The 115,343-nt window shown below is 32.8% G+C and carries 94 protein-coding genes, 1 tRNA gene and 1 riboswitch (1 of these 96 running past the window's edge); of the genes, 52 read left to right on the forward strand and 43 right to left on the reverse strand.

The window, feature by feature from the left end; genetic code table 11:
- The coding region (locus tag CHB81_RS00005; protein WP_141130343.1) for a transposase at positions 1–281 on the reverse strand (281 nt) is incomplete at its 3' end.
- 188 nt (positions 282–469) lie between these two features.
- On the opposite strand from CHB81_RS00005, the gene rpsO reads away from it, so the two are divergent.
- Positions 470–736 carry a 30S ribosomal protein S15 gene (rpsO, locus tag CHB81_RS00010; RefSeq protein WP_026983900.1) on the forward strand — a complete coding sequence of 89 codons (267 nt, stop codon included), beginning with the start codon at positions 470–472 and terminating at the stop codon, positions 734–736.
- 164 nt (positions 737–900) lie between these two features.
- The gene (locus tag CHB81_RS00015) at positions 901–3,036 is read left to right on the forward strand and encodes a polyribonucleotide nucleotidyltransferase (protein WP_026983901.1); all 2,136 of its coding nucleotides are present in this window, start codon (positions 901–903) and stop codon (positions 3,034–3,036) included.
- Positions 3,037–3,151: 115 nt separating this feature from the next.
- Here CHB81_RS00015 and CHB81_RS00020 read toward each other — a convergent pair whose 3' ends face one another.
- On the reverse strand, positions 3,152–3,754 hold the full coding sequence (locus CHB81_RS00020) for a CDP-alcohol phosphatidyltransferase family protein (RefSeq protein WP_089349852.1): 603 nt from the start codon (positions 3,752–3,754) through the stop codon (positions 3,152–3,154).
- Positions 3,755–3,768: 14 nt separating this feature from the next.
- Complete coding sequence (locus CHB81_RS00025) at positions 3,769–4,602, reverse strand: hypothetical protein (protein ID WP_089349853.1); 834 nt, start codon at positions 4,600–4,602, stop codon at positions 3,769–3,771.
- Between the two features lie 102 nt (positions 4,603–4,704).
- Here CHB81_RS00025 and CHB81_RS00030 point away from each other — a divergent pair, with 102 nt between their 5' ends.
- The 11 genes from CHB81_RS00030 (at position 4,705) to rpe (ending at position 18,255) form a co-directional block, all read left to right on the forward strand.
- The gene (locus CHB81_RS00030) at positions 4,705–5,667 is read left to right on the forward strand and encodes a helix-turn-helix domain-containing protein (protein WP_089349854.1); all 963 of its coding nucleotides are present in this window, start codon (positions 4,705–4,707) and stop codon (positions 5,665–5,667) included.
- 289 nt (positions 5,668–5,956) lie between these two features.
- Positions 5,957–6,703, forward strand: a complete 747-nt coding sequence (locus CHB81_RS00035) for a hypothetical protein (protein WP_089349855.1) — start codon at positions 5,957–5,959, stop codon at positions 6,701–6,703.
- Positions 6,704–6,707: 4 nt separating this feature from the next.
- Positions 6,708–9,491, forward strand: a complete 2,784-nt coding sequence (locus CHB81_RS00040) for a TonB-dependent receptor (protein ID WP_089349856.1) — start codon at positions 6,708–6,710, stop codon at positions 9,489–9,491.
- 4 nt (positions 9,492–9,495) lie between these two features.
- Positions 9,496–10,686, forward strand: coding sequence for a DUF4249 domain-containing protein (locus CHB81_RS00045; protein ID WP_089349857.1), 1,191 nt, complete (start codon positions 9,496–9,498; stop codon positions 10,684–10,686).
- Complete coding sequence (locus tag CHB81_RS00050; RefSeq protein WP_089349858.1) at positions 10,674–12,416, forward strand: hypothetical protein; 1,743 nt, start codon at positions 10,674–10,676, stop codon at positions 12,414–12,416. The genes CHB81_RS00045 and CHB81_RS00050 overlap by 13 nt, the downstream gene beginning before the upstream one ends.
- Before the next feature lie 180 nt (positions 12,417–12,596).
- Positions 12,597–12,989, forward strand: coding sequence for a hypothetical protein (locus tag CHB81_RS00055; RefSeq protein ID WP_089349859.1), 393 nt, complete (start codon positions 12,597–12,599; stop codon positions 12,987–12,989).
- Positions 12,990–13,068: 79 nt separating this feature from the next.
- Positions 13,069–14,826, forward strand: coding sequence for a tetratricopeptide repeat-containing sensor histidine kinase (locus tag CHB81_RS00060; protein ID WP_254920899.1), 1,758 nt, complete (start codon positions 13,069–13,071; stop codon positions 14,824–14,826).
- 157 nt (positions 14,827–14,983) lie between these two features.
- A complete protein-coding gene (locus CHB81_RS00065; protein WP_089349860.1) occupies positions 14,984–15,730 on the forward strand; it encodes a LytTR family DNA-binding domain-containing protein in 747 nt (248 codons plus the stop codon).
- A gap of 201 nt (positions 15,731–15,931) precedes the next feature.
- Complete coding sequence (locus tag CHB81_RS00070) at positions 15,932–16,183, forward strand: hypothetical protein (RefSeq protein ID WP_089349861.1); 252 nt, start codon at positions 15,932–15,934, stop codon at positions 16,181–16,183.
- A gap of 155 nt (positions 16,184–16,338) precedes the next feature.
- A complete protein-coding gene (locus tag CHB81_RS00075; RefSeq protein WP_007804760.1) occupies positions 16,339–17,202 on the forward strand; it encodes an RNA polymerase sigma factor RpoD/SigA in 864 nt (287 codons plus the stop codon).
- Between the two features lie 390 nt (positions 17,203–17,592).
- Positions 17,593–18,255: a ribulose-phosphate 3-epimerase gene (gene rpe, locus CHB81_RS00080; RefSeq protein WP_089349862.1), complete on the forward strand. Its 663-nt coding sequence runs from the start codon at positions 17,593–17,595 to the stop codon at positions 18,253–18,255.
- A gap of 50 nt (positions 18,256–18,305) precedes the next feature.
- On the opposite strand, the gene CHB81_RS00085 is transcribed toward rpe, so the two are convergent.
- Positions 18,306–19,154, reverse strand: coding sequence for an AraC family transcriptional regulator (locus CHB81_RS00085; RefSeq protein ID WP_176427469.1), 849 nt, complete (start codon positions 19,152–19,154; stop codon positions 18,306–18,308).
- Positions 19,155–19,240: 86 nt separating this feature from the next.
- Here CHB81_RS00085 and CHB81_RS00090 point away from each other — a divergent pair, with 86 nt between their 5' ends.
- Complete coding sequence (locus tag CHB81_RS00090; protein ID WP_089349863.1) at positions 19,241–20,776, forward strand: MFS transporter; 1,536 nt, start codon at positions 19,241–19,243, stop codon at positions 20,774–20,776.
- A gap of 55 nt (positions 20,777–20,831) precedes the next feature.
- On the opposite strand, the gene CHB81_RS00095 is transcribed toward CHB81_RS00090, so the two are convergent.
- Entirely contained in the window at positions 20,832–21,617 is a 786-nt protein-coding gene (locus CHB81_RS00095) for a DNA/RNA non-specific endonuclease (protein ID WP_089349864.1), read from the reverse strand.
- A gap of 145 nt (positions 21,618–21,762) precedes the next feature.
- Positions 21,763–23,946: a carboxy terminal-processing peptidase gene (locus CHB81_RS00100; protein ID WP_089349865.1), complete on the reverse strand. Its 2,184-nt coding sequence runs from the start codon at positions 23,944–23,946 to the stop codon at positions 21,763–21,765.
- A 203-nt stretch (positions 23,947–24,149) separates the two neighbouring features.
- Between CHB81_RS00100 and surE the strand changes: the two genes are divergently transcribed.
- The 5 genes from surE to CHB81_RS00125 all read left to right on the forward strand — a co-directional run bounded on the left by surE (position 24,150) and on the right by CHB81_RS00125 (position 28,961).
- Positions 24,150–24,929: a 5'/3'-nucleotidase SurE gene (surE, locus tag CHB81_RS00105; RefSeq protein WP_089349866.1), complete on the forward strand. Its 780-nt coding sequence runs from the start codon at positions 24,150–24,152 to the stop codon at positions 24,927–24,929.
- Positions 24,922–25,194 (forward strand): hypothetical protein, encoded by a 273-nt coding sequence (locus CHB81_RS00110; protein WP_089349867.1) that lies wholly within the window; start codon positions 24,922–24,924, stop codon positions 25,192–25,194. Before surE ends, CHB81_RS00110 begins: the two co-directional genes overlap by 8 nt.
- A 68-nt stretch (positions 25,195–25,262) precedes the next feature.
- Positions 25,263–26,381, forward strand: coding sequence for a lipid-A-disaccharide synthase (gene lpxB, locus CHB81_RS00115; protein WP_089349868.1), 1,119 nt, complete (start codon positions 25,263–25,265; stop codon positions 26,379–26,381).
- 12 nt (positions 26,382–26,393) lie between these two features.
- On the forward strand, positions 26,394–26,879 hold the full coding sequence (locus tag CHB81_RS00120; protein ID WP_089349869.1) for a C40 family peptidase: 486 nt from the start codon (positions 26,394–26,396) through the stop codon (positions 26,877–26,879).
- Positions 26,880–26,936: 57 nt separating this feature from the next.
- Complete coding sequence (locus CHB81_RS00125) at positions 26,937–28,961, forward strand: ComEC/Rec2 family competence protein (RefSeq protein WP_089349870.1); 2,025 nt, start codon at positions 26,937–26,939, stop codon at positions 28,959–28,961.
- Between the two features lie 10 nt (positions 28,962–28,971).
- On the opposite strand, the gene CHB81_RS00130 is transcribed toward CHB81_RS00125, so the two are convergent.
- The 6 genes from CHB81_RS00130 to CHB81_RS00155 all read right to left on the reverse strand — a co-directional run bounded on the left by CHB81_RS00130 (position 28,972) and on the right by CHB81_RS00155 (position 36,460).
- Positions 28,972–29,427: a hypothetical protein gene (locus CHB81_RS00130; RefSeq protein WP_089349871.1), complete on the reverse strand. Its 456-nt coding sequence runs from the start codon at positions 29,425–29,427 to the stop codon at positions 28,972–28,974.
- Positions 29,428–29,698: 271 nt separating this feature from the next.
- The gene (locus CHB81_RS00135; RefSeq protein ID WP_089349872.1) at positions 29,699–30,151 is read right to left on the reverse strand and encodes a hypothetical protein; all 453 of its coding nucleotides are present in this window, start codon (positions 30,149–30,151) and stop codon (positions 29,699–29,701) included.
- Positions 30,152–30,374: 223 nt separating this feature from the next.
- The gene (locus tag CHB81_RS00140; RefSeq protein ID WP_089349873.1) at positions 30,375–30,842 is read right to left on the reverse strand and encodes a thioredoxin family protein; all 468 of its coding nucleotides are present in this window, start codon (positions 30,840–30,842) and stop codon (positions 30,375–30,377) included.
- 52 nt (positions 30,843–30,894) lie between these two features.
- A complete protein-coding gene (locus tag CHB81_RS00145; protein WP_089349874.1) occupies positions 30,895–32,394 on the reverse strand; it encodes a peptide MFS transporter in 1,500 nt (499 codons plus the stop codon).
- Positions 32,381–34,252 carry a peptide MFS transporter gene (locus tag CHB81_RS00150; RefSeq protein ID WP_254920901.1) on the reverse strand — a complete coding sequence of 624 codons (1,872 nt, stop codon included), beginning with the start codon at positions 34,250–34,252 and terminating at the stop codon, positions 32,381–32,383. Before CHB81_RS00150 ends, CHB81_RS00145 begins: the two co-directional genes overlap by 14 nt.
- A 36-nt stretch (positions 34,253–34,288) precedes the next feature.
- Positions 34,289–36,460, reverse strand: coding sequence for a S9 family peptidase (locus tag CHB81_RS00155; protein WP_089350254.1), 2,172 nt, complete (start codon positions 36,458–36,460; stop codon positions 34,289–34,291).
- 181 nt (positions 36,461–36,641) lie between these two features.
- Between CHB81_RS00155 and CHB81_RS00160 the strand changes: the two genes are divergently transcribed.
- Together CHB81_RS00160 and CHB81_RS00165 are read left to right on the forward strand one after the other, a co-directional pair.
- The gene (locus CHB81_RS00160; protein WP_089349875.1) at positions 36,642–37,955 is read left to right on the forward strand and encodes a hydroxymethylglutaryl-CoA reductase, degradative; all 1,314 of its coding nucleotides are present in this window, start codon (positions 36,642–36,644) and stop codon (positions 37,953–37,955) included.
- A 136-nt stretch (positions 37,956–38,091) separates the two neighbouring features.
- Positions 38,092–39,015, forward strand: coding sequence for a GYDIA family GHMP kinase (locus CHB81_RS00165; RefSeq protein ID WP_089349876.1), 924 nt, complete (start codon positions 38,092–38,094; stop codon positions 39,013–39,015).
- A 287-nt stretch (positions 39,016–39,302) separates the two neighbouring features.
- Here the strand turns inward: CHB81_RS00165 and CHB81_RS27070 are convergent, their stop codons facing one another.
- From CHB81_RS27070 to CHB81_RS00200, 7 genes are all read right to left on the reverse strand, one after another.
- Positions 39,303–39,569: a hypothetical protein gene (locus CHB81_RS27070; protein ID WP_254920902.1), complete on the reverse strand. Its 267-nt coding sequence runs from the start codon at positions 39,567–39,569 to the stop codon at positions 39,303–39,305.
- 455 nt (positions 39,570–40,024) lie between these two features.
- Entirely contained in the window at positions 40,025–42,124 is a 2,100-nt protein-coding gene (locus tag CHB81_RS00175; RefSeq protein ID WP_089349878.1) for a peptidylprolyl isomerase, read from the reverse strand.
- A gap of 108 nt (positions 42,125–42,232) precedes the next feature.
- Entirely contained in the window at positions 42,233–43,495 is a 1,263-nt protein-coding gene (locus tag CHB81_RS00180) for a hemolysin family protein (RefSeq protein WP_089349879.1), read from the reverse strand.
- Positions 43,496–43,497: 2 nt separating this feature from the next.
- On the reverse strand, positions 43,498–43,692 hold the full coding sequence (locus tag CHB81_RS00185) for a hypothetical protein (RefSeq protein ID WP_089349880.1): 195 nt from the start codon (positions 43,690–43,692) through the stop codon (positions 43,498–43,500).
- 9 nt (positions 43,693–43,701) lie between these two features.
- Complete coding sequence (gene lptC / locus CHB81_RS00190; protein WP_089349881.1) at positions 43,702–44,253, reverse strand: LPS export ABC transporter periplasmic protein LptC; 552 nt, start codon at positions 44,251–44,253, stop codon at positions 43,702–43,704.
- 51 nt (positions 44,254–44,304) lie between these two features.
- Positions 44,305–45,534 (reverse strand): hypothetical protein, encoded by a 1,230-nt coding sequence (locus tag CHB81_RS00195; RefSeq protein ID WP_089349882.1) that lies wholly within the window; start codon positions 45,532–45,534, stop codon positions 44,305–44,307.
- Positions 45,527–46,261 (reverse strand): type III pantothenate kinase, encoded by a 735-nt coding sequence (locus CHB81_RS00200; RefSeq protein WP_089350255.1) that lies wholly within the window; start codon positions 46,259–46,261, stop codon positions 45,527–45,529. Before CHB81_RS00200 ends, CHB81_RS00195 begins: the two co-directional genes overlap by 8 nt.
- Before the next feature lie 104 nt (positions 46,262–46,365).
- Between CHB81_RS00200 and CHB81_RS00205 the strand changes: the two genes are divergently transcribed.
- Positions 46,366–46,438: transfer RNA gene (locus tag CHB81_RS00205), tRNA-Phe, on the forward strand.
- A 342-nt stretch (positions 46,439–46,780) separates the two neighbouring features.
- Here the strand turns inward: CHB81_RS00205 and CHB81_RS00210 are convergent.
- Together CHB81_RS00210 and CHB81_RS00215 are read right to left on the reverse strand one after the other, a co-directional pair.
- Complete coding sequence (locus CHB81_RS00210; protein WP_089349883.1) at positions 46,781–47,344, reverse strand: hypothetical protein; 564 nt, start codon at positions 47,342–47,344, stop codon at positions 46,781–46,783.
- Positions 47,345–47,633: 289 nt separating this feature from the next.
- Positions 47,634–48,953 carry a DUF5074 domain-containing protein gene (locus tag CHB81_RS00215; protein WP_089349884.1) on the reverse strand — a complete coding sequence of 440 codons (1,320 nt, stop codon included), beginning with the start codon at positions 48,951–48,953 and terminating at the stop codon, positions 47,634–47,636.
- A gap of 332 nt (positions 48,954–49,285) precedes the next feature.
- Positions 49,286–49,478: riboswitch (cobalamin riboswitch) on the reverse strand.
- 243 nt (positions 49,479–49,721) lie between these two features.
- Here CHB81_RS00215 and CHB81_RS00225 point away from each other — a divergent pair.
- Together CHB81_RS00225 and CHB81_RS00230 are read left to right on the forward strand one after the other, a co-directional pair.
- On the forward strand, positions 49,722–51,218 hold the full coding sequence (locus CHB81_RS00225; RefSeq protein ID WP_089349886.1) for an MFS transporter: 1,497 nt from the start codon (positions 49,722–49,724) through the stop codon (positions 51,216–51,218).
- Between the two features lie 11 nt (positions 51,219–51,229).
- A complete protein-coding gene (locus CHB81_RS00230; protein WP_089349887.1) occupies positions 51,230–51,457 on the forward strand; it encodes a DUF6814 family protein in 228 nt (75 codons plus the stop codon).
- Positions 51,458–51,570: 113 nt separating this feature from the next.
- On the opposite strand, the gene CHB81_RS00235 is transcribed toward CHB81_RS00230, so the two are convergent.
- From CHB81_RS00235 to CHB81_RS00285, 11 genes are all read right to left on the reverse strand, one after another.
- A complete protein-coding gene (locus CHB81_RS00235; RefSeq protein WP_089349888.1) occupies positions 51,571–54,444 on the reverse strand; it encodes an alpha-amylase family glycosyl hydrolase in 2,874 nt (957 codons plus the stop codon).
- Between the two features lie 223 nt (positions 54,445–54,667).
- Positions 54,668–55,966 carry an HlyD family secretion protein gene (locus CHB81_RS00240; protein ID WP_089349889.1) on the reverse strand — a complete coding sequence of 433 codons (1,299 nt, stop codon included), beginning with the start codon at positions 55,964–55,966 and terminating at the stop codon, positions 54,668–54,670.
- Positions 55,967–55,988: 22 nt separating this feature from the next.
- Positions 55,989–58,178, reverse strand: a complete 2,190-nt coding sequence (locus CHB81_RS00245; RefSeq protein WP_089350256.1) for a peptidase domain-containing ABC transporter — start codon at positions 58,176–58,178, stop codon at positions 55,989–55,991.
- Between the two features lie 2 nt (positions 58,179–58,180).
- A complete protein-coding gene (locus tag CHB81_RS00250; protein WP_089349890.1) occupies positions 58,181–59,770 on the reverse strand; it encodes a vitamin K epoxide reductase family protein in 1,590 nt (529 codons plus the stop codon).
- Positions 59,767–61,149, reverse strand: a complete 1,383-nt coding sequence (locus CHB81_RS00255) for a DUF6734 family protein (protein WP_089349891.1) — start codon at positions 61,147–61,149, stop codon at positions 59,767–59,769. The genes CHB81_RS00250 and CHB81_RS00255 overlap by 4 nt, the downstream gene beginning before the upstream one ends.
- A 5-nt stretch (positions 61,150–61,154) precedes the next feature.
- The gene (locus CHB81_RS00260; protein ID WP_089349892.1) at positions 61,155–62,324 is read right to left on the reverse strand and encodes a DUF6625 family protein; all 1,170 of its coding nucleotides are present in this window, start codon (positions 62,322–62,324) and stop codon (positions 61,155–61,157) included.
- 127 nt (positions 62,325–62,451) lie between these two features.
- Positions 62,452–62,652 carry a hypothetical protein gene (locus CHB81_RS00265; protein WP_089349893.1) on the reverse strand — a complete coding sequence of 67 codons (201 nt, stop codon included), beginning with the start codon at positions 62,650–62,652 and terminating at the stop codon, positions 62,452–62,454.
- Positions 62,653–62,748: 96 nt separating this feature from the next.
- Complete coding sequence (locus CHB81_RS00270; protein ID WP_089349894.1) at positions 62,749–62,949, reverse strand: hypothetical protein; 201 nt, start codon at positions 62,947–62,949, stop codon at positions 62,749–62,751.
- Positions 62,950–63,530: 581 nt separating this feature from the next.
- On the reverse strand, positions 63,531–64,346 hold the full coding sequence (locus CHB81_RS00275; protein WP_089349895.1) for a SusE domain-containing protein: 816 nt from the start codon (positions 64,344–64,346) through the stop codon (positions 63,531–63,533).
- A 24-nt stretch (positions 64,347–64,370) separates the two neighbouring features.
- Positions 64,371–65,978: a RagB/SusD family nutrient uptake outer membrane protein gene (locus tag CHB81_RS00280; protein WP_089349896.1), complete on the reverse strand. Its 1,608-nt coding sequence runs from the start codon at positions 65,976–65,978 to the stop codon at positions 64,371–64,373.
- Positions 65,979–66,014: 36 nt separating this feature from the next.
- Positions 66,015–68,996, reverse strand: a complete 2,982-nt coding sequence (locus CHB81_RS00285; protein WP_089349897.1) for a TonB-dependent receptor — start codon at positions 68,994–68,996, stop codon at positions 66,015–66,017.
- Between the two features lie 236 nt (positions 68,997–69,232).
- On the opposite strand from CHB81_RS00285, the gene CHB81_RS00290 reads away from it, so the two are divergent.
- From CHB81_RS00290 to CHB81_RS00355, 14 genes are all read left to right on the forward strand, one after another.
- Entirely contained in the window at positions 69,233–70,264 is a 1,032-nt protein-coding gene (locus CHB81_RS00290; RefSeq protein ID WP_089349898.1) for a LacI family DNA-binding transcriptional regulator, read from the forward strand.
- A 180-nt stretch (positions 70,265–70,444) separates the two neighbouring features.
- Positions 70,445–71,965: an MFS transporter gene (locus CHB81_RS00295; RefSeq protein WP_089349899.1), complete on the forward strand. Its 1,521-nt coding sequence runs from the start codon at positions 70,445–70,447 to the stop codon at positions 71,963–71,965.
- The gene (gene pgmB / locus CHB81_RS00300) at positions 71,958–72,614 is read left to right on the forward strand and encodes a beta-phosphoglucomutase (protein ID WP_089349900.1); all 657 of its coding nucleotides are present in this window, start codon (positions 71,958–71,960) and stop codon (positions 72,612–72,614) included. Before CHB81_RS00295 ends, pgmB begins: the two co-directional genes overlap by 8 nt.
- Positions 72,615–72,852: 238 nt before the next feature.
- Complete coding sequence (locus tag CHB81_RS00305) at positions 72,853–75,156, forward strand: glycoside hydrolase family 65 protein (RefSeq protein ID WP_089349901.1); 2,304 nt, start codon at positions 72,853–72,855, stop codon at positions 75,154–75,156.
- A gap of 28 nt (positions 75,157–75,184) precedes the next feature.
- Entirely contained in the window at positions 75,185–77,299 is a 2,115-nt protein-coding gene (locus CHB81_RS00310) for a glycoside hydrolase family 97 protein (RefSeq protein WP_089349902.1), read from the forward strand.
- Positions 77,300–77,423: 124 nt separating this feature from the next.
- Positions 77,424–78,248 carry a hypothetical protein gene (locus CHB81_RS00315; RefSeq protein WP_089349903.1) on the forward strand — a complete coding sequence of 275 codons (825 nt, stop codon included), beginning with the start codon at positions 77,424–77,426 and terminating at the stop codon, positions 78,246–78,248.
- A gap of 109 nt (positions 78,249–78,357) precedes the next feature.
- Positions 78,358–80,220: a glycoside hydrolase family 13 protein gene (locus CHB81_RS00320; protein ID WP_254920904.1), complete on the forward strand. Its 1,863-nt coding sequence runs from the start codon at positions 78,358–78,360 to the stop codon at positions 80,218–80,220.
- A 205-nt stretch (positions 80,221–80,425) separates the two neighbouring features.
- Positions 80,426–82,093: an alpha-amylase family glycosyl hydrolase gene (locus CHB81_RS00325; RefSeq protein WP_089349904.1), complete on the forward strand. Its 1,668-nt coding sequence runs from the start codon at positions 80,426–80,428 to the stop codon at positions 82,091–82,093.
- Between the two features lie 202 nt (positions 82,094–82,295).
- The gene (locus tag CHB81_RS00330; protein WP_089349905.1) at positions 82,296–82,970 is read left to right on the forward strand and encodes a glycerophosphodiester phosphodiesterase family protein; all 675 of its coding nucleotides are present in this window, start codon (positions 82,296–82,298) and stop codon (positions 82,968–82,970) included.
- A gap of 202 nt (positions 82,971–83,172) precedes the next feature.
- Positions 83,173–84,381: an NAD(P)/FAD-dependent oxidoreductase gene (locus CHB81_RS00335; RefSeq protein ID WP_089349906.1), complete on the forward strand. Its 1,209-nt coding sequence runs from the start codon at positions 83,173–83,175 to the stop codon at positions 84,379–84,381.
- A gap of 4 nt (positions 84,382–84,385) precedes the next feature.
- Complete coding sequence (locus tag CHB81_RS00340) at positions 84,386–85,033, forward strand: HAD family hydrolase (RefSeq protein WP_089350258.1); 648 nt, start codon at positions 84,386–84,388, stop codon at positions 85,031–85,033.
- 27 nt (positions 85,034–85,060) lie between these two features.
- Positions 85,061–85,633 carry a Crp/Fnr family transcriptional regulator gene (locus CHB81_RS00345; protein WP_089349907.1) on the forward strand — a complete coding sequence of 191 codons (573 nt, stop codon included), beginning with the start codon at positions 85,061–85,063 and terminating at the stop codon, positions 85,631–85,633.
- A 60-nt stretch (positions 85,634–85,693) separates the two neighbouring features.
- Entirely contained in the window at positions 85,694–86,371 is a 678-nt protein-coding gene (locus CHB81_RS00350; RefSeq protein WP_089349908.1) for an MBL fold metallo-hydrolase, read from the forward strand.
- 73 nt (positions 86,372–86,444) lie between these two features.
- A complete protein-coding gene (locus tag CHB81_RS00355) occupies positions 86,445–87,194 on the forward strand; it encodes a hypothetical protein (protein WP_089349909.1) in 750 nt (249 codons plus the stop codon).
- 107 nt (positions 87,195–87,301) lie between these two features.
- Here the strand turns inward: CHB81_RS00355 and CHB81_RS00360 are convergent, their stop codons facing one another.
- The 5 genes from CHB81_RS00360 to CHB81_RS00380 all read right to left on the reverse strand — a co-directional run bounded on the left by CHB81_RS00360 (position 87,302) and on the right by CHB81_RS00380 (position 97,143).
- A complete protein-coding gene (locus CHB81_RS00360) occupies positions 87,302–88,861 on the reverse strand; it encodes a RagB/SusD family nutrient uptake outer membrane protein (RefSeq protein ID WP_089349910.1) in 1,560 nt (519 codons plus the stop codon).
- An 11-nt stretch (positions 88,862–88,872) separates the two neighbouring features.
- Positions 88,873–91,914 carry a SusC/RagA family TonB-linked outer membrane protein gene (locus tag CHB81_RS00365; RefSeq protein WP_254920905.1) on the reverse strand — a complete coding sequence of 1,014 codons (3,042 nt, stop codon included), beginning with the start codon at positions 91,912–91,914 and terminating at the stop codon, positions 88,873–88,875.
- Positions 91,915–91,993: 79 nt separating this feature from the next.
- Complete coding sequence (locus CHB81_RS00370) at positions 91,994–92,851, reverse strand: ROK family protein (protein ID WP_089349911.1); 858 nt, start codon at positions 92,849–92,851, stop codon at positions 91,994–91,996.
- Positions 92,852–93,140: 289 nt separating this feature from the next.
- A complete protein-coding gene (locus CHB81_RS00375) occupies positions 93,141–94,394 on the reverse strand; it encodes an MFS transporter (RefSeq protein WP_089349912.1) in 1,254 nt (417 codons plus the stop codon).
- 136 nt (positions 94,395–94,530) lie between these two features.
- Positions 94,531–97,143 (reverse strand): glycoside hydrolase family 2 TIM barrel-domain containing protein, encoded by a 2,613-nt coding sequence (locus CHB81_RS00380; RefSeq protein WP_089349913.1) that lies wholly within the window; start codon positions 97,141–97,143, stop codon positions 94,531–94,533.
- Positions 97,144–97,530: 387 nt separating this feature from the next.
- On the opposite strand from CHB81_RS00380, the gene CHB81_RS00385 reads away from it, so the two are divergent.
- Positions 97,531–98,694 carry a XylR family transcriptional regulator gene (locus tag CHB81_RS00385; protein ID WP_217899703.1) on the forward strand — a complete coding sequence of 388 codons (1,164 nt, stop codon included), beginning with the start codon at positions 97,531–97,533 and terminating at the stop codon, positions 98,692–98,694.
- 18 nt (positions 98,695–98,712) lie between these two features.
- On the opposite strand, the gene CHB81_RS00390 is transcribed toward CHB81_RS00385, so the two are convergent.
- Positions 98,713–99,705 carry a tetratricopeptide repeat protein gene (locus tag CHB81_RS00390; protein WP_089349914.1) on the reverse strand — a complete coding sequence of 331 codons (993 nt, stop codon included), beginning with the start codon at positions 99,703–99,705 and terminating at the stop codon, positions 98,713–98,715.
- 66 nt (positions 99,706–99,771) lie between these two features.
- Complete coding sequence (locus CHB81_RS00395; RefSeq protein WP_089349915.1) at positions 99,772–100,248, reverse strand: TspO/MBR family protein; 477 nt, start codon at positions 100,246–100,248, stop codon at positions 99,772–99,774.
- 156 nt (positions 100,249–100,404) lie between these two features.
- Between CHB81_RS00395 and CHB81_RS00400 the strand changes: the two genes are divergently transcribed.
- The 6 genes from CHB81_RS00400 (at position 100,405) to CHB81_RS00425 (ending at position 105,729) form a co-directional block, all read left to right on the forward strand.
- The gene (locus CHB81_RS00400; RefSeq protein WP_089349916.1) at positions 100,405–101,487 is read left to right on the forward strand and encodes a diphosphomevalonate/mevalonate 3,5-bisphosphate decarboxylase family protein; all 1,083 of its coding nucleotides are present in this window, start codon (positions 100,405–100,407) and stop codon (positions 101,485–101,487) included.
- A gap of 30 nt (positions 101,488–101,517) precedes the next feature.
- The gene (locus CHB81_RS00405) at positions 101,518–101,736 is read left to right on the forward strand and encodes a hypothetical protein (protein WP_089349917.1); all 219 of its coding nucleotides are present in this window, start codon (positions 101,518–101,520) and stop codon (positions 101,734–101,736) included.
- An 81-nt stretch (positions 101,737–101,817) separates the two neighbouring features.
- Positions 101,818–102,756 (forward strand): mevalonate kinase, encoded by a 939-nt coding sequence (locus tag CHB81_RS00410; RefSeq protein ID WP_089349918.1) that lies wholly within the window; start codon positions 101,818–101,820, stop codon positions 102,754–102,756.
- Positions 102,757–102,829: 73 nt separating this feature from the next.
- Entirely contained in the window at positions 102,830–103,420 is a 591-nt protein-coding gene (locus CHB81_RS00415; RefSeq protein WP_089349919.1) for a hypothetical protein, read from the forward strand.
- Positions 103,421–103,484: 64 nt separating this feature from the next.
- Complete coding sequence (locus CHB81_RS00420) at positions 103,485–104,438, forward strand: geranylgeranylglycerol-phosphate geranylgeranyltransferase (RefSeq protein WP_089349920.1); 954 nt, start codon at positions 103,485–103,487, stop codon at positions 104,436–104,438.
- Positions 104,439–104,820: 382 nt separating this feature from the next.
- Positions 104,821–105,729, forward strand: coding sequence for a pseudouridine synthase (locus CHB81_RS00425; RefSeq protein ID WP_089349921.1), 909 nt, complete (start codon positions 104,821–104,823; stop codon positions 105,727–105,729).
- Positions 105,730–105,798: 69 nt separating this feature from the next.
- Here CHB81_RS00425 and CHB81_RS00430 read toward each other — a convergent pair whose 3' ends face one another.
- Positions 105,799–106,395 (reverse strand): DUF937 domain-containing protein, encoded by a 597-nt coding sequence (locus tag CHB81_RS00430; RefSeq protein ID WP_089349922.1) that lies wholly within the window; start codon positions 106,393–106,395, stop codon positions 105,799–105,801.
- A 271-nt stretch (positions 106,396–106,666) separates the two neighbouring features.
- Positions 106,667–107,167, reverse strand: a complete 501-nt coding sequence (locus CHB81_RS00435) for a DUF456 domain-containing protein (RefSeq protein ID WP_089349923.1) — start codon at positions 107,165–107,167, stop codon at positions 106,667–106,669.
- Between the two features lie 202 nt (positions 107,168–107,369).
- Here CHB81_RS00435 and CHB81_RS00440 point away from each other — a divergent pair, with 202 nt between their 5' ends.
- Both CHB81_RS00440 and CHB81_RS00445 read left to right on the forward strand, forming a co-directional pair.
- The gene (locus tag CHB81_RS00440) at positions 107,370–107,600 is read left to right on the forward strand and encodes a hypothetical protein (RefSeq protein WP_132022530.1); all 231 of its coding nucleotides are present in this window, start codon (positions 107,370–107,372) and stop codon (positions 107,598–107,600) included.
- A gap of 48 nt (positions 107,601–107,648) precedes the next feature.
- Positions 107,649–108,134: a hypothetical protein gene (locus CHB81_RS00445; RefSeq protein ID WP_089349925.1), complete on the forward strand. Its 486-nt coding sequence runs from the start codon at positions 107,649–107,651 to the stop codon at positions 108,132–108,134.
- Between the two features lie 182 nt (positions 108,135–108,316).
- On the opposite strand, the gene CHB81_RS00450 is transcribed toward CHB81_RS00445, so the two are convergent.
- Positions 108,317–109,420 (reverse strand): glycosyltransferase, encoded by a 1,104-nt coding sequence (locus CHB81_RS00450; protein ID WP_089349926.1) that lies wholly within the window; start codon positions 109,418–109,420, stop codon positions 108,317–108,319.
- On the reverse strand, positions 109,417–110,361 hold the full coding sequence (locus CHB81_RS00455; RefSeq protein ID WP_089349927.1) for a lysylphosphatidylglycerol synthase domain-containing protein: 945 nt from the start codon (positions 110,359–110,361) through the stop codon (positions 109,417–109,419). Before CHB81_RS00455 ends, CHB81_RS00450 begins: the two co-directional genes overlap by 4 nt.
- A 54-nt stretch (positions 110,362–110,415) precedes the next feature.
- Here CHB81_RS00455 and CHB81_RS00460 point away from each other — a divergent pair, with 54 nt between their 5' ends.
- From CHB81_RS00460 to CHB81_RS00480, 5 genes are all read left to right on the forward strand, one after another.
- The gene (locus tag CHB81_RS00460) at positions 110,416–112,224 is read left to right on the forward strand and encodes a WG repeat-containing protein (protein ID WP_089349928.1); all 1,809 of its coding nucleotides are present in this window, start codon (positions 110,416–110,418) and stop codon (positions 112,222–112,224) included.
- A gap of 5 nt (positions 112,225–112,229) precedes the next feature.
- Complete coding sequence (gene ruvC, locus CHB81_RS00465) at positions 112,230–112,784, forward strand: crossover junction endodeoxyribonuclease RuvC (protein ID WP_089349929.1); 555 nt, start codon at positions 112,230–112,232, stop codon at positions 112,782–112,784.
- Between the two features lie 36 nt (positions 112,785–112,820).
- Positions 112,821–113,717 carry a DUF6252 family protein gene (locus tag CHB81_RS00470; protein WP_089349930.1) on the forward strand — a complete coding sequence of 299 codons (897 nt, stop codon included), beginning with the start codon at positions 112,821–112,823 and terminating at the stop codon, positions 113,715–113,717.
- Between the two features lie 5 nt (positions 113,718–113,722).
- Positions 113,723–114,859 (forward strand): radical SAM family heme chaperone HemW, encoded by a 1,137-nt coding sequence (gene hemW, locus CHB81_RS00475; RefSeq protein WP_089349931.1) that lies wholly within the window; start codon positions 113,723–113,725, stop codon positions 114,857–114,859.
- 88 nt (positions 114,860–114,947) lie between these two features.
- Positions 114,948–115,343, forward strand: partial view of a cyclase family protein gene (locus tag CHB81_RS00480; protein ID WP_089349932.1) — the 5' portion only. Its footprint extends 384 nt past the window's final position; only the first 396 of its 780 coding nucleotides appear in the window; it begins with the start codon at positions 114,948–114,950; its stop codon lies beyond the right edge, outside the window.

Below are 115,343 nucleotides of genomic sequence, written 5' to 3' on the forward strand. Positions count from 1 at the left end.
AATAATGCTTTTTGCTTTTCCAATAATTTCACTTGGGCTTCGAGTTCCATTATCTTCTGTTCAGGTGTTTTTGCCATTTGGGTTGGGGTTTGGTTCTCCCAATCAAAGTTACCAAATTTTCTTAACCAATTTAAAACTGTTCCATGACTCTGAATACCATATTGTTTTCTTGTTTGAGTAATAGAAATATTTCCTTTTTCAATCTCACTAACAATTTGAAGTTTTAGTGACATACTGTAATCTCGTTGACTACGCTTTACATAATTTATTTGATCTTCCATAACGATGGCTTTTTGTGTATCGCTATTTCAGGACGAGACATGTAAAACAAAAAAAAGAAGAATCGCAATTATAGAGCCTTTTTTTCAGATTCTTTTATTTTTGTTTGATTCTTTTGTTTTTTTAAACTAATTTTGCACCGTCTTACAAAAGATGTACGACTACATAAAAATCATTAAATAATATTGGAATGTATTTAACTAAAGAAAAGAAAGAAGAGATTTTCGCTCAACACGGTGCTGCAACAAACACTGGAAGCGCAGAAGGTCAGATTGCATTGTTCACTTACAGAATTTCACACTTAACTGAGCACTTGAAAAAAAATCGTCACGATTACAACACTGAGCGTTCACTTGTACTATTAGTAGGTAAAAGAAGAGCTTTGTTGGATTACTTGAAAAAGAAAGAGATCAACAGATATCGTGAGATTATCAAAGTATTGAATATCAGAAAATAATCAATATAGAAAAGAGGTGCGAGAGTGCCTCTTTTTGTTTTTACATTACAAGCATTTTATAAGAAAAAAAGTTTGGTTTTTCATTGGGTTTTAGATTAACAACAACTACACACAACAACTACAACACAACTAAAACCCATTGTATAACCAATAAGGAAAAATTTATGATTCCACAATTATTTGTAGAAAAAATCGATTTAGGTGATGGCAGAAGCATCACAATCGAGACAGGACGTTTAGCTAAACAAGCTGATGGTTCTGTAGTAGTAAGAATGGGCGACACGATGATACTTGCAACAGCAGTATCTGCACGTAGCGCTAACCCAAATGTTGATTTTTTACCATTAACGGTAGATTATCGCGAAAAATTTGCAGCAGCTGGTCGTTTTCCAGGTGGTTTCTTTAAAAGAGAAGCTCGTCCAAGCGACAGTGAAGTATTAACAATGAGATTAGTAGACCGTGTTTTACGTCCGCTTTTCCCAGATGATTACCACGCTGAAACTCAAGTTATGATTCAATTAATGTCTCATGACGAAACTGTTATGCCAGACGCATTAGCTGGATTAGCAGCATCTGCAGCATTAGCAGTATCAGACATTCCATTTTACAACTTGATTTCTGAAGTACGTGTTGCACGTATCGACGGAAAATTCGTTATCAACCCAAGCAGAGAAGATTTAGAAAAATCAGACATCGATATGATGATTGGCGCTTCTATGGATTCTGTTGCAATGGTTGAAGGAGAGATGAAAGAAATCTCAGAAGCAGAAATGGTAGAAGCTATCAAATTTGCTCACGAGGCTATCAAAGTTCAAATTCAGGCTCAATTGCGTTTGCAAGCTGCTTTTGGTAAAAAAGAAATTCGTACTTACGAAGGTGAGAAAGAAAACGAAGAAATTTACAAAAAAGTAAAAGCTGCAGCATACGATAAAATATACGCTATTGCAAAAGTTGGTTCGGCTAAACACGAAAGAACTGCTGCATTTGCTGAAGTAAAAGAAGAAGTTAAAGCTTTATTTACTGAAGAAGAATTAGCTGCTGATGGAGATTTAGTTTCTAAATATTTCTACAAAACAAACAAAGAAGCTGTTCGTAATGTAGTATTAGAATTAGGTGTTCGTTTAGATGGTAGAAAAACAACTGATATCAGACCAATCTGGTGTGAAATTGATTATTTACCAAGAGTTCACGGTTCTTCTTTATTTACACGTGGAGAAACTCAAGCTTTGGCTACAGTAACTTTAGGTACATCAAGAGAAGCTAACCAAATTGATTCTCCATCTGAACAAGGTGAAGAGAAATTCTACTTACACTATAACTTCCCTCCTTTTTCTACTGGTGAAGCAAAACCATTAAGAGGAACTTCAAGAAGAGAAGTTGGTCACGGTAACTTGGCTCAAAGAGCTTTGAAAAACATGATTCCTGTTGATTGTCCTTACACAATTCGTATTGTTTCTGAAGTTTTAGAATCTAACGGTTCTTCTTCTATGGCAACAGTTTGTGCTGGAACAATGGCTTTGATGGATGCTGGAATTCAAATGGTAAAACCAGTTTCTGGTATTGCTATGGGATTAATTACTGACGGTGAGAAATTTGCTGTATTGTCAGATATTTTAGGTGATGAAGATCACTTAGGAGATATGGACTTTAAAGTAACAGGAACTGCTGACGGTATTACAGCTTGTCAAATGGACATCAAAATTGATGGTTTACGTTACGACATTATGGAGCAGGCTTTAGGGCAAGCACGTGAAGGACGTTTACACATTTTAGGAAAATTAACTGAAACTATTGCTGCGCCAAGAGCTGATGTTAAAGCCCATTCACCAAAAATCATTACCAGAACTATTCCTGGAAACTTTATTGGTGCATTAATTGGACCTGGTGGAAAAGTAATTCAGGAATTACAAAAAGCAACCGGAACAACTATCGTAATCAACGAAGTAAACGAAGAAGGTGTTATCGAAATCTTAGGTACAGATCCTGCTGGAATTGAAGCAGTATTGGCTAAAATTAAGTCAATCACTTTCAAACCACAAATGGGGGAAGCTTATGAAGTAAAAGTAATTAAAATGTTAGATTTTGGAGCTGTAGTAGAATACACTGCTGCACCAGGAAATGAAGTTTTATTACACGTTTCTGAATTAGCTTGGGAACGTACTGAAAATGTTACTGATGTTGTAAACATGGGTGATGTATTTGAAGTAAAATACCTGGGAGTTGATCCTAAAACTAAAAAAGAAAAAGTGTCAAGAAAAGCACTTTTACAAAGACCTCCACGTGAGGAGAAAAAAGAGTAATCAGATCTTAGTTTACTAAAGGTTTATTCATAGAAAACCCCAATTCATTTATTTGACTTGGGGTTTTTCGTTTTTATATTTGTTCAATTCAAAACAAATTAATTTCTCAAATAACTTATCCATTAAATAATTTGTGTCTTTTTATTGACTTTCCTTCTCTAATTAAATAAGCGTGGTAAGAACTGGGAACGTCATGCGTCCATTTAGGTAAAAAATAAATTATCAGATAAACATCAATATGCCCCACTATTCCAAAAAACACTGCGAGAAAAAAAGGAATTCCGGCATGACCAAACCCAATCATAGAAACAAAGGCGATCAACAATGTTATACCCCATAATTTAGATAAAAGAGCATGAGTACATGTTTCTTTTCCGAATTTTAGAATACTAAAAAGATAAGTTAAAGCTTCCATTATAAAAATCAAGATAATTGACCAGACATTATTTGTTATAATTTCGGGATTCAATAACCAAGAACAAAAAGCAACACAAAGCCAAAAAATCAAATCGGTCTGACTATCCATTCTTCGGAGTTTCTCTGATGAAACTCCAAATCTGCGTGCGATAATCCCATCAAAAATATCCGATAATAATCCAAGAAAGATCAAAAAAATAAGTTCTTTTCTAATTTCGCTACCATAATTGTAGGTCAGCATTATTAAAATGGGCCCTAATAAAAGCCTGAAAGCAATAAGGAAGATTGGTATATTTTTCATTTATTTATTTTTATTTATTTTCTAAACTGCCAGTTAAAAAAAGGAAGTTTACGTTTTCCATTTGTATTCCAAAGACCAAATTGCATCCCTCTTAAATCTTTAGAATTATTAAACAATCCGATCTGAATTCCTTTATGCTGTCTCGAAACATTCGATGTTCCAATTTGAATTCCATTACCATAATCAGATATATTTGCTAAACCTGAAATACTAACACCAGAAAAGCTCTTAGTATTTAATATTCCTCCAACAGAGAATCCATTCATTTTATTCATTCCTGAAATTATCGAAATATTCATCCCTCGCAGTTCTGCTCCGCCAGTAAATCCGCCTGAACTAATATTCAAACCATTTACCCTAATATAAGTATCTGTACAATCATCAAAAAAAGCTACATTACTAATAACATTGTCATTAATTCCAACAAACAAAGACTCAAAAGGAACATTAATTGAAATTGTAAACAAAGCCACTGACAGAGGACTGGCTTCAACATTTAATCCATTAATGGCTTGAAGCTTAATGTTTTTGTTCTCATAATGACCTACACCTAAAGCAAAACCATTTACTTTATTGACTCTTTTAGATATTGGAGATAAACTAAAAATCTTGATACTATCATTCCTTAAATTATTATTCGATTTCCATCTGAAATAATGCAGATCAATATCATTGCCATCAAATACTATTGAAGAATTTGGCGGAAGATTGCTAACCAAAGTATCTGTTATCTTTGGTGCCTTATTCTGCCCAAATACAAAACCATTAAACAATAAAACACCTATAAGTCCTACTCTGTAAAAACTGCCAAAATATTTGGCGCTCATAATTTGATTTATAATTTTCATATTATTTCTTTTAAAATTACAGGACAAACCTATTGCAATTATCACATGTCAATTTGCTTAAAACAATAAAACTATTTCTTATATTTGTGATTATCGCAAATTATGAAATATCAAGAATCATTTTTAAAGGCTATTAGAAGCAAAATCGCAAAATCAGCTTCTGTAATAGACGAGATTGCTACAGTTTTAGAGATAAGCTATGACGCATCTCACAGAAGAATATCTGGAAAAAGTAAATTTTCGATTGATGAAACTATCAAATTAGCAGATCATTTTAATATTTCGCTGGATAATTTATTTTCTAAAAAAGAAAAGGTAATCGTCGAAAAAACAATTGAAATAGAAACCTTAAAAGATATGCTTCACTATTTCAAGACATCAGCAGAACAAATCGAAGTATTAACTAAAAATCCAAAAACAACACTGTTTTACTCTGCCAAAGATATTCCGTTGTTTTATTTTATGGACGGAACGATTTTATCAAAATTCAAAGCTTTTGTCTGGCTCAACCTTTTAAACAGTCATCAAAAAAAAGTCGCTTTTGAAAGTTTTATAATCGAAGAATCTTTTGCAGAATACATGCAAAAATTAAAAAGTGCCTATGAAAACACTATAGTCAATGAAATTTGGAACGACACAACTATAAACAGTAGTTTACAACAAATTTTATACTTTCATGAGGCGGGTTTACTCTCTCTTAAAAATGCAAATGCTTTATGCAAAGACCTGAAAAGAATTATTAATTTAATTCAGGAAAAATGTAATATGCCAAATAATAATTTTAATATCTATTATAATGAGTTGATATTGTTAAACAATAATATGCTCATAGAAACAGAAGAAAAACTAACGATGTTCGTTCCTTACACACTTCTGGGATATTTCATTACTGACAATGAAGAAAGCTGCAGAAACGTACATCAATTTTTCAAACAGCAAATTATAAACTCAAAACCTTTGGGACAATCTGGTATTAAGGAACAAAATCTATTCTTTAATCGTGCCATCCGAAAAATAGATTATTATATTGAAAAAATTAATTCTCAAGTTGACTTATTATTCTAAAACTGAATATTTCTATAGTAGCTCATAAAAAATTTATTCATAAAAACCCCAAGTCCATTTGTTTGAATTGGGGTTTTCCGTTTTTAATGTTTTCTCAGAAAAAACAGTTCCTTTTTAATTTTACAAGGTATTTGTTTATAAAAAAGCCTCATTTATTAAACAAAATGAGGTTTCCCGTAAAAAATTATAGAGTTTTTATTACATTTTAACGTTTGTTGAATTTTTTGTCAGATATTTTTTTAATACTTTTGAAATCCACCAAACCAGAAACATAAAAACCACAATTCCTTTGAAAAATCACAAAAAACATTTCATCTGCATTCTCATATTTGGATTTTTATTAAATATTTCAAATTTATACAGCCAAAACAATAAAGAAGAGTCATTTTACAATTGGTTTGACAACTCTATAGGCAAAGAAAACCTAAGCATTAACAATGGACCGGCTTATAAAGATACTTATGTAACAATTGGCGATAATAATATGTACTACGTTGCCAATAAATTCATGAAGGGTAATGTAACTTATGACGGGCAAATCTATTATGATCTAAATATCAAATACAATATTTTTCAAGATCAATTGATTATAAACCCAATTGGTGAATCTAAGTATTCTTCAATAGCCATTATCCAAGACAAAACATCTGCATTTTCTATAAATGGTAAAAATTTCGTAAAACTCAACAAAGAAGTATCTGCGTTACCACAATTAACCACAGGATATTATGAATTGACAGTTCTTCGAGAAGGTTTTAACTTATATACCAAACACTTTAAAAAGATAGAAAGCAAGACTCAGGACTACAAAGCATATTCTTATTTTACAGAAGACAATACTTATTTCATTTTTTATAAAAACGTCTTTTATACCAGTAATAGTAAAAGTGAGATTATAAAAATATTCCCGGACCAAAAAAAACAGATTAATGATTTTTATGCAATGAATAGAGAAATTCGAAAATCAGACAACGATCAATTTATGATCAATCTCCTTAAATTCATTAACACTTCTCTATCAATTACAGAAAAATAAACTTATGAGAAAACTTCTACTTATTATACTTACTTTACTTTTCAATCAATTCATATTTGCACAAGAAACAAGCGATAAAGTATCACTTGAATTTAAAGATGCGGATCTAATGACCGTAATTCAAACTATTGAAGCATCATCATCTTATAGATTTTATTTTGATGCCGAATGGATTAAATCAAACAAAAACTTATATACAGGAAGCTACAAAAATGTTTCTATTGATGAAGTATTAAGCAAAGTCTTCAGCAATACAAACCTTAACTTTCTTGTTCTAAAATCGAAAATAATTCTAACAAACAACAGCAGTATACATAATAAATTGCCTGCTAATTATTTTCCGAAATCAAATAATAACTTAGCAAATCAACCTGGCAGAACGATTCAAAATCCAATATTTTATCAACAATATGATTCTCTACAAAATAGTAGTGGTTCCAAAAAGAACTTAGCGATAACTTTCATAGGAAAAGAAACAGATATTACAGATAAAAAGAATTCTACTATTTCAGGATATATCAGAAACGGGTCGACAAACAAGCCTGAGCCTAATATCTACATGAAAATACGCAACAAAAACATAAGTGCGGTTAGTGATCAGGACGGACATTATATTTTACAGGTTCCTCCGGGAATTAATGTGATCGAAATTAAAACGCTTAGTTTCAAAAAGCTTGCACAAACAATAATGGTTTATAATGATGGTCCGCTTGATATTGAAATTCAAGAAGACACAAACTTATTGGACGAAGTTATCATCAGAAGCAAAAGACCAAAAACGGTAGAAAGTGTTATTTCAGGACTTGTGTCTATTGATATTGAAGCTGTAAAAAATGTACCATTAATATTAGGAGAACGCGACATTCTTAAAGTAGCCACTACTTTTCCGGGGATAAAAACTACTGGAGAAGGTTCTGCCGGATTTAATGTTCGCGGAGGAAAAGAAGATCAAAACTTAGTTCTTCTTGACAATGCCGTTCTTTATAATCCGCAGCATTTCTTAGGGTTTTTCTCTGCAATAAATCCTTATACCGCAAAAAAAGCTGATATTTATAAAGGAAGCATACCTGCTGATTTTGGTGGACGTTTATCTTCTGTTTTTGATATAAGCACTAAAAATGGTAATGCCGAAAAATTTTCAGGTGAAGGTGCCATTGGTCCAATTACCTCTAATATTACTGTAGGAATGCCTATCCAAAAAAATAAATCAAGTATTATTGTTGGTGTAAGAGCCACTTATTCTGACTGGATTCTAAAATCTTTGGACAATGAAGATTTAAAAAATAGTGAAGCCGGATTTTATGACGGAATCATGAAATACAACAACACTATTAACAAAAACAACTCGGTAGAAGCGACTTTGTATTACAGTCATGACCGTTTTAGAATAAGCTCAGATTCGTTGTATAAATACAGTAACCGTCTTGCTTCTGCAAAATGGGATCATACATTTAATAAAAAGAATAAAGGATCATTGTTTTTTACCAATAGTGAATACAAATTCAACATTGATTATGATTCTAACAACAAGAATGCCTTTGATTTTGGATATAAAATCAATGAAACGCAACTTATGCTAAAACTTAACTATTTGTATAGTGAAAAACACAGTATAAACTATGGTATTTCGAGCAAGCTTTACAATGTTAGCCCAGGATATCAGCATCCAAAAAATCCAGATTCCCCTCTGGTTCCAATTGATATTGAAAAAGAAAGAGGCCTTGAATCGGCTATCTTTATATCTGATAACTTTAAGTTGAACAGTAAATTGTTAATCGATATTGGATTGCGTTATTCTTTTTATTCGGCATTAGGAGAAGCCAATTCACGCCTATATCAACCCGGTTTACCTCTTGATGACGCATCGTATACTGAAACAAAACATTATGGAAACAATGAAGTAATAAAAACATATGGAGGTATTGAGCCTCGTATCGCTGCTCGTTATTTCTTTACGGACGATTTCTCTATTAAAGCAAGTTTTGATCAGACAAGGCAATACATACACCTTCTTTCAAACAACGTAACACAATCTCCAACGGATACGTGGACTTTATCGAATACGAATGTAAAACCTCAAAGCGGACAACAATATTCATTAGGTTTATACAAAAACTTACATGATAATGAAATCGAACTTAGTCTGGAAGGATACTATAAAAGATCACAAAATATATTAGACTACAAAGTTGGTGCAGAATTAATCCTGAATGACAGAGTAGAGACTCAGCTTTTGCAAGGAGAAGGAAAAGCATATGGTGTTGAGTTTTTAATAAAAAAATCAGTTGGAAAATTAAACGGATGGATTGGATATACCTATTCCAGAACACTGATAAAACTTGACAGTAAATTTGATTCTGAAATAGTAAATAACGGTAAATATTTTGCTGCAAATTTTGACAAACCTCATGACCTGAGTGCCGTTTTAAATTATAAATTTACAAAACGTTATAGTTTATCGTCTAACTTTTTATACCAGACCGGAAGACCAATTACCTATCCTATTGGAACATACCATTATGGAAATGCAGAATATACTTTGTATAGTGACAGAAATAAATATCGAATTCCGGATTATATCCGTTTAGATATTGGGCTTAATATTGAAGGGAATCATAAAATAAAAAAACTGGCACATAGCTTCTGGAATATATCCGTGTATAATGTGTTAGGCAGAAGTAACCCGTATTCTGTTTATTTTGTAACCGAAAAAGGACAAGTAAAAGCATACAAAACGTCTATTTTTTCTATTCCGGTTCCAAGTATAACTTATAATTTTAAATTTTAACGAAATGAATTTTAGAACCGAAATAATAAAACATACCAATAAAATCATTCTTTTCTTTCTGCTAAGTTTTTTCATTAGCAGTTGTTCAGAAAGCTATAACCTGCAAACTGATACCTATGAGGAAGCTATAGTTATAGAAGCTACTTTGACTAATGAACTTAAAAAACAAGAAATAAAGATCACCAAAACTTCCCGATTCGAAGATGAAGAGGTTGTTGTAGAAACCGGCGCAAATGTGGTTGTGAAGGATAATCTTAACAACGAATATGTTTTCACAGAGAATTCTGGTAAATATGTTTCGCAATCTGAATTTGAGATTCTTCCTAACAGACAATATACTTTAGAAATAAAAACCAAAGATGGTAAAGTTTATAAATCATCTTCAGAAACGTTACCAACTGTAAGTCCTATTATAAGCATTACTCCAAGCGTGGTTGTAAACAACAAAAACGAAACTGGTGTACAAATGAACGCAAACAGTTATGATCCAAACAGAACTTCTAATTATTACCGATATGAATATGAAGAAACTTATAAAATTATAGCACCTAGATGGACTTCTGACAGAGCAGTTGTAACTGGTCCTAAAAATATAAAAATAGACGAGGATAATGATCCAGCCAAAAGAATCTGTTATTCCACAATAAAATCAACTGATATACTCGTAACCAGTACAAACGATCTAGCAGAAGATCGTGTTAATTTCCCTGTACGATTTATTAAACAAGATAATTATATTATCGCGCATAGATATAGTATACTTGTAAAACAGTATGTTGAAAATAAAGCAGCTTATACTTTTCATAAAACGATGAAGGAGATATCGAGCTCTTCGAGTGTATTGTCTCCAAAACAGCCTGGTGTGTTTTCAGGAAATATAAGATGTATTAGTAATGTAGACGAAAAAGTTATGGGGTATTTTGATGTTGCATCTGTATCCTCTCAAAGAATCTTTTTTAACTATACAGACTTTTTCCCTCCTACAAATACTCCTGCTTATTTTAGTGCGTGCGAACCTATGCAGCTTAAGTTCTGTTTTGAATCTAATGTAACCCCTCCATGTGATGGATATACCATTATTTCAGGTCTTCAAAATAATTCATTATCCTATTTCTATGGTAACTATGTAGAAACGGCATGCGCAGATTGTACAACATTTTCATCTAACATAATACCTTCATTTTGGAAAGAATAAAATACATTTTACTATTGGTATTACTTATCAATACAAAACCGATTATAGCGCAAAACACTTCTATAAATGAGAGTGTATTTATCCATGCAAATGCAACGACTTTTGTAACTGGAGAGAAACTTCTATATAAAATTTATAGCTTAAAAAATACAGACAAAACACCAAGTCCTGTTAGTAAAGTAGCCTATGTTGAGCTTATCGATCCTACTGGAAAAAACATTTTTAAGAACAAACTTTACCTAAAAAATAGTACCGGAGAAGGCGATTATTTTATCCCTACAACCATTAAAACCGGAAGTTACAAACTGATTGGCTACACTAATTGGATGTTAAATTCAGATGCTTCTAAAATATTCCAGGTTGATATTAAAATCATAAACCCTTATCAAATTAGCGAATCAAATTTAACAGAAAATAAAGCCATTTCTGAAAAAGCAAATCTGGCAAATTCAGCATCAACTTCTGGAACTGTCCCTCAAGAAAGTTTATCAGATAAAAACTTTAAAATAAAAGTAAATAAAGATGTTTTCGCGAATCGCGAAAAAGTTACATTAGGCATTGAGTCTTCGGCATTATCACCAGAGAAAGGAAACTACTCCTTATCTGTTAGAAAAAAAGATAATTTACCTACAATAAATCAATTAACACCGGGTGAATTTGCTAAGATTTCGGCTGAAATTGAAACAAATTCCCAAAATAAAGGTGCAATAATTCTTCCTGAGCTTCGTGGAGAAATGATTTCCGGTAAAATAATTTCAAAAAGTCCGGTAAACAATAGTCTACAAAATATAATTGTTGCCTTGTCTATAGCAGGAAAATCGTTTGCTTATAAAGCTGTAAAAACAAATGAAGCAGGGCGTTTTATTTTTAATTTAGACAAACCTTATTATAATAACGAAATAGTTATACAAATTATAGGCGACCAAAAAGAAAATTACACTTTAGAACTTGACAAAGCAAATGAGCCGGATTATTCTAAACTAGCATTTCAATCTAACTTTAATTTATCAAGTGAGATCGAAGAAACCTTATTAGAAAGATCTATTGCAAGTCAAATTGAAAATGCATACTATACGGATAAAATAGACAGTATAATTAAACCGGACTATACAGATCCGTTTTACTACCCGGTTGCCAAACAATATTTACTTAGTGATTTTACAAGGTTTCCATCCTTAAAAGAAACCATTACCGAAATAGCAACAGAACTGTATTATAGACAAAATGGTGCCGATTACTCTTTGCATGTAAACGATTATAGCCTTCATACACAATTACCGGAATCGCCATTAGTGATCGTTGACGGTTATATGTTGCAAAATATAAATGAGCTATTCAATTTTAATATGGCAAACATGTATAGTATCAGTATCATAACTGGTCAATATTATGTGGGGCCTAAAGTTTTTAACGGTGTAATAAGTTTTGTTACTGTAGACGGTAATTTTACTAGTTTACAAAAAGACAATTACATCTTTAAGCCTACCGTTTTGAGGCCTTCTGTAAAGAAATCATACTATAGTCCCAATTATACTGTCGGGAACAATTTGCAGCGAATTCCAGATTATAGATATCAATTATTATGGAAACCAGATGTAAAATTAGATCAAAAAGAAGATGATATCTATTTTTATACTTCTGATGTCAAAGGAAGCTTCGAAGTTGTTTTAGAGGGTTTTACAGAAAACGGACAACCGGTTTATCTTTCTAAAACTATTAGTGTGGAATAAAAGTGAGCGTATTTTGGGGAATTAACTAACAAAATAGGGCAAATTCAGGAAGAGTTTTAACAAATAGTCAATAAAATTAGAGTTAATGAAGAAAAACTAAAGGTATTTCATAATTTATTCAAAGAAAAAAAATACCTTTAGCCTACCAAAAATAAAAAATTTAACCCTAAAAACCCTATTATGGACTTCAACGTTATCCAGATTACAAAAATTAATTCAATCGATTTTGTGTTCTCAGACAAAACGAACATTACATTTCCTGTTGCTCCTTTAGTTTCAGCAACAACTTATCAAAACCAAAACGTAAAAACATTAAAAATCTGTTCTACATTGTACATTAACTCACAAGACTCTCAGAATCCGGTCGTGGGAACATTAACTGAAAATGGAGATACTGTCGAAATTTATTTTGACTATGATTGGGACGAAAGTACTCCTGACACTTATGATGTTTGGTATGTTGAAGCAGACTATACTTCTGATACAATTGGTAATATTAAATTTGTTACATCTTATTTAAGAAACATTGATCCTATTACTTCTAGAGGAACTACAACTGGAGTAAATGGATAATGAACCACTTTTGGTCAATAATAAGGTATATGGTTTAATAAATAAAAAAACAATTATTAACTTAAACCATATACTTTAAATGAGAAAAAAAAGAAACATACAAAAAATGCAAGCAACTAAATTATTTGTTTCGCTGATACTTTGTCTAAGTTCTTCACTTCTTTTCTCTCAAATAAAAAACTACAATAATGTAGACGAGGTATTTTACAAAAAAGCCAACGAATTCAAAAATGAGATAAACTTTAGAAAAGCTCTCTATTTTTTCAATAAAAAAAACTGGGACTCTACTCTAGTATATTCTATGAAGCAATTAAGCTTAAGTAAAAATCAAGAGCTAACTAATTATTGCCATTATTTTAGAGGATATAGCCTTAGAGAATTAAAGCTACTACAAGAAGCAAGGTCTGAACTAAACTTAATTTCAAAAAAATTCATCCTATATCATTTAGTAAACTATAAATTAGGAGCAATTTCTTTGGAACTGAATGAATTCGAAAGGGCTATAACCTATTTTCTTGAAGCTGAGAAAGCATATACAAGCGAAGAAAAAGAATACAAAATAAGTTCACTTTATTCGAATCTAGGAACTTGTTATTTACATCTAAATAAATTCAAATTAGCTGAAATTTATCTATTCAAAAGTGTAAGAATACAAGAAAAAGAGAAAGATTCATTACCAATCATAAACTCATACTTTAATATTGCAAACTTATATTACTTGCAATACAAAGACCAACAAGCAATTCCTTATTTTGAAAAAGCATACGTTTTATCTAAGAAAGTAAAAGATTTTAATAAAAAAAGAGATGCTTCTCTAAATATGACAGTAGTAGAAGAAAATAGAGGTAACTACAAAAAAGCACTAATTTATAGAAAAGAATATGATCAATGGAAAGATTCTTTAAACAACCAAAATAAAGTTTGGGCAGTTGCTGACTTTGAGAAAAAGTTTGCCGTGGCTCAAAAACAAAAACAAATCAAAGTACTTCAAATAGAAAACAAGCTTAAAAATGCACAACGTAATGGTTTGTTTTTCTCAGCAATTGGCTTATTATTAATTTTAACCGCCGGTGTTTATCTTTACGCTCAAAAAATAAAAAACGGCAAAATTATATTGCTCCAAAAAAACAAACTCGACGAACTCAATGCGACTAAAGATCAATTGTTCTCGATAGTAAGTCATGATTTAAGATCTTCTGTAAACGCACTCAAAACAAGTAATGCAAAATTATCAGCGACTCTAGAAACCAAAAATTACGATGAGCTTAATCAGCTTATCATACAAAATAGTAGTATTGCCAATGGCGCTTACAGTTTATTAGACAATTTATTGCACTGGGCAATGCTGCAAACCAAACAATTGTATTTTCATAAAGAATCTGTTCATTTGTACTCTATTGTACAGCAAATTGAATACAATTACAAACCTTTACTTCTTGATAAAACATTAACTTTTGAGAATTCGGTTTCAAAAGGTATCTTCATTTTCGTAGATCTTGATTCGTTAAAAATTGTACTCCGAAATTTATTAGACAATGCAATTAAATTCTCTAATGAAAACGGAAAAATAAATTTTTATACCGAAGATACAAATACCGAATTTTGCAAACTTATTATTGAGGATTCGGGCATAGGAATGAAAGAAAGTACTATTCAGGAATTACTTTCAGAAGGTGAATTATTATCAAAGAAGGACAATTCTGAAATTATAGGAACTGGTTTAGGATTGCAATTGTGCAAACAAATGATCAGGAAAAATAGCGGCACTATAGCTATAGAAAGTGAACTAAACAAGGGTACAAAAATGATTTTGACTTTCCCAAAAACAATTACTTAGTGCACTTTTATAAAGCAAATAAATCACGACAAGATCTTTGTTTAGATAAGTATTCTTAAAAAATACGCTTTAAACAATCCTTTTCTCTATAATAATTCTTTACTTTACTCCACCAAAAGGCTTATTAACAATACTTGCTTTCCCAAAAACAATAAAAATGGACAATATCAATGTTTTAATAATAGAAGATACTCCAGAACAAAGCGATGCACTTACCAAAGTATTGCTTGAAAACAATTACACCGTTGCCGGAGTAGCCAAAAACTTTACGGATGCCATAAAGCTTTTTTACGAAAACACCGTTGATATTATTATCATCGATGTGTTTCTTGACGGAAAACCAGATGGAATTACTTTTGCAGAGTCTATAAACATTATTCCGAATGCTTCAAAACCATTTGTCTTTTTGACCAACTCACAAGACCGGGAGATTTTTGAACGTGCAAAACTCACAAAACCTTTCAGTTTTTTAATGAAACCTTTTAATGAGTTAGAAATTCTGTATGCTATAGAAATGGCAGTCGAAAAATTCTACGAGCAAACAAATGTGTTTCTAAGCGAAGAACAAGACACTGTAATCAGCAATGATTACTTATTTATAAAGAAGAAAAACTCGCTAAAAAAAGTTGCCATAAACGACATTCTATATATTGAAGTCGAAGAAAGATATTGCAATATTATTACCGAAAAAGAAAAATTCGTCATTCAAATTTCGCTAACGAAAATCAGTAATTTATTAGATAAAAATAAATTCATAAAAACGCATCGGAATACTATCGTTAACACAGACAAAATCGAAGAGATCATTCTAGCCGATAATCTCGTAATCTTAAAAGGAAATCACAAAATAAATCTAAGCGATACTTATAAAGATTTTATAAAAAAGATGAATATTTTGTCTTAAAAACGACACTTTTTTACATCGAAAAAATCTCAAAATCCTCTTTATTTCAAAGAGGATTTTTTTGTTTTAGATCCATAAAACCAAGTATACATTTCTCTTTAGAGACTTTATGACACGAAAACAAGCTTTCATGACATTTTTCAGTAATAACCGTAGAATCAAAATTATTTTTACGCTCAGAAACAACAAAAAAAACTATCAATGAGAATTGCGTTAATCAGCCAGCCAGACATGAGAGCTTTATCAATCATAAAAAAAATCATCAATAATCCCTGGGTTGGAATTGTTGTCTCGTTAGGAGTAATAATTCCCTGTTTGTACGAAATTCTGGATGATATTACGGTTTTTAGAAAAGAATATATACTATTATTAATCTCATTTCCGATCTATATAAAGTCACTTAAAAAGATATTCGACGAAATTTTAGATGCCTCTGATGATTTTTCGGAGTAAAAATAAATTTTGCCCCTCCTGATAAAACACTCCAAATTAAGCTTTTAATAAGGAGTGTTTTTCTTTTTTTAAAATATTTCACAACTTGTTGTAACTTTTTTGCATCTTCTTACGTATAACTAATTGTACACTTAAAAATTGAGGAGACAAAAAACATGAGACAACTTAAAATCACCAAGCAGGTAACCAATCGTGAAACTGCATCGTTAGACAAATACCTACAAGAAATTGGAAAAGTTGACCTAATTACCGCTGATGAAGAGGTAGAATTAGCACAAAGAATAAAGGCTGGTGATCAAAGAGCTTTAGAAAAATTAACAAAAGCCAACCTACGTTTCGTTGTATCGGTTGCTAAACAATATCAAAATCAAGGTTTAACTCTTCCTGACTTAATTAATGAAGGAAACTTAGGTTTAATTAAAGCGGCTCAACGTTTTGATGAAACTCGTGGTTTCAAATTCATCTCTTATGCTGTATGGTGGATTCGTCAATCGATTCTTCAGGCTTTGGCAGAGCAATCTCGTATTGTTCGTTTACCATTAAACAAAATTGGTTCTATCAATAAAATCAACAAAATGTATGCTTTATTAGAGCAATCTAACGAGCGTCCACCTTCTGCTGAAGAAATTGCAAAAGAACTTGACATGACTGTAAATGACGTAAAAGAGTCTATGAAAAACTCTGGTCGTCACTTATCAATGGATGCACCTCTTGTTGAAGGTGAAGATTCTAACCTTTATGACGTTTTACGTTCTGGAGAATCTCCAAACCCGGACAGAGAGTTAATTCACGAATCATTACGTACTGAAATCGAGCGTTCATTAGAAACATTAACCCCTAGAGAGGCAGATGTAGTTCGTTTGTATTTTGGTCTTGGCGATCAACACCCAATGACTTTAGAAGAAATTGGAGAAACTTTCGACTTAACTCGTGAGCGTGTTCGTCAGATTAAAGAAAAAGCAATCCGTAGATTAAAACACACTTCAAGAAGTAAAATTCTTAAAACCTATTTAGGTTAATATTTAAAGATATAAATCCCAATCCCGATGCTTCGGGATAAAAATTCCAAATACCAATTACTGTTGGAATTTGGAATTTTATTCGAAAAGTATTATACTTGGGACTTTAAAGCAAACAACAGTTTGATTGACTGTTCGTTTTTTGATTGATGATTGAAACTCCGGCTGATTACCGGAGTTTTTTATTTTTTAAAATTTTCTTAACCGCAAAGAGCGCAAAGATCTTTTTATCCTTGGGAATGTTGTAAAAAACGGAGAGTTCGCAAAGCTTTGCGAGCTTTAAATTTTGTTAAAAATCATTTACAAATCCTTTGCGAACTTTGCGTAAACCTTTGCGCTCTTTGCGGTTAAAAAAATTATCTTTGCAAAAATAACACACACAACTACACAATGAAAAATACACTTATTGCTCCTTCTGTTCTTGCAGCCGATTTTGCCAATTTACAACGTGATGTCGAAATGCTTAATAACAGTCAGGCTGATTGGTTTCATATCGATATTATGGATGGAGTTTTTGTTCCGAATATTTCTTTTGGGATGCCTGTTTTAGAAGCGATTTCAAGACATGCAAAAAAATATATTGATGTACATTTAATGATCATTGATCCGGATCGATACATTAAGACTTTTGCCGATTTAGGCGCCAATGGCTTAACCGTCCATTATGAAGCTTGTACACATTTACACAGAACACTTCAGGCAATTAAAGCCGAAGGAATGAAAGCAGGAGTTGCAATCAACCCACATACTAATATTGATTTATTAGAAGATGTAATCAATGATATTGACCTAGTTTGTATTATGAGTGTAAATCCCGGTTTTGGAGGACAATCATTCATCGAAAATACTTATGCGAAAGTAGCTAAGCTAAAAGCTTTAATTACACGCAAAAACGCTTCAACATTAATTGAAATTGATGGTGGTGTAACAAGCAAAAACGCAAAACAATTAGTAGAAGCCGGAGCTGATGTTTTAGTAGCAGGAAGTTTTGTTTTTAAAGCCGAAAATCCAACTCAAACTATTACCGAATTAAAAGCTTTGACCGCTTTTTAAATTCCAAATGAGATAAAAAATAGAAGCCGAAGAGAAATCTTCGGCTTTTTTTATGTCAATTCGTTCTGTAAAACTTTAGCTCTTCTATATCCTGTCAAGCTAATATTTCTATGTTTCTTGAAAAATTTATTGAGATGACTTTCATCTGAAAAACCAAATTCATCTACAATTTCATTAATTCTCATATCACTGAAACTTAAGCGATGCTCGATCAATCGTATTTTATAATTTGAAATAAAAGACTGAATCGTTTCTCCGCAATGATTTTTAAAATAACTTCCAAGATACGTATCTGATATATCAAATTTCTCTGCTATAGCCGAAGCTTTTAATTTTTGAGGAAAAAAAATATTAGTCTGTATATAATTAATAATCTCCAAAATTCTTTTATCGGCGCTCTCTTTTATACCTTTTGGTTTTATTTTAGCAATGTTTCGAGCAGCAATCACAATAAGCGCATTGACATAATGCGTTATTAAATCTTCATCATAAATATCCTTATTCTCTATAACATGAATTAAAGAATCCGATATAGATTTAACAAGGAATTCATCTGCTTTTCGTTTCAGAATCCAACCTGATAAATGTGACGCATAATGCAACAAACAACCAATATGATCAATACTTTTTGATTTATATTCTTTTACGTATTCACTATTAATTTTAACCAATAAAAATTCCGTAGTATTTACAATGTCAAAAGTGTGGTAATCATTTGGCGTTAGTAGCATTAGATTTCCCGTTTGATAAGATATTGCATTTCCATTGATATGAAGAAATCCATTTCCCGAAATAACATAAACCATCTGAAAAAAACTGAATTGTGAATTTGTAATTGGGCACTCCTCTACCTTTTTATAAATCACCTCTACCGATTGATGCATGTTTTCTTTTCTCATACTACAAAAGTACTTTTTTATCATTAAATTATACCGAAAAAATAAACATACTCAGTATAATTTTGCTAAAAAATACAATAGAAAAAATGAAGCAAAAATTTTACTCCAGCAAAAACACAGTCGTTCTCATTGCGATTTGTTTAGCCACATTAATGTTCTCATTAGAAATTTCAAGCGTTCCGGTTATTCTGCCAACGCTCGAAAAACTATTAAACGCTAACCTTCGGGACATGCAATGGATCATGAATATTTACACTATAGGCTGCACCACGGTTTTAATGGCAGCAGGAACATTAGCAGATCGATATGGCCGAAAACGTATTCTGATTATTACTTTAATTTTATTCGGAATTTCATCCTTAGTTTGTGGTTTAGCAGAAAACATTACCATATTAATAATCAGTCGTTTTTTTCAGGGAATAAGCGGTGGTGCAATGTTAATTTGCCAGGTCGCTACTTTATCACATCAATTTCAAGAAGGAAAAGAACGCAGTAGCGCTTTTAGTATCTGGGGTATTATTCTAGGCATCGGATTAGGTTTTGGACCTATAATAGGAGCTGCAGTCATAGCAATATTGTCCTGGAAATGGGTCTTTCTAATACACGTTCCTATAGCGGCTATTGCTGTACTTTTGGTTTATGGTTATGTAGATGAATCTAAAGATTCTGATGCTAAAAAATTAGACATTTGGGGAATGACCACATTATCTATAGCGGTCTTTGGATTGAGTTATTTTATCACACAAGGACCAGATCTTGGCTTTGCAAGCCCTATAGCATTAAGCATTATTGGTGCTACAATAATCAGTTTCATTCTATTTTTGAGAGTCGAAAAAACAAATCCTTACCCGATGTTTGATTTTTCAGTATTCAAAATCCGCAATTTTTCAGGCGCTATACTTGGTTCTATCGGAATGAATTTTAGCTTTTGGCCCTTCATCATTTATTTGCCTATCTATTATCAAAGCTGTTTAGGATATGATGTAGTTACGGTAGGAATTTCTTTGCTTGCCTATACTCTTCCCACATTAATTATCCCTCCTTTTGCCGAATATCTTTCGGTTCGATATCGCTCAGGAATCATAATTCCAATAGGACTTTTTGTAATAGGACTCGGTTTTATACTTATGAGATATGGCAGCATCGCAGAACATGCAAGCTGGCTAACAATGCTTCCGGGTTCTTTACTCGCAGGAATTGGATTAGGTTTAACCAATACACCGGTAACCAATACAACTACAGGTTCGGTTTCGTCTAATCGCTCCGGAATGGCCTCAGGAATAGATATGAGTGCAAGACTAATTACTTTATCTATTAATATCGCTTTAATGGGATTTATCTTGGTCGAGGGAATTTTCTCTTATCTGAATAACGCATTTCCTGGATCTGTAGAGAAAACTACATTACGGCTTATTTCGGAAAAAATAGCAGCAGGAAATTTTTCATCACTTACCAATGATTTTTCAAAACTAAACACATTAAATTCATCAGAATCAGTTTTACAAGCAGCACTTGCACATGGTTTTGAAGTAATATTACTCTATGGAGGAATTGGTGTTTGGATATTAGCTGTTATGAGTTTTATATTATTCAATCCCAGAAAGGCAGAAAGCAATTTATAAATTAAAAATAGCAAAGCTTTTATTCTGAAAAATAAAAAATAAGACTATCGCCGAGTTAAAAATCCTTACTACTTTTTAAATTTTTCAGATTAGGAAAGAAATCAATTCCTGTCATTTTTTCAAGAGTTTCAATAGGAACGACAAAATCATAAAGCGACTTATTACTGTCTTCATTTGGAACCAAAAAAGCAATTGCCTTATGTTCTTTGCCGGATTTAGTCAAAATAATTTTATAAAAATATTTAGGGACAGCAACATTTTCTGTCCCTATTTTTTTATCTGAATCTTTCAAAATTCCGCCAGTTACTACATAAACATCATTATACTTTCCTGCCCAATAACGTGTTTTTTGTTCTAATCTGTTCCAGATTCCGCTATTGAAATCATGTTTTTGAGGAGAAATATTGGAGGTATAAAAAGTATCATTATACGCATTCTTATCAAACTCCATATCTCCGGCAGGACAAAGATGCCCTTTGTCGTAACCAGATTTCTTGTAGTTTCTCCAATCTGCAGAACCCGTTGTTACTTTTGGATCTTCAATAAAATATGGGCGTTTATAATCGCCGTTTTTCAGATATTCTTTCTTTAATTCATACGCAACCCATTCGGCTTGTTCATACTTTTCATTATATGAAAGCGTATAATATTGATGTTTTACAATTTGTTTTGTTGTCGAAGTTGGCAAATAAGCAATCGTGTACAAAGAATCAGAATTACTATGATTAGTAACAAAGGAAGCTTGTGGTTCTTCCTGCATTAACTCTTTTTGACTATTATCTTCTTTTTTACAGGACAAAAACACAAAACTTATCAAACCTAAAACTATATAATTCTTCATTAACTTTATTTTTCAATATTCAAATCTGAGTAATCACTTTTTACAGATCACAAATTACTTTCTTACACCATATAAACTTACAAAAAAACGCTCCATAAATTTAAATTTATGGAGCGTTTTAATAACAAATTAATTCTCGTTAGAACTAAGATTTTACCAATTTATCCTTTTTCATTCTAGGAGTAACACTGTTTTTTACATAACTCTTAGACTGTAAATCATCTAAAACATTTAAAGCCTCCTCTACATAAACGTCTTTAGCTAATGCTTGGTGCCAAGCCTCTCTTTTTTCTTTTAATGTAGCGTCATTATTCATTTCAAGTTCTTCGTAAGGCAATGATTTAAAAACTAAATTGTTTTTGTAATCTGAAATAGGTTTGTATTTTTTACCTTCATTCTCAACTTGCTCCTGAGTAGCTTTAAAACTATTAATATTTAAGCTATAAGTATTCTCTTTATTTTTAACATCAATCCATTTTGCATTGTCTTCAATCAATTTGAATTGTGCATTTTGAGCAATTCTGTTTTTACTATTATCGATTGCTTTTGCAAAGTTTTCGTTTGAAGTCCAAGTGCTATAATCAGCAGGATCGATTTTATCCCATGGCATTGCATTGTCAATATCACGCTCACCCATTTTTAAGTAAGCATAACGATCCGGCATCACAACATCACTATGAACACCTTCTAATTGAGTAGAACCTCCATTGATTCTATAGAACTTTTGTCCGGTAATTTTCAAAGCACCAAGATCTCCATAATTTGCATTACGAACAAACTGATTCAAATCAAGTACATTTTGTACCGTTCCTTTACCATAAGTTTGTTTACTACCAATGATAACCCCACGTTTGTAATCCTGAATTGCAGCAGCCAAAATCTCTGATGCAGATGCTGAGAAACTGTTAACCATAATTACTAATGGTCCGTCCCACTCGATTTTTTTATCTTTATCGTATAAAACTTCTTTCTTTTTTCCAGCTGATTTTACCTGAACAATTGGTCCTTCTTCAATAAATAAACCTGCGATATCAACAACAGTAGATAAAGATCCACCACCATCATCACGAACGTCTAGTACAATTCCGTTGATATCTTCTTTTTTCAGTCTTTCAACTTCAAGAGCAATATCTTTTCCGGCATCACGACCGTCTTTATTTTCAAAATCAATGTAGAATTTAGGCAAATAGATTACTCCGTATTTCAATCCGTTTCTTTCTACAATACTAGATTTAGCGTACGTTTCTTCGATCTCAACAACATCTCTGATAATTGAAATTATTTTGATTGTTCCGTCAACTTTTTTAACGGTAAGTTTAACCTCAGTTCCTTTGTGACCTTTGATTTTTTTCACAACATCATCCAGACGCATTCCTACTACATCAACAGGCTCTTCGTTTCCTTGTCCAACTTTCAAAATTAAATCTCCAGCCTCAAGTTCTTTTCCTTTCCATGCAGGACCTCCTGAAATCAATTCATCAATTTGAGTAAAATCATTTTTCTTAGTTAATCTTGCTCCAATACCTTCCAATTTTCCACTGATATTAACATCAAAACGGTCTTTTTCTTCTGGCGCAAAATAGCTTGTATGCGGATCAAAACGAGTCATGATCGAGTTTACATAAACAGAAAACCAATCTTCCTTATTCAAATCTTTAATTAAACTGAAATTGTCATCTAATGATTTTAGAGAACTATCACGAGTTTCTTTTTCTAAAGTTTCAAAAGATTTTTCTTTATAAGCAGGATCTTTTTTCTTTTTATCCTCTTCTAATTTTTGTTTAGCAACAAGCGAAGAAAGAGTTGACAATTTAATTTGTTTTCTCCATCTCTCGTTAATTTCAGTCGCATTTTTTGCATACGGAATATGCTCATAATCCGCATTAAAAGTCTCATCAACATTATAGTTGAAAGGCTGCGCTAAAATAGTCTTATAACGCTTTTTGCTTTCTTCCATACGTTTCATCAATCTTGTATAAGTAAGATTGAAAAAAGTCAAATCTTTGTTCAAAAACTGATCGTCTAACTGCAATTCATATTGTTTGAATTCGTCGATATCAGACTGAAGAAAGAATCTTTTTGAAGGATCTAACGCATCGATATAATCTTTAAAGATTCCTTTTGAAAACTCATCATTTATTTCAGCAGGACTATAATGTCCTTTTTCAATAACAAAAGCAAGCAATTCTAAAAGCGTTTTATCTCTATTTGGATCCGGATCTACCGTCTTGTCTGCATTAATCTTAAAAGCAAACAAGGTCAATGACAAGCATAATACGGCTATAAGTATTTTATAATTTCTTTTCATAAACTTAATAATAGCATTCATCAAATTTTTTAATCTAAGTTACGGTAAAAACTGTGCCAACAAAGCCAAGCCCACTATAATTTTTTGTTAAAGATATAAAAATGTTTGACGCGCTAAAATCTTCTTTAAATTAGTTGACAAATTTTGTTTTATTTGTGACTATTCTACGAAAATCTGTCACTACATTTGTCTTAAAATCCTACATTCAAAATCATAATTCGTATATGAAAAGCGAAAAACCACTAATATTAGTTACCAACGACGACGGCATTTTAGCTCCCGGAATCAGAGCTTTGATAAGTGTTATGGAAACTATTGGCGAAGTTGTCGTAGTTGCTCCAGACAAACCTCAAAGTGCCATGGGACACGCCATAACCATTAACAATACCTTGTTTTTAGACAAAATCTCAAAAGAAGATGACATTATAACCGAATATAGCTGCTCAGGAACTCCTGTAGATTGTGTAAAACTGGCAGTAAACGAAATTTTAAAACGAAAACCGGATTTGTGTGTTTCGGGAATTAATCATGGTTCAAACTCTTCTATAAATGTAATTTATTCCGGAACGATGAGCGCTGCTGTTGAAGCAGGAATTGAAGGCATTCAGGCTATCGGATTTTCATTATTAGACTTTGACTGGAATGCCGATTTTGAGCAAATAAAATCATTCGTAAAGAAAATAACGTTAGAAACACTTGCCAATAAATTACCTCCAAGTGTCGTTTTAAATGTCAACTTTCCGAAATTAAAAGAAAAAGAAATCAAAGGAATTAAAATTTGTCGCCAAGCGAAAGCTTACTACGCACAGAAATTTGACAAGCGACAAACTCCTTTCGGGAAAGATTATTATTGGCTAACCGGAAAATTCACCAATGAAGACAAAGGTGAAGACACAGACGAATGGGCATTAGAAAATGGATATATTTCTGTAGTTCCTGTACAATTTGACTTAACGGCACATCATTCTATACAACAACTTAATACTTGGAAATTAAATGAATAAAGCAGACATTCTTATCGGATTTATGATCGGTATTTTTACTTCTATTCTTGGAAGTTATTTGTTTATCACCTTTTTTACCACTTTTGACATTTCGACAGGACTTGAAACTATAAGAAAACAAGGTTATCTGGGAAAAGTAATCACTTTAGGAACCATTTTGGATCTTGCAGTTTTTTTAATTCTGCTAAAAAGAAACAAAGAACTTATAGCAAGAGGTGTAGTTTTGGCGGTGATTGTTTTAGCAATTTCGACCTTATTTATTTAAATCTTATCTTTGCTCTGCAAAAAAAATGTTGTGTTTAAAAATTGAAACACACTTTCAAAGAAATCTATATGAAGTATTACATTATAGCCGGCGAAGCCTCTGGAGATTTACATGGTTCAAATTTAATAAAGGCATTGTATGAAGAAGATCCTCAAGCAGAAATTAGGTTTTGGGGTGGCGATTTAATGCAAAAGGCTGGAGGAACATTAGTAAAACACTATCGTGAATTGGCTTTTATGGGATTTATTGAAGTTATTTTCAATTTAAAAACCATTTTAAGTAATATCAAGATTTGCAAAAAAGACATCACCGAATTTCAACCTGATGTCTTGATTTTTATTGATTATCCGGGCTTTAATATGCGTATTGCAAAATGGGCTAAAGCTTTAAATTATAAAACTCATTATTATATTTCTCCTCAAATTTGGGCTTGGAAAGAGAACAGAATTACGGCAATCAAACAAGACGTCGACAAAATGTTTGTGATTTTGCCTTTTGAGAAAAGTTTCTACGAAGATAAACACCATTTTCCGGTAGATTTTGTTGGACATCCATTAATTGATGCAATTCAGAATCAGCCTCCTTTTGATGAGGCAACTTTTAGAAAAGAAAACCAACTGGGAGAAAAACCAATTATTGCCGTTTTACCTGGAAGCCGTAAGCAGGAAATCACCAAAATGCTTAGCGTTATGCTTAGTGTTGTGGATGATTTTCAGGATTATGAATTTGTAATTGCCGGTGCCCCAAGTCAGGATTATGAATTTTATCAGCAATTTATCAGCAACAAAAACATTGCATTTGTTTCGAATAAAACTTATGATTTGCTTCGCTCTTCGACTGCTGCATTGGTAACTTCAGGAACTGCAACTCTGGAAACGGCGCTTTTTAAAGTTCCGGAAGTCGTTTGTTATAAAGGAAGTTCGATTTCCTATCAAATTGCAAAACGCATTATCACTTTAAAATACATTTCGCTTGTAAATTTAATTATGGATCAGGAAGTTGTAACCGAATTGATTCAAAGCGACTGCAACACCAAACGCATTAAAGAAGAATTACAGAAATTATTAGAACCTCAATATCGCGAAAAGCTATTGAAAAATTATGATATTCTGGAGCAAAAATTAGGCGGAGTCGGCGCAAGTAAAAAGACCGCAAAACTTATTGTAGCAGATCTAAAACAGGCTTAAAAAAACTCAATTTTGAAAAAAATACTCATTTTCATGCTTCTTGCGATCGTTTTTACTTCATGTAAATCGACATCAACTGCCGTGGGCAAAAATGAATCAAAAAAAGAAAATAGATATACTGTAAGTAAATTAATCGAAAAAGCCGAAGACAATATTGGCGTTCGCTACAAAGCTGGCGGCACAACAAAAAGTGGCTTTGATTGCTCCGGATTAGTCTATACCACATTTGAATCTGAAAATATAAAACTTCCGAGAAGTTCTTATGAGCAGGCAAATGTTGGGAAAATAATCAAAACTAGCGATGCTCAAAAAGGGGATTTAATTTTCTTTAAAACCAATAAAAGCAGACAAATAAACCATGTTGGGTTAATTGTGGAAGTAAATTCGAATGAAATTAAATTTGTGCATTCTTCAACATCAAAAGGCGTTATAATTTCATCTACAAAAGAAGCCTATTATCAAAATTCGTTCGCTCAAATTAACAGAGTAATTGAGTAAATCGAATTAAACAAAAATATATTCTTTTTCTTACAAAATATTTAATACTTTTAGAAAATGAAAGTATTAGATTTTCCTTTGGCTAAAATTACAATTAGCTTTCTTCTCGGTATCATTGTTTCTTACTACACAAGACCCTCAATATTAACCGCTGGAATATTCCTTATTTTCAGTATAACAATATTCTGTACCCTTTATTTCTTTGCCGCCAAACGCAAAAAACTAAATATCATTTTTGGAATAAATACCTCTATTGTTTCTTTTTTTATTGGAATAATCACTCTTCAATTACAGACAGATTCTTATCAGGAATCAAATTACATCAATTCTAAAACAGTATTTGAAAAACCTCAATTGATAACTTTCACTTTACGTGAAAAATTAAAAAGTAATGACTTTAACGATCGGTATGTTGCCATTATAAACCAAATTGAAGGCAAAGTTTATACAGGAAGAATCATTGTAAACATCCAGAAAGACAGCTCAAAAAACAAAGTTATTTTAGGAAATATAATTCGGGTAAAAACAGTTTTACAACCCAATAGTTCAAGCAAAAATCCTAATCAATTTGATTATGCCAAGTATTTGTCCAACAAACAAATTTATGGTCAGGTTTACTGTCGTAAATCTGAAATAGTAATTAACAAAAATCCTAAAAAAGACATCTGGTATTATTCTGGCCGTTTACATTCAAGAATCATAAACAATCTCGAAAATGCCCATTTCAATAAAGACGAAATGAACGTTGCCTTGGCTCTTATTTTGGGGCAACAACAAGAAATTTCAGCAGATATTATAAAAGATTACCAATACTCCGGAACTACGCATGTACTATCTGTTTCTGGTTTGCATGTTGGTTTTATCATGTTATTTATAAATTTTATTCTAAAACCAATTCCAAATACTCGAAAAGGTTCATTTATAAAATTGATTTCCATTTTGATATCCTTGGCTATTTTCGCTGTAATTTCGGGTTTATCTCCGCCTGTTTTGCGTTCCGTTGTTATGTTTTCATTTCTCGCCATTGGAAATCATTTACGCAGAAGCGGAAACATCTATCATACTCTATTAGTGTCAATTTTATTGATATTATTATTCGAGCCTTATTTCTTGTTTGATGTTGGCTTTCAGCTAAGTTATCTTGCATTATTTTTTATCATTTGGCTACAACCTATTCTACAAAAAATCTGGGCTCCAAAACACAAAATAACGATTTACATCTGGAATGCTTTAACCGTTTCTTGTGCTGCACAAATAGGCACTTTACCGGTTTGCTTATACTATTTTCATCAATTTCCGGGATTATTTTTTGTAACAAACATTATCATTCTTCCATTATTATCGTTTATCATGATTGCCGGAATCATAGTAATGATCTTTGCTGTTTTTTATAGTCCACCAATGATTTTGGTTGCTATTTTCGAAAAGAGTGTTTATCTTTTAAATCTAATGATTCACTTTGTCGCAACATTTGAATCGTTTGTTATTAAAGATATTAGTTTTAATTTCTATTATCTGATTACCATTTACCTATTAATAATTGCTGGCACAATTTGGCTTAATAAGCCTAGTTTTAATAAAACTATTTCTCTTTTGCTTACCATTATTATAGTTCAGATTTCTTTTATTTATACCAAAAAAGAAATTGAGAGCCAACAGGAATTAATCATTTACAACACCAGGAAAAGCACTTTGATATCTGAAAGAATTGGCAAAAACATCAGCTTTATTACAAGTGATACTCTTTCTAAAAACAATATTTCCACTTCTTATTTAGTTGGAAATTTTGGTGTTTTGAAAAGTTCGCACAAAATCAAGAATACATTATTCTTTAACGGAAAAAAGATTCTTGTAATAGACAGCACCGGAGTTTATCAAAACAGAACACAACCGGATATCCTGCTTCTTACTCAATCTCCAAAAGTAAATTTAGACAGAATTCTAAAGGATTTAAATCCGAAAATAATAATTGCAGACGCTTCAAACTCTTATTCCATAATTAAGAGTTGGAAAACCACTTGTCTTAAAAAAAATATCCCTTTTCATGCAACGAATGAAAAGGGATATTATAAGTTAAACTAGGAATTTTATTTTATTCGCTGCTTGGATGCAAAATTGAATTTGAATCAGAAATCCATTTCTTCGCTCCACCCATTTTATAGGCTAGAACTCCCATCTTACTAATTGTTGGTTTATTTTTTTTGATTGTAATCATCACAAAACAAGCCTGAGGAATTTCTTCGACACCTAAAGCATTTTTCATCATCACATTTTTCTCTTTCGCTTCATCTGTTAAGGTATTATCAGACAAATCAAGTTTTAATAAGATAACATTATCACGGGACCATACAGCAAAGTCTGGTGTGGTAAAAACCTCATTCTGAATTTTCTGTCCGGCATTAGCAGCTGTAAAAAAAATCAACAATGGTTTCTTTTGTGCATCACTAGCTATAAATGCATCGCTTAAATCGGTATTCCAAACTAAATTCTGAGAATGTAAGAAAGATGAACCTATGAAAAACAGTAGGATAAGTAGTTTTCGGGTCATAATATTATTGGTTTTTATTGGGGGTTATAAAAACCAAATTAACACAAAAACGAGGAGTTAACAAACACTTCTGTCACAAAAACTTCGAAAAAGTTACATTATAGTGAATTTTATTATTTAAACTTTAAATTTTAAACAAAATGTAATTTTTACCCCTAAAAAACATCAAAACTGCTGATATCACACTAAAACCTAAAAAACATCCCTTTTCATGCAATAGCCGAAAAGGGATTCTACAAATTAAACTAAGAAACTTAATTTAAATTTTAATTTATTCACTTGGATGCAAAATCGCATTCGATTCAGCAATCCAAGCTTTAGCACCTCCAGGCTTATAAGCGATTTTACCTAATGCACTAAAAGTTGTTTTGTTTTTTCGGATAGAAGCGCTTGCGAAACAAACTTCTGGCAAGTCTTCAACTCCAAAAGCACTTTTTAATTTAAGATTTTGCTCTCTATCTCCATCAGCAGTAGTTGAGTCAGACAAGTCCAGTTTTACCAAGATGACATTGTCGCGCGACCAAACTGCAAAATCAGGAGTTTTGAAGATTTCATTTTGAAGATTTTCCGGTACACCTGAGGCAGTGAATAAAATTAACATTGGTTTTCTTTGTTCATTGCTTATTGCAATAGCATCAGTCATGTTTGTTCTCCAAACTAAATTTTGCGAATGCAGAAAAAATGAACCTAAAAAGAACAGTAGGATAAGTAATTTTTTGGTCATAGTATAAATTGGTTTTGGTTAGTATAGCAGGACTAAATTAACATATTATTTTAATTTTCCAATTTTTATTAGCACAAAAAATACATTATATGTTTTTTTAATTATAATAAAATAATAAAACCACAAAACCCACCAAAATAGTGAATCCTTTTTCTTACGAAACAAAAAAACTCCTTACAAATATGTAAGGAGTTTTATATTATTAAAATAGAATTTACTCTACTTAAGATTTTTTTGGATGAACGATTTCTTCTGCAACTGTTAACCAAGCAGATGGACCTCCGGCAACATAACCGGTTTTTCCTAAGCCTTTAAAATTTATCTTTCCATCTTTTGATTCTGCACTTGTAAAAAATACAGTTGGGAATCCCTGAATTCCAAAAGCTTGTTGTAACTCATTATTCTGATTTTTAAGTTCAGGAGTTTGAGGCACACCTCTAGGATAATCTAATTCTACTAAAACAACATTATCAGAAGCCCATTTTTTAAACTCTGCAGTTTTCAAAACTTCATTCTGTAAACGAATACACCATCCACACCAATCACTACCGGTAAAAAACAACAACATTGGTTTGTTTACTTTATTACTTACCGTAATCGCCTCCTTTACATCTGTATACCATTTAAGTTCCTGCGCTTGTGTTGCAAATGCACCAACAAAAAACAATGCAACTAGTATAATTTTTTTCATGTCCTTATTATTTTCTACAAATTTAAGCAAAAAAAGAATTGCTAATTGTCGTCTACTTTACTTCTTGCATTAATTTTCTAATAATTGGCGAAATTGCAATTAACAGAACCCCGGCAACAAGCGAATAAATAGCCAATTGATAATATCCTTCTGTATAAGATTGCAACTTAGAAAGCAGTGTATCTCCTGTATTTGATCGCGATATTTCGGCACCTAACTTCCCTGCAAATAATTGCCCGAAAGCGCTTGCAAGAAACCACAATCCCATCATCATACCGAATAATCTTTTTGGAGATAATTTAGTAATAATAGACATCCCGATTGGACCTAAACAAAGCTCACCAATTGTTGTTACCAAATAAGCAAAAGTAAACACGTTTAAAGACGCAATTCCTTCTGAGTTTGCAAAAAACCTGGTTAGGTAAAAGATATAAAATGAAGCTCCTAAGAACAAAAATCCAATTCCGAATTTAATCAGGGTATTTGGTTCGATTCTTCTTTTTCCAAGCCAAATCCATAACAAACCAATAAGCGGACTTAAAGCCACTACAAAGAAAGTGTTCGAACTATTGTTTACCACATTTGGATCAATGTTAAAAAACAATAATTTATTACTTAAGTTATCTTTTGCAAAAAGTGATAATGAACCACCGCTTTGCTCGTAAATCGCATTAAACAATAAATAGAAGAACACAAACAAGAAGGCTGCAAAAAGCTTTTTCTGCATTTTTACATCACCTAATTTTATCAGCTCATAAGCAAAATACAAAACTGCAATTATACCAATTGTATACATGAAATAATCTGTGTAATCTGTATTTTTCACCATTATAAAAATAAATGGCAAACTCAAGATTGACAATGCATAAACTGCTATTTCACGTACTCTTCTTTTACTTGTATCTAAATGTAACAATGGAGAATCTCCAATTGGTCCTAAATATTTTTTAGTAAACAAAAAGGTAACCAATCCCAGAAACATAACAATGGCAGCTGATAAAAAGCACAATTGCCAAGAATAGTATTTTCCTAAATAAATACACAAAGCACCTCCTAAAAGACCTCCAACATTTATTCCGGCATAAAACATTCCGTAACCGGCATCTCTTCTTCCATCTTCTTCATGATACAACTCCCCAACCATTGAAGAAACATTTGGTTTAAAAAAACCAGTTCCAATAATCGAAAAAGCAATACCATAATAAAACATTGTCTGAGGCGAAAAAGCAATCAAAAGATTTCCAAGAATCATTACGATTCCTCCAAAAAATAATGACTTTTTAAACCCTAAAACTTTATCAGCAAAAATACCACCGATAAAGGTAAAAGCATAAACAAACGCCTGGATTGCTCCGTATTGCAAATTAGCATGTTCGTCTTTTAATAAAAGTTGGTCTACCATAAAAAAGGTTAGTACACCACGCATTCCGTAGAAACAAAAACGTTCCCACATTTCAACAAAAAACAAATACCACAATTGTTTTGGATAAGTGCCTTTAAAATTTTGAATTTCTTCTAATGTAATCTCGTGTTTTGTACTACCTAACTCCATGCATCATTTTTTTCAAGAATGGAGTTAAAGCAAATAACACTAAAGCAGCGATACCCGTAAGAACAACAAAAACCATAAAGAACTCATATAAGTTATGAATTATGAATCCTGCAAATTCAGGATAAGAAACCGTTACAATATTTTTCTCTTTTAAAAGATCAAATTCTTTTGCTGTAAATGTTGTGTCTTTTGCTGTAAAAGTATTTACAAATTTTACATTTGTCTTAGCCGCAAGTTCTTTTTGGCTTTTAATTTCAGCAATCGTTTCAATTTTCTTTTCTACATCTAAACCAAATTCTTTAGATTTTTCTTTATCAATTTTAGCAATCTGTAATTTTGCCAAAGCAAATAATTCTACTCCGTTTGCAACAGTTTTATTTTCTAAAATTGACGCTAAATCTATATTTACTTTTTCAGCTGCTTTATATTTATCACCTGTTGGGGGCAAAATCGACCCTAAAGTTCCACCTAAAGCATAACCTGAAGCATTAGAAAGGAAGAAAACCCCAAATAATAATGAAGCAAAACGTTTTGGCGATAATTTACCTACCAATGACAATCCAATTGGAGATAAGCATAACTCAGCACAAGTATTTAAGAAATACAATAAAATAAGCCATTTTACCAATAACAATCCTGAAGTTCCGATATAAGAAACCTGAGTAGCAATCATAAAGAAACTTACAGTAATCAAAACCAAACCTATAGCTAATTTTACAGGCGATATTGGCTCTTTACTTTTCGCTCTTAAAGAATCCCATAATACACTAAAAGGAACTGCTAAAACAACAACAAATAATCCATTAAAAATCTGAACCATTGATGGTGGCATATTCCAAATTCCAAAAAAGTTTCTATCTGTTTGATTATTCGCAATAAAAGTCAAAGAAGAACCAGCTTGCTCAAATGCAGCCCAAAAGAAAATAATAAAGAAAGAAACAATATAGATTACAATAATTCTGTCTCTTTCCACTTTAGTCAGCGAAGAATCAGAAATAATCAATCCTGCTAAAGCCAATCCGCTTGAATAAATCAAAGTATAAATTAAATTCTGACCAACTACATAGTGAAAAAACAAGCCTAAAACTAAAAATGCAATTCCTGCACCAATTAAAGCTCTGGTAGAAAAATTAGCTTTTTGCGCTTCTCCTTCTTCAAAATCATCAGCTACATTTTTAGATGGCAAACCTCCTAATGGTCTTCCTTCTGGAGACACTACATATTTATTTTTTAAAACATAAAAAAGGATTGTTCCCAAAAGCATTGCAACCGAAGCTGCCAAGAATCCCCATTTAAAAGCATGAATATCTCTAACGCCACCTCTATCAACAACGTCTCCTAATAATGGACAAATAGATTGACCTAAAAAAGCGCCAATATTAATTCCCATATAAAAGATCGTAAAAGCAGTGTCTAATTTTGTTTTTTCTTGTTTAGGATATAAACTTCCAACCATACTAGAAATATTTGGTTTGAAGAATCCGTTACCAAAAACAATAACTCCTAACGCAGAATACATAATCGTTTTTGCCAAACCTAAGTTAGATTCAAAAACACTTCCGCTGGTAAACAATAGCATTTGTCCAATTGCCATTAACAAACCACCTAATAAAATACAATTTCTGTTCCCTAAAAAACGATCGGCAACAAAACCACCTAACATTGGTGTTAAATAACAAAGTCCAAGAAATCCTCCATAAATAAGAGAAGCTTCTTCTTCTTTCATCAATAATGAGTTTACAAGAAATAATGTCAATAAAGCTCGCATTCCATAAAAATTGAATCGCTCCCACATCTCCGTTCCAAACAATACCCAAAGTCCTTTTGGATGCGCAGTTTTTACTTGAGTTTCTCCCATATTATTCATTATTTATTTAAAGTTAAAAATTTAAGATTATAGATTTTCTTTGATAAAGTTAGTCATTTTATTATAAAGCTGAATTCTCGTTTTTCCGCCAAAAATACCGTGGTTTTTATCCGGATATATCTGAGAATCAAATTGTTTGTTTGCCTGAATCAAAGCTTCCATCATTTGCATAGAATTTTGCACATGAACGTTGTCATCACCAGATCCGTGAATCAATAAAAACTTCCCTTTTAATTTTTCAACATGATTTATTGGAGAATTTTGATCGTAACCACTTGCATTTTCTTGTGGAGTTGTCATGTATCTTTCTGTGTAAACACTATCATAAAAACGCCAGTTTGTTACCGGAGCAACTGCAATTGCCATTTTAAAAACATCACTTCCCTGAAAAATACAGTTTGAAGCCATAAATCCACCGTAGCTCCATCCAAAGATTCCAATTCTTGAAGCATCAACATAAGGATATGCACCAATTACTTTTGCAGCATCAATTTGATCTTGCACTTCGTATTTTCCTAATTCTTTTTGAGTAACTTTTTTAAAATCAGCACCTTTAAAACCAGTTCCTCTACCGTCAACACAAGCTACAATATAACCTTGTTGCGTAAGTGAAGCAAACCAATAATCATCACTATTGTTCCAATCGTTGTTTACTTGTTGAGATCCCGGACCAGAATATTGGTACATGAAAACAGGATATTTTTTTGAAGGATCGAAATCTTTTGGTTTTAAAATCCAAGCATTAAGTTCGTTTCCTTTTGCTGTTTTTAAAACAAAGAATTCTTTTGTGGGCAAATTATAAGCCGTTAATCTGGCAGCAAGAGCTTTATTATCCTCGATTACCTGAATTTCTTTTCCAGCTTTTGCTTCGTTCAACGTATAAGTTGTAGGCTGAGAAGCACTTGAGAAAGTATTAATGAAGAATTGGAAATTTGGGCTAAAAGTCGCCGCATTAGTTCCGGTATTTTTAGATAAACGTACTTTGTTTTTTCCGTCTAAAGCGATACTATAAATATCTCTATTGATAGAACCATTTTCTGTAGATTGGTAGAAAATAGTTTTTGTTTTTTCGTCGAAACCATAGTAAGATACTACTTCCCAGTTTCCTTTTGTAACCTGATTTTTAAGTTTTCCGGTTTTATCATAAACATAAATATGATTGAAACCATCTTTTTCGCTAGTCCAGATAAAACTATTATCTTTTAAAAAAGTCAGATTATCTGTAACATCAACATAAGCTTTATCTTTTTCATTCAAAACCACTTTAGCCGCAGCCGTAGTTCCATCAACAAAAAGTAAATCAAGATTATCCTGGTGACGGTTTAAAACCTGAGCAGACAATGTATTATTATCATTTGTCCATTTTAATCTTGCAATATAAAAGTCGTTATAATTTCCTAAATCAACTTTTTTAGTAGCATTTGCAGCAGCATCATAAATATGTAATGAAACTACCGAATTTTTTTCTCCTGCTTTAGGATATTTAAAAGTTTCAATTGTTGGATATAAATCTTTGTGAAACATTGACATCGAAAACTCCGGAACAGCACTTTCGTCAAAACGAATATAAGCTAATTTTTTACTGTCTTTACTCCAGTCAAAAGCCCGGACAAAAGCAAATTCTTCTTCATAAACCCAATCCGTAATACCATTAATAATCGAATTTTTCTTTCCATCTGTAGTAACGGCAGTTGATTTTTTTGAAGCTACATCATATACATAAAGGTTATTCTCTTTAGCATAAGCGATTTTTGTTCCATCAGGCGAAAAAGTTGGTTCCTGAATCTGAAAATCAAAAAGTTTTGTTAGTGATTTAGACGCGATATCATATAAATAATAATCTGCAGTAAAAGAGTGACGGAAGATTTTATTAGTATTAACGGCAATTAAAATCTTTTTTTCTGATGCATCAAAAGTATAACTATCAATACCGTTTCCTAATTCCTTGTGATTTTTTGTATCAATCAAATCAGATACTTTTTTTAGCGTCCCGAAATCATATAAACCAATCTGCATGCTTCTGCTCCCTTGATCTACATCTAAAACAGTGTATTGATTCGTATTCTTTAGCGATTTCAATTCAACCATTCCTTTTGCCTTGAAAGCACCACCATAAATATTCTCGACAGTAACTTTTTGCTGCCCAAAAACAGTAGCAACTAATAACAAAAGTATAACAGTAATTTTACTTGTATTCATTTGAATTATTTTAAATATAAAAAAGAGCCCAATTTTAGTAAAAAAAATAAACATAATACACATTTCAAGTGTTAAATGTTAAAAAAAATAACGATTGCGTAATTTTCAATTTTAAATAGATTTTAAACAAAACTCTTAAAATGGTATCTTTGCTGCAACAATATTATTTAATACACTGAGAATGAACAACGCTGTTGCCGGATTTTCGAAATTATCCAAAAAAGAAAAAATAAACTGGATCGCCAATACCTACTTTTCAGAGCCTGAAGAAGCCTTGAATATTATAAGAAATTACTGGAATTCAGACGAAAAGCTACAACAATTACATGACGAGTTCATCGAAAACACAATAACCAACCTATACATTCCGTTAGGAGTTGCTCCAAATTTTTTAATTAACGAAAAATACAAAACAATTCCAATGGCTATTGAAGAAAGTTCTGTAGTCGCTGCTGCTTCAAAAGCAGCCAAATATTGGGCAACACGCGGAGGTTTTAAAGCCACAGTAATTGACACTGAAAAAATCGGTCAGGTACATTTTACTTTCAACGGAGATGCACAAAAATTACAATCCTTTTTCGATCAAACAAAACCTAGATTCTTTTCTGACACGCAAAGCATTACCAAAAATATGCAACAACGTGGCGGTGGAATTTTAGACTTAAAACTAAAAGACAAAAGAAGTTTATTAGAAAACTATTTTCAGCTTCACGCCACTTTTGAAACAAAAGACAGTATGGGCGCAAATTTCATAAACTCTTGTTTAGAGCAATTTGCCACCACTTTAAAAGAGGAATTTCAAAATTCTGATCTATTTTCAGGCGATGAAACACTCGAAGTAATTATGAGTATTTTGTCTAATTATGTCCCAAATTGCCTTGTTAGAGCCGAAGTTTCGTGTCCGATTGAAGATTTGACTGAGAAACATATTCCGAATCCGCAAGAATTTGCCGAACGTTTCATTCAGGCAGTTCAAATTGCAGAAGTTGAACCTTTTAGAGCCGTTACACACAACAAAGGCATCATGAATGGTGTCGATGCTGTAATTCTGGCAACAGGAAATGATTTTAGAGCCGTAGAAGCCGGAGTTCATGCTTATGCCTCAAAAAATGGTCAATATGCAAGTTTATCGCACGCTAAAATCGAAAACGGAATTTTTACTTTCTGGTTGGAAATCCCATTAGCAATAGGAACCGTTGGCGGATTAACCTCTCTGCATCCATTGGTGAAATTAAGTTTAGAAATACTAGAAAAACCATCTGCAAAAGAATTAATGGAAATTGTAGCAGTTGCCGGTTTAGCACAAAATTTTGCTGCTTTACGCTCGTTAACTACAACCGGAATTCAGGAAGGCCACATGAAAATGCACTTAAACAACATCATCAACCAATTTGAAGCAACTGACGAAGAACGCCATTTAATTAAAACTCATTTTAAGAAAAATGCTGTTTCCCACAGTGCAGTTGTAGAATTTATTGAAAATATCAGAAAATAACCCAATTTACAAATTCCAAAAATTTAGCTTCTGAATAAAATTCCAAATTCCAACAATAATTGGAATTTGGAATTTTATCCCCAAGCTTGGGAATTTGGAATTTATGCGAAAGCATAACGGGGCTAAAAAATACAGAATGAAAACAATCTTTTACAGTAACGGAAAACTTTTAATTACCGGTGAATATCTAGTTTTAGATGGCGCTAAAGCTTTTGCGTTACCAACAAAATTTGGACAAAACTTAATTGTAGAAAACGGCACAAACAAAGAAATCGAGTGGAAAAGTTATGATTCTGACCTACATCTTTGGTTCGAAAATACCATCTCATTTTCTGAAATTATAGAAAATATTCCAACCCAAATCGAGACGGTAAAAAGTACTTTAGTAAATATTTTGCACGAAGCTTATCTTTTAAATCCAAATTTCATAAACAACTCCGAAGGCTACAAAATAAGCACACAACTTACTTTTCCTAAAAACTGGGGATTAGGCACATCATCTACTTTATTGAACAACATTGCTCAATGGACTAGGATAGATCCTTTTACACTACTTAAAAATAGTTTTGGAGGCAGTGGTTATGATATTGCGTGCGCACAAAACAACACACCTATTATATATCGTCTGGATCAACAAAATTTACCAATGGTAGAAACGATTAAATTTAATCCGGATTTTATTAAAAATATTTACTTCATTTACCTTAATAAAAAGCAAAACAGCAAAGCAGCGATAAACGCTTATTATAACAATAAAAACCAAAACTTGGCTCATAATATTGTTGACAACGATAAAATCACTGAGGCAGTTTTAAACGCAAAAACGATAAAAGAGTTTGCCTTTGCTTTAGAAAAACATGAAATCCATTTAAGCAATATATTAGAATTGGAAACTATCAAAGAAATTGCTTTTCCTGATTTTAACGGAGTTATTAAAAGTCTTGGTGCCTGGGGCGGCGATTTTGTAATGGCTGTTTCAAAAGAAAACCCAAATGAATATTTTACTTCAAAAGGATACGAAACAATCCTTACTTATGATGAAATGATTTTACAGGAATAATTCAAGAGCCTGTTTAACCTAGATTACCCATTAGAAATTTTATTCTTTTTTGTTCCGTAGAAACATTTCATTGGCAGAAAAAATGTTTCCGCTTTGGCATCAAATTGTACGTGCATATATCGGTTATGAAGCAGACGTTCCTACGGAACGTAAAAAACGCGTCATTATTAATCCACTATCTATGAGATGTTCCGATGGAACAAAAATAGTTATTACCTAAAAAAAACAAGTTGTGCCTTGACAGTTTTCTAATGTGTAATCTTTATTTAAAAACAAAAAAAAGTGAACTAATAGTTCACTTTTTTTGTTTTAGTATGTTTTGTTTCCAATCTTCGAACTTTTTGAGTTTCGAGCTCATTTGTTTCAATAAGCGTATTATGCAAACGCTCCGCCATTTTTTCTATACTATTATTAATAGAGTCATAAACGACTTCCATTCTGCGGTGTTTTTCTTCTTTTATAGCTTTTAGAACATCTTCTACAAAGAGTTTATCATATTTCTCAGCAACAGAATCATGAGTATTTGTCAGTCTAATAACGTAATCGTTACTCAAGACTGTAACTTTAAAATGCTGCTCTTCATTACTTAAATAATACTTACCTCCCAATTCATCACAATTGATATCAGTATTACTAAGCTTTAAAAGTTCCGTAATTATTCCAAAAATATGATTTTCAATTTTGGTATATACCCTAGGTTTTCTTCTTAACAAATTAAACATAAAAAATACAAAATATTTGTTTATCCACAGTACTCGATTATTATCTCCGTTAATTATAATTTAGCTTAATACCTTAGGGGCGGAAGTTACCTTGTTAAATCGCAGCAAATTAACTGTAATAATTTGAATATCACAAATTTTTAAAATTTTATTTCTATTATTCCTATATACTTTAAGAAAAGCGGCTAAGATTTACTACAAAAACATCCCATATACAGCACAAAAAAGCCCGAAATGGTCAAATGAACATTTCGGGCTTTTATATTTTTAAATTTATTTACTAAAAACTAGTAATTAAATTGTAATCTGTTGTCTTCAATTTTAGCATTGTTTTTCAACGCTGGTAAAATTCTGCTTGCATCAGATGCGCTTTGAGCTTTTACCTTAGCAACATATTCTGCATGGTTAGCAGCAGCAGGAGCTTTAACTGTACTAATGTTTTTAACAACATAAACTCCAGTGTTTCCTTCAATTGGTGCAGAAATTTTGTTTGCAGTTAAAGCAAATGCATTACCTACAACTTTTGGCTCTTGTCCTACTCCACCAGGTAAAACTGGGTTATCCATAGTTACATTAGCAGCTTGTTGAACAGCTACACCAGCACTTTTAGCAATAGCTTCAAGGCTTGATCCTGTCATTTTAGCTTTTAACATTTCAGCTTTTTTCTTGTTTTTCAAGATTGGCTCAACATAAGGTCTAGCCAAAGTAACAGACACTAAACCAGATTTGTTTTCGCTTTTGTATTGAGCAATTACGTGTCCAATATTAGCAATTTCAAAACGCTTTACATCGCCTTTACTTGTTTCTTTGTCATATGCCCATCTGATGATGTTACGTTGGTTACCTAATGGACCAAACGCTTCATCCATCGCTTTTGCAGTTACTGGAGGAGCAACTTTCAAACCTAATTCTTTTGCAGTAGCATTAAAGTCTTTATTAGCAGCATCCATTTCAAATTTAGTTGCCAATGTAAATACTTTATCAGAAGTAACTTCAGATGGCTCAATTTTTTGAGCGATAGTAGCTAAACGAATTCCGTCTTGTTTATCTGTAATTTTGATAATGTGAAATCCGAAAGGAGTTTCAACTAAACCAATTTTTCCAATTCCGTTATTGAATACAAAATCATTGAATGGTTTTACCATTTGATTTGGACCAAAATATCCTAAATCTCCACCTTGCTGAGCAGATGAGTCATCAGAACTTGTAAATGCCAACATCATAAAACTATCCGGATTAGCCTGAACTTGTGCTAAAATTTCTTCAGCTTTAGCTTTAGCTTCTTCTTTAGTTCTTTTTTCTTTAGCATTTGGAGTTTGAGATCCATCATAAGCAATTAAGATATGACTTGCTTTTGCGTTAACACCAGCTTTAAATCCTAAAGATTTAGAGATAGCATAATATTTTCCGTAAACATAAGGACCATAAATTGCTCCGGCAGGCAAACTGAATAATTTATCAGCATCAACAGCTGGTAAAGCATTTTTAGGAACGTATGTAGAATCGTAAGGAACATCAGAATTTGAGTTTACGAATTCAGCAATGTTTGTAGCGTTTTTGAAACCTGGCAATGTATCATTTTTACCAGTTTTTGCATTGTACTCTACTCTTCCGTTTAATAACGCAGTGATTTTAGCTTTAATTTCAGCTTCGTCTTCTTTTGAAGCTTTATCTTCTACTAAAACATATTGAATTTCACGAGTTTCATCCGCTTTGAATTTTTTCTCATTTTTCTTCATATAATCAACGATATCTGAATCAGAAATTTTCACGTCGCTATCTTTAATTGACGAATATAATGCAGCAGCATAAGCAAAGTTAACTTTGTTAGCTTCCATTTCATATTTCAACTTTCCTTCGCTTACAGTTGTATAAAGTCCAGCTTTTACAAGTGTGCTGTAGATTTGATATTTTGCGTTCAATTCAGCATCTTTTTCTTTTTGAGAAAGATATTGAGCTGCTTCAGGATTTGTTTTGAAGTACTCTTTAAATTTTGCAACATCAAACATTCCTGCAGCATTTAAGAACATTGGATTTTTACCAATATTTGGATCTGCTTTTAAAACTTCAAGTAAGTGTTTTTCACCAACTCTTAATCCCAATTTATCAAACTGAGAAGATAATAATGCGATTGAAACTTCTTGATCCCAAACTCTGTTTGCAGCTTCAGTGGAAGTAATTCCTTGACCACTTTTTTCAACATTACTAACTTTAACTCTAAAGTCTTCAAATGAAATATCTTTTCCATCGATGCTTCCTACATCTTTTGAACTTTGACCAAATGTTCCTCTTGTGAAAAGATCTTGTATTATAAATGCAAATAATGCAAGTGCAATAACTCCTATCAATAAAGCGGAACGCTGTCTAATTTTTGCTAAAACTGCCATTTTTATTATCGTTAATTTTATATTCAGTTTGCGAAAATACAATTATCTAGTTAATAACAATACAACTAGCGTTTTATTTTCAACAATTTTTTTTATTAATTTAAAAAATCAGTCTTTTATTGTCATTTTGACTAATTCAATTTTCTTATTTGTCGCCTCTTCAATCACAAAATGATAGCTGTCAATCACGATTTCATCGCCCTTTTGAGGGATTTCCTTCGTAAAGTTGACAATAAAACCACCTAATGTCCCGTAAGAATCTTCTTCCGGAATCATTAACTTGTAGGTTTCGTTCAAATATTCTACATCCAGACGTGTCGAAAACAAATATTTACCCCCTCCCAACTCCTGTTCAATCAACTCTTCTTCTTCTGAATCATGCTCGTCTTCAATTTCCCCAAAAAGTTCCTCCACAATATCTTCGATCGTAATAATTCCGGAAGTTCCTCCATATTCATCTAAAACTACTGCAACATTTTTTCGCTTTTTAATCAGTAAATCTAAGGCGTCTTTTATCAAAATAGTTTCCGGAACAAACTCAACAGTCATCAGAACCGATTTAATCGTTTTTGGCTTTTTAAACAAATCAAAAGAGTGCACATAACCCACAATATCATCCAGGGAGTTCTGACTTACTACGATTTTAGAATACCCTGTTTCAATAAATAATTCTTTAAGATCTGTTACACTATCAAACAAATCTATATCTACAATCTCGGTGCGAGGCGTCATAATATCTCGCGCTTTTACACCGGAAAACTCTAAGGCATTTTGAAAAATCTGAATCTCAGAATCTACTTCTTCATCATCTTCAACAGAATTCATCTGTTCGGTGATATAATTGCCGAGTTCTATTTTACTAAAATAAAGCTGAGCCTGATCTCCTTCGGTTTTGAAAAATTTTCTTAGGACAAAATCCGAAATCCAAATAAAAAAAGTCGAGATGTAATAAAATAATCGATAAAATAAATATGCCGGAAGCGCAAAAGCTCTAATCAACGAATTGGCATAAATCTGAAAAAAAACTTTAGGAAGAAATTCAGCCGTCATTAAAACTATAAAAGTCGAAGTTATGGTCTGAATTAATAAACTACTGAAATCAGAGAAATGAAATCCTAGTTTTATAATACATCTTAAGATTAAATCTCCCATAAAAAAACCATAAACCACTAGAGCTACATTGTTACCAATTAACATTGCAGCAATGAACTTTGAAGGATTTTCGGTAAGTTTTGTTAGGATTTGGGAAATAAAATTATCCTGCTTTTTTTCAATTTCAAGATAAATTTTATTCGAAGAAATAAAAGCTATTTCCATTCCCGAAAAAAAGGCTGATAGTATTAAACATAGTATTATAATACTAATTTCCATTTTTACTGTTTTTTATAATGATCGTCAAATTTCTTTGCATATTTTCTCCTGAAGAAAAACATAAAAATGCTCACTGCAGCAATCACAAAACTTAACCAATAATTATTAGCAGGATCATTTAATTTTGTGATTCCGTCATAAATAAACGCAGCTGCAATTATCAAATAAAGGTATTGTGTGTATTTTACTAAGCCCATGATATTTTTTTATTCGTCTGATTCAATTTCGCCGCTTACTCGCTGCGAATTAATCACTTTAAAATCTTTACTAAAATCTATTCCCTGTCCGTATGAAACTCCCTTAGCATCTGTAAGTTTGAATTTTCTTTCGGTGTAAAACCATTCGTTTTTCTGATCAAAATACAATTGCTCTGTTTCCAGCATCTGACCAGCTTCGGATGTGATTTTTACTTTTCCCTGCAAATCTATTATACCTGTATTCTTATAAGAAATTGCATAATTTGATCGTATAAAGGTACGTTTTTGTTTTTTATCGTATAAAGTAACGTTAAAATCTAAAGGAAATTCTGTAAAAGGAAAATCAAGATTAGAGTAATCCAACATCTTCCTGCTTATCAAAACACCGGTTATACGCCCTGAATCTGTGTATTTAATATTAATGGTATCAGCATCACTGCCCGGAACGAATTCAGAGAAGTTAATTTTCTGAACATCCTTAAAGTTACTTTCGCATCCAAAAAACAGTGTCACAGCGAGAACTGTGACAATATTTATAATATATCTCTTTGGTAAATTCATTTGCCAAATGTAGTAAATTGTATGTGCTTAAAAAAACATAAGATTTTATGTTTAATTGTATTTAGTTTTAATGAACCATCTATCATTGAAAGAGAAACTCACACTAAAGTTCACATAATTTTCCTGAACAAGGTTTGAAGAAACAGTACCTCTTTTTCCAAATTCAACACCAAAGTTTAAATTTGAAAAAGATCCCGGAATTGGAACTCCTGCTCCCAATGTCATACCAACGTCTTTTATTGACTCATTGTTGATTATTAAACCAATTTTCTCATATTTCAAACCTGCTCTATAAGTAATTCTACTCATATAGTTTGAGAATGAAGTATAATTAGGAATGTAATATCCACCTACAGCATATTTTTGATATTTTTCATAACGCACATTTTGCTCCGAATTGTAGTAGTTTGCAAATTGTCCATCTCCTTGAAAAGCCACTGTAGTTCCAACTAACCATTTTCTGGCTTGTCCTATACCAGCACCAAAAGTTACTTTGTTTGGTAATTTCAAATCGTCACCATGCGGATCAAATGTAATTGGAGTAGAATCTCCATCAACCGAAATAACTCTTGTTGTATTTGAACTTAGATTAGTTGCAAAAGCATAGCTCAAACTAGTAAACAATTGTAGTTTTTGAGCAATCTTTGTTTGATACATTGTACCAATACTAAAACCAAGACCTGACAACTCTGAAGCATTTGTTTCTGCAGTTGAGTTTTGAACACCTGTAAGAAGTTCTACACTTGTTGTTGTGATTTTTCCGAAATTATATTGAGCATCTGCACCAATAGTCCAATTTGGCTTAATTTTATATCCTAAACCAAAAAACACTTTATTTATACCTCCGGTTCCACTAAGTTGTGAACTTGTTGCTCCTTCAGTATCTGTTCTGTCGTTTCTAATTTTATATCCAACTGAAGATACCGGAATCAAACCAAATGCTGCACCAAATTTGCCCATTGGAATTCCGATTGCCAAATAATCAAATGTAGATCTTTGTGCTTTTGCAGACTCTGTATCTGTTTTTAATTTTGAAGTTCCAAAAGTCCCTCCAACAGTAAAAGTTGTCTGAATCAAACTGGCATAACTCGCCGGATTCTCAATATTCAAATGAATACTATCCTGCTCTACTGCAACTCCTCCCATGGATCTGTTTTCAAGAGTTCCTTTAAACCTTACGTCCCCAATTCCGTAAAAAGAATAAGGTGATGCAGTACCTTCTTGAGCGAATGAAACGAACGAGATAAGCAAACAAGCGCTTACTATAATTTTTTTAATCATTGTCGATTTTATATTGAAATGTTTGGTTCAAACTCTCCAGTAAGAAATTTGAATTGGCAAATATGGTATTTTTTAATCGTTTAGCCAAAAATTCTGCATCACCTCCCGTTAAAATTATTATAAAATTTGAAAAGTTTGCCTGATATTCATCGATAAATCCATCAATCTCATAGACGAAACCATTGACAACTCCGGAATGAATAGCTTGTGCAGTTGAATCTCCTATATAAGATTCAGGCCCTTCTAAAGTCAATAAAGGCAGTCTGGCTGTGAAATTATGAAGTGCTTCATACCTTAAACGCAAGCCCGGAGAAATGGCCCCGCCCAGATAATTATCATTTTCGTCGATAAAATCGTAGGTAATACAAGTTCCTGCATCAATTACTAATCTATTTTGTTCAGGAAACTGTAAAGTTGCTCCCGAAGCCAAAATCATTCTGTCAATTCCAAGAGTTTTTGGAGTTGCGTACCTATTTACAAAAGGAAAAACATCTTCATGAGTAAAAAAATGAATATTTAAATCTTTTTCGAAAGCCAAAAAAGATTGTTTTTCGACATTTCCAACAGAAGCGATAATCAAATCAGAGCAATTTTGAAATTTTTCTAAAATTTCTTTAATTTTTTTTTCAAGCTCATTTTTCTCAAAAACGAAATTCTCTAAAACAGTACTACTCTCAAAGACAGAAGCTTTAATTCTTGTATTGCCAACATCAATTGCTAAAACCATATTTGTTTTTTTACCTCTGCGAAGATACGAATTGATTTTTTTAAAAAAATGTTTTGGATAAACGGAAAATGATTCTATCTTTGCACCCGCAATAAGCACACAAAGGTACCTTAGCTCAGATGGTAGAGCAATGGACTGAAAATCCATGTGTCCCTGGTTCGATCCCTGGAGGTACCACAAAACCCGAATAGAAATATTCGGGTTTTTTGTTTTATAGCCTTTCGGCAAATCCCAAAAATTTTAAAATTCCAAGAAAATTTTACCGCAAAGTCCACAAAGAAAAAAACACAAAGGTTCGCAAAGTTTAATTTGTAGGCTTGTGTTCTGAAATTTCATTATATTCCAATATGGTCCAAGGTTTTAACCTTGAAAAACAGATCGTAATCATATATTACACTCCCACGGTTGAAACCGTGGGCAATGTTTACAAATATTATAAAAAAAGGTTCGCAAAGTTATCATTAGACTTTGCGAACCTTTGCGTTTTTTACGAAATCAATCAACCACAAGTACAAATCCTTATTTCTTATGAGAATTATAATTCATTATATCGAAGACTTCTTGAATTAATTTAAAATTATCATCAGCTATTTTTATCTGGGAAGGAAAACCAGTAAAAGAAAAATACTGAACTTTTTCATTATTACATTTTATTATTAATAAGCACACTGTCATATGACCTTGATCACCTGAACAACTTTGAAAATAATCTTCATCTTTTAATAATATTAAAGTTTCATTTAACTTCTTTTTATTCTCAATAGACAAGTTTACATTCTTATTAAACATCAAATTTTTACTTTTCACACTATAATCACTGTCAATATCTACAATAAAAAAACCTCCATTCTGAATGCCGTCGTGGTGCTCATAATAAAAAATTCCATTATTAGTATTATTAAAATTAGCAAGTTCATTTTTAAAAAAATCAGTAGAATCAATCGTTTTATAAAATGATTCAAAATCCTCTGAAGGAGGAACAATTTGAACATTACATTTATTTTCATTAGAAACTATCTTTTTTTGAGCTTTACATCCCATCAAAATTAAGCAAACAAGTAATAAACCAATTTTATTCTTCATAATAGCTTTCAGAACTTTTATCCCTTTTAAATTGACATCAAATATAATTAAACCGTTATTTCACTAAGTAAAAATTAAATTGTTTTTAATTAAAAAACCTAATTCCAAAGTATCTCAACCATACCAAACATATCGTGATATTATATTGCGCTCCAACGGTTAAAATCGTTGGCAATGTTTACAATATTATACACAAAAGGTTCACAAAGCCATAAATTAAACTTTGCGAACCTTTGCGTAAATCTTAGCTCCCGATAACTATCGGGATTGCTGTTAAGAAATAAAAAAACTATTGTTGAAATACAGAAACCGCAGGAAAATAATATCCTGAGAAACTTACTGTACCTGTTTTAATACCAGAATCAGCATTGAATAGATAAAGGTTATTGATTGCGAAATTTGCTCCAAATCCTTCATTTACTGTATTTACTACTAAAGTATTCTTCAGACGATCATAACCAATTCCCGCTCCATATAATATATTAGATTGTGTTAAAGTAATAAAAGGCGTTGCCAATGATGCAGCCGTACCAGTATATTTATAAACTTGTTTACCACCACTCCAGCTTCCGTTTTTAGCAATAAAAACATTGTTTTGGGCTGCCGTAATAGATCCCGGATGCCATGCTCCCCAGCTTCCATAAGCTTGAAAACCTAACGGAATTTCAGTTACCGCAAGCGTATTTGAATCTATACTTATAAGATTTGTACCTCCTGCTGCCCATACTTTTTTATCATCCGTAACGGCAAATCCCAGAACCATATTCGGTATCGTTTTTACAACTGCTAATGTCGTAGCATTAATTACAATAACTCCTTGTGAAGCAGACAATGCAAAAATATAACCGTTAGCTTTAACAATATCGCCTACCTGACCTGTAACGCCTGCGATTTGCCCATTTAATGCCATTGTATTCAGATTAAGCTTGTAGATACCATTACCAGAAGTCAATAATGCTTGATTTTGATCAATACCAACTACTGCACGCCAATCGTTTCCGCCTTGAGCCGGAATTCTTTTTTCTTCTTTAAGTGTATAACCATCTGTAACTACAACAGGTCCGCCAACTTTAGAAACTAAGAATAGTTTTTTGTTAAAGATTGTTCCAAATTCTAATGTAGACGATTCTGGTTTTAAATCTTTACCTGGATTTGCTTTCACAAAAACACTGTCCTCAATAGTTTTTGTATCATATCTATAAAATCCAACTGTTCCCGTTCCGTGTCCATACCAACCTTCATTGATCATGAAAAAACCGTTTTCATAAGCTCCTAATGCAAGAACATTATAGGTTAGAGACGTTTTTCCTCCATCATTTTTGGCTGTCATTGTAACTTTAAAATCACCTCTTGATTCTGGCTTGAAAACATAAGTAGAATCAGATCCCACAACTTTTCCGTCTATGGTCCATTCGAAAGAAACATTGTTTCTATCTGTTAATTTTGAACTTAATTTTAGTGCTTTCCCTATAGTTAAAGTATCTTTTAATTGTTTTTGACCTTTTATTGCCGGAGGAGCTGTAAAATCGTCATCATTATTACACGAAACTGTTAACATTATCAAAGAAGCAATTGCAAGTAACTGCTTGGAAAAAAAATGGTTTTTCATTATTAAATATTTAAAATTAGATTACTTAAATCTTTAAATCGATGTACAATTTGTGTTCAGCAAAAGCTTTATAAAATAAACTTCTGTCTGCCTTTGTTTAAAAAGCAAAACATCTTGTACAACGATACGTTTTAATGATTTTTTTAATGAAGAAAAAGGATCTATCGCAAAGAAAAATACCCAACAGGCAATTATTTTTACGATATCATATTTGCAGAAAAAAAATCTCATAAACTCCATTTTTGGCTTACGAGAATAGAATAACCAAACAATACTAGTACCACACAAAGTGATAAGTATGTTTTTAATTCAAGCTTCAATCCCCGAAAGCTATTTATTACTATAAAAATGGCAGGTCTTCTGACTTGCTCCCTACACCCGGCCTTCCCTTTCAAAATGAAAAGTGACACACTTAAGGGTTTCAGTTAATGAGCTTACAGCTGCGGGACAGTTTTGGAGTTACACCAAATTCCCTTTTAATGTCAATATTTCATCAATATGACAACCACTTTCTGATTTAAATTTGAGCTGCAAAACTAATGCTTTCTTTTTTAAGAAAACAACACTTCTTTACTTTTAAAGGTCTTCAGCACGTCTTCAATTTATTATTTACACTAAAATATTAAGCGGTTACTGACAAAAGAAATATCAAGTCAAAAAATATATGCTTTTTGTTAAAAAAGTATTGATTAAATAAAACTATATCCATTATATTAGCAAAATAATACACTAACCTTTTATTTATTAACAAGAATACAATGTCAATTTATGAGTAAAACTTCTACGAAAGGTATTTGGAAAGTGATTTCTGCCTCCTCAATGGGAACTATGATCGAATGGTACGATTTCTATATTTTTGGAAGTTTAGCGGTTGTAATTTCAACAAAATTCTTTCCGAGTGATAATCCTACTGCGGCTTTTTTGTCAACATTAGCCACTTTTGCTGCAGGATTTGTGGTTCGTCCTTTTGGAGCCTTATTTTTTGGAAGACTGGGAGATATCATTGGTCGTAAATATACTTTCATGGCTACTTTGTTATTAATGGGTGGTTCTACTTTTTTAATAGGATGTATTCCAAGTTACGAATCTATTGGTTTTCTTGCCCCCTTATTAGTTCTTATATTGCGTTTATTACAAGGACTTGCTCTTGGAGGCGAATACGGCGGCGCAGCAACTTATGTTGCAGAACATGCTCCGGCAGGTCAAAAAGGATATTGGACTTCCTGGATTCAAACCACAGCGACTGTAGGTTTATTTATTTCCTTAATGGTTATTCTGGCAACTAAAAATGTACTTTCTGCCGAAGATTTTGATTCCTGGGGATGGCGTGTTCCGTTTTGGGTTTCTATTGTTATGGTTGGAATTTCTTATTTGATTCGGAAAAACATGGATGAATCTCCGGTCTTCGCCAAAGCAAAAAAAGAAGGTACAACGAGCACAAATCCATTAAGAGAAAGCTTTGGAAACAGATACAATCTGAAGTTTGTACTATTGGCTCTATTTGGTGCCACAATGGGACAAGGCGTTGTTTGGTATACCGGGCAATTTTATGCCATGAGTTTTATGAAAACGGTAATGAATATAGACTCGTCTCAAGTTGATGGATTACTTGGAATTGCCCTATTAATTGGAACTCCGTTTTTTATTGTTTTTGGATGGTTAAGTGATAAAATAGGACGAAAATATATTATGATGGGCGGAATGCTGCTTGCAATTTTATTCTACAGACCTATCTACAAAATGATGTATAACACAACTGATATAAGTTATAAAACCGAAATCACAGAAAAAACAAAACAAACTGTAGAAATTACGAAGAGCAACGATTCAATTGTCACTATTAAAAAAGAGTTTACAGATGGAACATCCGTATTGGAGAAAACGTTGTATGTCGTAAATAAAAAAGAACTTCAGGTTAGCACTTCAATAAATATAAATTCTAATGATGAATGGATTTTGATTTTACTGGTTTTTATACAAGTCCTGTTTGTTACGATGGTTTACGGACCAATAGCTGCATTCCTAGTCGAAATGTTTCCGGCAAAAATCAGATATACCTCGATGTCATTGCCTTATCATGTTGGAAACGGAATTTTTGGAGGTTTGCTTCCTGCAATTTCAACCTACTTTGTAACGCATGCAAAACAAGCAGGAAAAGCAGATTTTTATCTTGACGGACTTTGGTATCCAATCATTATAGCTTCTGTTTGCTTTGTAATTGGAATGATTTATATCGATAATAAAAATAAAACAAATCACCTTTAATACTATATAATATGAATACAATCAAGCAAATTTTAGGTGTTTTATGGATACTTCTCGCACTTGCCGCGACATACTTTTGCATCTTTGAATTTGGATTACCCAAATTGCTCTCAGACAAACAAGATGACCTCGTATTTGGCATCATTATTCTTTTTATCCTTACTCCATTAATTGTTTTAGGACTGGGAACTTTTGGTTATTTTGCTGTAATTGGCGAGTACAACGACAAAAAGAAATAAATCTAAAATACATTGAACCAAAAAGGGTTGCCTGTTTCCAGACAACCCTTTTTTCATTACTAAACAAAACCAAACTTTATACCTTTTCGAATACTAAAATCCTATTCGAGAAACTATTTTTTGATAAACTTAACCACTCTAACATTATCATTCTCATCAAAAGCTTTTACGAGATATAATCCTGTTTTTAAATCGCTTACTCCAAATTGAAAATCTAAATTTCCGTGTGTTGTAAAACTTTTTACCAATTGACCGGAAACTGCATAAATCTGAACTTTTGTTGTTGCAATGTCTAAGGTAAAATAATTCGAAACCGGATTTGGATACAAGCTAACCGGATTTACTTTTTCGAAATCTTCAATTGCTAAATTTGCTTGTTTATTACCGTAAATTCTGTATTCGCCAGCAGGCAAACTTATAGTTGCATTTACATCTGTAACATTAATAGTTGTATTGTCCATTAAATTGACCCAAGTTCCCGCATATGGAAAACCTGTTGCTACATTTTTTGCAGCAACATCAAAATTGGCTATTATTACAACATCTTTTAATTGTGCGGCTGTCAAATTATCATTCTTGATTTTTATATTGATGCTTAATGAATTCGGGCTTGAAATAGTTGGAGTTCCTAAAAATACCGGTTCTGTAGTTTTAAGACTAATCATTTTTGCCCAATCGTAATAGATCTTGTTTCTATTTGTGTTTCCCAACCAATTGTTTACCCATTGAGGCTGCGGTTTTGTATCTAATTTACAATCTCCTGCAATTGTACCTGATGCATCATTTACTGTACCATTATTACAAGTATAAATAGAACTATCCCATCCTAATTCTCCAAAATGCCAAATCATTTTTGGCCCGGGAATCAACAACGAAACCGCTCCAATTGCAGGCATTCTTGACAAAGCTGTATTTAATGTTTTTACATCATATGTCCCGCCTGAAGCTCCATATTGAACGTTTTTATACATCAAGCGTTCTTCATCATGGCTTTCTGCATAACCCATTAAACGATTTGCGGTGAAACCACGACTAGCACTAGCCATTCTCGAAATATCACTGCTAGCAGCATATCCCATTGACAACTGATTGTATTGATCAGTCATTTTACCCCACATCATAACTCCCTTACTTGGAGTTTCTGTAACCCTGTAATTTGCCCATTCTTTCTCTTCAGCATCAGTTCCCAAATGCTCAAAAATAGTATAATGCGTAGGGTCAAGACTCCACGAATAATCTGCATATTTTTTTAAGATATCTACCCTGTCTTGTTGATAGGCATTTGTACAACTTTCATCTGCTGCTGTACAAGCTTGCGTAAATCCTTTAGTTAAATCCCAACGGAAACCATCGATTTTATATTCTTCAACCCATTGTTTGATTACGCGATCTACATAATTTTGTGTTTTAAGCGATTGGTGATTAAAATCTTCTCCAACACTATAACTGTGTTTTGCAACTGTATTAAAATAAGGATTCTCTGTTGTTGGTGGACCAAAACCATCTCCATCAGGATCATTCATCCACATTCTAACCATAGGATTACGGCCAAAAGCATGATTTAAAGCTACATCAAGAATCACCGCAATTCCGTTTTCGTGGCATAAATCAATAAACTCCTTTAATTTATCTGAGGTTCCGTAGAATTTATCCAAAGCCATGTGAAATGAAGTATTATAACCCCAACTTTCATTGCCTTCAAACTCCATTACAGGCATTAATTCTATCGCATTTATTTTTAGATTTTTAAAATAATCTATTCTGTCAATTAAACTTTGATAATTTTTATTGGCATCAAAATCACGAACTAAAACTTCATAAACTACCAATTTATCTTTTTCTGGTTTTGTAAAATTGGTTACTTTCCAATTGTATGGCGTTTGTCCCGTTTTTAAAACAGTCACTTCAAAGTTTTGTCCCGCTGGATAAACCGGCATATTTGGATATGAAGTTGCAGGAATCGATGGATCATCATAAGGCGATAATACCAAAGTCGAATACGGATCAGCCGTTTTTACCATTGAAGGTGAGTTTGCGATTGGCGTTGCCTCAACTACCCAATATTGGTACGTATTATTTACTCCTGAAACCAATCCGGTCAATTCTAACCAAAATTTCCCAGAAGCCGGATCTTTTTTCATGGCATACGCCGATGAAGGCTGCCAGTTGTTAAAACTTCCTGCAACGTAAACAAAGTCTTTTAAAGGTGCATCTAAAACCAAAGTTGCTTTTGTAGCATCAGAAGTATTATAGTTAATTCCGTCAACCAAACCCGCAGGCATGTTTTCTGAAACTGTATTTGGATTTACAACAACCGAAAACTTTTTAGAGATTGTAGTTGTTCCCTGAGTTGCAATTAACTCATAACTTTGATTGTTTACAACATTCGTTGCTGTGTAAGAATAACTTGCTGTACTTGCATTTGTATTGATTACAGTTCCGTTAGCTTTCAAGGAATAACTCGCAACTCCGTTTGTATTTGTTGCAGCAATATTAAAACTTGCTCCCGAAGCTAAGATTGTAGTACTATTTTCTGCCGGAGCCGTTAATGTTACCTGAAAAGATCCTACTTCAACCAGAATATCTTGTGACTTTTTATCGCCGGTTCCGTTTTTTGCTTTAACCAAAAATCCAATTTTACCAATTCCTGTTATATTATAATAAGTTGTTGGTGTAAGTGTTTTTGTATAAGTATCCGAAGCAGAATTGTATGTGAATTTACTAGCATCGCTTGACGCATCCCAACTACCATTATTAGGAGTTCCTTTTTGTGTAGTATCATTGGTATCAAAAGCCCACGCCCATAAATAAAGAGAATGATCTGTAACTCCCCAAGTGCTTTCGTTGACACTACTTCCATTAATAGTAATGGTTATAGAAGCGGTTTCATCAAAAGTAGATGGACTTACAGAATAAGTAACCGTTTGCTGTTGTGCAAATGTAATTGTCGACAACAAAAGGAGAAATAAAAGTAAAGTTTTTTTCATAATTTAAGTAATGTGTATTAAAGCAAAAAATGAGATAATTAATAAAGATATTCGATAAATCGTAAATCCACTATAGCGTTTTCGAAATGACATTCCGCAAACGTTGTAGTGTTCAAAACTTTATTCTAAAATTCGAATAATTACTCAAAAAGGGATATTTTTCAGACAAAAAACCAATTTCCAAATTCACTTCTTTACCTCCATTTATTTAATAAATAGTTACTTATCTTTGAACTAATTTTCTAAATTGATAAAAAACACGCTCAATCAAACGCATTTCCTCAGTTATGATATCTGCAGAACCGGTTAGTTCTTTATCAAATTTTATGTCTTTATCATAGGTAGTTTTCAATCCTTTTGACATTGCAACTTCAATAAAATAATTCCCGTCTTTATCTGTAATAGTTGACATTGACTGAACACGTCCTTCTAACATTCCGTATTCCTGATACGGGAAATTATCCAGTTTTATTAATACCTTTTGATTGATTTGAATTTTACCCGAATTCTGCAAAGGGACTTTTAAATTGCCCAGATATTCCCCTTGATTTTCGGGCAATATGGTTGCAAATAAATCTCCGGTTTTTATGAGTTGGTTTTCTTTCCAGGAATTTTGAAATCGGAAAGTTCCGTCGTAAGTAGCCACAAACAAGTAGTTTTGTTTCCATACATGGATACTTTTTTTCAATTCATCCAAAGCCTGAAACAAGGAACTTAAATTTGTAACATCTGCTTTTTCTTGGGAAATTTCACTTGCAACAACTTGTTTTCTGGCTTGATTTATAGCTTCTTTTTGTTGTGAAATAGCCGAATTAGTTTGATCATAACTTTGTTTCGCTTGTAGATTATTTCCTTTTTGAAGGTCTAAATCATATTTTGAAATCACTCCTTTTTCATACAATTGCAAAGATCGCTTGTATTGAATATCACTTAAATTCAGCTTTATTTTCTCTAATTTTTGCTGTTCATATAAAGATGATAATCTAATACTGTTTTCGGTCTGTGAACTTTTACCCACATTTATCTCTTCTGAATAAGGATGAAGTTTTTGATTGAGTTCATTCTCAATATACGCTTTATGAAACTGACTAAAAGCGGATTGAACATCACCAAGCTGTAAATTATTCATTTCCTTAAAAGGGAAATAAAATGCCTGATAATCTGAAGGAATTGCTGTTACAATTTTATCCAGTTTTAAAACATCTTCAAAATTCGCTGTGCTTTCTAAAATTGCAATTACAGTTTCCCTCTTAACTTTTGAAGAGTTCGGAACACATAACTTGACAATTCTCGAATTTACTTTAGATTCCAATTTTTCCGGTGGATAATTTGAAGTAATTACTGCTTTTGCTGCTATTACATCAGGATATTTTATAAACCAACAACCAATAACAAACACAATTAATAGTGCAAAAATGATCGAAATACCATAACGAACAATCCATACCGGCGGTGTCGACAATACTTCCTGAACAGATTCAGAGCGTAATTCTATATCGTCTAAAACATTTTTTGATGCCATTTGATTTAATTTTTTGGAGCTTTTAACTCCCTAATTCTAATTGATTTTTAACTAATTCGTAGTAGTTTTTCTGAGCGCGAACAAGTTCTTTATGAGTTCCTATCTCGACTATTTTCCCTTTTTCAAGAACCACAATCTGATCTGCATTTTTTACTGTAGATAATCTATGTGCAATAATAATCGCCGTTTTACCAACCAAAAATTCATTCAGATTCTCCATAATTACCTTTTCATTATTGGCATCAAGAGAAGAAGTTGCTTCATCAAAAAACAAATAATCCGGATTTTTATATACTGCTCTGGCAATCAAAAGTCGCTGCTTTTGTCCTCCCGAAATTCCTGTACCTTCATTACCAATTTGTGTATTATAAGATAACGGCAAGCTTTCGATAAATTCTTTGATATTGGCAGTTTCAACGGCATGTAATAGTTTTTTTTTGTCTACATAATCTTCCCCTACCGCAATATTATTGGCGATTGTATCATTAAAAATAAAACCATCCTGCATGACTACTCCGCATTTTCCTCTCCAGGCACTTGGCGAAATAGTATTGAATTTTATATTCTCCAGAAGAATTTCGCCCATGTTAGGTTCATAAAATTTCATCAGAAGTTTTAGCAAAGTTGTTTTACCGCTTCCGCTCGTTCCTACAATAGCGGTCGTTTTTTGTTTGGGTATTAACAAGCTTAAATCTTCCAGAACATAATCAGGATTTCCGGTATATCTAAAAGATAAATTCTTAATATTAATATCTGAATGTCCTAAATCATGGATCATAGGATTCAATACATCTTCTTCATCTTCTTTATCATGAATTTCGCCCAGACGCTCTAAACTTATTTTGGCATCCTGAAGAGAGCGCACAAAACTTACCATTTGCATTAACGGATTATTTAACTGTCCAATAATATATTGAACGGACATCATCATTCCTAATGTCAATTCTCCTTTGACGACTAAGGTTGCCGAAAAAAAAGTAATCAATAAATCTTTAAGATGATTAATAAAATTCGATCCCACAGATTGCCATTGTTCCAGCGTAAGAGATTGCATGTTGACTTTAAAAAGACGTATTTGGACAAATTCCCATCCCCAACGTTTTTGTTTTTCGGCATTGTGCATTTTAATTTCCTGCATTCCGTTTATAAGTTCCATGACTTTTGACTGCTCATTTGAAACTTGCGAAAAGCGCTTGTAATCCAGTTCTTTTCGTTTTTTCAGAAAAAATAAAATCCACGCCAGATAAACAATACTGCCTATTAAAAACACCAAAAACAATTGGAGATTATAAAAAACAAGAACGAAGCTAAATACTACCAGATTTAGCAGCGAAAACATTACGTTGAGTGAGCTTCCGGTTAGTAATTGTTCAATTCTGCGGTTATCTCCTATTCGCTGCATTATATCACCGGTCATACGGCTGTCAAAATAGCTAATTGGTAATTTCATGAGTTTTATAAAAAAATCAGAAACCAATGAAATGTGAATTCTCGTGCTCAAATGCAGCATTATCCAGGAACGCAAAACTTCGATCGCTGTTTGACCGGCAAAAAGCATTAATTGGGCTAAAAGAATTAAATAAATAAAGTTTAAATCCTGAGTTTGAATACCAACATCAACAATACTTTGGGTAAGAAACGGAAACAATAAAGAGAATAAACTCGCGGCCGCCAATCCAACTATTAACTGAATTACTAATCCTTTATAACGAAACAGATATTTTGTTAAATAGCTAAAACTTCTTTTAGAATTTTCTGTATCCCATTCGTTTTTGTAGAACTCCGGCGTTGGTTCTAATAAAAGTGCAATACCTTCTTCGGTTTTTTCATGTGCATTTTTGCCAATCCAGAACTTTATAAACTCTTCTTTAGAATATATTATTAATCCGTGACTAGGATCAGATACATAAACTTTGTCTTGTTTCATTTTATAAACAACCACAAAATGTTGATTATTCCAATGAACAATACAAGGGAGAGGCATTTCATTTTTTAAAGTTTCAAAATTGTTTTTTATACCTAGAGTTCTAAATCCTAAAGCTTCTCCGGCATCGCTTAATCCTAGCAAACTACTGCCTTCACGCGTAGTTTCAGAAAGATTACGTATTTGCTGAAGCTCAATTACTTTTCCATAATATTTTGCGATAATTCGTAAACAAGTTGGGCCGCAATCCTTAGCATCCGGCTGTTTATAAAAAGGGAATGGTTTTATTTTCAAAGTACTGGGGTTTTCTCTTTTATTAAATTATCAATAAAAAAATTGAGTTCGTGAACTTCATACTCATTGGGCATTAGTTGCCCGTTTAAAATAATTGCAGGAGTGTGAAAAATTTTATTCTCAAGACACCAATGGTATTGATGCTGTATTATTTCTGTTCCTATTTCAGATTTGTCGTTTATCCATCGTGATTTCCACTTTTCAAAATCCATTCTCTGTATGTGCCAATCATGCAATAATGCCATCACTTTGTCTTGATCTCCGGAAAGATAATAGCTAACTGCCTGCTTATAAATAACATTATAAGGATTATTAACATTCTCTGCGTTTATATTAAAAACAAGCCTTATTTTTAATTGCTCAGGGTTTTTATTCCACAATTTTATTAGGTTTTGATAGACTTTATGGCAATGAATACAAGAAGCACTAATAACCGCATTTAGCTCAATTGGAGCATTATCCTGACCTATTACAATCGCTTCCATTTCTTCTAAAGTATACTGATTTATACTTTCATCAGTATCTGCTAAAGCTTTAAAAACAGTATATTTTCTCTTGATTTGGTTGTGTTTTACTTCGATACTTTTATTAACTAAACCTTGTTTTACCAATCTTTTAATTTCTAAGAAAGCAAAACTTGTCAATGCAAAAACAAACAAAAATGGAACAACTTTCTTTAAAACTGTCAAACTTAAGATTGCTGTATTAAAGCCGTAAATTGAAATTAATAAAATCTGAAGTATCAATACAATTGCAATACCTAAACACAAAACACACCATTTTTTTACGATAAAATATTGAGTAAAAATGGAGTAAAATAACACGGGAATACTAAACAATGCTAACCAGCTATAAATAACAAAACTGTTTGTAAATATTGTAAAAACAGAAAATACAGTTAAAACAGAAAAGTAAATTAATGATGTATCACTTAGTTTTAAATTGCCAAAGATTTTTGCACCATTGGAAGAGAGCACTTCTTTACAACTTGTTTTTTTTGATGCCTGACATATTCTTGAAACCGACAAATCATTAAACCCTAAATCTTCTCTAACTAAAAAAACGCTGATCAATAATCCCGCAAAAGAGGTTAAGGCATAACTTATTGACAAAACCGGGTTTGGTAAATTTATACTGTAAATCTGGAATAGTGCAATGATGCAAATACCAAATAGAAACAAACGGATATTTTGAGAAAAGATGTTGTTTTCTATCTCGTTATTTTCATTCTCTTCAATAGCTACGATCATTCCGTTCCATCCTTCAAGATATTCCGTTCTGGAAAGCTTTTGAATAAAACCATTTGCAAATTGAATTTCGAAATTCTGCTCTCTTTTTTTTGTGTAAACAATTTCATTTCCCGTATGGGTACAAAAAACCGAAAGAAACGTTTCGGGTAAATTTATCAGCTCGCTTTGATCTATTCTTGCTGCGATATTTTCGATATCATAATAATTGAATACATCGACAATTGCTACCAAACTTGGATAATCAGGATGTGATTCTAATTCAAATAATATTTTCTCTTCGAATTGATAATATTTATGTTCCTGAAGATATTTTTTCAAATAAAAAAAGTCTGTCATTTTGATGGAATTAAATCTGTTTCTTCAACCATTATTTTTAGAAAAAGCACTTTCTCAACTATAAAAAATCGGATTCGATTCTGAATCAATTCAATAAAATCCTTTCTTCCCTGTTCGTCTACATCCTCTTCTAAATAAGCAGTCATATTAACAATGAGCTCGTCGTAAAGTATGGGTTTGTCTAATTCCTGTAAAATCAATTCGTCAATTTCGTCTATGCTTAAACGCGACATCAAGTCTCCCAGTTCAGGTACAATAACAGATCTTAAGTTTTCATTTAATTCCTCGTTGAAAACATCTCCTATTACAACCTCCGATAATTTCAATAATTCAAAAGCTTTGTTTTGAGCAATTAAATCGTCAAATTCTTGTGGAAATTCCAACGCCATAAAATTCCTTCCTATAATATACTCGCTTGAAAGTTCTTGCTTTGTGTTGAAAGCATTTTGCAATTTGAATTCATTTTTCAAATCCAGATTTTTAGCCGAATCAAAAGACATTTCATAGTGCGAAAAATGAGAAGGAAACAATTTTCTTAAGCGTTCAAAATATTGCGGATATTCTTTGATCACATAGGTTTCCAGATTATTGCAAATACTCACACTTTTTTTATAGGTGCCAAGCAAATGCAAATAGCTTTTTTGATTAGGCACTTTGTCAAAATCTCCAAATCCTATATAATTATTATCATTTGGCGTGTCCAAAAACAAGCAATTAACTTTCTCAGAAGACTCTTTTACCATGTTATAAAACAATACTTGCTCAAAAAATATATTGAAATTAAATCCGTTAATTGAATTCCAAACTGATTTATTATTATCCACAAAATCAGAAGAGATGGCCGCATATTTCTTGAAATAATCATAATTATTACCGCCTATTATACCCATATTGTAGGCATAATTATTATGATTATTAATGTAATCTTTCATTTCATTGGGAACGAAAACTAAATTAGGATAGATATCCCTCCACATTTCTTCATAATATTCGGTTGTAATTTCCAAATTCTGAGTGATAAAGTCTCCACTTAACAACTCCTCCGAAAATTCTTTCCAGATAAATACATCTCCATCAACATGCAAAAAAGGCTCATTTTGAAGACTGTAAGTTTTAATTTTAGGCATTGCCCAAAGACTTTTATGGTAATGATTGAGTTCATCCAAAACAACATGAACTTTATGATAAGGCAATTGAAGCTTATCTATTAATATTTCATATCCTTTTTGATCTGTATATAATTCTACTTCATAAAATTTGGCTAATTGATTAGCACTTAATATCCAGCTTAGCCAATTATGGGGTTCCGAAAGCCATCCATAATTTTCTGCTAATGGATCTGTCAGATTTTGCGACCAAAATGATTGAATTATCTTCATTAAATTTATGATTTGGAGTATTTAATTAAGTTTCCGTCAAGCAATACCTCGGAGAAACTGTTTTTTTCATCTTTATAATATTGTCTGGTATGTGTGTTAAAAAAGTATTTAGCATGAAAAATCATTTTGATTAAATCAAATTGATTTTCGCTATCCTCATAACAGACATAATTTTGTTCTTTGTCATTTTTGCCAATAAAAATATTTCTATTCATATAGGAGTATTTGCCTTTTTCTATACTTAGCATCGGTTTTATATTCAAAAACTTAGAACAGGACATATCTATCCTGAAAAGAAAATTTTTAAGATTTGGCTTTATATTGTCCGTCCATTTTGCGGAAATACCATAATTTGAATACTTTCTTATATTGTATTTATCAATGTAAAAGCACTCCGGTATCTTTCTCCATTTTTTCATATCCGAAAAAACGTTGTTCTTATAACTGCTAAAATGGTACAATAAGACCTCGTACTCATTTTTATAACTTAAAATTCCATTCTCCCACTTTATTTTTCCAGGTGTTCCTTCGATGATAAATAAATCAAAATGAACTCTGATATTATTTTGTTCTTTAACTAAAACATGATGAATACTTTCTGTTTTTGTAGGCACATCCAAAATATTTACACCTGAAATTACTTCGTCATAAGCGCCTCCACATTCATCAAAACAAAAATTATCGTTTGATGTAAAAATGAGTTTATGATCTTTACTTTTTTGGAACAGATTATTTATGATCTCATTGTTTCTAAAAAGCAAAAAGTATCCGGATGGAAAAGAATCTTTAACCGAGATTACATCGTAATTATGAAGTAAATCTTCTGTCATAAACTCTCTGATTCTCCCAAAAACAAGATCGATATCACAAACACCCCAGAAATCATAGTTCGAAATCTCCTCTTGAAAAATAACTCCAAAAGCAGGTTTAAAATCACAAATCTTATAGGCATTAGTAATTTCTACTTTCAAATTAAGCTTTTGCGAGGCAAGAGAATTAAAGGTTTCTAACGAAAATTTTATCATTTTTACATTTTCCGGAAGCGTTCTCTTTTCTTCATCATTTGAGAAGAGAATAAAATCAACACTTGAGTTGGATTCGCAAGACTTCAGGAAAAAATCAAAATACCAAGGCAGTTTTCCCAGATAACAGTTTAGCAATACTATTTTATTCATGTGATGAGATTAAAAAACAGACTATACTATAATTTCACTTATAGCATAGTCTTTCTTATTTATTAGTTTTTTGAACGGTTCTTTTTACCGGTTCAAAACTCACTTTCTTTATAGAGCAAAGAATAGTTTATACGCAAATTCCGTTATAAGTATCTCCTGGATATTCTGGTTTAGGAACACATCTTAAAGCCGGAGCACAATTAAAAATTCCATGATTTAGATAACAGTGACTTCCTGCTGGCGCTCCGCAACCAGAACCCCCTTGAATCATTCTCATTTCATCTCTTTTTAAACCTTCACTAATATTTTTTAAACTAATCTTTTTCATTTTAATAAATTTTAAATTTTTGTTTGTCTACTCATTAGCTTTTCGACTTCCGCTTTTTGGTTATTTAATAACAACTGTTTACTTTAAAACAATAGCTTAAGAACAAACTGCTGTAAATGTATCTCCGGGAAATAGTGGTTTAGAAATACATCTTAAAGGAGCTGCGCAATTAAACACTGGACTTCCAGTAATACAAGGACCGCCTAAACCACATCCGCAGCCAGATCCACCTTGTATCATGCGCATTTCTTCTCTTTTCATTCCTTCATGAATATTCTTTAAACTAATTTTTTTCATTTTTTAATGAGTTAAAGTAGCCTACTCATTAGCTTTTCGGCTTCCGCTTTTTGTTTGTTACAAAATCATCTTTTAGCGACATCAATTTCAGGGCTCGGTCTTAGGTTGCGCAACCTGTATTTAAGAATCCTTTGATTTGTATTTGCAACTACAAACTAATCAGATAAATAAATCAAAAAAAACTTAGTGTATTTAGCATAAAAAACGCCGTTAACATCTTAAAAATATAAAAAATATCTTACCGATTAACAGTCGATTTTCTTTAACCAAGACTACAACGTTATAGTGTTAACAAATAAAGACAACAGCAAAAAAAAGGTTAAAATTTTATCACTTTAAATGTTTTAACCAACTTATAATATCAAATTACAAAAGGGATCAATCAAAAACTTAGATATAGAATTTATGTTTTATAGGAAACTTATTTAAAAAAAAATGCATAAAAAAAGAGCTGTCTTTCGACAACCCTTTTAAATATTTATATGATAATTTGGCAAACAGAAATGACAATAATTTTATTTAATTCTGCCCATAAAAAAGGCTATCCTAAGATAGCCTTTTCAAGTTATTGTGTATTAGAGTTATTCTAAAGTTATAGTTTTTGCTCCATTGTCAATTTTTAAAACTCTTGGTCCTGTTGGCCCGGTGTATTTAAAGTTACTATCACCATCACCTGCATTTACCAATTCTGAATCGATAGTAAAACCTAATCCTGAATAATAAGTATAGTTGCGGCTTGCATCCCAGTTACCATTACTTGTAAAGTTATTTCCTAAAAACTCTCTGAAAGCTTCTCCACTTTTAAGAACGATTGTTACTTGGTAAACATCCGTTTTACCAACCACTAGAGGGAATTCTGTTTCAGCATCTCCATCCCAAGTCCATCCTCCAGGCGTAGCTGCACCAACTAACCAGTGTGAAGTTGCTAATGGTGTATGATAAGGTGTAGCTTTGAAAGTATGAGAATTAGAATATTGAGATTCTGCCCCAATACCAACAGTAGCTTTGATACGAATATCAACACTATTTTCTTCTTTCTCAATAAATCCACCATTAACCAAAGCTGAATTCAGCTCCGCCACTGTCAATGCTTTGAAGCGAGCAGTAGTTGTAGTTACTGCAGTAGGAGCTGCAAAATTTGTTCCCGCTTTTGCGATTTCAATTGTATAGTTTACAACTGTTTGAGTACCATCATATTTAGCATCGTCCCAAATTACTGTTGTAGCGATTTCTTTTTCTTTATCTTTTGTAAGAACAATATTGAAATCGTTTTGAGGGCTAAGTAAAACTGGAGCTGTAACTGGCTGTATTACTGGTCTATTTTCTACATCATCTGCATTACATGACACTGCTAAAACACCAATGAATGCGATTAAAATTTTATATATGTTTTTCATTTTATTATTTTTTTATAAGGTTAGTTAGTATCCTGGATTTTGTTTTAAAGTTGGATTTGCCTGAATGGTTTTTGAAGGAATTGGCATCAAATTTCTGAATTCTTCTGTACCACTTCCATTTTTAACGCCACCTTTCCATTGCCAGATTTTAGATCCACCGGTGAATTTACCAAAACGAATTAAATCTGTTCTTCTATGGCATTCCCAAAACAATTCTCTCGCTCTCTCATCTAAAAGAAAATCAAGCGTTAAATCAGTAGCTGTGATAACACCGGCACCAGCTCTTGCTCTAATTTTATTTACATACCCTAAAGCTGTTGTAATATTACCGGAAGATGCTCCTCTTAGAGTTGCTTCCGCATACATTAAATACACATCTGACAATCTGTACATTGGAAAATCAGTATCAGGAATATCGTTTCTTTGTGCTGCAGTACCATCAGAATTTACATTAGTAAACTTCGTAACAGCATAACCATTAGTGAATACTCCAAAATCATCAATATCTAAAGTTTGTCCTGCAGTATAGAAAGTTCCTCTTTTATCTGAAGTACCTGTTACATCAGGAAATAATTGAACAAATTCTGGTCTTGTTCTTATTCCTGACCATCCTCCATTCATGCCTTGATCAGCAGCGTTCATACTACCACCAATAGACGCATGAAGAATAAAACTCATTCCTCCTCCGGTAGCTCTAATTGCATTACCATCTCCAACAATTGGGAAGATAACTTCATTTTGCGCTCCATTTCTGTTATTATCAGCAGAAAATAAATAAGAATAAGGCTTGTCCATAAAAGTATATCCAGAACCTGTTATAATATCGTTGCAAACAATAGCAGCATCATTATTTCTGTCTGTTCCTGTGTATACTTTAGCATTTAAATAAATTTGTGCTAATAAAAATTTAGCTGCTGTTTTATCTACTCTTCCATATTCGTTAGATTTTGAAGGAGCCAAAGTATTGTCCATATCTTTCAATTCTGACTCTACAAAAGCAAAAACCTGAGCTCTTGTTTTTTGCTCTGGATAATAAAAACCAACGGGATCTTTTTCAGTAGTAATTGGCACATTACCAAACAAATCCATTAGATTAACATATGAAAATGCTCTTAAGAAACGAGCCTCAGCTCTAAGTTTAACAATTTCCGTTTTTAAAGCAGCATCAACACCTCTTTCTGCAAGCTTTTCGTCTGTTGTTTGTCTTAAAAACTCATTGGCAACACTAATTTCGTAAAAAGCTCTTGAAAAAATTCCGTACAAGAACTGATTACTAGGGCTCCATTTTTGTCCATTTATTGCTGGTAAACCATCATCAGCCCAAGCTACAATAGCTTCATCCGTAGGAAATTCCTGCGTCACAAACATCAAACGTAGGTAACTACTAAAATCTCCTCCAAGTCCAAAAATATCGGGAGTTCCATCTCCATCATTTCCTCCTACATACAAACCTGCATATAATTTTGCTAAAACTTGTTTGTATGATGCCGGATCTTGAAAAAAGGTATCAGAAAGAAACTCATCATCATCTTTTGGCGTCACATCTAAGTCGCTCGTACACGAAGTAAGCGTCATATTTAATCCTAAAATGAATAGGAGAAAATAAGATATATATTTAAATGATATTTTCATTTTGTTTATTTTTAAAATTTAATTTTCAATGTACTACTAGAAATTCGCATTTACTCCAAACAAGAATGTTCTCGCACGCGGATAAACATTATTGTCGATTCCGTTGAATTTCTCAGGATCTAAACCATTATATTTCGTTAGAACAAAAACATTTTGAACTCCCGCTGTAAATCTTAATGAAGCAGCTTTTAATAATGTTTTATCAAAAGTGTATCCTAATACCACATTATCTAATTTGATAAAAGAAGCATCTTTTACGAAATAATCAGAGTAATTACGTTGTGTTCCATTAGAGTTACTTTCAGTAGTAAAACCAGTATTATAATAATCCGTACTAATATTAGACAAATCTGAATCTCTTCTTAAACCTGCTTGCAAATATCCTTTATCAGAACTTACGTTATCATAAATATAGTTTCCTAAACTAGCTCTCCAGTTCATTGTAAAATCGAATTTTTTATAATTCAAAGTAGAATACAATCCAAAAGTGTAATCTGCTGTTGGTTTATGAAATTTGTAACGATCGGCATCTGTAATAGCACCATCACCATTTCTGTCTGCGTATGCACCTTGAATTGGTCTTTTGTTTGCATCATACAATTGCTCAAAAACAAAGAATGAGTTTGGAGCATATCCTGGAGAATGTATCAGTACCTGGTTTCCTGTACCACCAGCAATAACATCTCCTGTTATATATCCTTGAAATCCTGGAACATTAGTTCCTAAATTAGAAATTTTTTGATCAATATAAGTTGCGTTAACAGCCACATTCCATGTTAAGTTATCATTTTTAACAATGTCTGATTGAAGATTAAACTCAACCCCTTTTGTTCTTACACTACCAATATTGACAAATCCTTGGTTTCTTATATTTGCTCCGTCAGGATAAGCAATTTCAGCCAAAAGATCACTTGATTTTTTATCAAAATAGTTAACAGTACCGGTAATTCTATCATTAAGGAAACCAAAATCAACTCCTACGTTTGACTCAGCCAAATCTTCCCATTTGATATTCGGGTTATATCCTTCAGGTCTTGCTGCTTTGTAAATAACTCCATTAAAAAGATATTGTGTATTGATTGTTCCTAAAGTTACCCTTCTTAAATAATCATACTGAGGTTTAATGTCTTGTTGACCTGTGGTTCCGTAACCAACTCTTAATTTCAAACTAGACAAAGTTGAATTCCCTTTTAAGAAATCTTCTTCAGCAATATTCCATGCAAAAGCAGCTCCTCCAAAATTACCCCATCTGTTATCTTCAGAAAAACGTGAAGTTCCGTCTCTTCTATAGTTTAGAGTTAATAAATATCTACTGTCATAATTTAAAGTCAAACGACCAAAATAAGATTGTAAATTAACATCCGGATCAGTAGTAACATCTTCTTTAGGATTTGGTTCTCTTGTTTGTCCTGAATCATATCCAACTCTTTGAAACAACTGATAGTTATATCCTGCTGTTGCATCAATTTTAAATTTACCTAAGTCTTTAGTATAGTTAAAATAAGTATTTAAGTTTTTATTCTGGCGACTGTCTGTATAATGTATATCTCCTCCTAAATTAGTCCAGTTACCCTTATCAAATGTCGTAGGTTGATACCCTAAAATACTTTCATTACTTACTCTTGTGTAACCATCACTATTAAATTTATCAATACCTGCTTCAACAATGATTCTTAAATCTTCGAAGAAATGAAATTTATAATCTAATCTAATATTACCCCATTTTCTGGTAGATGTAGCTCTACGATCGTCTTGATTTAATCTTGCAACCGGATTTCTTGCCGGTAATAATGGTACATTTCCGTTTGCCTCTAACCATTCAAAATATCCTCCATAACGAGATCCTGCCTGATAAACAGGTTGCGTTGGATCAAATGCGATTGCACTGCTAATTACCGGACCTTCATCCTGAAATTGGTTTTTCCCAAAAGCTAAATTTCCGCTAATATCAATTTTCAGGTGATTGTCAAACAATACTGGGTTTAACGATATCGATGTCGTAGTTCTTTCAAAAGAAGTATTTCTTAAGATTCCTGGATTATCAACATTTCCAACCGATAAACGTACCGGTAATTTATTAAACAAAGCACCACTTACAGAGATATTGTTGTTTGTTGTTAAAGCAGTGTGAAAAATTTCATCTTGCCAATTTGTGTTTGCTGTGCCTAATAAAGCTTTTTGAGTTGCATTACCTTTTTCGTTTACTAAAGCACGAAATTGATCAGCACTTAAAACATCTACCGTATTAGCCACTGTATTAATCCCAACCTGAGAGCTAAAGTTAACTTTTACACTACCTTTAGTTCCTTTTTTAGTCGTAATAACAATTACACCATTTGCTGCTCTTGAACCATAAATTGCAGCTGCAGAAGCATCTTTCAAAACCGTAAAAGATTCGATATCATTTGGGTCAATTGTAGACAAAATACTTGTTGAACCGTTAGGAACAGCATTACTCATAGGAAGACCATCAATTACAATTAATGGCTCATTTGAAGCACTTAACGAAGATCCTCCACGAATTCTTATATCTGCTTTTGCACCCGGAGCACCACCTCCAACAACATTTACACCAGCAATACGACCGCTGATTAAACTTTCCGGAGTTACGTTAATTCCTTTATTAAATTCTTTTGAAGAGATTTGAGAAACAGATCCAGTTGCGTCCTTTTTCTTAACAGTACCATAACCTACCTGTACCACAACTTCTTTAAGTTGATTTGTATCTTCCTCTAGTGAGATCGTTAATGTTTGTTGACCGTTATAAGTTACAGTTGACGTTTTATATCCAATAAATGAAACCGAGATTTTGTCTCCATTTTTTAAATTAGATAACTGAAATTTACCGTCAAAATCTGTTGATGCCCCGCCTGGCGCACCTTGTACATTTACGTTTACTCCCGGGATTGGTTGTCCCGTTGCCAGATCAGCAACCGTTCCTTTTAAAGTACTTTGAGCGAGTACAGTAAACGGCAACAGCAGGAATAAAAATAACAACTTTTTGTAAATTGTTTTCATACTTTTTGTTTAAATTAGTTTGAGTTTTTGATTGTTAGTTAAGTTTTTAATTTTACTTCGAATTTCAAAATTAGGAATTTATTAACACGACCAACCAGCGACAATTTATATTGAGTTACGAAAACGTGGTAGTGTTGAAAACTTTCTATTTTTTGTAATCTTTTAAGTCAAAAATTGTCAATTCTAAAAATATAAGATACCTTTATTAACAATTAGATTTTTTTCAAATAACTACTATGAAACGCAAAATAACCCTGAAACAGATCGCAAAGGAACTTGACGTATCTATTTCAACTGTCTCAAAATCACTTAGAAACAGTCTGGAAATAGGAGAAGAAACACGTCTTAAAGTGCAAGCTTTTGCTAAGTTTTACAACTATAAACCCAACAATATTGCCCTTAGTTTAAAAAATCGGAAAACCAAAAGTATTGGTATTATTATTCCGGAAATTGTACATTATTTTTTCTCTACGGTCATCAACGGAATCGAGCAAGTTGCTAACGAAAATGGATATAGCGTTGTGATTTGTTTATCAGATGATTCTTTCGATAAAGAAGTTTTAAATATGGAAATGTTAGCCAACGGAAGTATCGATGGTTTTATCATGTCACTCTCTAAAGAAACCCAATACAAAGGCGATTTTCATCATATTACCGAAGTCATAAATCAAGGAATGCCCGTTGTAATGTTCGACCGTGTGACCAATGATATTTTATGCGATAAAGTAATTATCGATGATAAAGCTGCCGCTTATGAAGCCGTTCAAAGCCTGATTGATAACGGTCGAAAAAAGATCGCTCTCGTAACAACTGTTGATTATGTAAGCGTTGGAAAATTAAGAACGGACGGTTACGAAAAAGCACTTCTGGACAACGGATTACCATTCAACGAGGATTTAATTATTAAAATTGAAGACGTCGATACTTGCGAAATTACCATCAGTCAACTTCTACACGACAGAGCTTTTGATGCTGTTTTTGCTGTAAATGAACTTTTTGCCGTCACAATTATCAAAACAGCAAGCAAAATGGGGCTTAAAATTCCTGAAGATCTTGCCGTAATCGCTTTTACGGACGGAATTATCTCTAAATATTCGACTCCAAGTATTACAACTGTAAGCCAAAGTGGTGAGAAAATGGGAAATAAAGCAGCTAAAATGTTGATTGAAAGACTCGAAGCGGAACATGACGATGACGATGAAGAAAACGAAAATTACACCACAGAAGTGATCGAAACCCATTTAATACAACGAGAATCTACTGACTAAAATTCTTAAAATCAATACATTCTAAAGTCATAAATAACATTTATGACTTTTTTGTTAGTATAAATAAAAAAATAATTAATACTTTTACGCCTGCTCAAAGCTTTTACTTTTACTTCGAAACCATAAGTAAGTTTTGATAAGCAAAGCGCTTATCGTCTAATTAATTTTTTAATTACGATAATGGAAAAGCGTAAATTAAGTTTCTGGGAAATTTGGAACATGAGTTTCGGTTTCTTAGGAATACAGTTTGGTTTTGCACTGCAAAACGCAAATACTTCAAGAATTTTTGAAACCCTAGGCGCTAAAATTGACGAAATTCCGATTTTATGGATTGCTGCTCCCGTTTCAGGATTAATAATTCAACCCGTAATTGGTTATTTTAGTGACAGGACCTGGACTCGTTTAGGCAGACGTCGCCCCTATTTTTTAATTGGAGCCGTTTTATCATCCATTGCATTATTCATTATGCCTAACTCTCCAACACTATGGATTGCTGCAGGAACTTTATGGATAATGGATGCGTCGATAAATGTTTCTATGGAACCTTTTCGCGCTTTTGTTGGCGATAATTTACCCGAAAAACAACGTACTTTAGGTTTTGCCATGCAAAGTTTCTTTATTGGAACCGGCGCCGTTGTTGGCTCGGTTTTACCGTATCTTTTTACAAATGTTTTTGGCGTAAGCAATACCGCACCCGAAGGAATTATTCCGGATTCAGTAAAATGGTCGTTTTATATTGGCGGAATCGTTTTTCTGCTTTCCGTATTATGGACCGTTTTTAAAACCACAGAATATACGCCCGAAGAACTTCATGCTTTTGAAGCGCAAAGCAAAAAAGACAAAGAAGATCAGATCATAAATCCCGAAACAGAATCTAAAAGCAACATTAAGCGACAATTGTCTATAGGGATATTATTGACCGTAATTGGCGCATTAGTTTCCTTTTTGATTTTCGAAAATAGCCTTGCCAAAGAACTTTATATTCTATTTGTAGGTTTAATTTTTATGGGAGTTCTATTTATGATTGCTTCACAATTAAGAAGTTCTCAAGTTCATAATGGCTTCACAATCATTATGACCGATTTATTGAATATGCCAGTCACAATGAAAAAATTGGCTTGGGTTCAGTTTTTCTCTTGGTTTGCACTTTTCTCCATGTGGATTTATACTACGCAAGCCGTTACACAACACATTTTTGGCACAACAGATACCACTTCAAAAGTGTATAATGATGCTGCTGACTGGGTTTCGGTTTTGTTTACTGTTTATAACGGAATCGCTGCTGCCGTAGCTTTCTTATTACCAATTATTGCAAAAAAAGTAGGCGTTAGAGCAACACATTTATTAGCATTATGCGCTGGAGGTGTTGGTTTAATTTCAATTTATTTTATTGGTGACAAACAAATGCTAATACTTCCAATGTTGGGAGTTGGTATTGCCTGGGCAAGTATTTTATCTATGCCTTATGCCATGTTATCAGGCGCTTTACCGGCAGCCAAAATGGGTTATTACATGGGAGTTTTCAACTTTTTTGTTGTAATTCCACAAATTGTAGCCGCCACAATATTAGGATTTGTAATCAAACAATTCTTTCACAATGAACCTATTTACGCCTTAATTATTGGAGGTGTATCCATGATATTCGCCGGATTATTGACCCTTCGAGTAAATAGCAGAACTAAAATTGAAATCCATGAATAATAAAAAAGCATTCATCTTCGATCTTGATGGAGTGATCGTTGATACCGCTAAATACCACTTTTTGGCCTGGCAAAAAATAGCTCAGGCATTAAATATAAATTTCACACACGAAAACAACGAATTGCTTAAAGGAGTAAGCCGCGTGCGATCGTTAGATATAATACTTGAATTAGGAAATGTTCAGGCTTCTCAGGAAGATAAAGACAAATGGCTAATTCAAAAAAATGAAGATTATTTATCTTATTTAGTTGACATGGATGAAAGTGAGATTCTTCCGGGCGTACTTAAAACGCTGCAACTATTAAAAGAAAAAAACCAAGGAATTGCGTTAGGTTCAGCGAGTAAAAATGCCCGACCAATCCTTGAAAAAACAGGAATCCTTTCGTATTTCGATGTTATTGTGGACGGAAATGACGTTACCAATGCAAAACCAGATCCGGAAGTTTTCTTAAAAGCGGCTCAATTACTAAAAATTGATCCAAAAGACTCAATCGTATTTGAAGATTCAGTTGCCGGAATCCAAGCGGCAAACATAGGAGAAATGGTAAGTGTAGGAATTGGTGAGGAAACAGTTTTACATGAAGCTGATTATATTTTTAAAGATTTCACAGAAATAAACCCAGAGTTTATCGAGAAACTTATCAATTAGAAAATGTGCCAATTAGATCATTAGATAATTTCCCAAACGTGAATTTTCTAATTATCTAATTGACTAATTATCTCATTAGTTTGAAATATAAATCATCTAAATAAAAACGTAAAATAGTAAAACAACAAGCAATTAAGGATAGAATCAAACTAGAAGTAGCCAAAGAAAAGTAATTATCTCATTTTCTAATTGACATATTATCTAATTATCCTAATTGCCAAATTATCTAATTAAACAAATGAATCAAGATTATATAAAACCAGACAATTGGTCCATCATTGAAGAAGGATTTGATGCCGAACGAGTAAAATCGTCTGAAAGTCTTTTTAGTATCGGAAACGGTGCGATGGGACAACGTGCCAATTTTGAAGAAAAATACTCTGGCGAAACTTTTCAGGGAAGTTACATCGCTGGAATTTATTATCCGGATAAAACAAAAGTAGGCTGGTGGAAAAACGGATATCCAAAGTATTTTGCGAAAGTATTAAATGCTCCAAACTGGATTGGAATTGACGTAGAAATCAACGAAGAAAACTTAGACTTAAACACTTGTACCGAAGTTAAAAACTTCCGTAGAGAATTGAATATGAAAGAAGGCTGGTACAATCGTTCTTTTGAAGCTACGTTGAAAAACGGAACCGAAATTGCCGTAAATGTACGTCGTTTTCTTTCTTTGAATCTGGATGAAGCAGGAATTATCAAATATGAAATTACTCCTTTAAACAAAGACGCAAAGATTGTTTACAAACCTTATATTGACGCCGGAGTTACAAATGAAGATGCCAACTGGGAAGAAAAATTCTGGGAACCATTAGAAGTAAAAAAATCTAGTAGTGAAGCTTTTGTAACGGCGCAAACTTTTAAAACGCATTTCAAGGTTACGACTTTCATGCACAATACGATTTTTGCAAACGGAGAAAATGTAAATATTTCACCGTCTACAATCGATTCAACAACAGATAAAGTTCAGTTTACTTACGGAACTATTATCGCAAAAGGACAAACCTCAGCAATTCAGAAAATTGGTGGATATACCGTTTCTTTAAACCACGATAATACTTTGGCTGCAGCCGAAAAAACTATAAAAGCTGCCGTTAATTTAGGATATGATGCTTTACTTCAAAATCAAATTGAAGCTTGGCGTAAAATCTGGGAAATGTCAGATATTACAATTGATGGTGATGTAAAAGCGCAACAAGGAATCCGTTTCAATATCTTTCAATTAAACCAAACGTATTTAGGAAAAGATTCTCGTTTGAATATTGGACCAAAAGGTTTCACCGGAGAAAAATATGGTGGATCGACTTATTGGGATACTGAGGCGTATTGTATTCCGTTTTACATGGCGACAAAAGATCAGCAAGTTGCGAGAAATTTGTTGACATACCGTTTCAATCAATTGGATAAAGCAATTGAAAATGCCAAAGACAATTTAGGTTTCAAAAACGGCGCAGCTCTTTATCCAATGGTTACCATGAATGGAGAAGAATGCCATAACGAATGGGAAATCACACACGAAGAAATTCACAGAAATGGAGCGATTGCTTTTGCGATTTATAACTATTACCGTTTCACCGGAGATTACTCTTATATTCCTGAAAAAGGTCTGGAAGTTTTAATTGGTATTGCACGTTTCTGGCATCAAAGAGCTTCTTTTTCTAAAGAAAAAAATCAATACGTAATTCTTGGCGTTACAGGTCCAAACGAATACGAAAACAATATTAATAATAATTTTTACACCAATTATATTGCAAAATGGTGTATTGATTATGCATCGGAACAAATCACAAAAGTCGCTGTAGAATATCCTGCAGATCACAAACGTGTATTAGAAAAAGTAAATCTTTCGGCTGCCGAAATTCAGGAATGGAAAAAAGTGGCCGATGATATGTATTTTCCAACTTCTAAAGAATTAGGAATTTATTTGCAGCAAGACGGTTTCTTAGACAAAGATTTAGTTCCTGTAAAAGACCTAGATCGTTCGCAAAGACCAATCAACCAGAAATGGTCTTGGGATCGCGTTTTACGTTCGCCTTACATCAAACAAGCCGACGTTTTACAATGTTTTTATTTCTTTGAAGATCATTTTTCTAAAGAAGAATTAAAACGCAACTTCGAATTCTACGAGTCGTTTACCGTTCATGAAAGTTCACTTTCGCCTTGCGTACACTCGATTCAGGCTGCACATTTAGACAAAATGGATATGGCGTATACCTTCTATTTAAGAACTTCTCGTCTTGATCTTGATGATTATAATAAAGAAGTTGAAGAAGGTTGTCACATTACGTCAATGGCTGGAACATGGATGAGTATTGTAGAAGGTTTTGGCGGAATGCGCGTTAAAAATGACCAGCTTCATTTTTCTCCAAAAATCCCAAAAGAATGGAAAGGATATTCTTTTAAAATTAATTTCAGAAATCAAATTTTAAAAGTGTCTGTAAATCATAATGAAACTAATTTTACTGTAGATGGAGATCAAGATTTAACAATTGTCGTTAACGGAAACCCTGTAATTGCAAGTAAATTTGTACAAATAAATTAAATTACAATACCCTTAAAAACTAAAAAACATGAAAAACTTATTTTTCGCAAGTTTAATCTTGTTTGCTTTTAGCTCAATCGCAAAAGCGCAACAATTAAAATCACCCGAAGGCAAGTTCGTAATGGAATTTTCGCTTCAAAATGACGGAACTCCAACTTACAGTTTAAAATACAAAAATAAAGAAGTTGTTAAAACCAGTAAATTAGGTCTTGAACTTAAAGATGACAAAAAATCTTTATTGAATGATTTTACAGTTGTAGATACAAAAACATCCACTTTTGACGAAACCTGGAAACCGGTTTGGGGGGAAGTAGACAATATTAGAAACCATTATAATGAATTGGCGGTAACTTTAAATCAAAAAGGAACTGACAGACAAATCATAATTCGTTTCCGTTTATTTGATGACGGTTTAGGATTTAGATATGAATTTCCGGCTCAAAAGAACCTTACTTATTTCGTAATTAAAGAAGAAAGAACTCAGTTTGCAATGGCGGGCGACCACACTGCTTTCTGGATTCCGGGAGATTACGATACTCAGGAATACGATTATACAAAATCCAAATTATCTGAAATTAGAGGATTATCTGAGAAAGCATATACGGCAAATGTTTCGCAAAAAAACTTTTCACCAACAGGAGTTCAGACTTCTTTGATGTTGAAAACAAACGATGGAATTTACATCAACTTGCACGAAGCAGCTTTGATCAATTATTCTTGTATGCACTTGAATCTGGATGACAAAAACATGATTTTCGAATCTTGGTTAACACCAGATGCAAAAGGAGATAAAGGATACATGCAAGCACCAAGTCACTCGCCTTGGAGAACGATTATGGCAAGCGATAATGCTACAGAAATCTTGTCTTCAAAAATGACATTAAACCTTAATGATCCATCAAAAATTGACGATACTTCTTGGATTAAACCAGTAAAATACGTTGGTGTTTGGTGGGAAATGATTACAGGAAAAAGTTCTTGGTCGTACACAAACGATTTCCCAACAGTACAATTGGGAGTTTCTGATTTCTCTAAAGCAAAACCAAACGGAACTCACGGAGCAAACAACGCAAACGTAAAAAAATACATTGATTTCGCAGCTACAAATGGTTTTGACGCTGTTTTAGTCGAAGGTTGGAACGAAGGTTGGGAAGACTGGTTTGGACATTCAAAAGATTATGTTTTTGATTTCGTAACGCCTTACCCTGATTTTGACGTAAAAGGTTTGCACGAATATGCTAAATCAAAAGGAATCAAAATTATTATGCACCACGAAACTTCAGGATCTGTTCGTAACTACGAACGTCACATGGATAAAGCTTACCAATTCATGAAAGACAACGGATACGATGCTGTAAAAAGCGGATATGTTGGAGATATTTTGCCTCGCGGTGAAAATCATTACGATCAATGGATTGTAAATCATTATCAATATGCTATCGAAAAAGCAGCAGATTACAAAATTATGGTGAATGCTCACGAAGCTGTTCGTCCAACTGGAATTTGCAGAACGTACCCGAACTTAATTGGAAACGAAGCCGCAAGAGGTACAGAATACCAAGCTTTTGGAGGTTCAAAACCAAATCACGTTACCGTTTTACCATTTACACGTTTAATTGGTGGACCAATGGATTATACTCCTGGAATCTTCGAAATGGATATCAGCAAAATGAATCCTGATAACAAATCTCATGTAAACAGCACAATTGCAAACCAATTGGCATTATACGTTACCATGTACAGCCCATTGCAAATGGCGGCTGACACTCCCGATAACTACAACCGTTTTCCAGATGCATTTCAATTCATCAAAGATGTTGCTGTAGATTGGTCAGAAAGTAAATATATCGAGGCTGAGCCTGGAGATTATATTACTGTTGCCCGTAAAGCAAAAGGAACAAACAACTGGTTCGTAGGAAACGTAAACGGAGAAACTCCACGCACATCAAACATCGATTTCAGTTTCCTTGAAAAAGGTAAAAAATATACGGCTACAATTTATGCTGATGCAAAAGATGCGCACTACAAAACAAACCCGCAAGCTTATACAATCAAGAAAATTGCTGTAACAAACAAATCAAAATTATCGCAGTTATCTGCTCCGGGCGGAGGTTATGCAATAAGCATTATCGAACCTAAATAATTTTTTAAAGACAAGTGATTTTCACCAAGATTACTTGTCTTTTTTTTAAGATTGCTATATTTGGATTGCAAGGTTTCCAAAACGATAACGGAAATTTAAATTGCATTAATCAAATCAATATAAAATGAAAAACGTTATAAGTTTATTTTTAAGCCTTTTACTTCTTTCCTGCAATCAGAAAAACGAAAAAATCCTTAAACCAAGTACCGAAAATAAAAAGTCAGACTCTTTAGTTAAAATTGATATCGATAAAACGCTTTTTTGTGTTTATAATTTATCAAAAACAACAACCGCGATTGTGGTGAATCTAAATGAAAATGAAACTCCTAACGGAACTGAATTTGATAAAATTTTTAATCAGGTGAGTGCCAAAGATTCTTTAGATAATGTTTTATACCAAGACACTACTAAAGTGCAAAACTTTGAATATTATGATACATTAGGAAGTTTCAAACTTATTAAAAGTAAAACATTAGAACGTGAGATTAAAAAGATTGTCGATAAGAGTTATTACGTTTATGGTACAAAGGGATTTTCGAAAGTAACGATCAACAACGTAGTTTGCGGAATTGATGAATGCCGAACCAATATTATTGCTTTTCCAATTGAAAATTTTGACACCGCTAAAAACGGGAAACCTGTTATTTGCTCAAAGCAACTATTAAAAATAAACTATCAAGACAACTATTCTGATATTGAGAAAAAGGTAAGGGCATTTGAAGAAAAGGAAAGCAAAAACTATGATTATAAAGACGACATTAAAACAATAATATTTGCAAATGTTGGAGATGCTTATTTTGCGTATAACGATGATTTTATGTGGGGCAAATATCCTGATAAAAGCAAATGTAAATTTCCCGGAAGAACAATCTATATCGTAAAAAAAGATAAACCTATAAAAAAATTCTGGGTGAATGGTTTAGATCTATTTGGAATTCCCTGTGACTAAAACCGTCTTAACAGTTTTTTTGAGGTTAATCTCAGAAAAATTAAAGAACACTTATAAATATTAGCGAAATCAACCTTTCGAATATTTATAATAAAACCTTAAAACTATTATGAACAACCTAAAAATAAACCACTATATCTATAAATTAATTTTAATGGTCCTGCTTTTTTCTGCTTCCGCGAAAGCGCAAATCCAAAAAGTAGAACCGCCTTTTTGGTACGCCGGAATGAAAAATCCGGAGCTACAAATTATGTTCTACGGAAAAAATATTGCACAATATGAAGCTTCGGTTTCTAATAATATTGTGATTAAAAATGTAGAAAAAACAGAAAATCCAAACTACCTTTTTGTTACAATTGATACACAAAACATAAAAGCTTCTGAATTGGTTTTCTCTTTCAAAACCAAAAACAAAGTCGCTTTTACTCAAAAATATGCTCTTAAAGAAAGAAGACCAAATTCGGCAGACAGAAAAAGTTACGATGCATCGGATATGATTTACTTAATTATGCCGGATCGTTTTGCTAACGGAAATTCGAAAAATGACAGTGATGCCGTTTTAACTGAAAAAGGAAACCGTCAAGATCCAAGTGGACGTCACGGCGGAGATATTGAAGGAATCATCAAAAACTTAGACTATATTTCCTCTCTTGGCGCAACAACAATTTGGAGCACGCCTTTATGCGAAGACAACGACAAACAACATTCGTATCATACTTACGGACAATCTGATGTTTATAAAATAGATCCACGTTACGGAACCAATGATGATTATGCTCGCCTTTCTGCAGAAATGCACAAAAAAAACATGAAACTGGTTATGGATTATGTAACCAATCACTGGGGAATTACGCATTGGATGATGAAAGATATTCCGACGAAAACATGGTTTAATCAGTTTGAAACTTTCACACAAACACATCACAGACGTGAAGTTATTACAGATATTCATGCTTCAAAATTAGATCAGGAAGTTTGTATCGATGGCTGGTTTGTTCCGTCAATGCCAGATTTGAATCTGAAAAATCCTTTGGTTGCAAAATACTTAACTCAAAACGCCATCTGGTGGATAGAATTTGCCAATCTTGACGGATTTAGAGTGGATACTTATAATTATTCTGATCCAACGGCGATGTCTAATTGGGCAAAATCAATCACAACTGAATATCCGAATTTTAATATTGTGGGAGAAATCTGGATGCACAATCAGGCGAATTTAGCCTATTGGCAAAAAGACAGTAAAATTGGTGCGATCGAAAACTACAATTCGAATTTACCAAGCGTTATGGATTTTACATTGCAAGATCAAATTGGTGCTGCTTTTTATGAAAGTGAAGCAACTTGGGATAACGGAATGATTAAATTCTACAACAATTTTGCATTGGATTATTTATATCCAAACCCAAACAGCATTTTGGTTTTTGCCGAAAATCACGATACAGATCGTATTAATCATACTTATAAATACGATTTTACGAAATACAAATTGGCAATGACTTTATTGGCAACCGTTCGTGGAATTCCGCAATTGTATTACGGCTCAGAAATTGGAATGGGCGGTGATAAAGGTAAAGGTGATGCAGATATTCGTCAGGATTTCCCGGGCGGATGGGCAGGCGATAAAAACAATGCTTTAACCGCAGTAGGAAGAACCGCTGAACAAGCAAAATATTTCGATTTTACTTCGAAATTATTCAACTGGAGAAAATCAAATGAAGCTGTTCATTTCGGAAAAATGACGCATTATATTCCGGAAAATAACACTTATGTTTATTTCAGATATACGGATGCTAAAACCGTAATGGTGGTTTTTAATAACAATGCAAAAGAACAGACTATCAAAACCAATCGTTTCAAAGAAAACATCAAAACCTTTAAATCAGGAAAAGATATTTTGACCGGAAAAACATTCAATTTGGCTACTGAAATTACTTTAGAACCTAAATCAGCTGTGGTTTTAGAATTGGAATAAAACAGATTACGTTTTAATTTTTTCTGCCACGAATTCACGAATTATTTTTTGACAATCTTTGGAATAAAAATTTGTGAATTCGTGGCGTTTTTTTAGCCACAGATTAAAGGATTATTTTTTGACAATCTTTGAAAATAAAAATTCGTGAATTCGTGGCTTTTTTTTGTCTTAGTCAAATTATAAATGCTTGTTAAATTTAGAATAAATGAAAAAACTCACTTTCCTTTTTTTACCTTTAGTATTCTTAATCACGAGTTGTTCTGGCTCAAAATCAGTATCAATGAATAACGACAATACTTCAAAAACACCTTTCGTTTGGGAAGGAGCAAATGTTTACTTTTTACTTACCGATCGTTTTTATAACGGAGATACTTCTAACGATTTAAACTTCAACCGAACCAAAACTCCGGGAAAATTACGTGGTTTTGAAGGCGGAGATATCATCGGAATTACCAAGAAAATCGAATCCGGATATTTTGATAAATTAGGAATAAACGTCATTTGGCTTACGCCGATTGTAGAGCAAATTCACGATGGAGTTGATGAAGGAACCGGACTGAGTTATGGTTTTCATGGTTATTGGGCAAGAGACTGGACAGCTTTAGATCCAAACTTCGGAACAAAAGAAGACTTAGCTAATCTTGTCAAAAAAGCCCACGAAAAAGGCATCCGAATTATGCTTGACGGCGTTATTAATCATACTGGTCCCGTAACTCCCGAAGATCCTGTTTGGCCATCAGACTGGGTTCGAACCGGCGTTGTTTGCGATTACAAATCATTCGAAAACACAACAATGTGTACTTTGGTAGACAACCTTCCGGATGTTAGAACTGAAAGTGTTCAGGAAGTAGAATTACCGCCTTTTTTAATCGAAAAATGGAAAAAAGAAGGTCGTTATGAAAAAGAAATAGCTTCATTGGATGAATTTTTCAAAAGAACAAATTATCCAAGAACTCCAAAATATTACATCATAAAATGGCTCACCGATTATATTACAGAATTTGGGGTTGATGGTTACCGCGGAGATACCGTAAAACATACCGAAGAAAGTGTTTGGGCCGATTTTAAAAAAGAATGTGATTATGCTTTTGAAAACTGGAAAAAACATCATCCGTTACAAGTTTTAGATCAAAATCCATTTTATACCATTGCCGAAGTTTATGGTTACGGAATTAGCGGCGGACAAGATTATGATTTTGGAGATAGAAAAGTAAACTACTTTCAGAATGGTTTTAACAGCATGATTAATTTTGAATTCAAATGGAATGCTGCTCAAAACAATTACGAAGGTTTATTTTCGAAATATTCAAACGCTTTAAATAATGAATTAAAAGGATATTCGGTCCTTAATTATATATCATCACATGACGATGGTCAGCCTTTTGACGCTAACAGAGTAAAAGGTATCGAAGCCGGAACTAAACTATTGCTTTCGCCTGGAATCTCGCAAGTATATTATGGCGATGAATCAAATCGATCTTTAGTTGTCGAAGGAACTCAGGGCGATGCAACGCTACGTTCGAACATGAATTGGGACGACATTCAGAACAATCAAGAAACTCAAAAAACACTTTTGCATTGGCAAAAACTAGGTCAGTTTAGACGAAATCATCCTGCAATTGGTGCCGGAATTCATTCACAAATAAGCGGTGAACCTTATGTTTTTTCGAGAACATTTACCAAAGATACTTTCACTGATCAGGTTATTATTGGTCTGGATTTACCACAAGGCAAAAAAGAAATCCAAGTGAATTCTATTTTCCAAAACGGAACAAAACTAAGAGATACTTATTCTAATCAGGAAGTTGAAGTCATTGATGGAAAAATTTCAATTGACAGTGATTTCAATTTTGTTCTGTTGGAAAAAATTTAAAAATTTAACCGCTAAGTCCGCAAAGTTTTTTATCTCGTAATATCTTTAGTAAACACAAAGTTCGCAAAGCTAAATCAACACAAAGCTTTGCGAACTTTGTGTTTTTATAAAATCTCGCATATCAAAAAACTTTGCGCACTTTGCGGTAAAACTACGCAGAGCAAATCTATTTTTTGCGACCTTTGCGGTAAAACTCTCAACAATGCTAAAAATAGGACATCGCGGTGCTGGATATGAGCCCGAGAATACTTTAAAAGCTTTCCAAAAAGCCTTAGATCTAAATGCTGACGGGATTGAACTTGACGTTCATTTAAGTTCTGACGGGCATATCATTGTCATTCACGACGAAACCATCGACAGAACGACGAACGGAAAAGGTCTTGTAAATAACTTATCTTTGTCCGAATTAAAGTCTTTTTTGATTGCAGATCAGCTTGAGATTCCAACTTTAATTGAGGTTTTTGATTTGATAGACAAAAAATGTCTAATCAATGTGGAGTTGAAAGGTGTTGGAACTGCTAGTAAAGTTGTGGCTTTGATTGAAGAATATATTTCGGATAAAAACTGGAAATATGAGGATTTCATTATTTCGAGTTTCGAATGGAATATGCTTGAGGAAGTTCACAATCTAAATTCAAATATTGCAATTGGAGTTTTAACCGAAGAAGATGTAAACAAAGCTTTGGCTTTCGGCGAAAGCATAAAAGCAAAAGCCATTAATCCGGATTTTCAATTATTGAATCTGGAAAATACTAAAGAAATACAGGAAAAAGGATTTCAGGTTCTGCCTTGGACAGTAGATTCTCCTGAGGACATTCAAAGAATAAAAAGTTATAACGTAGACGGAATCATAAGTGATTTTCCGGATAGACTATAATAAAAGAGTAGCCACAGATTTCACAGATTAAAAGGATTTTTCTTCCGCCACTAATTTCACTAATTTACACGAATTAATTTATGTTTAAATTTGTGAATTCCGAGCAAAAAAATCTGTGTAAATCGTTTTATCCCGATAGCTATCGGGAGTAGCAAATAAAAAAATTAGCGCCAATTCGTGAAATTCGTGGCAAAAAAATAAGATGATTAAAAATTTCGACATAATTATTGTTGGCGGAGGCGCTGCAGGTTTTTTTACGGCTATTAATATTGCAGAGAAAAATCCGAAACTGAAAATTGCCATTTTAGAAAGAGGGAAAGAAGTTCTTTCTAAAGTTCGTGTTTCCGGTGGTGGAAGATGCAACGTAACTCACGCTTGTTTTGAACCAAACGAATTGGTTAAATTTTATCCGCGTGGCGAAAAAGAACTTCGTGGACCTTTTCACCAGTTTTGTTCGGGAGATACAATTGAATGGTTCGAAAAACATGGTGTCGAATTAAAAATTGAAGACGATGGCAGAATGTTTCCCGTTTCGAATTCTTCTCAAACTATAATAGATTGTTTCTTAGAAGCAACGGGAAAATTAGGCATTAAAGTTTTAACCGGACAAAGTGTACAATCGATTTTTAAAGCTGAGAATCATTGGAAAATTGATACGCAGGATGAAAACTATGCCACAGAAAAATTGGTTCTTGCCACAGGAAGTAATCCTAAAATCTGGGAAATGCTTCAAACGCAAGGACACGCAATTGTAAGTCCTGTTCCTTCCCTATTTACTTTTAATATTAAAGACCCAAGAATAAAAGAATTACCTGGTGTTGCGGCTCAAGTTACTGTAAATGTAAAAGATACCAAACTAGAATCTACCGGACCTTTGTTAATCACGCATTGGGGAATGAGCGGACCAGCGATTTTAAAACTTTCGGCTTGGGGCGCACGTACTTTATTTGATAAAAATTATCAGTTTACGATTTTCGTTAATTGGCTAAATGATGTAGATACGGAAGATGCCGAAAAAATCCTGAAAGACTTAAAACAGGAACACGCTAAAAAAGCGGTTTCAAAGAAATCTCCATTCGATTTCCCAAATCGTTTGTGGGAAAGCCTGGTTTTAGCCTCAGAAATTGAAGCAGAAACGAAATGGGCAGATTTATCTAAAATACAATTGCAAAACTTAGCTTCTCAATTGACAAAAGCAAAATTTCAGGTTAACGGAAAAAGTACTTTTAAAGAAGAATTTGTTACCGCCGGCGGAATTGATTTAAAAGAAATCAACTTCAAAACCATGGAAAGCAAATTGCATCAAAACCTCTATTTTGCTGGAGAGATTGTAAACATTGATGCCATTACAGGAGGATTTAATTTTCAGAATGCCTGGACAAGCGGGTTTATTTTGGCAAATAATATTTAATAGAATGAAATTTAAAGGAATTATTTTTGATTTAGACGGAACGTTAGTAAATTCATTAGAGGATATTTCAGATGCAATGAATACCGTACTTACAGATTTAAATTATCCCACTCATACTTACGATACATATCAATATTTTATTGGAAGTGGTTTGCGAAATCTGGTCAGCAAAGCTTTACCCGCATATAATAATACTGACGAACAAATTGAAACTTGTTTTGAAAACATGATTACCGAATATCGTGAGATTTGTACTTTTAAAACAAAGCCTTATAACGGAATTGTCGAATTACTAGATCATTTGACAACGCAAGATTTCAAATTGGCTGTATTTTCGAATAAGGCCGATGAACTTACCAAAAAAATAGCAGCCGAAATATTTCCTGATTATTTTGATGCTGCAATTGGATTAAGTACTGAATCACTTAAAAAACCAAATCCGTTTGAGGCAATACAAATAAGCAAAAACTGGAATTTGAAACCGGAAGAAATCATTTTTATAGGAGATTCTGATATTGATATGCTGACCGCTAATAATGCTAATATGTTTCCTGTTGGGGTTTCATGGGGTTACAGAACAGAAAAGGAATTAATTGAAAGCGGTGCGAAAGTAGTACTAAATTCTCCTTTAGATTTAATGCAAATAGTATAAAAACTGTCGTTTTAATTTAAGTAAATCATGAATGCATTATTAAAAAAACACATACTTTCGATCGCTTCATTTTCTGAAGATGAAATCTATAGAATTGATTCTTGTTTTGGATATGAAAAATTTGATGCTAAAACAGATCTTTCTTCTTTTGGGAAAATAAGCAACAGACTCTTTTTTATTATTGAAGGATTGGCCCGTGTTTATTATTTAAAAGATGGAAAAGAAATCACCACTTACCTGAGTTGTGACAACGGTTTTATTGCTTCTTATTCGAGTTTTATCAATCAAACCTCATCTTTTGAAAACATTGAATGCATAGAGGATTGCGAAGTGCTTTCTATCACTCATGAAAAAATGCAATATTTATATTCAGAAATTCCGAACTGGGAACGTGTTGGAAGAATTTTAGCAGAGCAGAATTACCTTTGTATGGCAGATCGGGTTTTAAAACTTCAAATGATTCCGGCAAAAGAAAAGTATTTAACCTTTTTAGAATCGGCTCCAGCCAAAATAATCCAGCGAACGCCTTTAATTTATATCGCTTCGTTTTTAGGAATTACGCCAGAATCGCTGAGCAGAATCAGACAAAGTATTTCTTAACATTTATCAAGTCAATTGAACAGCTGAATTCAAATCTTTGCAAATATAAAATTTGAAAAGATGAAGAATATAGCCAAAGATGTTTACCAGATTCCCTTGTTTCCTCGCAACTCCATTAATTGTTATGTAATTGAAGATGTTCTTATTGATGCTGGAATTAGAAGTTCTTCCAATATTATTTTGAATGCGCTAAAAAACAAAACAATAACCAAACACGTATTGACTCACGCTCATGCGGATCATCAGGGAAGTAGTAAAATTATTTGTGAAACGTTGAATATTCCGCTTTGGTGCAGTGAACTCGAAAAACAAGCAGCAGAAAACGGAAATGTAATTTTTGAATACCCAAATCCCAATCATTTTATTTCAAAATTTCAAAAGAAATTCTGGGCAGGAAAAGGACATCCGGTTTCTCATACTTTAAAAGAAGGAGATCGTATTGCAGGATTTACTGTTATTGAAACTCCGGGTCATTCGAGCGGTCATTTATCTTTTTTCAGAGAATTTGATGGTGTTCTTATTGTTGGAGACGTTATGACCAACATGAATTTATTAACTACAGTTGTTGGTTTGCATGAACCGCCAAACCTCTTTACGACCAATCCGAAAAGAAACAGAGAGTCTATAAAAAAACTAGCTTTATTAAAACCTAAATTGCTTTGTTTTGGACATGGTCCTGTTTTAATAAATAATGGAGAATTAGAAAAATTCGTAGAAAAAATCCAACCCTATAATTAACAAGATTTTACATGTTTACTAAGTTTTAGTTAAGAGAATTCAAATAATTTTACTATCAACTAAATACTATTAGATGAAAGCAAAATTACTTACTACAATTTCTTTTTTCACGTACCAGCTTTCAATTTCTCAAACGGAAAAACTACTTCACGGAAAAGTCCTGTCTAACAACTATCCTCTTAAAAAAGTAGAGGTTATCAATAAAACAGCGAAAACCAGCACAACAACAGATTATTTAGGAGACTTTTCAATTTTGGTAAAAGCGAAAGACAGTTTACTGTTTTTTTCTAAGGATTACTTTTTTACCAGATTAAAAATAACTCCTGAAGACATTTCTAAAAATAATCTTATAATAAATATGGTTATCAAGCCCGAAGAACTGGACGAAGTAGTAGTCACTTCTATAAAACTTAATCCTTTTAAGATTTCTCAACAAGATTTGGACGACATAAAGCTCACAAAAGATGCCTTATCTCTTCAAAAATATACTGGCGTTTACAACGGAACAATTACAAATGGTGCGGACTTCGGCCGAATGGGAACAGGGCTTATAAATTTATTCAAAAAAGATAAAGACAAAGAACTAAAAAAGAAAACGGAACAAACTGTTTTCAAAAAACTTGTAGCGGCATCAATTCCTTCCACTTTTTTTACCAAGGATTTAAAATTACCTCCCGAAGAAGTTGAACTGTTTCTGGATTTCTGCGATGCAGATCCAAAATCTAAAAACCTTTTAGAAAACAATAATGTATTAACTACAATGGATTTTTTGTACGCTAAAAATGAGATGTTCAAAAAAATAAAAATGGAGCCTAAAAATTAATCCGCAGAATATAATTCTCATTTGTTTAAACACAAATTCGATATACAAAAACCTTTGCCCTTAGGAATTTGCATATCGAATTTACTAAACATGAAAATATAATACGTTTAGTATCCCGGATTCTGCTTTAAGTTCAAATTAAATAAAGCATCTGACGGAAGGCAATACAATAAATATTTCTCTGGTGAAACATTCTTTTTCAATTCTCTCGCACTCAAAAAAGTTCCAAAACGGATCATATCGTTTCTTCTCCAACCTTCCAGCCATAATTCTCTGCCTCTTTCGGCATATAAATTTTCTAAAGTTGCAGTTGGCGCAGGAACACCTGTTCTCACAGCAATTTTATCCATAATATTCTGAGCCGAACCATTTCCTGATGCTGCTCCACCTCTAAGAATTGCTTCGGCTTCCATTAATAAGGCATCAGCGTAACGCATTAAGATAAAGTCATTTTCAGGATTATCCAGATTATTAACATCGGGTTGGTATTTTTGAGTTCTAATTCCGGCTGTTTCAATCGTTGGTCCGGAAAGAATTAATGTTACTTCTTTGGTAAAGAATAAAGGATTTCCGTTTCTGTCTTTTAACGGAATTGTTCCTCCCGGTGTGATTGCACCTGTAACCTCATCTGTAGTTTCAGGTGCATACATTTGCCCGTATTGAAATCCGATTGGGTTGCCGAAATGTGCAATAATTTCAGGTGTAGAATGCTGACGACGTTCATCAAGCGCATTAAAACGATCATAATATTCTCCCACCGTACAAAATCCGTTATAACCATCTGGCGTTTGGTTGTAATGCATACCGTATCTCCAATAATCTCCAAGAGCTCCACCATCTCCCAATACATTTTTTGAAGAGAATAAAATCTCTGGTGAATTGTTATTGTCCGGTGCAAAATTATCCCAATAAGAACTGGCTAAACTACTTTTTATGGCTTCAACATGAGCGATAACTTTATTCATATTTGTGGCTTCAAAAGTATATGGTCCTGCAGGATTTGCAGCTTTGAAAACGCCAAGGTTCAAATAAATTTTAGCCAATAAAAAATGCCCTGCATCTGCATTTACTATACTTGCATCTCCTGCAACACGTGCCGGTAAATTTGGTAAAACAGCTTCTAATTCGCTAATTACAAAATCAGTCGCCTGAGCTCTCGTCCATACTTTAGGATCACTTGTCAACGGGCTTCCTTTTTCTCTATATGGCGTTTGTCCGTATAAATCCAGCACATTATAATAATAAAAGGCTCTTAAAAAACGCGCCTGAACAATCTCTGAAGCATCTTTAGAATTTTCGACAATTGTATTACAATCGTATACACTTGCCAACAAACTATTCCATGCATTTCGAATTTCTACGTTATCCGGAGTCCAAGTAAGTGTATGAAATTGTCTCCAGGTACCATTATCGTCCCAATCTCCTCCACGCGTTGGACCAACTAATGCATCTGTCGACATTTCGTTTAAAGTATGCATTTGTTCCTGAACCTGAAAATTTCTTAAACCCTGATAGGCAGTTCGCAATAAAGCCGCTGTATTTACAGGTTCATTTTCTCCTCCTGTTGGAATTCCGTCTAAAACTTCTTCATTCAAATTCGTACAGCTAACACTTAAAATTAGTGTACTTACGAAAAAGATACTTTTTATAATATTGATAGTTTTCATAGTTTTTAAAATTAAAATGTTACGTTAAGTCCAAAAGCAATTCCTTTTGATCTTGGGTAAGCCAGATAATCCATTCCTGCAGACGGAACTCCGTTAACTTGTTTATTAATATCTACTTCAGGATCAAATCCGGTATAATTTGTAAACAATAACAGGTTTGAACCGTTTGCATAAACTCGTACATTTTTGCATTTCATTCTTTCGATTAAAGCTCCTGTAAAAGTGTATCCGAAGGTTAATTCACCCATTCTTAAAAAATCTCCTTTTTGCAGAAATTTAGTCGAAGGCGAGTTTGGATCTCCTTGCGCCTGCTCAGAATAAGCTGCTTTTTCAGTAACATTTCTTCCTCCTAAAAAAGCTCCCTTAAAGAAATAAGCATTTTGTGTATTATCATAAATATAATTTCCTGCAACTCCATAGAAAGAAACTACGGCATCAAATCCTTTGTATTTGAAGGTTGATGAAAAACCATAGTTTATTTTTGGTAATGGCTGTTTATTCAGCAATTGTTTTGAAGCGTCTCCAAGTCCGACTGGTTGTCCTGCAGCATTTGTATAAATAGAATTTCCACTGGCATCATATCCTTTAAAATCATACAAATAATACGAATAAAGCGGTTTGTTATTCGTGATTACCTGCGTATACGCGCCGTCTAATCCTTGTCCGTTTAAACCTCCTGTTCCAACAGTTCCGCTAAAGTTTTTCATTTCGTTTTTAAGGAAAGAAGCGTTCGCACCAATTTCCCAAGAGATGTTTTCAGTCTCAATTATTTTATAATCCAAACTAACCTCAACTCCCTGATTGATTAAGTTTCCAGGTAAGTTTTTGTTACGCGGCGTATTTGGTCCCGGCTGCGTTGACGCTTGCGGAACAGGGAAAATTAAATCTTTGGTATTTCTATAAAAATAATCTACCGTACCGGTTAATCTGTATTTTAATAAAGTAAAATCCGTTCCAATTCCCCATGATTCTGTAGTTTCCCATTTCAGATTATCATTGGCATTTGTATCGATATTTAAATTTCCGTTATTACCATAACTCGCTCTTCCGATAGCGGAGTTTGGAGCAAATTCCTGATTTCCGGTAATACCCCAGTTTCCTCTAATTTTTAAATTATTAAGGATTCCGTCTTTATCCTGAAATAAATTGTCAGCAAAACCTATTGACGGAAATGTTCCGTATTTGTTGTTCGCTCCCAATTTTGTAGATCCATCTGTACGAACAGTTGCCGTAATTACATATTGTTTGAAAAAAGTAGCGTCGGCTCTGGCATAAAAAGATTGCAATTCAGAAGCGTTTTTAAAAGAACTGGTTCTAAATTCATTTTGAAGTCCGCCTTCGATATTGTCTATTAAATTGGTTTGTGCCAAGTCATATCCTTTTCCCGAAGTTACAAAACCACTTGCCAGATAATAGTAATAAGAATATCCAACTAAGGCATTTAGGTTAAAGTTATCACTAAACTTATTGGTGTAATTTAAATTATTTTCGAAAGTTTTATTGAAGTTATTAAGTCCTTGAATAGACGCTGTACCGTATTTTGTAACGACAGGATCTGATCCCGGAACTGTACCAAAAAATGCTTCTCCCTGAATTTGCATCGTTGGCAAAATTTGACTTTTTCTCGTAGATCCTGAAGTTTCTACACCAAATAAGAAATTATATTTGAAATGATTTCCTAATCTAAGTACCGCATTTATACTTCCTAATAATTTGTTTGTATTGGTATAATCTTTATAAGAATCCAGCAATTGTACCGGATTTAAATACGTATCACTTACCACATTATAATGTCCATCGGCGTTGTAAATTGGTCGTGTCGGATTCCAATATAATGCAGATCCAATAACGTTCCCAATATAACTCGCATTATTAGTAATTAAAGTCGTTTGGTCGTTTATACTTGCATAAAGCAATTTTGTATCTACTTTTAATATTTTATCAAAGAAATTGTTTGAGTTAAAAAACGAAATCGTGTATTTATCTAATCCTGTATTTTTTACAATTCCCTTATTATTACTGGTAGAAAAAGATACTCTGGTGCTCGAATTTTCGCTTGACGAATTAAAAGATAAATTATTGTTTACTGCTACTCCCCTCTGCAATACAGCATCTTCCCAATTATAATTTCTTCCTCCATAATCTTGGTTATTAATTGCCGGAGTTCCTGCAACAGGATCCGCAGGAATAGATGGTACACCGGCTGCTTTACTTGCTGCAACAAACTGATCAGGATTCATTACATTAAAATTTCCTGCTTTTGTACTAAACTGTGTTGAGGTGCTAAAGTTGAATTCAGGAACGTTCGATTTTCCTTTTTTGGTTGTAATTACGATTACTCCATTTGCTCCACGCGCACCATAAATTGCTGTTGAAGAAGCATCTTTTAGAACAGAAATAGATTCGATATCGGCTTCATTGATAAAGTTTAAAGGATTTTTTGCTGAAGAAGTCCCCAATAAATCAGCTCCTTCCGCAGATACATCTCCTCCGCTTAACGGAACTCCGTCTACCACAATTAAAGGCCCATTTCCGGAACGAACAGAAGAAGAACCACGAACCCGAATCGTAACTGCAGAACCTGGTTCTCCGCTTGTTTGGGTAACTTGTACTCCGGCAACTTTACCTCTTAGCAATAAAGCCGGCGAAGTATTTGAAACTCCGTCAAAATCTTTTGACGAAAGTACATCAACGGCTCCCGTCAAATCCTTCTTTTTTGAAGTTCCGTAACCCACAACGACAACTTCATTTAGTTCGCTGCGGTCCTGAGCCATTACTACATTTATCTTAGTGCGTCCGTCGACATTTACTTCCTGATTTTTAAGTCCAATATAGCTAAAAATCAATACCGCACTTTTGCCGACGTTTTTAATCGTAAATCTTCCGTCAAAATCAGTTTGAGCCTCATTTTTGCTTCCTTTTACTAATATTGAAACGCCTGGCAACGGGCCATTAGAATCTGAAACCAGCCCGGACACATCTTGCGAATACATCCAACTAGTACATAGCATGGTTATAATAACCATTAAGCCTTTTTGTAGACTATTTTTCATCGTAATATTTTTTTGGTTAATAATTTTGGTTTTTGTTTAGTTATTTTTTTAATGTGGTTATAAATGCTTTTGGTTGAAACTAAACCGTTTCGAGGTTAAAATTGTACACTAATGCAGCTGCTCCTAATACTGCACTGTTTTTAAGTTCTGAATTCTCAATTCTGAGTTTTTTTAGCTCGACAGGAAACATAAAATCATGAAGTCCTTCCCAAACCGCGTCAATAAAAAATTCATAAGCATTGCTTATAGAGCCTCCCAGAATTATGATTTCGGGGTCGTAGGCGTATAAAACTATTTTGATAACCTGAGAAAGATTTTTGCCGTATTCCTTAAAAATCTCTAAGGCTTTTTGATCTCCTTTTTTAGCTTCGAGATAGACTTTTTCTCCATCTAATCCACGGGAAATAAAAAACTCACTGGCACAATATTGCTCAATAATTCCGTCTTTATAAGAGATACTTCCTATTTCGCCAGCTCCCGTATTTACTCCTTGATATAATTTATTTTCGATAATGATTCCGCTGCCAAGACCGGTTCCTATAGTTACTGCCACAAAATTTGCAGAGTCCGTTCCTTTTCCGAAGAAGTTTTCGCCTAAAGCAAAACAGTTCGAATCATTATTGACATACACCGGGATTTTAAAGTGCTCTTCGAGTATTTTTTTTACATGAACTTCTTTCCATGATGGGATGGCAACAACATCATATACAATTCCTTCTTTCCAATCTACTACACTTGGTACGCCAATACCAATACCTTCACAACCGGGTTGATAAACTTGTTCTATGGCGTGTATTAATCTGTCTAAAACTACTTTTTCAGATTCTTTGGCGGGTGTATCTACTACACATTCGGAGATTATTTCTTTTCCTAAAATAAGGCTAGTGTGGATTTTTGTCCCTCCCATGTCAACGCCTATGATCTTTCTTTCCGACATTTTTAAAACTTTATATAATTATTGATTTTCTTTTGTTTTCTTTAAATTAATTATGACAGTCCGCGAAGTATCAAGTATGTTTTTTTTGCCACGAATTACACAAATTTTCGCGAATTTTTATTTTGAAACTGCTTAAAAGCTAGCCACAGATTTACGCAGATTTTTAATCTGTGCAATCAAAATAATTCGGGGAAATTCGAGAAATTCGCGGCAAACTTTTTAATATTTTTTATCCCCGACTTTCATTGCTATTATTTAAGAAATCTGTGGCTATTTTTTTGGCTTGGTATTAATCACGGATATTCATAAAATTTATTGTGGCATTATTGACTAAAGGTTTTGCCCAGAAACCAATGCTCAGGATGTATCCGAGAGTAATATATAAGGTGGTCATTGCATATTGAAGCCCAAATATATCGCCAAGTTTCCCAATGATTAATGACATAACTGCTCCGCCAACAATTCCGGTACATAAAATACCGGAGAAGGCTCCGTGATTATTTTTAAGAGAGTTTAGTGCCAATGAAAAAACGACAGACCACATTACCGAAAGGGCAAAACCGGAAAGTGGAAACGCATAAAGCGAGATTTCTGCCGAACCAAATAAGGCAAGTGTTAGAAGAATAATAGCTCCGGCTGCAAATAGAATAAGTACTTTTCGGCTGTCCAAAAATTTAAGCAAAACCAAACCTAGCAAACATCCCGCGGTCAAAAGTCCCCAAAAATAGGCCACAGCTTCGGCACCAATAGTTTGCGGTGCATAACCGTGATAATCACTTAAAAATTTCGACATCCAATTGGCGATTCCTTGTTCCGTTCCTACGTAGGCAAAAGTTCCGAAGAAGAATAAAAGCACCGTTTTGTTTTTAAGCAAATCTTTGTAAACGCTCCATGTTCCTGCTTTTTCGGTTTCGTCTAATTCAAATTTCGGAAACTTAAAAAGTAAAATAATAAGAACCATCGCAAGCGCTGTTATGGCAAAAATCCAATAGAGAGAAACCCAGTTTAGATTTGCAGGAACGAGTTTTGACAAGATTTCCAGAAACTCATTTGAATTTGTTTTGTCATGTTTAATATTCGTTACCAAGTAACTATAAACCAACGGACTTAAAAAAGAAGCTAACCCAAAGAATAATTGCGCCATTACAGAGTTGAACGCAAAATGTTCTTCGCCTCCTGAAACTCGCAACAACGGATTAATTGCTACTTGCAAAGCCGCCATCCCGATTCCGATTAAAAACAAGGAAACCAGCGCCATAGAATAATACGGAAACAAACCGAATAAAAGCGAACCTAATGCAGCTATCAGAAACGAAAATGCCATTACTTTTTTCTCTCTGTATTTTTCGAGCAAAACTCCCGCTGAAGTTGACATTACACCATAAGCCGCAAAAAACGAAAACGGAAGAAAACCAACCATACCAAGTGACAAATGGTAACTGTTGATAATATCCGGAATCAATGGCCCCATAATGTTAGTCAGAAAAGAAATAACAAAAAAGGTCAAAAACACCAATCCTACTGTTAATTTACTCGTTTTCATTTGTTTGTTTATTTATTAAAATTTTAGATTTAGACATGAGTTTTTCTTCTGAAAAAGAAATCCGTTTTTTGGACTTCTAATTCACTTTAATTATTAAATAGTATTTTACTATTTCAAGTAATCGATCCTGATCTTTTTATTCTACATTCCAGCCTTTGTATTTAAAAACAGGTTTTTCGCCTTTTAAAGCAGAGACTGGAAAAGTGACTTTGATTGTCCTGCTTTCTTTTGGCACTAATGAAATATAGTTGTCGTCCCATAAAACCGGAACTATTGATTTTCCTGAAACGTCTCCAACAATGTTTAATTCAATTAAAAATGCAATAGAATTTGATGAGTTTTTAAGTTGTACTGTAACCTCATATTGGTCATTTTCTTTTTTAATAATGTTTTGAGTTTCAATTTTTACTTTTGGTAATTTGTCTAAATCCATAAAATCAGCATATTCACTTAACGGAGTATTGATCCAATCTGATTTTGCAAAATCGAACACATCTTTTTTAGTCGATAACCAATAAAAGTTGTCTGCAATTGAATTTCCTTTTTCATCAGATAAATTCATCTTCAGAAAATATACTTTCGAATAGGCTGCATTATCAGGCAAATTAATTGTTTTAACCGAAGCATTTCCGTTTACAGAAACTGTTGCTTCTTTTTCGAAAATTACTTTTCCATTAAAATCATAGATCTGTAATTTCACTTTCAGATTCTTAGTTTTCTCAGGATTTAGATTGCTTACATAAACCGCATTGTCTCCATAATTGTAGGCAATATTTACGGCGCGCGCGCCTAATCTTGCGCCATAAAAAGCGGCATTTGGTAACAAATTATAATCCCAAAACTGCCAGATTAATTTTGGCCACGGAGAATTAAACATCCACTGAACGATTCCGGTTGTATTGCTTCTGTTTATTGCAAAAGCTTCGTACATTGATCGCATAGATTCTAAATTTGAAGCTTGGCTTTTAAAAGTAAAATCTTCAACATTTTTCTGGATTCCGTATCTCTTATCGAATGCTTTTGTAAAACGATCAAGCGTTTGAAATTCATTTCTCCCGCAGTGAAAATCCCAAGTTGAATTTATTGGCCATAATTTATCTTCGGGAATCATACTTTTTATCACTTCAAGCGAAGGAACTTGCGGACCTGGACCAGTCTCGGTATTAAATCCAAAAGCGCCACCATTTTCTGTATCCTCAAACCAATAACCGGGAGCAACATAATCGTAAGGGCCATTCATTTTTACTCCGGTTTTTCCGGAAATTGAACTTTCCATTCCTTTACAAGACATTAAAAGCGGTCTTGAAGGATCAACTTCTTTAAATAGAACATTGTATTTTGCTTCCAATTCCGGACGTGGTAATTTATCACTTCCCATCACCCAAACAAAAATACTCGGGTGGTTTCGCAACCAATTCACATGATCGCGAGTGTAATTTATAATAAGATCCATGTCTTCAGGCGTTTTGATCGACATAAAATCATCTTCAGGTTTGTCCAGATAACCTTTCCATTCCCATTGGCAACTCCATCCCACCATCATCAAAAGCCCCATTTCATCGCACATTTCATAGATTCTTTCGTTATTTCCCCAAAAACCTTCCATCCTAACCGTATTCATGTTAGTTTGTTTCACATACTCTAATTGTGCTTTTACTTTTTCTTCGGTATCATTCAGGAACATTCCATCAACCCAGCCACCGCCTTTAATCAGCACTTCAACACCATTTAATTTGTAACCTCTGTAGCCTTTTACCGTCATGTAATCCTCAACTTCTCGTATTCCGAAAGCAGTAGATTTTGAAAACGAAACTTTATTATTGGTTTCGATAGACATTATTAGCTTATACAAATTAGGTTTTCCCAATTCATACGTCCACCACAAACGAGGATTATTAATTTCTAGCTGTTTGAATTCTGAAGCGTTAAAAACAATCACTCGTTTTTCTAAAGGCTGAAGTTTAACTTTCTTTTCGAAAATTATATTTTCAATTTTTCCTTTTACAACTGTTTCTATCGATTCATTAGTATTGTTTACTGCTTCCGCAGAAATTTCTAACTCAGCACTTTTATAGCCTTTTTTATCAATTTTTGAAGTTACAAAAATGTTGTTCAGACTTGTTTTATCTGATATTTTAAGCTTTACTGGTCTCCATAATCCCAGTTCACGATCCGGAGCCATTGGTGCCCAATCAACAAAACCAATAGAAGGTTCATGTGTTTTTTGATTAAAAACTTCGACAGCCAAAACATTCTTACCTTTTTTCACATACTTCGAAATGTTCAAAGCAAATATTCTAAAACCTCCAAATAAACTATCTGCAGAAGCAATCTGACTTCCATTTAGCCAAACATTTGCTCTGTAATTAATTCCTTCAAATATTAATTCTGTATTTTTTGAAGCATCTTCGATAACAAATTCATTTCGATACCACCACGGAACTCTAAATCTTGTCGTATCAACTTTATTGATATTTTCCCCCATAAAAATATCCGCATATTCCTTATTGGCAATTAAAGACGCCATTACAGTCGCCGGAACTGAAGTTTTGTACCATTTTGTGACATCAAAATTAGCCTGTGAAATTTTATCTCCGGTAGTATTTATTTTTGCTGATGATTCTATATTCCATCCCTCTTTTAATTGCTTCTCAAATTTTACATTTTGAGCACCCACAGTAACTAAGCTGCACATAAGCCATAAAAGGAATGAAATCATTGTACCATTAGTATAATTTATATTCTTCATAATTTTTCTTTTAATCTAATAAAGAGATTAATGTATTGGTTAACAAAATTCAAGTGTTTAAAACGTTTTAAATTCTTTGGTTGCTTATTAAAAATTTCATCATTTTTTTACTACAAAAAGGCAAATGGTATATTTTACCAAAAGGAGTAAAAAAAGTTAAATGCATTTAAAAAAGGTTAAAAAAACTAATAATTAAAGCATTTTTATGTTTTTTATTGAAAACCACGAAACAAAAGTAGACTTGTAATTGAATTGACAATGGTATATTTGCGATAATTAATCTTCATTTTGCGAATATTTATAATTATAAAAATCAAAGTAAACACTTAATGATTCTCTGATTTCATTTCAATATAAAACTCTCTATATCAACCAATATATAATAAGATGATCCCCAAGGTACTACTGTTAGTTAATTTTTCAGAAGAATATGGACGAGGACTTTTGAACGGAATTGCGAAATATTCCCGACTATTTGGACCGTTTAACTTTTGCAGAATTCCAATTGTAAGCGGAAATAAAAAGGAGTTAAAAAATGCCATTGCATGGGCAAAAACCTGGGGTGCAAATGGTATTATTGCTCAAATTGAAAACGAGCAGGATTTTGAAAAATTACTTTCATTAGACATTCCAATCATTGCACAGGACACAAACGAACGTTTTATAGGCATCCCAAATATTACGGGATTTTATAAAGAAACTGGACAAATGGCGGCTTCTTATTTTATTGAAAAAGGCTTTAAAAATTTTGGCTTTTATGGCTTCGATAATATTGTCTGGTCTCGGGAAAGATGTGAAGGTTTCTGCGAAAAAGCAGCAGAATTCAATTTTAATGTTCATATCTACCAACATCAAAAAGAAGAAACTCCACCATTATGGAGTTACAAAGAATCTCAACTCGCAGATTGGCTTAAAGCTTTGCCAAAACCAATAGCAATCATGACTTGCGATGATAATCAGGGACAACACGTCACGGAAGCCTGCAAAGCAATTGGCATTAATGTTCCTGAGCAAGTGTCTGTTCTTGGAGTTGACAATGATTTAAGTATTTGTAATTTATCTGATCCTCCTTTATCGAGTATTTCTCTAAATACTGAAAAAGCCGGTTTCGAAACTGCTCAGCTTCTTAATAAAATGATGCTGAATAAAGAAGGTCATTATGATGATATTTATGTAGAACATTTGCAAATAATTACCCGAAGATCAACTGATTTCCTGGCTGTAAATGACAAAGAAATAAGTAAAGCATTGCATTTCATCTATTACAATTATAAAGAAAGAATATCTGTAGATGATGTTGTTAATGCAACGGCATTGTCACGAAGAGTTTTAGAAAAAAGATTTCAATTGGTTCTAAAACGAAGCATTCTCGACGAGATAAATACACTCCGAATTAAACAAGTAAAGCAGCTTTTGATCGAAACAGATTTATCCATAACCGAAATTTCAGATGTTTGCGGATATACCGATATCAAAAATCTTTCAAGATATTTTAGTCGGCATGAAGGCGTTAATCCGTTAGAATTTAGAAAATTGAAACAGTCGAAATGATTAAAACGAAAGAAATATTTACTTAGTAAAATCATTTAAAATGATATAATCTTTTAACTTTTTCCATTTAAAATAAAGAATTAAAAAACTAATCAATAAAAGCAAACCAATTATAAAAACTATAATCAAACTAGTTTCGATTTGATTTACATAATCTAGATCTACTCCTTCTTTACTTTTTCTTAAAGAATTCATTTTCTCAGTTAAATCCCAAGTCTTTTTTTCCAAATAATTAACTTTGCTTTCTGTACTGTTAACCATTCTTGCAACTATTAAATCACCGTCATAACCATACGTTCTTGCGGCTCTATAAATCTGAAGTGCATTCTCATGTTCACCTTTTAATTCTATAAGATTTCCCAATTCGAAAAGCAAAATAGAAATAATCTTATCTTTTGGTTCTATAAATGACATTCTCTCATTTACCTGATAATAAACCATTTTTGCTAATTCATCTACTTCATTTTTAGACAATTTAGTCTTAGGAACTCCGGTATTTCCAAAACTCGTGTTTATTAAAAACTGACCTGAAACATCTTTGGTATTCTTGATCTTAGCTTCCAATATTTTCAAATGCAACCATTCAGAGCCATTATGAGATTCCGGATTAATCTCAATTGATTTTTTAATCCAACCGTATGCTTTTTGATTTTCGCCTATCAACTCATAAAGAGTTCCAATATTAGACGCTGTTGAATATCGATTAGGCTTAATTTTTTCAATATTCAGATACAACTTTAAAGCTTCGTCATATTTTTTCTGAACAATTAACACATATCCTTTATCAGACAAATAATCTATATTGTTCGTTTTTTTATACAAACTATCAAGCTCCGAAATCAATTTTGGAAAATTTTCTATTGAAAATCTATGTCCATGAGGAACAAGTCCTTGAAAATCGACATAAACCATAACACCATTTTTCAATGTCTTGGTTTCCCCATTCAAACAAGCAAAAGTCTTAAACGAAAACAAGACCAACACAAAAACAAAAACCTTGAATTTATTCATAAAATAAACGTATTGATTGAACCTGAACTTGAAACTAAAAAAACCTGAAACCTGAAACAAAAATCCTTATCTATTCAACCACCAAATACTAGCATTCAAAATTCCTGCAAAAGCAACCCAAGCCATATATGGAATCAATAAATATCCAGCGATTTTATTGATTTTGTCGAACTTGAAATAAGTTTCATAAATCATCAACCACAACAATGCAATTTCAACAAAGGCTAACATCGGGTTTTTTAATCCGAAGAAAATATAGGACCAAATTGCATTCAATGTCAACTGAATCAAAAAGAAACCTAAGGCTTTTTTTACCTCTTCGTTTTGTTCTTTTATTTTATCCCAAACTAATCCTGCCGCAACTCCCATAAAAATATAAAGTAAAGTCCAAACCGGCATAAAAATCCAATTGGGCGGATTAAAACTTGGTTTTATAATCGTTGGATACCACGTTTCTACACTTGGTCTCGTTACGACACTTGCAGAATATCCTACCATTAAACAAATAATTAGCGCTATTGCAATCTTGACTGTCTTGTTCATCTTCCTCTTGATTTTTTTTTCAAAAATAGTTAAAAAGAAAGGTTAAACCATAGAAGTGATATAAGTTCATTTTAGCAAAAGCCAAACTTATAATTTCTTATATAACTTATATGGTGAAATAGTATAAAAACTATCTTTGCCAAAATTTTATAATTCATGTTTACAGCAACTGATTTTATTCCTAAAAAATATACTTCGACCATCGAAAATGGAAATTTTGAGTGGAGCGCTCCCAGCAATATTGCATTAGTCAAATATTGGGGAAAAAAAGACAATCAAATTCCGGCAAATCCTTCTGTGAGTTTTACACTAAATAATTGCAAAACGATTACTAAATTAGGTTTTGAAAAAAGAGAAAATCAAAATTCTTTTTCATTTGATTTATTGTTTGAAGGAAAACCGAAGGAAGATTTTAAACCAAAAATTCAGAAGTTTTTAGAAAGAATTGAAGTGTATTTGCCTTTTTTGAAAGACTATCATTTTACGATTGATACACAAAATACATTTCCGCACAGTTCCGGAATTGCTTCTTCGGCATCAGGAATGGCGGCTTTGGCGATGAATTTTATGAGTTTAGAAAAAGCATTGAATCCTGAAATGACCGATGAATACTTTTATCAAAAAGCATCATTTTTGGCCCGTTTAGGTTCCGGAAGTGCTTGTAGAAGTACAAAAGGAAATGTTGTTGTTTGGGGAAACCAGGCGAATATTCAAGGAAGTACTGATTTATATGGAGTTGAATTTCCATATACAATTCATGAAAATTTCAAGAATTATCAAGATACCATTTTATTGGTCGATAAAGGCGAAAAACAAGTTTCAAGCACTGTAGGACATGATTTAATGCACAATCATCCTTATGCCGAAAGACGTTTTGCTCAGGCACACGAGAATCTGGATCAATTAATTGCGATTTTCGAAAGTGGGAATTTAGACGAATTCATTAAAGTTGTCGAAAGTGAAGCCTTGACTTTACACGCTATGATGATGACTTCTATGCCGTATTTTATTTTAATGAAACCAAACACATTACAGATCATTAATGCAATTTGGAAATTTAGAAATGAAACCCAAATTCCGGTTTGTTTTACGCTTGATGCAGGTGCAAATGTTCACGTTTTATATCCCGAAAACGTTAGCGAAAAAGTACTACAATTTATTCAGGACGAATTAGTTGTATTTTGCCAGAATGGTCAGTACATTTGTGACCAAATTGGAGACGGTGCAATGAAGAGATAATTTTCGTATCTTTAATTAAAATTTTAGGTTATGGACATTCAATTGGAAAAACTCGATTTGATAAAAAAGCTAGTAGAGACTAAAGATCCTACCATCATAAATTCTATCAAGAAAATTTTTTCGAAAAAGAAAAAAGATTGGTGGGATGATTTGAGTGATGAGCAAAAAGAAGAAATTAAAGAAAGCGAAAGACAAATTGAACGAGGTGAATTTGTGAGCTATGAAGATTTAATGAAAAAATACAGATAGTATTTTTCAAACAAACCACATATATTTATCATTTACCGTATTACAAGACCCAAATAAAATTAAGAAAGACATAAAATAAACATGAAAGGACCATTATTTTACTCAAAAATATTACTCTTTGGAGAATACGGAATCATCCGAGACTCTAAAGGACTTTCTATTCCTTATAATTTTTATAATGGTGCTTTGAAGAAAATCGAAGATCCTTCGGCGGAAGCAATCGCATCAAATGCAAGTTTAAAACGTTTTGCATCTTACCTTGAAACGCTACAAACAGAACAACCTGAATTGGTTACTTTTGATTTGGCTACTTTAAAAAACGATGTTGAAACCGGAATGCATTTTGACTCAAGTATTCCGCAAGGATACGGAGTTGGTAGTAGTGGCGCTCTTGTTGCTGCTATTTATGACAAATATGCTACACATAAAATTACAGTTTTAGAGAATTTAACTCGTGAAAAACTGTTACAATTAAAAAATATATTTGCTCAAATGGAGAGTTTTTTCCACGGAAAAAGTTCTGGTTTAGATCCTTTAAACAGTTACTTGAGTATTCCGATTTTAATCAATTCTAAAGATAATATTGAAGCAACCGGCATTCCGACTCAAAGTTTTGACGGAAAAGGTGCTGTATTTTTATTAGATTCTGGAATTGTTGGAGAAACGGCTCCAATGGTAAATATTTTTATGGAAAACCTAAAAGACAAAGGTTTCCGCACCATGCTTAAAAACCAATTTGTAAAATATACTGACGCTTGTGTAGAGAACTTTTTACATGGCGACATGAAGTCTTTGTTTACAAACACTAAAAAGCTTTCTAAAGTTGTTTTAAACAATTTCAAACCTATGATTCCGGAGCAATTTCATGGAATCTGGCAAAACGGAATTGACACAAACGATTATTACCTAAAACTTTGCGGTTCTGGCGGAGGTGGTTATATTCTTGGTTTTACCGAAGATCTAGAACGTGCCAAAGCATCTTTGAAAGACTACAAACTAGAAGTAGTTTATCAGTTTTAAATTTAAATCTTCCTAAAAGCTAGTTATTTGAGTACATTTTCCTAGAACCTTAACCCTAAAAAAGCTATTGAATATGAAGAGTATTTTAAAGATTATCAAAGCGACTTTTTTAGGAGGAATTCTATTTTTAGCGCCATTAATTTTACTCTTGGTTCTTTTAGAAAAAGGCTTTAATATTATTCAAAAAATCACTAATCCTATTATCAATCACTTTCCAAAAGTGAAAATTTTGGGATTAGCAATCGAAGAAGTTGTTGCCATATTTATCATTGCTTTTATTTGTTTTACGGCTGGCTTAATCTCTAAAACCGAATACGCTCAGAAATTAATTAGAAGGTTAGAAGACGGAATTTTAAGCTTCGTTCCCGGTTATTCTTTTATGAAAAGCATGAACGAAAGCATAATGGGTTTTGAATCTAATCAGGATTTAAAAGTTATTTTGGTACCGACGGATGCTGGTTTGCAATTTGCTTTTTTAATAGAAGAAATCGACGAAAATAATTTTACCGTGTTTATACCGGACGCTCCAAATCCGTGGAGCGGTTCTGTTGTTTTTGTAAAGAAAGAAGACATCACAGAAGTCAATATGACTCAAAAGCAAGCTTTGGCCTGTATCCGAAAATTAGGTTTTGGTTCTAAGGAATTACTAAAAAATAAACTTTGATTTTGCTGTTCCCTCAACAAAAAATCTTAAATTACGCCTCAATCTCAAAAACTGAAATTAAAAAATGTTAAGCAGACAGCACAAACTTTTAGTGATGAAAATTGTCAGTTTGTTCTCTGTGGTAAGAGGTTATAACATTCCGATTATTGTTTTAGCACAATATTTATCCGCAATTTTTATATTAGCTCCCGAAAAAAGAGCTCTCGATATTCTACTTGATTTCAACTTATTTCTGATTGTCTTTGCATCGGCAATTACGATTGCTTCGGGATATATTATTAATAATTTTTATGATAGTCAGAAGGATTTGATTAATCGTCCAAACAAATCAATGCTAGACCGATTAGTGAGTCAGAAAACAAAATTATCCGTTTATTTTACGCTTAATTTTATTGCGGCTTTAATGGCGCTGATTGTTTCGTGGCGCGCTTTTCTGTTTTTTTCAGTATATATTTTTCTGATTTGGTTTTACTCTCATAAAATAAAAAAATACGCAATTGTTGGCAATCTAACATCTGCATTGCTGGCTGTAATTCCTTTTTTTGCTATTTTACTATACTTCTATAATAAGATTTCGTTTGAAGAAATCGAAGATCATATGAGTCATTTTGCCGTGATTTCGGCACATGCTGTTTTCTTGTTTTTATTATTACTAATCCGGGAAATGATAAAGGATTTAGAAAACTTAAAAGGTGATTTGGCGAATGATTACAAAACAATTCCGATACTTTATAACGAAACGGTTTCTAAACAAATTATTACGGTTCTGACATTCTTAACGGTGATTCCGGTTTATATTCTGATCAATATTTATGATGTAGGTTATATGGATATTTACTTTTATGTTTGTTTTGCTGTTCTCTTGTTTTTCCTGCTTTATTTATGGAGATCAAATTCTAAAGAACAATTTTTATTACTGCATAATGTTCTTAAATTCCTTATTGTTTCGGGTGTTTTTTGCATCGTCCTGATTAATCCGAGTGTTTTGTGGCACGGGAAGAATTTGCTTTTGAAATAATTTTAAAGATTGCACGCAGATGACGCGGATTTAGGCAGATTTGCACAGATCTTTATTTTACTTTGTGTAACTCTTCAACTTTGTAAATCTCTGTGATATTTTTTTTAAATGTTTAAAAGAAGCCAATTGTTTGAAACTAGCCCCGATTACTTCACTTAACATTTATTTTCATAGGAGTTCAGTGAACTTCGTTTGAAGTGAAAATCCTTTTATTTTTGCTGCCAAAAATAAAAGATTGAAACGAAAAGTGGGAAATTATGCCTGAAAAAAAGCCAATTATGATGCTTCTATAACTTCAAAAATTAATAGCTATTAATCTAAGAACAATGAACTTAGGATTATTTAGCAAGAATAAACTATCTTTGCACAAATTACAGAATTTATGAACAATAAGGAAGGCAATAATAAAAGAGGCGGATCTAGACCAAATAGCTCTAGGCCAAACTCTAACAAGCCAAAACCTCCTATGGCGAAGCGCGCTCAAGGGCCAAAAAAAGTGAAACCTGCTGTTAAAGCTGCCGAAGAAGAAAAGGTGGAAAAAATTAAAAAACAGAACCAGGCTCCAAAAAGACAAAAAGCTGCAGACGAAATTCGTTTGAACAAATACATCTCTAATTCTGGTGTTTGTTCGCGTCGTGATGCCGATATATACATTCAGTCTGGAAACGTAAAAGTAAATGGCGTTCCCGTAACTGAAATGGGTTATTTAGTAAAATTGAATGATGTTGTAAACTTTGACGGTGTTGTTTTGACTCCTGAAAAGAAAGAATACATCTTGTTGAACAAACCTAAAAACTTTACAACTGCTCTTGACGAAGGTCAGGAATACCGTAACGTTCTGGAACTTGTTCGTGGTTCTACAACGGCAAAAATTGCTCCGATTGGAAGAATGGACAAAAACACTACTGGTTTGTTGTTGTTTACTAACGATACAGATATGATTCGTAAATTTACTTTACCAAGTCAGAAATCATCTAAAATCTATCAGGTTTCATTAGATAAAAACTTGAAATTTGAGGATTTAGAAAAAATTAGTAAAGGTTTGGTTCTTGACGGACACCGCGTGTTTGTTGAAGAAATAAGTTATATTGAAAAAGAAGCAAAAAGCGAGGTAGGTCTTAAATTACGTTCATCGAATGTAAAAGTGGTTCGTGCAATTTTCGAAAGCTTTGAATACGATGTTTTACGTATAGACCGTGTATCATTTGCTGGTTTAACCAAGAAGAATCTGCCTAGAGGAAACTGGCGCTTTTTGACCGAGCAAGAAATCATCAATTTGAAAAACGTTTAAAACGCTTCAAATCTGGACTTAAATATAAATCCTGTTTTACTTTTCGTAAGATGGGATTTTTTTTATAAACTAAAAAAAGTTATGTCCGAATAATGTAAAAATTGATCTTCCGATGGATTGGTTTTTATCTTCAATAGTTTCAAAACAAGAGAAACCTAAGATGATTTTGATTCCAGGATGGATACTGTTTAAAATCTCTCTTTTTTGCTCTTCAAGCAATAATTTTAAACTGTCTAATAATTGGATATTGTTCTTTAGATAAGAAACGACCAGTAGTGCTGAGAAGTTAAGGATTTCTCTTGCCGTTTCGCTTTTGATTCCGACTTCATTAGAAATCATTTCGGAAATTCTGCCTTTTTTTACTGTAAAAATTTCTTTTAGTAAAGCATTTCCTTCTAATCGGTAGCAGTCGTCGACTGATAAAATTCGTCCTGCAGCAAAATCAACTTCCTGATAAAATGTCGAATCGTCTTTTATTAATGAAATAATCTCTTTGTAAAAACCCGACTCCCCGGCCCTATTATACAATCCCATTAAAACTGTTCCTATTGAAACATCAATTCCCTTAATTAAAAGTGCATCGTTTTCAAAATAAAATTTATTCAATTTTGAGACAACATTAGACGAAATGAAACGTCTAAGTTCAATTTGTAGGTTTGGAGTCATAAATTTACTATTTAAATTTGTTCAAAATAATCGATAAAGTGAGGCTTTTTATCGTTTATCAGGATAAAAATATAAAATATTTTAACATTTCCAAAAAAGAAGTTAAAATAATAACATCAAAATTAACAGTTATCTAAAACCAAAATCTCGAATCGCCAGTAAACATAACCCCTTAGTTATCAAAACAAACAAAAAAGTTTTTTTTGAAAAATTAAATAGTTTTCTTAAAATTTAAAAAAGATAAGAAAAAGCTTAAATGTATGTTATACAATTAAAACAATAATGTTCGATATTTCCATGTTATACTCAGAAAAATACCCAAAAAAATGATACAGAACATGAAATTGATAAAACTCGAAGCCAAAAAACCCAGTAATGAACCTGTGGCAGCTTTTAATGCACGCTTATGATTTTTAGAATCATAAATTAATTCTCCGACCAAGGCTCCTACAAAAGGACCAATGATAACTCCAAAAGGTATAGGTGCCAGAATACCAACTATTAAACCAATATTAGTTCCCCAAATTCCGTAGGAACTTCCTCCAAACTTTTTGGTTCCTTTGGCTGGAATTACATAATCCAGAACAGTAATAATTATGGTCAGCAAAAGTGTAATACCCAGAACCCAATAATTATTCTCGACCGCTTTTGTTAAATACAATAACAGCAAACCTACCCAACAACTGGATAAACCAGGTAAAACAGGAAGAAAACTCCCAAAAACACCAACAATCATACATATAAAACCAAGCAATAGCAATAGTAAATCCATAATATTTTTTGTAACTTTGTCCCTACAAATCATTTAGTAAAGCTAATAAATGCGTAGACTTTTAAAACTTATATTGTTTTTATTTCTGATCATCCCGATCAGTAATTCAATGTATGCACAGTCTAAAAAACTTTCGATTGACGATCAATTATTGCAAGACAGCATTTATAAAAGTAATAAGAAAAAAGTATTAAACTTCTCTATGAAAGAATTCGATGCACTTTTCTTTGAATACTTTAAGCGCAAAAATGATGCAGATATTATTTTAACAAAAACTGAGTTTTATAACTACACGGTTCAAATCGCTACTTTTTCTGATCGGCTTGCTAAATTATATCCTGAACAAAAGGAAGTTGCAGCAAAAAATAAAGAGCAATGGCTCTCAGAAAGCTATGAAGAATATTTACAATTCAAAGCTTCTCAAAAAAAATAATCGTATTTTTATACCAATAATTTAGTTTATTCATTCAAATTCATAATCTTGAAGCAGTTTTTCCTTTTTTTAGCTTTTTTAGCCCTCCATTCTTGTCAATATATTGACAAGCAGGTTCCATCTGAAAAAGAATTACTTCAAAAAGAACTAAAAACAATTAACTGGAAAGAAGTCGATGAATATCCATCAGTTGCCAATTGCGAAAAAATCGCCGACAAAAAACAGCGTCAGCAATGTTTTTTTCAAGTAATGGCGCAACTTATCCAAGAGAAATTAGACATTGATACGCTTTCGATAATGTATCCGGAACTCGATACAATAGAAGTAAAAGTAACCGTTTTCCCAAATGCAACCATGAAATTCGAACCGCAGTTTCCTAAAGATTCTGTTGCTTATGACACTATCAAAATCGATAGTATTTTACATGCTCGCTTGGTCGATTTTCCAAAAATAAATCCTGCTCTTAAACGCGGACTTCCGGTAAAAACTCAGTTTATTTTACCCGTTATTCTTAAAGCTAAAGGCAAAGAATAATATTTACCTTTTACCATTTAAGCGATATAAGTTCATTTAATTATTCATTCTTATTGCCATTCTAATTTTAGTTGAAGAATAAGGAGCTATTTCCTGCTGTTCCTTCCAATCTTTTATGCCGAACCCCGGCACAAAAGGATTTTCCCTCCCATCAGGGCTAGGGCTTTTGTTTTCATACAAAGTCACAATTTAAATCTTCTTCCCTTCCATTCATAAAAACCGAACAAACTGTATAAAGCCACAACCGAACTGAAAAAGGGATAAAGCAAACTACTTAATAGTAAACTCTTAATTCTGTTTTTTGTCAAAAATTGATTGGTGATATAAAGCAAAACAAAATCAACTGTAAACTTTAGAAAAGCAAACAATACAAAAAACGGATATGGCAAAATAGCGAAAACAGAAAATAAAAATCCAACAACAAAACTGAGATTACCGAAGAAAACAATTAAACCTAAAACCTTTCCAAAACCACTTTGATATGAACTTGTTTTTGCCGCCCATCGCACTCTTTGATAAAACAAAGATTTCCAGTCTTCAGTTGGTTTTGTAATAACAATTGCCTCTTCTGATTTTAGATAATGAACTTTATCAGGAAATAAACCTGCTGCTTTTTGTAATAAAAAAACATCGTCTCCGCTGGCAATTTTATTGTTTCCATCAAATCCGTTTAGTTTTTCGAACAATGATTTAGTGTATGCAAAATTGGCTCCGTTGCACATAAAAGCTTTCTTAAGCCCAAAACTGCCTATTGTTGCGCCTTGTAAACTCGTTAAATCTAATTGCTGAAAATGATGTAAAAAAGAATTATCACATTCATAAGTAACTGCGCCTGCAAGCATCAAAACATCATTTTTCTGAATGTAATTATCAAACATTAAAAGCCAATTTTCAGGTACAATACAATCTGCATCAGTTGTAATTACCCAATTGGTTTTTATGTGTTGCATTGCTGTTGAAATAGCGTCTTTTTTCGGTGAATTCGAAACCCGAATATTGTCTATTTGTGAAACGTGAAATGCAAAAGGTGAAACACGAAACTTTTCATCCGAATTATCATCCACCAAAATAACTTCGAACAAATCATTAGGATAATTAAGTTCTAAGAAACTCTGCAAAAGCTTGGGTAAATTCTCGGCTTCATTCCGGAACGGAACTATAATTGTAAAACTTGTTTGAGGTTTTAGATCTGTTTTCTGATATTTTTTCACTTTGGTAAAACCATAAATAAGCATTCCGATGCTAAGTATATAAATAGTCAATATGAGAAATAAAACGAAAATCATTCTACCTTTTTCGTTTTAAAATTCAGCACATAATAAGATCCAATAACCACTGGTAAAACCACATTTAGAAACCACATTAAAGTGCTTATAAAAACTACAATCCATTCGTTTACACCTAACTTTTCGAAGAAATAAATGGCAACACTTCCTTTTACAGCAAAGTCTAAAAACTGAAAAGTTGGTAATGATGAAGCCAAAAAATAAACCACGGCAATTGTAGCAATCAAAGTAAAATAAGGCAAGTCGACATCAAAAGCCAAAAACAAAAAGTAATATTGATGTGAGAAAACCAAATAACGTAAAGTTCCTAAAAGAATATTTTTACGATGAATTGGCTTTGGAATCTCATTAATTTTATGCAGTAATTTTTCGATCGAATATCCTTTGATTTTTATCTTCTTCAAAGAGAATAAAACAACAAAAAGCAACACAAAAATCCCGAATAAAATTGCTACTGTTTGCGTCGTTATTACTTCATGTTTTGCATTGAAATACATCAATCCGAAAAGACCAAAAATCACTGTTAGGATCATCTGGATTCCGTTGCAAATCAAGTTCAGGAAAACCACTTTTTTAGCTTCTGATTTTGGATAATACAACGCCTTTCCTGCATACTCTCCTACTCCATTTGGCGTAAAAATTCCCGCCGTTAAAGCTGCCAGAACTTGTTTTGTAGCTTCTCCCAAAGAAATTTCGTGAATGACTTTGGCCAGATTCTGCCATTTCAAAATCTCAAAATAACGGTTCAAAACACTCAAAAGCAATATAAATCCAATCCCTAAAACCGATTGGTTTTTTCGAAACAATGTGATGAACTTTTGCCAATCGAGTTTGTCGTTGTGCGCCAATTGATCATAAATAAAATAAAATGCGCCACCTACAATCAAAAGTTTGATTAGAAGAACCAGGAATTGTTTAGCTTTGTGAGGAATTGAAATCATGCCGCAAAAGTAATCAATTTGAAAATGTGGCAATGAAAATGTGCCAATTAGAAAATGAGTCAATTTTCTAAACTTGAAACCTCAAACAAAAAACACTTGACAAAAGAACGCATCATATTGTCCTTTCTACTTTTGCTGATGTTTGCATGCAATAAGGTTGACAATGACCCGCCAAAACTGTACATCAGAATTATGGGTAAAAATTCCTGGGGATTTAACGATGAAAAAGGGAATTCTATTATCCCATTAGGAAAATATAAATTCTTAAATCCTATTGATGAGAAAGGAATGATTTATGCACAAAAAGGTACTAAATATGGTTACATTGACATTCATGAAAATATAGTTATCCCTTTTGAGTATGATGCTTTAGGTATTTTTTCTGAAGAACTGGCTTTTGTAAAGAAAAACAACAAATACGGATATATTAACAGAAATGGAAAAATTATAATTCCAACTCAATTTGACAACGAGAGTTATTTTCGAAAGACAGGATTGGCACTAGTAAAAAAGGGAAATCTTCAAGGTTTTATTAATAAAAAAGGGAAAGAAATAATTCCGATAATTTATCAAAATGCAGACAATACCACTTTTGACAGTCTGGTCATTTTACGCAAAAATCAAAAATGGGCTTTCTACGATTCTTTTGGAAAACAAAAAACAGATTTTATATACGATGAAATTGCTTTAACCGATATTACTTTAAAAGGAATAGAAGGAGATACTTTCTGGAAAAATGGATTAATTTTAGTTCGAAAAAATGGTCAAACCGGATATTTAGATAAAAATTTAAAAGAAGTAATTCCTTTTGGAAAATATGACTCAGCAGAAGGATTCAATCAAAACAGAATTGCAATTATTTCTAAAAATCACAAATATGGAATCATAAATGAATTTGGAAAAGAAATCCTTAAACCTGAATATGACACATTAGGACATCCTGAAGAAGATTATCATGAATCTGAAATCTTTGAAGGAAAGAATAAAAATTATATCACTTTATTGGATAAACATGGAAATAAAATTTATGATAAAATAAAAGATTATAGTTTTGATTTTAGTCGTCTGGGAAATAAAGTTAAAAGGGTTTATATCATTCGGAATTTAAAAAACCTATACGGTGTAGTTGATGGTGAGGGAAAAGTAATAATTCCTTTTATTTATGATGGAATTCAGGCTTTTAACGGAAACGCAAATACAATAGTTGAACTCAAAAAGAAATTTGGCCTGGTAAACTCTGACAATAAAATTGTTTATCCTATTGAATGTGAATCAATAATGACATGGAAGGATTTAGACTATTACATTATAAACAAGAACAACACAGCTGGAATTATTGATAAAAATCTAAAACCAATTCTAAAATTTGACTATCAGGATTTGTCGCCTTGTTTTTATGATCAAAATCGTTTTATTGCAAAAAAAGATAATAAATATGGTGTAATAGACAGATTAGGACGAACAATTATTCCTTTTGAATATAGTAAAATGTCAAATTGGGTAGAATATGGTCCTGGATCGAATTATCATTTTGTAACTAAAAATAATAAGAATGGTTTGATAACTAAAGAAGGAAAAATTGTTATTCCACCTATTTACGACACTTTATTTTACAACGATGACAACACAATTATTCTCTCTAAAAATGGCAAATATGGCGTTGTAACTATTCATAATAAAAATGTAATTCCTTTTGATTATGAAAAAATCTACACCGATTTAGCCTTTGTACCAAATAAAAATGGAACTGAATTTTATGTTTTAAAAAATGGAAAGTATTTCATTGTAGATAATAAAAACAAAATAATTAAAGCGAATATCTCTAAGAAAGAAGTTGAAGATAAATTCTCTTATTTAAATTAAAGAAATTGACAAAAGAACGCATCATATTAGGCATTGACCCCGGAACGACGATTATGGGTTTTGGATTGATTAAGGTCATCAATAAAAAAATGGAGTTTTTGCAGCTTAACGAATTGCAATTGTCCAAATACGACAATCATTACCAAAAACTAAAAATCATTTTTGAGCGTACCATCGAATTAATCGAAACACATAATCCAGACGAAATTGCGATCGAAGCACCTTTCTTTGGTAAAAACGTTCAATCGATGTTAAAGTTGGGTCGCGCACAAGGCGTTGCAATGGCGGCAGGACTTTCGAGAGATATCCCGATTACAGAATACGAACCAAAAAAGATAAAAATGGCTATTACCGGAAATGGAAACGCCAGTAAAGAACAAGTTGCTAAAATGCTGCAGCAGCTTTTAGGTTTAAAAGAATTGCCTAAAAATCTCGATTCAACAGATGGTTTAGCAGCGGCAGTTTGCCACTTTTTCAACTCTGGAAAAATCGTTGCCGGAAAAAGTTACTCCGGCTGGGATGCATTTGTAAAACAAAATGAAAATAAAGTAAGAAAATAACTATATTTGTCAGAAATAAACCTAACAAATTAACAAATGACAAAAATTAAATTTATTTTATTATTATTGCTTTCTATTTTTACTTTTTCATGTTCATCTGATACCGAAACAGAAACTCCAACAGTTGAATTCACTTTTAGCTATGATGATAAACCTCTTGTAATTTCAGATTTAGAAGCACAAAGAGATGGAGATTTTTTTTCAATATATCAAACAGAATTTACCCATAATTTATCTTTGGCGGCAAGTGCTCCATCTTTCTACTTTCATAAAGACGGAACTTTATTAGGGGCTTCAATTCAGGATTATGCAACTAACAAAATTCTTTCTCCTCCTTTTTATTTTTCAAAAGATCATTTTGAATTTCATATTGAAAATATAGATGAGGCCAATAAAAAATTAAGCATACAATTTAATGGTAAAGTATATGAACACTATTGGGACCAGATTTATCAATTCAATAAAAAATTAAGCGGTACGATATCCATCTCTTATTCAGAAAAAAATCCTATAAATTCTCGCAAAACTTACGGGACGACAATGAAGATAAATAATCAAAATTGGAGAGGTGCAGCCTATATTTGGACAAATGTTTTTGCTAGAGAGAGTTCCATTGTAAAAATTAGTGGAGACAATGAATATAGCATAAGCATTGTAATTCCTAAAGAAAATGCCAAAATTGGAAAATACACTTTTAATAAGAGCTCGGAAATGGATACAGATTATACCATAAATTTTTTCAAGTACCATTCAAATACAATTGGACCGGATGATTACTTTATGGGTCCGGAACAATTTATAACTACTGGAAAATTTGAAATCACAAAAGTAAACATGTCCTATATAGAAGGAACTTTTTCATTTATAGCTGTTAATCCAATAACAAAAGAAAACATAGCAATAACCGACGGAGTCTTTAAAGAAAAACTATAAAACTAATGTCCGGTATCTACATTCATATTCCTTTTTGCAAACAGGCTTGTAACTATTGCGACTTTCATTTTTCGACTTCCATGAAAAAGAAAGATGATATGGTTTTGGCTTTAGCCAAAGAAATAATCTTGCGTAAAAGTGAATTTAAAGATGATGTTGTAGAAACCATTTATTTTGGTGGCGGAACTCCTTCTGTGTTGTCAAATGAAGAAATAAACTTCTTAATTTCTGAAGTTTATAAAAATTATAAAGTTGTAGAAAATCCTGAAATTACACTCGAAGCAAATCCGGATGATTTATCTGCAGAACGAATTCTCAAATTATCTAAAAGTCCAATTAATCGTTTAAGCATTGGGATTCAGTCTTTTTATGAAGAGGATTTGAAGATGATGAATCGTGCTCATAATTCGGCGGAAGCCATCAAATGTTTACAAGAAGCTACTAAATATTTTGATAATATTTCGCTTGATTTAATTTACGGAATCCCGGGATTGACAGATGAAATGTGGAAGAAAAATATTGAAACGGCATTGAGTTTTGGTATTCCGCATATTTCCAGTTATGCTTTGACTGTTGAACCAAAAACAGCTTTAAGAAAATTAATCGATACCGGAAAAATTGCTGAACCACAAGACGAAGTGGCTTCAAACCATTTTATGATTTTGGTCGATACACTCCAAAAAAATGGTTTTATTCACTACGAATTATCGAATTTCGGAAAAGAGAATTATTTCTCTAAAAATAATTCGGCATATTGGTTGGGAAAAAAATATATCGGAATCGGTCCTTCGGCACATAGTTACGATGGAGAAAAAAGAGGCTGGAATATTGCCAATAATTCTCTTTACTTAAAATCAATTCAGGACAACATTCTTCCTATCGAAACCGAAATTCTTTCAAAATCGGATCGTTATAATGAATATATTATGACTGGATTGCGAACAATTTGGGGCGTTTCGTTAGAACGAATTGAAACTGAATTTGGTTTGGAATATTTGAATTATCTCAAAAAACAAAGTCAGAAATTCCTAAATGATGATTTGGTTTCAATTGAAAACAACATTCTAAAACCAACTGCAAAAGGAAAATTTTTAACCGATGGAATTGCTTCAGATTTATTTTATCTAAATTTGGAAGAATAAAAATTGAACGCTGATAAAACGGATGCAAGCAACGCTGATAAATCCGTAAAAATCTGCGTTAGAATATCTGTAAAATCCGCGTTCCATTATGCTAGCATTACTTGACAACAAATATCAAATAGACTTATCAAAACCAATTGATATTTCGATTCCGTTAACCAATACAGACGAAAATCCGATTGCTTGGTATATTGAAAAACCAGTTATTGAACCTGTAGTTTTTGGAGACTGGATTGGGAAAGTTTCTGAAGGAAAATCTTCGACCAATTTCAATAATATTTTCTTCAATCCGCATGGGCACGGAACTCATACGGAATGTTTAGGTCATATTACAAACGATTTTTACAGCATTAATCAATGTTTGAAACAGTTTTTCTTTTTTGCAAAACTGATTACAATTGAACCTGAAAAAATTGATGATGATTTGGTGATTACGAAAGAAAGCATTTCGACTGCGCTCAATGTGACAAACACTTCGACTGCA

Origin of the sequence: Flavobacterium sp. ov086 (genome assembly GCF_900187965.1) — a bacterium.
Classification (GTDB): Bacteria; Bacteroidota; Bacteroidia; order Flavobacteriales; family Flavobacteriaceae; genus Flavobacterium.

Excerpts from the sequence above, each read along its gene's own strand:
- CHB81_RS00145 (WP_089349874.1), bottom strand. The coding sequence starts at position 32,394 with ATGGAGTTAGGTAGTACAAAACACGAGATTACATTAGAAGAAATTCAA.
- CHB81_RS00055 (WP_089349859.1), top strand. The coding sequence starts at position 12,597 with ATGGACTTCAACGTTATCCAGATTACAAAAATTAATTCAATCGATTTT.
- hemW (WP_089349931.1), top strand. The coding sequence starts at position 113,723 with ATGTCCGGTATCTACATTCATATTCCTTTTTGCAAACAGGCTTGTAAC.
- CHB81_RS00230 (WP_089349887.1), top strand. The coding sequence starts at position 51,230 with ATGAATACAATCAAGCAAATTTTAGGTGTTTTATGGATACTTCTCGCA.
- CHB81_RS00390 (WP_089349914.1), bottom strand. The coding sequence starts at position 99,705 with ATGAATAAATTCAAGGTTTTTGTTTTTGTGTTGGTCTTGTTTTCGTTT.
- CHB81_RS00440 (WP_132022530.1), top strand. The coding sequence starts at position 107,370 with ATGAAAGAATTCGATGCACTTTTCTTTGAATACTTTAAGCGCAAAAAT.
- lptC (WP_089349881.1), bottom strand. The coding sequence starts at position 44,253 with ATGAATTTACCAAAGAGATATATTATAAATATTGTCACAGTTCTCGCT.
- CHB81_RS00215 (WP_089349884.1), bottom strand. The coding sequence starts at position 48,953 with ATGAAAAACCATTTTTTTTCCAAGCAGTTACTTGCAATTGCTTCTTTG.
- CHB81_RS00240 (WP_089349889.1), bottom strand. The coding sequence starts at position 55,966 with ATGGCATCAAAAAATGTTTTAGACGATATAGAATTACGCTCTGAATCT.
- CHB81_RS00060 (WP_254920899.1), top strand. The coding sequence starts at position 13,069 with ATGAGAAAAAAAAGAAACATACAAAAAATGCAAGCAACTAAATTATTT.
- CHB81_RS00355 (WP_089349909.1), top strand. The coding sequence starts at position 86,445 with ATGAAAGCAAAATTACTTACTACAATTTCTTTTTTCACGTACCAGCTT.
- CHB81_RS00285 (WP_089349897.1), bottom strand. The coding sequence starts at position 68,996 with ATGAAAACAATTTACAAAAAGTTGTTATTTTTATTCCTGCTGTTGCCG.
- CHB81_RS00020 (WP_089349852.1), bottom strand. The coding sequence starts at position 3,754 with ATGAAAAATATACCAATCTTCCTTATTGCTTTCAGGCTTTTATTAGGG.
- CHB81_RS00275 (WP_089349895.1), bottom strand. The coding sequence starts at position 64,346 with ATGAAAAACATATATAAAATTTTAATCGCATTCATTGGTGTTTTAGCA.
- CHB81_RS00200 (WP_089350255.1), bottom strand. The coding sequence starts at position 46,261 with ATGGTTTTAGCAATTGATGTTGGCAATACAAGAATTAAAGCTTCTGTC.
- CHB81_RS00330 (WP_089349905.1), top strand. The coding sequence starts at position 82,296 with ATGCTAAAAATAGGACATCGCGGTGCTGGATATGAGCCCGAGAATACT.
- CHB81_RS00150 (WP_254920901.1), bottom strand. The coding sequence starts at position 34,252 with ATGGGAGAAACTCAAGTAAAAACTGCGCATCCAAAAGGACTTTGGGTA.
- CHB81_RS00370 (WP_089349911.1), bottom strand. The coding sequence starts at position 92,851 with ATGTCGGAAAGAAAGATCATAGGCGTTGACATGGGAGGGACAAAAATC.
- CHB81_RS00030 (WP_089349854.1), top strand. The coding sequence starts at position 4,705 with ATGAAATATCAAGAATCATTTTTAAAGGCTATTAGAAGCAAAATCGCA.
- CHB81_RS00375 (WP_089349912.1), bottom strand. The coding sequence starts at position 94,394 with ATGAAAACGAGTAAATTAACAGTAGGATTGGTGTTTTTGACCTTTTTT.
- CHB81_RS00290 (WP_089349898.1), top strand. The coding sequence starts at position 69,233 with ATGAAACGCAAAATAACCCTGAAACAGATCGCAAAGGAACTTGACGTA.
- CHB81_RS00360 (WP_089349910.1), bottom strand. The coding sequence starts at position 88,861 with ATGAAAACTATCAATATTATAAAAAGTATCTTTTTCGTAAGTACACTA.
- surE (WP_089349866.1), top strand. The coding sequence starts at position 24,150 with ATGAAAAGCGAAAAACCACTAATATTAGTTACCAACGACGACGGCATT.
- CHB81_RS00250 (WP_089349890.1), bottom strand. The coding sequence starts at position 59,770 with ATGACAGACTTTTTTTATTTGAAAAAATATCTTCAGGAACATAAATAT.
- CHB81_RS00400 (WP_089349916.1), top strand. The coding sequence starts at position 100,405 with ATGTTTACAGCAACTGATTTTATTCCTAAAAAATATACTTCGACCATC.
- CHB81_RS00265 (WP_089349893.1), bottom strand. The coding sequence starts at position 62,652 with ATGAAAAAGATTAGTTTAAAAAATATTAGTGAAGGTTTAAAAAGAGAT.
- CHB81_RS00130 (WP_089349871.1), bottom strand. The coding sequence starts at position 29,427 with ATGACCCGAAAACTACTTATCCTACTGTTTTTCATAGGTTCATCTTTC.
- CHB81_RS00195 (WP_089349882.1), bottom strand. The coding sequence starts at position 45,534 with ATGATTAAAAAAATTATAGTAAGCGCTTGTTTGCTTATCTCGTTCGTT.
- CHB81_RS00175 (WP_089349878.1), bottom strand. The coding sequence starts at position 42,124 with ATGGCAGTTTTAGCAAAAATTAGACAGCGTTCCGCTTTATTGATAGGA.
- CHB81_RS00160 (WP_089349875.1), top strand. The coding sequence starts at position 36,642 with ATGAACAACGCTGTTGCCGGATTTTCGAAATTATCCAAAAAAGAAAAA.
- lpxB (WP_089349868.1), top strand. The coding sequence starts at position 25,263 with ATGAAGTATTACATTATAGCCGGCGAAGCCTCTGGAGATTTACATGGT.
- CHB81_RS00380 (WP_089349913.1), bottom strand. The coding sequence starts at position 97,143 with ATGAAGAATATAAATTATACTAATGGTACAATGATTTCATTCCTTTTA.
- CHB81_RS00210 (WP_089349883.1), bottom strand. The coding sequence starts at position 47,344 with ATGAAGAATAAAATTGGTTTATTACTTGTTTGCTTAATTTTGATGGGA.
- CHB81_RS00365 (WP_254920905.1), bottom strand. The coding sequence starts at position 91,914 with ATGAAAAATAGTCTACAAAAAGGCTTAATGGTTATTATAACCATGCTA.
- rpe (WP_089349862.1), top strand. The coding sequence starts at position 17,593 with ATGAAAAATACACTTATTGCTCCTTCTGTTCTTGCAGCCGATTTTGCC.
- CHB81_RS00470 (WP_089349930.1), top strand. The coding sequence starts at position 112,821 with ATGACAAAAATTAAATTTATTTTATTATTATTGCTTTCTATTTTTACT.
- CHB81_RS00315 (WP_089349903.1), top strand. The coding sequence starts at position 77,424 with ATGAAAAACGTTATAAGTTTATTTTTAAGCCTTTTACTTCTTTCCTGC.
- CHB81_RS00155 (WP_089350254.1), bottom strand. The coding sequence starts at position 36,460 with ATGAATACAAGTAAAATTACTGTTATACTTTTGTTATTAGTTGCTACT.
- CHB81_RS00135 (WP_089349872.1), bottom strand. The coding sequence starts at position 30,151 with ATGACCAAAAAATTACTTATCCTACTGTTCTTTTTAGGTTCATTTTTT.
- CHB81_RS00415 (WP_089349919.1), top strand. The coding sequence starts at position 102,830 with ATGAAGAGTATTTTAAAGATTATCAAAGCGACTTTTTTAGGAGGAATT.
- CHB81_RS00110 (WP_089349867.1), top strand. The coding sequence starts at position 24,922 with ATGAATAAAGCAGACATTCTTATCGGATTTATGATCGGTATTTTTACT.
- CHB81_RS00425 (WP_089349921.1), top strand. The coding sequence starts at position 104,821 with ATGAACAATAAGGAAGGCAATAATAAAAGAGGCGGATCTAGACCAAAT.
- CHB81_RS00410 (WP_089349918.1), top strand. The coding sequence starts at position 101,818 with ATGAAAGGACCATTATTTTACTCAAAAATATTACTCTTTGGAGAATAC.
- CHB81_RS00430 (WP_089349922.1), bottom strand. The coding sequence starts at position 106,395 with ATGACTCCAAACCTACAAATTGAACTTAGACGTTTCATTTCGTCTAAT.
- CHB81_RS00350 (WP_089349908.1), top strand. The coding sequence starts at position 85,694 with ATGAAGAATATAGCCAAAGATGTTTACCAGATTCCCTTGTTTCCTCGC.
- CHB81_RS00025 (WP_089349853.1), bottom strand. The coding sequence starts at position 4,602 with ATGAAAATTATAAATCAAATTATGAGCGCCAAATATTTTGGCAGTTTT.
- CHB81_RS00310 (WP_089349902.1), top strand. The coding sequence starts at position 75,185 with ATGAAAAACTTATTTTTCGCAAGTTTAATCTTGTTTGCTTTTAGCTCA.
- CHB81_RS00295 (WP_089349899.1), top strand. The coding sequence starts at position 70,445 with ATGGAAAAGCGTAAATTAAGTTTCTGGGAAATTTGGAACATGAGTTTC.
- CHB81_RS00320 (WP_254920904.1), top strand. The coding sequence starts at position 78,358 with ATGAACAACCTAAAAATAAACCACTATATCTATAAATTAATTTTAATG.
- CHB81_RS00260 (WP_089349892.1), bottom strand. The coding sequence starts at position 62,324 with ATGAATAAAATAGTATTGCTAAACTGTTATCTGGGAAAACTGCCTTGG.
- CHB81_RS00235 (WP_089349888.1), bottom strand. The coding sequence starts at position 54,444 with ATGAAAAAAACTTTACTTTTATTTCTCCTTTTGTTGTCGACAATTACA.
- CHB81_RS00065 (WP_089349860.1), top strand. The coding sequence starts at position 14,984 with ATGGACAATATCAATGTTTTAATAATAGAAGATACTCCAGAACAAAGC.
- CHB81_RS00185 (WP_089349880.1), bottom strand. The coding sequence starts at position 43,692 with ATGGGCTTAGTAAAATACACACAATACCTTTATTTGATAATTGCAGCT.
- CHB81_RS00405 (WP_089349917.1), top strand. The coding sequence starts at position 101,518 with ATGGACATTCAATTGGAAAAACTCGATTTGATAAAAAAGCTAGTAGAG.
- CHB81_RS00100 (WP_089349865.1), bottom strand. The coding sequence starts at position 23,946 with ATGAATGCTATTATTAAGTTTATGAAAAGAAATTATAAAATACTTATA.
- CHB81_RS00395 (WP_089349915.1), bottom strand. The coding sequence starts at position 100,248 with ATGAACAAGACAGTCAAGATTGCAATAGCGCTAATTATTTGTTTAATG.
- CHB81_RS00070 (WP_089349861.1), top strand. The coding sequence starts at position 15,932 with ATGAGAATTGCGTTAATCAGCCAGCCAGACATGAGAGCTTTATCAATC.
- CHB81_RS00085 (WP_176427469.1), bottom strand. The coding sequence starts at position 19,154 with ATGAGAAAAGAAAACATGCATCAATCGGTAGAGGTGATTTATAAAAAG.
- CHB81_RS00385 (WP_217899703.1), top strand. The coding sequence starts at position 97,531 with ATGATCCCCAAGGTACTACTGTTAGTTAATTTTTCAGAAGAATATGGA.
- CHB81_RS00345 (WP_089349907.1), top strand. The coding sequence starts at position 85,061 with ATGAATGCATTATTAAAAAAACACATACTTTCGATCGCTTCATTTTCT.
- CHB81_RS00420 (WP_089349920.1), top strand. The coding sequence starts at position 103,485 with ATGTTAAGCAGACAGCACAAACTTTTAGTGATGAAAATTGTCAGTTTG.
- CHB81_RS00015 (WP_026983901.1), top strand. The coding sequence starts at position 901 with ATGATTCCACAATTATTTGTAGAAAAAATCGATTTAGGTGATGGCAGA.
- CHB81_RS00280 (WP_089349896.1), bottom strand. The coding sequence starts at position 65,978 with ATGAAAATATCATTTAAATATATATCTTATTTTCTCCTATTCATTTTA.
- CHB81_RS00450 (WP_089349926.1), bottom strand. The coding sequence starts at position 109,420 with ATGATTTTCGTTTTATTTCTCATATTGACTATTTATATACTTAGCATC.
- CHB81_RS00180 (WP_089349879.1), bottom strand. The coding sequence starts at position 43,495 with ATGGAAATTAGTATTATAATACTATGTTTAATACTATCAGCCTTTTTT.
- pgmB (WP_089349900.1), top strand. The coding sequence starts at position 71,958 with ATGAATAATAAAAAAGCATTCATCTTCGATCTTGATGGAGTGATCGTT.
- CHB81_RS00140 (WP_089349873.1), bottom strand. The coding sequence starts at position 30,842 with ATGAAAAAAATTATACTAGTTGCATTGTTTTTTGTTGGTGCATTTGCA.
- CHB81_RS00255 (WP_089349891.1), bottom strand. The coding sequence starts at position 61,149 with ATGAAGATAATTCAATCATTTTGGTCGCAAAATCTGACAGATCCATTA.
- CHB81_RS00040 (WP_089349856.1), top strand. The coding sequence starts at position 6,708 with ATGAGAAAACTTCTACTTATTATACTTACTTTACTTTTCAATCAATTC.
- CHB81_RS00125 (WP_089349870.1), top strand. The coding sequence starts at position 26,937 with ATGAAAGTATTAGATTTTCCTTTGGCTAAAATTACAATTAGCTTTCTT.
- CHB81_RS00165 (WP_089349876.1), top strand. The coding sequence starts at position 38,092 with ATGAAAACAATCTTTTACAGTAACGGAAAACTTTTAATTACCGGTGAA.
- CHB81_RS00270 (WP_089349894.1), bottom strand. The coding sequence starts at position 62,949 with ATGAAAAAAATTAGTTTAAAGAATATTCATGAAGGAATGAAAAGAGAA.
- CHB81_RS00225 (WP_089349886.1), top strand. The coding sequence starts at position 49,722 with ATGAGTAAAACTTCTACGAAAGGTATTTGGAAAGTGATTTCTGCCTCC.
- CHB81_RS00335 (WP_089349906.1), top strand. The coding sequence starts at position 83,173 with ATGATTAAAAATTTCGACATAATTATTGTTGGCGGAGGCGCTGCAGGT.
- CHB81_RS00340 (WP_089350258.1), top strand. The coding sequence starts at position 84,386 with ATGAAATTTAAAGGAATTATTTTTGATTTAGACGGAACGTTAGTAAAT.
- CHB81_RS00095 (WP_089349864.1), bottom strand. The coding sequence starts at position 21,617 with ATGAAGAATTATATAGTTTTAGGTTTGATAAGTTTTGTGTTTTTGTCC.
- CHB81_RS00460 (WP_089349928.1), top strand. The coding sequence starts at position 110,416 with ATGAGTCAATTTTCTAAACTTGAAACCTCAAACAAAAAACACTTGACA.
- CHB81_RS00090 (WP_089349863.1), top strand. The coding sequence starts at position 19,241 with ATGAAGCAAAAATTTTACTCCAGCAAAAACACAGTCGTTCTCATTGCG.
- CHB81_RS00455 (WP_089349927.1), bottom strand. The coding sequence starts at position 110,361 with ATGATTTCAATTCCTCACAAAGCTAAACAATTCCTGGTTCTTCTAATC.
- CHB81_RS00435 (WP_089349923.1), bottom strand. The coding sequence starts at position 107,167 with ATGGATTTACTATTGCTATTGCTTGGTTTTATATGTATGATTGTTGGT.
- CHB81_RS00325 (WP_089349904.1), top strand. The coding sequence starts at position 80,426 with ATGAAAAAACTCACTTTCCTTTTTTTACCTTTAGTATTCTTAATCACG.
- CHB81_RS00075 (WP_007804760.1), top strand. The coding sequence starts at position 16,339 with ATGAGACAACTTAAAATCACCAAGCAGGTAACCAATCGTGAAACTGCA.
- CHB81_RS00045 (WP_089349857.1), top strand. The coding sequence starts at position 9,496 with ATGAATTTTAGAACCGAAATAATAAAACATACCAATAAAATCATTCTT.
- rpsO (WP_026983900.1), top strand. The coding sequence starts at position 470 with ATGTATTTAACTAAAGAAAAGAAAGAAGAGATTTTCGCTCAACACGGT.
- CHB81_RS00305 (WP_089349901.1), top strand. The coding sequence starts at position 72,853 with ATGAATCAAGATTATATAAAACCAGACAATTGGTCCATCATTGAAGAA.